107 protein-coding genes and 4 pseudogenes (2 of these 111 cut by a window edge) are annotated in these 111,215 nt (G+C 70.8%); 54 read left to right on the top strand and 57 right to left on the bottom strand.

Features of this window, described 5'->3' with window-relative positions; genetic code table 11:
- The 5 genes from H9Y04_RS20185 to H9Y04_RS20165 form a co-directional block, all read left to right on the top strand.
- Positions 1 to 191 carry the final stretch of a winged helix-turn-helix transcriptional regulator gene (locus H9Y04_RS20185; RefSeq protein WP_187815332.1) on the top strand. Its footprint begins 244 nt before the window's first position, so only the last 191 of its 435 coding nucleotides appear in the window; its start codon lies beyond the left edge, outside the window; the stop codon is at positions 189 to 191.
- Positions 192 to 343: 152 nt separating this feature from the next.
- Positions 344 to 1,921, top strand: a complete 1,578-nt coding sequence (locus H9Y04_RS20180; protein ID WP_187815331.1) for an alkaline phosphatase D family protein — start codon at positions 344 to 346, stop codon at positions 1,919 to 1,921.
- Positions 1,922 to 1,998: 77 nt separating this feature from the next.
- A complete protein-coding gene (locus tag H9Y04_RS20175; RefSeq protein WP_187815330.1) occupies positions 1,999 to 3,429 on the top strand; it encodes an SWIM zinc finger domain-containing protein in 1,431 nt (476 codons plus the stop codon).
- On the top strand, positions 3,426 to 6,119 hold the full coding sequence (locus tag H9Y04_RS20170) for a DUF6493 family protein (protein ID WP_187815329.1): 2,694 nt from the start codon (positions 3,426 to 3,428) through the stop codon (positions 6,117 to 6,119). Before H9Y04_RS20175 ends, H9Y04_RS20170 begins: the two co-directional genes overlap by 4 nt.
- A 155-nt stretch (positions 6,120 to 6,274) precedes the next feature.
- Positions 6,275 to 7,807 (top strand): GNAT family N-acetyltransferase, encoded by a 1,533-nt coding sequence (locus H9Y04_RS20165; RefSeq protein WP_438818122.1) that lies wholly within the window; start codon positions 6,275 to 6,277, stop codon positions 7,805 to 7,807.
- Here the strand turns inward: H9Y04_RS20165 and H9Y04_RS20160 are convergent.
- Positions 7,749 to 8,939: a trans-sulfuration enzyme family protein gene (locus H9Y04_RS20160; RefSeq protein WP_187815328.1), complete on the bottom strand. Its 1,191-nt coding sequence runs from the start codon at positions 8,937 to 8,939 to the stop codon at positions 7,749 to 7,751. The two genes, H9Y04_RS20165 and H9Y04_RS20160, sit on opposite strands and share 59 nt — an antisense overlap.
- Before the next feature lie 59 nt (positions 8,940 to 8,998).
- Here H9Y04_RS20160 and H9Y04_RS20155 point away from each other — a divergent pair, with 59 nt between their 5' ends.
- A complete protein-coding gene (locus H9Y04_RS20155; protein ID WP_187815327.1) occupies positions 8,999 to 9,478 on the top strand; it encodes an Lrp/AsnC family transcriptional regulator in 480 nt (159 codons plus the stop codon).
- A gap of 101 nt (positions 9,479 to 9,579) precedes the next feature.
- Complete coding sequence (locus tag H9Y04_RS20150) at positions 9,580 to 11,265, top strand: DUF885 domain-containing protein (RefSeq protein ID WP_187815326.1); 1,686 nt, start codon at positions 9,580 to 9,582, stop codon at positions 11,263 to 11,265.
- Positions 11,266 to 11,390: 125 nt separating this feature from the next.
- On the opposite strand, the gene H9Y04_RS20145 is transcribed toward H9Y04_RS20150, so the two are convergent.
- From H9Y04_RS20145 to H9Y04_RS20135, 3 genes are all read right to left on the bottom strand, one after another.
- Positions 11,391 to 11,888: a DinB family protein gene (locus tag H9Y04_RS20145; RefSeq protein ID WP_187815325.1), complete on the bottom strand. Its 498-nt coding sequence runs from the start codon at positions 11,886 to 11,888 to the stop codon at positions 11,391 to 11,393.
- Positions 11,889 to 11,956: 68 nt separating this feature from the next.
- On the bottom strand, positions 11,957 to 12,802 hold the full coding sequence (locus tag H9Y04_RS20140; protein ID WP_187815324.1) for an SDR family oxidoreductase: 846 nt from the start codon (positions 12,800 to 12,802) through the stop codon (positions 11,957 to 11,959).
- Between the two features lie 102 nt (positions 12,803 to 12,904).
- Positions 12,905 to 13,399: a rhodanese-like domain-containing protein gene (locus tag H9Y04_RS20135; RefSeq protein WP_187815697.1), complete on the bottom strand. Its 495-nt coding sequence runs from the start codon at positions 13,397 to 13,399 to the stop codon at positions 12,905 to 12,907.
- Positions 13,400 to 13,488: 89 nt separating this feature from the next.
- Here H9Y04_RS20135 and H9Y04_RS20130 point away from each other — a divergent pair, with 89 nt between their 5' ends.
- The gene (locus tag H9Y04_RS20130; RefSeq protein WP_187815323.1) at positions 13,489 to 13,935 is read left to right on the top strand and encodes an Lrp/AsnC family transcriptional regulator; all 447 of its coding nucleotides are present in this window, start codon (positions 13,489 to 13,491) and stop codon (positions 13,933 to 13,935) included.
- A gap of 16 nt (positions 13,936 to 13,951) precedes the next feature.
- On the opposite strand, the gene H9Y04_RS20125 is transcribed toward H9Y04_RS20130, so the two are convergent.
- The 4 genes and pseudogenes from H9Y04_RS20125 to H9Y04_RS20110 form a co-directional block, all read right to left on the bottom strand.
- On the bottom strand, positions 13,952 to 14,185 hold the full coding sequence (locus tag H9Y04_RS20125; protein WP_187815322.1) for a hypothetical protein: 234 nt from the start codon (positions 14,183 to 14,185) through the stop codon (positions 13,952 to 13,954).
- Positions 14,186 to 14,357: 172 nt separating this feature from the next.
- Complete coding sequence (locus H9Y04_RS20120; RefSeq protein ID WP_187815321.1) at positions 14,358 to 17,360, bottom strand: AAA family ATPase; 3,003 nt, start codon at positions 17,358 to 17,360, stop codon at positions 14,358 to 14,360.
- A 34-nt stretch (positions 17,361 to 17,394) separates the two neighbouring features.
- Positions 17,395 to 18,558 (bottom strand): exonuclease SbcCD subunit D, encoded by a 1,164-nt coding sequence (locus H9Y04_RS20115; protein WP_187815320.1) that lies wholly within the window; start codon positions 18,556 to 18,558, stop codon positions 17,395 to 17,397.
- 445 nt (positions 18,559 to 19,003) lie between these two features.
- Positions 19,004 to 19,663: pseudogene (locus H9Y04_RS20110) on the bottom strand (choice-of-anchor A family protein).
- A gap of 308 nt (positions 19,664 to 19,971) precedes the next feature.
- On the opposite strand from H9Y04_RS20110, the gene H9Y04_RS20105 reads away from it, so the two are divergent.
- Entirely contained in the window at positions 19,972 to 20,916 is a 945-nt protein-coding gene (locus H9Y04_RS20105) for a GNAT family N-acetyltransferase (protein ID WP_187815319.1), read from the top strand.
- 18 nt (positions 20,917 to 20,934) lie between these two features.
- Here the strand turns inward: H9Y04_RS20105 and H9Y04_RS20100 are convergent, their stop codons facing one another.
- Positions 20,935 to 23,847, bottom strand: coding sequence for an AAA family ATPase (locus tag H9Y04_RS20100; RefSeq protein ID WP_187815318.1), 2,913 nt, complete (start codon positions 23,845 to 23,847; stop codon positions 20,935 to 20,937).
- Between the two features lie 262 nt (positions 23,848 to 24,109).
- Between H9Y04_RS20100 and H9Y04_RS20095 the strand changes: the two genes are divergently transcribed.
- Positions 24,110 to 25,753, top strand: coding sequence for a serine/threonine-protein kinase (locus tag H9Y04_RS20095; RefSeq protein WP_187815317.1), 1,644 nt, complete (start codon positions 24,110 to 24,112; stop codon positions 25,751 to 25,753).
- Positions 25,754 to 25,900: 147 nt separating this feature from the next.
- Positions 25,901 to 26,230, top strand: coding sequence for a hypothetical protein (locus tag H9Y04_RS20090; protein WP_187815316.1), 330 nt, complete (start codon positions 25,901 to 25,903; stop codon positions 26,228 to 26,230).
- A 9-nt stretch (positions 26,231 to 26,239) separates the two neighbouring features.
- Here the strand turns inward: H9Y04_RS20090 and H9Y04_RS20085 are convergent, their stop codons facing one another.
- Positions 26,240 to 26,866, bottom strand: a complete 627-nt coding sequence (locus tag H9Y04_RS20085) for a YigZ family protein (RefSeq protein WP_187815315.1) — start codon at positions 26,864 to 26,866, stop codon at positions 26,240 to 26,242.
- Between the two features lie 151 nt (positions 26,867 to 27,017).
- On the opposite strand from H9Y04_RS20085, the gene H9Y04_RS20080 reads away from it, so the two are divergent.
- Both H9Y04_RS20080 and H9Y04_RS20075 read left to right on the top strand, forming a co-directional pair.
- A complete protein-coding gene (locus tag H9Y04_RS20080) occupies positions 27,018 to 27,893 on the top strand; it encodes an ABC transporter substrate-binding protein (RefSeq protein ID WP_187815314.1) in 876 nt (291 codons plus the stop codon).
- A 255-nt stretch (positions 27,894 to 28,148) separates the two neighbouring features.
- Positions 28,149 to 28,955 (top strand): hypothetical protein, encoded by an 807-nt coding sequence (locus H9Y04_RS20075; RefSeq protein WP_187815313.1) that lies wholly within the window; start codon positions 28,149 to 28,151, stop codon positions 28,953 to 28,955.
- 207 nt (positions 28,956 to 29,162) lie between these two features.
- Here H9Y04_RS20075 and H9Y04_RS20070 read toward each other — a convergent pair whose 3' ends face one another.
- Complete coding sequence (locus H9Y04_RS20070; RefSeq protein ID WP_187815312.1) at positions 29,163 to 29,474, bottom strand: hypothetical protein; 312 nt, start codon at positions 29,472 to 29,474, stop codon at positions 29,163 to 29,165.
- Between the two features lie 400 nt (positions 29,475 to 29,874).
- On the opposite strand from H9Y04_RS20070, the gene H9Y04_RS20065 reads away from it, so the two are divergent.
- Complete coding sequence (locus tag H9Y04_RS20065) at positions 29,875 to 30,282, top strand: CoA-binding protein (RefSeq protein ID WP_187815311.1); 408 nt, start codon at positions 29,875 to 29,877, stop codon at positions 30,280 to 30,282.
- A gap of 44 nt (positions 30,283 to 30,326) precedes the next feature.
- On the opposite strand, the gene H9Y04_RS20060 is transcribed toward H9Y04_RS20065, so the two are convergent.
- From H9Y04_RS20060 to H9Y04_RS20035, 6 genes are all read right to left on the bottom strand, one after another.
- Positions 30,327 to 30,821 (bottom strand): TY-Chap domain-containing protein, encoded by a 495-nt coding sequence (locus H9Y04_RS20060; protein WP_187815310.1) that lies wholly within the window; start codon positions 30,819 to 30,821, stop codon positions 30,327 to 30,329.
- A gap of 24 nt (positions 30,822 to 30,845) precedes the next feature.
- Positions 30,846 to 31,223, bottom strand: a complete 378-nt coding sequence (locus H9Y04_RS20055; RefSeq protein WP_187815309.1) for a VOC family protein — start codon at positions 31,221 to 31,223, stop codon at positions 30,846 to 30,848.
- 152 nt (positions 31,224 to 31,375) lie between these two features.
- The gene (locus H9Y04_RS20050; RefSeq protein ID WP_187815308.1) at positions 31,376 to 32,605 is read right to left on the bottom strand and encodes an ROK family transcriptional regulator; all 1,230 of its coding nucleotides are present in this window, start codon (positions 32,603 to 32,605) and stop codon (positions 31,376 to 31,378) included.
- Between the two features lie 13 nt (positions 32,606 to 32,618).
- The gene (locus H9Y04_RS20045) at positions 32,619 to 33,899 is read right to left on the bottom strand and encodes a sugar ABC transporter permease (RefSeq protein WP_308801045.1); all 1,281 of its coding nucleotides are present in this window, start codon (positions 33,897 to 33,899) and stop codon (positions 32,619 to 32,621) included.
- On the bottom strand, positions 33,896 to 34,684 hold the full coding sequence (locus H9Y04_RS20040) for an ATP-binding cassette domain-containing protein (protein ID WP_187815307.1): 789 nt from the start codon (positions 34,682 to 34,684) through the stop codon (positions 33,896 to 33,898). Before H9Y04_RS20040 ends, H9Y04_RS20045 begins: the two co-directional genes overlap by 4 nt.
- A 119-nt stretch (positions 34,685 to 34,803) precedes the next feature.
- Complete coding sequence (locus tag H9Y04_RS20035) at positions 34,804 to 35,895, bottom strand: sugar ABC transporter substrate-binding protein (RefSeq protein WP_187815306.1); 1,092 nt, start codon at positions 35,893 to 35,895, stop codon at positions 34,804 to 34,806.
- Between the two features lie 282 nt (positions 35,896 to 36,177).
- Between H9Y04_RS20035 and H9Y04_RS20030 the strand changes: the two genes are divergently transcribed.
- A complete protein-coding gene (locus tag H9Y04_RS20030; RefSeq protein ID WP_187815305.1) occupies positions 36,178 to 36,429 on the top strand; it encodes an EF-hand domain-containing protein in 252 nt (83 codons plus the stop codon).
- A gap of 90 nt (positions 36,430 to 36,519) precedes the next feature.
- Here the strand turns inward: H9Y04_RS20030 and H9Y04_RS20025 are convergent, their stop codons facing one another.
- Positions 36,520 to 36,837: a hypothetical protein gene (locus H9Y04_RS20025; RefSeq protein WP_187815304.1), complete on the bottom strand. Its 318-nt coding sequence runs from the start codon at positions 36,835 to 36,837 to the stop codon at positions 36,520 to 36,522.
- A 194-nt stretch (positions 36,838 to 37,031) separates the two neighbouring features.
- Between H9Y04_RS20025 and H9Y04_RS20020 the strand changes: the two genes are divergently transcribed.
- Entirely contained in the window at positions 37,032 to 38,543 is a 1,512-nt protein-coding gene (locus tag H9Y04_RS20020; RefSeq protein WP_268980491.1) for a carotenoid oxygenase family protein, read from the top strand.
- On the opposite strand, the gene H9Y04_RS46850 is transcribed toward H9Y04_RS20020, so the two are convergent.
- From H9Y04_RS46850 to H9Y04_RS20005, 3 genes are all read right to left on the bottom strand, one after another.
- Positions 38,515 to 38,829, bottom strand: coding sequence for a transcriptional regulator (locus H9Y04_RS46850; protein ID WP_187815303.1), 315 nt, complete (start codon positions 38,827 to 38,829; stop codon positions 38,515 to 38,517). The two genes, H9Y04_RS20020 and H9Y04_RS46850, sit on opposite strands and share 29 nt — an antisense overlap.
- Positions 38,826 to 39,290 carry a hypothetical protein gene (locus H9Y04_RS46845; protein ID WP_187815302.1) on the bottom strand — a complete coding sequence of 155 codons (465 nt, stop codon included), beginning with the start codon at positions 39,288 to 39,290 and terminating at the stop codon, positions 38,826 to 38,828. The genes H9Y04_RS46850 and H9Y04_RS46845 overlap by 4 nt, the downstream gene beginning before the upstream one ends.
- 188 nt (positions 39,291 to 39,478) lie before the next feature.
- Positions 39,479 to 39,895 (bottom strand): PPOX class F420-dependent oxidoreductase, encoded by a 417-nt coding sequence (locus tag H9Y04_RS20005; RefSeq protein ID WP_187815301.1) that lies wholly within the window; start codon positions 39,893 to 39,895, stop codon positions 39,479 to 39,481.
- A 77-nt stretch (positions 39,896 to 39,972) separates the two neighbouring features.
- Between H9Y04_RS20005 and H9Y04_RS20000 the strand changes: the two genes are divergently transcribed.
- The 4 genes from H9Y04_RS20000 to H9Y04_RS19985 all read left to right on the top strand — a co-directional run bounded on the left by H9Y04_RS20000 (position 39,973) and on the right by H9Y04_RS19985 (position 42,786).
- On the top strand, positions 39,973 to 40,446 hold the full coding sequence (locus H9Y04_RS20000) for a small multi-drug export protein (protein ID WP_187815300.1): 474 nt from the start codon (positions 39,973 to 39,975) through the stop codon (positions 40,444 to 40,446).
- Between the two features lie 102 nt (positions 40,447 to 40,548).
- On the top strand, positions 40,549 to 41,115 hold the full coding sequence (locus H9Y04_RS19995; RefSeq protein WP_187815299.1) for a TetR/AcrR family transcriptional regulator: 567 nt from the start codon (positions 40,549 to 40,551) through the stop codon (positions 41,113 to 41,115).
- Between the two features lie 124 nt (positions 41,116 to 41,239).
- Positions 41,240 to 42,046 (top strand): enolase C-terminal domain-like protein, encoded by an 807-nt coding sequence (locus tag H9Y04_RS19990; protein ID WP_187815298.1) that lies wholly within the window; start codon positions 41,240 to 41,242, stop codon positions 42,044 to 42,046.
- Positions 42,043 to 42,786: an SDR family NAD(P)-dependent oxidoreductase gene (locus H9Y04_RS19985; RefSeq protein WP_187815297.1), complete on the top strand. Its 744-nt coding sequence runs from the start codon at positions 42,043 to 42,045 to the stop codon at positions 42,784 to 42,786. The genes H9Y04_RS19990 and H9Y04_RS19985 overlap by 4 nt, the downstream gene beginning before the upstream one ends.
- A 16-nt stretch (positions 42,787 to 42,802) precedes the next feature.
- Here H9Y04_RS19985 and H9Y04_RS19980 read toward each other — a convergent pair.
- Positions 42,803 to 43,581 (bottom strand): annotated as a pseudogene (locus H9Y04_RS19980) (class I SAM-dependent methyltransferase).
- Positions 43,582 to 43,715: 134 nt separating this feature from the next.
- Between H9Y04_RS19980 and H9Y04_RS19975 the strand changes: the two are divergent.
- The 3 genes from H9Y04_RS19975 to H9Y04_RS46835 are packed head-to-tail and all read left to right on the top strand — an operon-like array spanning position 43,716 to position 45,165.
- Positions 43,716 to 44,078 (top strand): ArsR/SmtB family transcription factor, encoded by a 363-nt coding sequence (locus tag H9Y04_RS19975; protein ID WP_187815296.1) that lies wholly within the window; start codon positions 43,716 to 43,718, stop codon positions 44,076 to 44,078.
- A complete protein-coding gene (locus tag H9Y04_RS46840; RefSeq protein ID WP_187815295.1) occupies positions 44,075 to 44,605 on the top strand; it encodes an SRPBCC family protein in 531 nt (176 codons plus the stop codon). The genes H9Y04_RS19975 and H9Y04_RS46840 overlap by 4 nt, the downstream gene beginning before the upstream one ends.
- 2 nt (positions 44,606 to 44,607) lie before the next feature.
- Complete coding sequence (locus H9Y04_RS46835; RefSeq protein ID WP_308801044.1) at positions 44,608 to 45,165, top strand: TIGR03086 family metal-binding protein; 558 nt, start codon at positions 44,608 to 44,610, stop codon at positions 45,163 to 45,165.
- 6 nt (positions 45,166 to 45,171) lie between these two features.
- Here H9Y04_RS46835 and H9Y04_RS19960 read toward each other — a convergent pair whose 3' ends face one another.
- Entirely contained in the window at positions 45,172 to 46,365 is a 1,194-nt protein-coding gene (locus H9Y04_RS19960; RefSeq protein WP_187815293.1) for a sensor histidine kinase, read from the bottom strand.
- Positions 46,362 to 47,024, bottom strand: a complete 663-nt coding sequence (locus H9Y04_RS19955) for a response regulator transcription factor (protein ID WP_187815695.1) — start codon at positions 47,022 to 47,024, stop codon at positions 46,362 to 46,364. The genes H9Y04_RS19960 and H9Y04_RS19955 overlap by 4 nt, the downstream gene beginning before the upstream one ends.
- Before the next feature lie 244 nt (positions 47,025 to 47,268).
- Between H9Y04_RS19955 and H9Y04_RS19950 the strand changes: the two genes are divergently transcribed.
- The 7 genes from H9Y04_RS19950 (at position 47,269) to H9Y04_RS19920 (ending at position 55,843) form a co-directional block, all read left to right on the top strand.
- Positions 47,269 to 48,204, top strand: coding sequence for an ABC transporter ATP-binding protein (locus H9Y04_RS19950; RefSeq protein ID WP_187815292.1), 936 nt, complete (start codon positions 47,269 to 47,271; stop codon positions 48,202 to 48,204).
- A 59-nt stretch (positions 48,205 to 48,263) separates the two neighbouring features.
- Positions 48,264 to 49,757 carry a DUF1349 domain-containing protein gene (locus tag H9Y04_RS19945; RefSeq protein WP_308801043.1) on the top strand — a complete coding sequence of 498 codons (1,494 nt, stop codon included), beginning with the start codon at positions 48,264 to 48,266 and terminating at the stop codon, positions 49,755 to 49,757.
- The gene (locus H9Y04_RS19940) at positions 49,754 to 50,512 is read left to right on the top strand and encodes an ABC transporter permease (protein WP_187815290.1); all 759 of its coding nucleotides are present in this window, start codon (positions 49,754 to 49,756) and stop codon (positions 50,510 to 50,512) included. Before H9Y04_RS19945 ends, H9Y04_RS19940 begins: the two co-directional genes overlap by 4 nt.
- An 87-nt stretch (positions 50,513 to 50,599) precedes the next feature.
- Positions 50,600 to 51,061 (top strand): hypothetical protein, encoded by a 462-nt coding sequence (locus tag H9Y04_RS19935; protein ID WP_236071122.1) that lies wholly within the window; start codon positions 50,600 to 50,602, stop codon positions 51,059 to 51,061.
- A gap of 142 nt (positions 51,062 to 51,203) precedes the next feature.
- Positions 51,204 to 52,415, top strand: a complete 1,212-nt coding sequence (locus H9Y04_RS19930; protein WP_187815289.1) for a 4-hydroxybenzoate 3-monooxygenase — start codon at positions 51,204 to 51,206, stop codon at positions 52,413 to 52,415.
- Positions 52,416 to 52,575: 160 nt separating this feature from the next.
- Positions 52,576 to 53,124 carry a tellurite resistance TerB family protein gene (locus H9Y04_RS19925; RefSeq protein ID WP_187815288.1) on the top strand — a complete coding sequence of 183 codons (549 nt, stop codon included), beginning with the start codon at positions 52,576 to 52,578 and terminating at the stop codon, positions 53,122 to 53,124.
- A gap of 286 nt (positions 53,125 to 53,410) precedes the next feature.
- Positions 53,411 to 55,843 (top strand): hypothetical protein, encoded by a 2,433-nt coding sequence (locus H9Y04_RS19920; RefSeq protein ID WP_187815287.1) that lies wholly within the window; start codon positions 53,411 to 53,413, stop codon positions 55,841 to 55,843.
- A gap of 64 nt (positions 55,844 to 55,907) precedes the next feature.
- Here H9Y04_RS19920 and H9Y04_RS19915 read toward each other — a convergent pair whose 3' ends face one another.
- On the bottom strand, positions 55,908 to 56,132 hold the full coding sequence (locus tag H9Y04_RS19915; RefSeq protein ID WP_187815286.1) for a hypothetical protein: 225 nt from the start codon (positions 56,130 to 56,132) through the stop codon (positions 55,908 to 55,910).
- A 530-nt stretch (positions 56,133 to 56,662) separates the two neighbouring features.
- Here H9Y04_RS19915 and H9Y04_RS19910 point away from each other — a divergent pair.
- From H9Y04_RS19910 to H9Y04_RS19900, 3 genes and pseudogenes are all read left to right on the top strand, one after another.
- Positions 56,663 to 57,049: pseudogene (locus H9Y04_RS19910) on the top strand (Rossmann-fold NAD(P)-binding domain-containing protein); the annotation flags it as partial.
- Positions 57,050 to 57,285: 236 nt separating this feature from the next.
- Positions 57,286 to 57,435: a hypothetical protein gene (locus tag H9Y04_RS19905; RefSeq protein WP_187815285.1), complete on the top strand. Its 150-nt coding sequence runs from the start codon at positions 57,286 to 57,288 to the stop codon at positions 57,433 to 57,435.
- Between the two features lie 205 nt (positions 57,436 to 57,640).
- Positions 57,641 to 58,189, top strand: a complete 549-nt coding sequence (locus tag H9Y04_RS19900; protein WP_187815284.1) for a hypothetical protein — start codon at positions 57,641 to 57,643, stop codon at positions 58,187 to 58,189.
- A 17-nt stretch (positions 58,190 to 58,206) separates the two neighbouring features.
- Here the strand turns inward: H9Y04_RS19900 and H9Y04_RS19895 are convergent, their stop codons facing one another.
- From H9Y04_RS19895 to H9Y04_RS19870, 6 genes are all read right to left on the bottom strand, one after another.
- Positions 58,207 to 60,234, bottom strand: coding sequence for a CocE/NonD family hydrolase (locus H9Y04_RS19895; protein WP_187815283.1), 2,028 nt, complete (start codon positions 60,232 to 60,234; stop codon positions 58,207 to 58,209).
- Between the two features lie 99 nt (positions 60,235 to 60,333).
- Positions 60,334 to 61,827 (bottom strand): peptide MFS transporter, encoded by a 1,494-nt coding sequence (locus H9Y04_RS19890; protein WP_308801042.1) that lies wholly within the window; start codon positions 61,825 to 61,827, stop codon positions 60,334 to 60,336.
- Between the two features lie 105 nt (positions 61,828 to 61,932).
- Positions 61,933 to 62,391, bottom strand: a complete 459-nt coding sequence (locus tag H9Y04_RS19885) for a MaoC family dehydratase (RefSeq protein ID WP_187815281.1) — start codon at positions 62,389 to 62,391, stop codon at positions 61,933 to 61,935.
- A 109-nt stretch (positions 62,392 to 62,500) separates the two neighbouring features.
- Positions 62,501 to 64,048, bottom strand: coding sequence for an acyl-CoA synthetase (locus tag H9Y04_RS19880; RefSeq protein WP_187815280.1), 1,548 nt, complete (start codon positions 64,046 to 64,048; stop codon positions 62,501 to 62,503).
- A gap of 10 nt (positions 64,049 to 64,058) precedes the next feature.
- Complete coding sequence (locus H9Y04_RS19875) at positions 64,059 to 64,946, bottom strand: amidohydrolase family protein (RefSeq protein ID WP_187815279.1); 888 nt, start codon at positions 64,944 to 64,946, stop codon at positions 64,059 to 64,061.
- Positions 64,947 to 64,948: 2 nt separating this feature from the next.
- Positions 64,949 to 65,860, bottom strand: coding sequence for an SDR family oxidoreductase (locus tag H9Y04_RS19870; protein ID WP_187815278.1), 912 nt, complete (start codon positions 65,858 to 65,860; stop codon positions 64,949 to 64,951).
- A gap of 179 nt (positions 65,861 to 66,039) precedes the next feature.
- On the opposite strand from H9Y04_RS19870, the gene H9Y04_RS19865 reads away from it, so the two are divergent.
- Entirely contained in the window at positions 66,040 to 66,453 is a 414-nt protein-coding gene (locus H9Y04_RS19865; RefSeq protein WP_308801041.1) for a MarR family winged helix-turn-helix transcriptional regulator, read from the top strand.
- Between the two features lie 51 nt (positions 66,454 to 66,504).
- On the opposite strand, the gene H9Y04_RS19860 is transcribed toward H9Y04_RS19865, so the two are convergent.
- The gene (locus H9Y04_RS19860) at positions 66,505 to 66,966 is read right to left on the bottom strand and encodes a DUF3237 domain-containing protein (protein ID WP_187815277.1); all 462 of its coding nucleotides are present in this window, start codon (positions 66,964 to 66,966) and stop codon (positions 66,505 to 66,507) included.
- A 258-nt stretch (positions 66,967 to 67,224) separates the two neighbouring features.
- On the opposite strand from H9Y04_RS19860, the gene H9Y04_RS19855 reads away from it, so the two are divergent.
- From H9Y04_RS19855 to H9Y04_RS19840, 4 genes are all read left to right on the top strand, one after another.
- Positions 67,225 to 68,877, top strand: a complete 1,653-nt coding sequence (locus H9Y04_RS19855) for an ABC transporter substrate-binding protein (RefSeq protein ID WP_187815276.1) — start codon at positions 67,225 to 67,227, stop codon at positions 68,875 to 68,877.
- Between the two features lie 77 nt (positions 68,878 to 68,954).
- On the top strand, positions 68,955 to 70,406 hold the full coding sequence (locus H9Y04_RS19850; RefSeq protein WP_187815275.1) for an amidase: 1,452 nt from the start codon (positions 68,955 to 68,957) through the stop codon (positions 70,404 to 70,406).
- A gap of 172 nt (positions 70,407 to 70,578) precedes the next feature.
- The gene (locus H9Y04_RS19845; RefSeq protein WP_187815274.1) at positions 70,579 to 70,935 is read left to right on the top strand and encodes a hypothetical protein; all 357 of its coding nucleotides are present in this window, start codon (positions 70,579 to 70,581) and stop codon (positions 70,933 to 70,935) included.
- Between the two features lie 38 nt (positions 70,936 to 70,973).
- A complete protein-coding gene (locus H9Y04_RS19840; protein ID WP_187815273.1) occupies positions 70,974 to 71,231 on the top strand; it encodes a hypothetical protein in 258 nt (85 codons plus the stop codon).
- Here H9Y04_RS19840 and H9Y04_RS48955 read toward each other — a convergent pair.
- The 3 genes from H9Y04_RS48955 to H9Y04_RS19830 form a co-directional block, all read right to left on the bottom strand.
- Positions 71,191 to 71,634 (bottom strand): DUF7919 family protein, encoded by a 444-nt coding sequence (locus H9Y04_RS48955; protein WP_498067166.1) that lies wholly within the window; start codon positions 71,632 to 71,634, stop codon positions 71,191 to 71,193. The two genes, H9Y04_RS19840 and H9Y04_RS48955, sit on opposite strands and share 41 nt — an antisense overlap.
- 37 nt (positions 71,635 to 71,671) lie before the next feature.
- The gene (locus H9Y04_RS19835) at positions 71,672 to 72,211 is read right to left on the bottom strand and encodes a hypothetical protein (RefSeq protein WP_187815272.1); all 540 of its coding nucleotides are present in this window, start codon (positions 72,209 to 72,211) and stop codon (positions 71,672 to 71,674) included.
- A 221-nt stretch (positions 72,212 to 72,432) separates the two neighbouring features.
- Complete coding sequence (locus H9Y04_RS19830; protein WP_214661402.1) at positions 72,433 to 73,914, bottom strand: MFS transporter; 1,482 nt, start codon at positions 73,912 to 73,914, stop codon at positions 72,433 to 72,435.
- Positions 73,915 to 74,081: 167 nt separating this feature from the next.
- Between H9Y04_RS19830 and H9Y04_RS19825 the strand changes: the two genes are divergently transcribed.
- The gene (locus H9Y04_RS19825) at positions 74,082 to 74,798 is read left to right on the top strand and encodes a TetR/AcrR family transcriptional regulator (RefSeq protein WP_187815271.1); all 717 of its coding nucleotides are present in this window, start codon (positions 74,082 to 74,084) and stop codon (positions 74,796 to 74,798) included.
- 162 nt (positions 74,799 to 74,960) lie between these two features.
- Here H9Y04_RS19825 and H9Y04_RS19820 read toward each other — a convergent pair whose 3' ends face one another.
- The 5 genes from H9Y04_RS19820 to H9Y04_RS19800 are packed head-to-tail and all read right to left on the bottom strand — an operon-like array spanning position 74,961 to position 80,187.
- Positions 74,961 to 75,749, bottom strand: coding sequence for an ABC transporter ATP-binding protein (locus H9Y04_RS19820; RefSeq protein WP_187815270.1), 789 nt, complete (start codon positions 75,747 to 75,749; stop codon positions 74,961 to 74,963).
- Positions 75,742 to 76,749 carry an ABC transporter ATP-binding protein gene (locus H9Y04_RS19815; protein WP_187815269.1) on the bottom strand — a complete coding sequence of 336 codons (1,008 nt, stop codon included), beginning with the start codon at positions 76,747 to 76,749 and terminating at the stop codon, positions 75,742 to 75,744. The genes H9Y04_RS19820 and H9Y04_RS19815 overlap by 8 nt, the downstream gene beginning before the upstream one ends.
- Positions 76,746 to 77,609, bottom strand: a complete 864-nt coding sequence (locus H9Y04_RS19810) for an ABC transporter permease (protein ID WP_236071120.1) — start codon at positions 77,607 to 77,609, stop codon at positions 76,746 to 76,748. The genes H9Y04_RS19815 and H9Y04_RS19810 overlap by 4 nt, the downstream gene beginning before the upstream one ends.
- Positions 77,606 to 78,562, bottom strand: coding sequence for an ABC transporter permease (locus tag H9Y04_RS19805; RefSeq protein ID WP_187815268.1), 957 nt, complete (start codon positions 78,560 to 78,562; stop codon positions 77,606 to 77,608). The genes H9Y04_RS19810 and H9Y04_RS19805 overlap by 4 nt, the downstream gene beginning before the upstream one ends.
- On the bottom strand, positions 78,559 to 80,187 hold the full coding sequence (locus H9Y04_RS19800; RefSeq protein ID WP_236071118.1) for a CocE/NonD family hydrolase: 1,629 nt from the start codon (positions 80,185 to 80,187) through the stop codon (positions 78,559 to 78,561). Before H9Y04_RS19800 ends, H9Y04_RS19805 begins: the two co-directional genes overlap by 4 nt.
- A 170-nt stretch (positions 80,188 to 80,357) precedes the next feature.
- On the opposite strand from H9Y04_RS19800, the gene H9Y04_RS19795 reads away from it, so the two are divergent.
- Complete coding sequence (locus H9Y04_RS19795; RefSeq protein WP_187815266.1) at positions 80,358 to 80,924, top strand: TetR/AcrR family transcriptional regulator; 567 nt, start codon at positions 80,358 to 80,360, stop codon at positions 80,922 to 80,924.
- Between the two features lie 53 nt (positions 80,925 to 80,977).
- On the opposite strand, the gene H9Y04_RS19790 is transcribed toward H9Y04_RS19795, so the two are convergent.
- From H9Y04_RS19790 to H9Y04_RS19765, 6 genes are all read right to left on the bottom strand, one after another.
- Positions 80,978 to 81,949, bottom strand: coding sequence for a fumarylacetoacetate hydrolase family protein (locus tag H9Y04_RS19790; RefSeq protein ID WP_187815265.1), 972 nt, complete (start codon positions 81,947 to 81,949; stop codon positions 80,978 to 80,980).
- A 30-nt stretch (positions 81,950 to 81,979) separates the two neighbouring features.
- The gene (locus tag H9Y04_RS19785) at positions 81,980 to 82,918 is read right to left on the bottom strand and encodes a VOC family protein (protein ID WP_187815264.1); all 939 of its coding nucleotides are present in this window, start codon (positions 82,916 to 82,918) and stop codon (positions 81,980 to 81,982) included.
- 13 nt (positions 82,919 to 82,931) lie between these two features.
- Positions 82,932 to 83,942 (bottom strand): amidohydrolase family protein, encoded by a 1,011-nt coding sequence (locus H9Y04_RS19780; RefSeq protein ID WP_187815263.1) that lies wholly within the window; start codon positions 83,940 to 83,942, stop codon positions 82,932 to 82,934.
- Positions 83,939 to 85,069, bottom strand: coding sequence for an FAD-dependent oxidoreductase (locus H9Y04_RS19775; protein ID WP_187815262.1), 1,131 nt, complete (start codon positions 85,067 to 85,069; stop codon positions 83,939 to 83,941). Before H9Y04_RS19775 ends, H9Y04_RS19780 begins: the two co-directional genes overlap by 4 nt.
- Positions 85,070 to 85,133: 64 nt before the next feature.
- Positions 85,134 to 86,090, bottom strand: coding sequence for a cyclase family protein (locus tag H9Y04_RS19770; protein ID WP_236071173.1), 957 nt, complete (start codon positions 86,088 to 86,090; stop codon positions 85,134 to 85,136).
- Positions 86,091 to 86,113: 23 nt separating this feature from the next.
- On the bottom strand, positions 86,114 to 87,118 hold the full coding sequence (locus H9Y04_RS19765) for a fumarylacetoacetate hydrolase family protein (protein WP_187815260.1): 1,005 nt from the start codon (positions 87,116 to 87,118) through the stop codon (positions 86,114 to 86,116).
- Positions 87,119 to 87,247: 129 nt separating this feature from the next.
- On the opposite strand from H9Y04_RS19765, the gene H9Y04_RS19760 reads away from it, so the two are divergent.
- Both H9Y04_RS19760 and H9Y04_RS19755 read left to right on the top strand, forming a co-directional pair.
- A complete protein-coding gene (locus tag H9Y04_RS19760) occupies positions 87,248 to 88,162 on the top strand; it encodes a LysR family transcriptional regulator (protein ID WP_187815259.1) in 915 nt (304 codons plus the stop codon).
- 269 nt (positions 88,163 to 88,431) lie between these two features.
- Positions 88,432 to 89,277 carry a hypothetical protein gene (locus H9Y04_RS19755; protein ID WP_187815258.1) on the top strand — a complete coding sequence of 282 codons (846 nt, stop codon included), beginning with the start codon at positions 88,432 to 88,434 and terminating at the stop codon, positions 89,275 to 89,277.
- A 215-nt stretch (positions 89,278 to 89,492) separates the two neighbouring features.
- Here the strand turns inward: H9Y04_RS19755 and H9Y04_RS19750 are convergent, their stop codons facing one another.
- Positions 89,493 to 90,287: a GAF and ANTAR domain-containing protein gene (locus H9Y04_RS19750; protein ID WP_187815257.1), complete on the bottom strand. Its 795-nt coding sequence runs from the start codon at positions 90,285 to 90,287 to the stop codon at positions 89,493 to 89,495.
- A 127-nt stretch (positions 90,288 to 90,414) separates the two neighbouring features.
- Here H9Y04_RS19750 and H9Y04_RS19745 point away from each other — a divergent pair, with 127 nt between their 5' ends.
- Complete coding sequence (locus H9Y04_RS19745; protein ID WP_187815256.1) at positions 90,415 to 90,654, top strand: Hsp20/alpha crystallin family protein; 240 nt, start codon at positions 90,415 to 90,417, stop codon at positions 90,652 to 90,654.
- Between the two features lie 360 nt (positions 90,655 to 91,014).
- Here the strand turns inward: H9Y04_RS19745 and H9Y04_RS19740 are convergent, their stop codons facing one another.
- A complete protein-coding gene (locus tag H9Y04_RS19740) occupies positions 91,015 to 91,536 on the bottom strand; it encodes a hypothetical protein (RefSeq protein WP_187815255.1) in 522 nt (173 codons plus the stop codon).
- A 148-nt stretch (positions 91,537 to 91,684) separates the two neighbouring features.
- On the opposite strand from H9Y04_RS19740, the gene H9Y04_RS19735 reads away from it, so the two are divergent.
- The gene (locus H9Y04_RS19735) at positions 91,685 to 92,512 is read left to right on the top strand and encodes a class I SAM-dependent methyltransferase (protein ID WP_308801040.1); all 828 of its coding nucleotides are present in this window, start codon (positions 91,685 to 91,687) and stop codon (positions 92,510 to 92,512) included.
- Between the two features lie 125 nt (positions 92,513 to 92,637).
- Here H9Y04_RS19735 and H9Y04_RS19730 read toward each other — a convergent pair whose 3' ends face one another.
- The 4 genes from H9Y04_RS19730 to H9Y04_RS19715 all read right to left on the bottom strand — a co-directional run bounded on the left by H9Y04_RS19730 (position 92,638) and on the right by H9Y04_RS19715 (position 97,770).
- Positions 92,638 to 93,228, bottom strand: a complete 591-nt coding sequence (locus H9Y04_RS19730) for an HAAS signaling domain-containing protein (protein WP_187815254.1) — start codon at positions 93,226 to 93,228, stop codon at positions 92,638 to 92,640.
- The gene (locus H9Y04_RS19725) at positions 93,225 to 93,608 is read right to left on the bottom strand and encodes a PadR family transcriptional regulator (RefSeq protein WP_187815253.1); all 384 of its coding nucleotides are present in this window, start codon (positions 93,606 to 93,608) and stop codon (positions 93,225 to 93,227) included. The genes H9Y04_RS19730 and H9Y04_RS19725 overlap by 4 nt, the downstream gene beginning before the upstream one ends.
- A 214-nt stretch (positions 93,609 to 93,822) precedes the next feature.
- Positions 93,823 to 95,049 (bottom strand): phospholipase D-like domain-containing protein, encoded by a 1,227-nt coding sequence (locus H9Y04_RS19720; RefSeq protein ID WP_187815252.1) that lies wholly within the window; start codon positions 95,047 to 95,049, stop codon positions 93,823 to 93,825.
- A gap of 183 nt (positions 95,050 to 95,232) precedes the next feature.
- The gene (locus tag H9Y04_RS19715; RefSeq protein ID WP_308801039.1) at positions 95,233 to 97,770 is read right to left on the bottom strand and encodes a discoidin domain-containing protein; all 2,538 of its coding nucleotides are present in this window, start codon (positions 97,768 to 97,770) and stop codon (positions 95,233 to 95,235) included.
- Positions 97,771 to 98,079: 309 nt separating this feature from the next.
- Here H9Y04_RS19715 and H9Y04_RS19710 point away from each other — a divergent pair.
- From H9Y04_RS19710 to H9Y04_RS19695, 4 genes and pseudogenes are all read left to right on the top strand, one after another.
- Positions 98,080 to 98,981: pseudogene (locus H9Y04_RS19710) on the top strand (NADP-dependent oxidoreductase).
- 160 nt (positions 98,982 to 99,141) lie between these two features.
- Positions 99,142 to 100,203 (top strand): alkene reductase, encoded by a 1,062-nt coding sequence (locus H9Y04_RS19705; protein WP_187815251.1) that lies wholly within the window; start codon positions 99,142 to 99,144, stop codon positions 100,201 to 100,203.
- Between the two features lie 12 nt (positions 100,204 to 100,215).
- Positions 100,216 to 100,695 carry a MarR family winged helix-turn-helix transcriptional regulator gene (locus tag H9Y04_RS19700; RefSeq protein WP_187815250.1) on the top strand — a complete coding sequence of 160 codons (480 nt, stop codon included), beginning with the start codon at positions 100,216 to 100,218 and terminating at the stop codon, positions 100,693 to 100,695.
- 119 nt (positions 100,696 to 100,814) lie between these two features.
- Positions 100,815 to 101,147 carry a Rossmann-fold NAD(P)-binding domain-containing protein gene (locus H9Y04_RS19695; protein ID WP_187815249.1) on the top strand — a complete coding sequence of 111 codons (333 nt, stop codon included), beginning with the start codon at positions 100,815 to 100,817 and terminating at the stop codon, positions 101,145 to 101,147.
- Positions 101,148 to 101,178: 31 nt separating this feature from the next.
- On the opposite strand, the gene H9Y04_RS19690 is transcribed toward H9Y04_RS19695, so the two are convergent.
- Positions 101,179 to 101,469 carry a MerR family transcriptional regulator gene (locus H9Y04_RS19690; RefSeq protein WP_214661401.1) on the bottom strand — a complete coding sequence of 97 codons (291 nt, stop codon included), beginning with the start codon at positions 101,467 to 101,469 and terminating at the stop codon, positions 101,179 to 101,181.
- 285 nt (positions 101,470 to 101,754) lie between these two features.
- On the opposite strand from H9Y04_RS19690, the gene H9Y04_RS19685 reads away from it, so the two are divergent.
- Complete coding sequence (locus H9Y04_RS19685; RefSeq protein ID WP_187815248.1) at positions 101,755 to 102,132, top strand: STAS domain-containing protein; 378 nt, start codon at positions 101,755 to 101,757, stop codon at positions 102,130 to 102,132.
- Between the two features lie 17 nt (positions 102,133 to 102,149).
- Here H9Y04_RS19685 and H9Y04_RS19680 read toward each other — a convergent pair whose 3' ends face one another.
- Positions 102,150 to 102,605 (bottom strand): NUDIX hydrolase, encoded by a 456-nt coding sequence (locus tag H9Y04_RS19680; protein ID WP_187815247.1) that lies wholly within the window; start codon positions 102,603 to 102,605, stop codon positions 102,150 to 102,152.
- An 82-nt stretch (positions 102,606 to 102,687) separates the two neighbouring features.
- Complete coding sequence (locus H9Y04_RS19675; protein ID WP_187815246.1) at positions 102,688 to 103,608, bottom strand: SigB/SigF/SigG family RNA polymerase sigma factor; 921 nt, start codon at positions 103,606 to 103,608, stop codon at positions 102,688 to 102,690.
- A 594-nt stretch (positions 103,609 to 104,202) separates the two neighbouring features.
- Between H9Y04_RS19675 and H9Y04_RS19670 the strand changes: the two genes are divergently transcribed.
- Entirely contained in the window at positions 104,203 to 104,670 is a 468-nt protein-coding gene (locus tag H9Y04_RS19670) for an ATP-binding protein (RefSeq protein ID WP_187815245.1), read from the top strand.
- 69 nt (positions 104,671 to 104,739) lie between these two features.
- Here the strand turns inward: H9Y04_RS19670 and H9Y04_RS19665 are convergent, their stop codons facing one another.
- Positions 104,740 to 105,156 carry an ATP-binding protein gene (locus H9Y04_RS19665; protein WP_214661400.1) on the bottom strand — a complete coding sequence of 139 codons (417 nt, stop codon included), beginning with the start codon at positions 105,154 to 105,156 and terminating at the stop codon, positions 104,740 to 104,742.
- A 223-nt stretch (positions 105,157 to 105,379) separates the two neighbouring features.
- Between H9Y04_RS19665 and H9Y04_RS19660 the strand changes: the two genes are divergently transcribed.
- Both H9Y04_RS19660 and H9Y04_RS19655 read left to right on the top strand, forming a co-directional pair.
- Complete coding sequence (locus H9Y04_RS19660; protein ID WP_187815244.1) at positions 105,380 to 105,955, top strand: winged helix-turn-helix domain-containing protein; 576 nt, start codon at positions 105,380 to 105,382, stop codon at positions 105,953 to 105,955.
- Between the two features lie 33 nt (positions 105,956 to 105,988).
- The gene (locus tag H9Y04_RS19655) at positions 105,989 to 107,296 is read left to right on the top strand and encodes an MFS transporter (protein WP_187815243.1); all 1,308 of its coding nucleotides are present in this window, start codon (positions 105,989 to 105,991) and stop codon (positions 107,294 to 107,296) included.
- A 120-nt stretch (positions 107,297 to 107,416) separates the two neighbouring features.
- Here the strand turns inward: H9Y04_RS19655 and H9Y04_RS19650 are convergent, their stop codons facing one another.
- Positions 107,417 to 108,784: a jacalin-like lectin gene (locus H9Y04_RS19650; RefSeq protein ID WP_187815242.1), complete on the bottom strand. Its 1,368-nt coding sequence runs from the start codon at positions 108,782 to 108,784 to the stop codon at positions 107,417 to 107,419.
- A gap of 246 nt (positions 108,785 to 109,030) precedes the next feature.
- Between H9Y04_RS19650 and H9Y04_RS19645 the strand changes: the two genes are divergently transcribed.
- Together H9Y04_RS19645 and H9Y04_RS19640 are read left to right on the top strand one after the other, a co-directional pair.
- Complete coding sequence (locus H9Y04_RS19645) at positions 109,031 to 110,740, top strand: PHP domain-containing protein (RefSeq protein WP_187815241.1); 1,710 nt, start codon at positions 109,031 to 109,033, stop codon at positions 110,738 to 110,740.
- 23 nt (positions 110,741 to 110,763) lie between these two features.
- Positions 110,764 to 111,215: the 5' portion of a hypothetical protein gene (locus H9Y04_RS19640; protein ID WP_187815686.1), read on the top strand. Its footprint extends 97 nt past the window's final position; the window shows 452 of its 549 coding nt (coding positions 1-452); the start codon lies at positions 110,764 to 110,766; the stop codon falls past the right edge of the window.

Raw genomic sequence — 111,215 nt, 5'->3', positions numbered from 1 at the left:
TGCGCGCCCTGGAACGCGACGGGCTGGTCATCCGCACCGTGACGCCCACCGTGCCGGTGACGGTCACGTATGAGCTCACCGAGCTCGGTGTCTCCCTGCAGCAGGTGATGCGCGGCCTGAAGCAGTGGGCCGAGGCGCACATGGACGAAGTGTTCGTGCATCGCGGGGACTACGACGCCCGCGAGGCCTGAGCCGCTGCGTCACTTCTGGGTGTTGGTGCCCGAGCGTGCCGTGTTCCCTTGTGCGGTAGGCGAGTTGTTCACTTGGGGTTCGCATACGCGCCGCAGTGCACCAGTAGGTCTGTTGCTGCGCACTTGTCGGACCCGTCCCAGGAGGCTCACCGATGCCAGCAGGTCAGCAGGGCTCCACCCCCGGCCGCCGTTCCGTGCTGCGCGGCTCGCTCGCCGCGTCCGCCGCGCTGACGCTGCCCATCGTGGGCGCAGCGCCCGCGCTTGCGCTGTCCGGTCGGCCGCGCGCCGCGTGGGGTGTGCAGACCGGGGACATCGACACGCGGTCCGGCCTGGTGTGGGTGCGCTCCGACCGGCCGGCCCGGATGATCGTGGAGACCTCGGCGAGCGAGTCGTTCCGCCGGACGCACACCTGGCACGGTCCGCTGCTCGGTCCCGGCAGCGACTTCACGGGCACGACGCGGCTGCGCGGACTGCCCGCCGGCGAACAGATCCACTACCGCGTGACCCTGGCCGACCCCGAGGACCCCCGGCGCACCAGCAGCCCGGTGACCGGCACGTTCCGCACCGCGCCCGAACGGCGCCACCAGGACGTGCGTTTCGTGTGGTCCGGCGACATCGCAGGACAGGGCTGGGGTATCAACCCGGAGCTCGGCGGCTTCCGCGTCTTCGAGGAGATGCGCCGCAGAAACCCCGACTTCTTCCTCTGCAGCGGCGACACCGTGTACGCCGACGGTCCGCTGCAGCCGACGGTGACGCTGCCCGACGGGCGGATCTGGCGCAATGTGATGACCGAGGAGAAGGCGAAGGTCGCCGAGACCCTGGCCGAGTTCCGCGGCACGTTCCGCTACAACCTGCTCGACGAGAATCTGCGGCGCTTCAACGCCGAGGTCCCCTCGATCGTGCAGTGGGACGACCATGAGGTCCGCAACAACTGGTACCCGGGACAGATCCTGGACGACGTCCGCTATACGGAGAAGAACGTCGACGTGCTCGCGGCACGGGCCCGGCAGGCGTTCGGCGAGTACTTCCCCATCAGCACGCTCTCCGGCCGCCGCGACGAGGGACGGGTGCACCGGGTGGTGCGGCACGGTCCGCTGCTCGATGTGTTCGTCCTGGACATGCGCACGTACCGCAATGCGAACTCGGCCAACCGGCAGACCGACGACCCGGTGGGCATCCTCGGCGCCGAGCAACTGGCCTGGCTGAAGCGGGAGCTGGCGCGCTCGCGCGCGGTCTGGAAGGTGATCGCCTCCGATATGCCGCTCGGCCTGGTGGTGGCGGACGGCGCGGTGAACTTCGAGGCGGTGGCGCAGGGGGATCCGGGCGCCCCGCTCGGGCGCGAGCTGCAGATCGCGGAGCTGCTGCGGTTCATCAAGCATCAGCGGATCACCGGCACGCTGTGGCTGACCGCCGACGTCCACTACACCTCGGCCCAGCACTACGATCCGTCGCGGGCCGCGTTCAAGGACTTCGCCCCGTTCTGGGAGTTCGTGTCCGGGCCGCTGGCGGCGGGCGGGTTCCCGGCGGTGAAGCTGGACAGCACGTTCGGCCCCGAGCAGTCCTTCGTGAAGGCGCCGACGCGGGCGAACGTGTCCCCCGCCGAGTCGCCGCAGTACTTCGGCGAGGTCGATATCGACGGCGGCAGCGGCGAGTTGACGGTGCGGCTGCGCGAGGACACCGGGGCGGTGCTGTTCACGAAGGTGCTGCAGCCCGGTCGCGTCGGTCAGTGAGGCGCGCCAAACTGCGCTGACCTGCGGTTTGTTGAGGGCCGCGGCCGTTGTCAGTGGCGCCGCTTACGGTTCTTCGCATGACGCGATCACTGCAGGCCGTGGCCTATCACCGCTCCTCCGCGCTCGAGTCCGGACCGCTGGGACAGCGGCTCGGACTTGAGACCTCGCGCGGTGCCACGCCCACGGGGCAGGTGGACCATCCGCGGTTTTTCTCGGGGTTCGTCACCGCGCCACGGATAGCCGCCGCGGCGCTGCTCGCCGTGGCCGATGTGGCCGCCGCGCGCTATTTCCAGCCGCAGCGGCCCGCGTCGTACGACCCGGTGGTGACGGGCAGCGGCGACCGGCTGAGGTTTGAATCCTTCTCCGGATGCGGGGGTGTGCTGGCCCGGCTCGACCTTCTGAGTGAGGGCCTTGACGGCGGCGGGGTCGGGCACGGCACGACCAATGTCGATGTCAACCACCCGCTGCGCGAGGCGCTGTCGCGGGTCGGCTCGGACGATCCGCTCCATCTGCGGGTCGGCCCGGAGGAGTTGGCGGTCACCACGCTGGACGGTCCGGTGGTCGAGAAGAAGGTGCCGCTGCCGGACCGCTGGCTGCGCGGCTTCGCCGAGGCCCAGGTCGTGGCGGCGGATTTCGAGCTGCGCGCCGAGCTGCCGGCCGCCGAGGCGGTGCTCTTTCTGCGCGGTCTGCCGCGCGTCACCGGGGCGCGTGGGGCCGGCCGTGGGGCGATGTGGGTGGTCCCGGCCGGGCGCGGACTGCGGCCGACGACCCGTCCTGCACCGGGTGCGGTCTGCCTGCCCGGACCCGAGCGGCTCGCCGCGCTGCAGCGAGTGCTGCGCCATGCCAGGGCGCTGCGGGTGTACGGGCCTGCCGCGGCGGATGCGTCGCCGTCGGCCGGTGCGTGGGAGGCCGTGCTGCCCGGCATGCGGCTGACGCTGACGCTCTCCCCCGATGTGACCCGCGGGTTCTCCGGCGAGGGAGGAGTGCTCTCATCACTCGCCTCGGCCGAGGCGCAGGAGGATGCCGAGCTCATCTCGGTCCTGCTGTCCTGGGAGCCACGGATCGATCTGGCCGAGCTGGCCGCGTCTTCGGGCCTCACGGTGGAGCGTGTGCGGGCGGCCCTCGTGTATCTGGGGACCTCGGGCCGGGTGGGCTACGACGCGTCGGAGGCGGCGTACTTCCATCGTGAACTGCCGTATGACAGCGGGCGGGTGGAGCGGCACAATCCGCGGCTGAAGGATGCGCGGGCTCTGGTGGACCGGGGCGCGGTGGTGCTGGACGGGGAGATGGCGACGGTGCGGGCGCAGGACGGGCATGTGCACCGGGTCCGTACGGACGGCGGGGTGCTGACCTGCACCTGTTTGTGGTGGGCCAAGTACCGGGGTGGCCGGGGGCCTTGTAAGCACGCGCTGGCGGTGCGGTTGGTGCGGCGAGGTGAGGCGGGCGGGCGCTCTGTCTCCGCCTCCGTTGCCCAGCAGGCGCCGGTGTCCGAGGGGGATGCACGATGACGATCGGACTGCTGACGGGCGGCGCCGTGGACGCGGCGCTCGCCGATGCCGGTGCCGGTGTGCGCGCCGTGTACGAGGCGATCCAGCAGGGCGAAGCCGAGCTCGCCGCACAATGCGTCGGCAAGCTCGACCGCGCGGAGCGCCGGTCCTGCGGGGAAGTGCTCAAGAAGCTGCGTGCGGCGAACCGGGGCGTGTGGTCCTGGGAGCAGCGCGAGCGTCTGCGGGCCCTGTTCGTGGCCGGAGCGGGCTGCCAGACGGGGGCCGCGGCCGCCGCGGACTGGCTCGCGAGCCGCGATTTCCGCTGGGCGGACTCCTCCATGGAAGAGCTGCTGCTCCGGGTGCTCGCGGACCGTGCGCACGAATGGCAGGCCGACGTCGCGCGCCGGCTGGCCCAGCGGCCCAGGTCGTCCGGAATCTCCTATGAGTTGATGGCCGGGCTCGTGCGGCTGTCCGGGTGCGCGGCGCCCACGACCGAGAGCTATGTGCACGGTTGGATGTTCTCGCTCTTCCGCCGGCCGGAGGGATCCCTGATCACCCGGCTGCGCAACGACCCGGATCTCACCCGGCTCGTGGCCGCGTTCTTCCTGACGCCGGAGGTGGGCACCTATACCGACCAGTACACCTATCCCGGTGTGGAGGGGCAGAATTCCTGGCCCGAGGCGCTGGAACTGCTCACCCGCGAGGGCTCCCTCGATCGCGCCACGATGGTCGGTTCCTGTCTGGCCCGGCTGCTGCGCGGCGGCCGGCCGATGGACGACCGCATGTTCCTGAGCCTCCTGGACGAACTGGCTCCGACCCGCGAGGAACAGCTCCGCCACCTAGCGGACTGGTCCGCCCTCGCGTCCGACGGGAGCTCCGTGGTGGCCGGTCACGCCCAGGCCGTGCTCGCCGGCCTGGCCCTGGACGGTGATCTGCCCGACACCCGGCTCTCGGAGATCTCCCGCGCAGTGCTGTTCCGTACGGAGAAGAAGCTGGTCCGGGCCCAGTTGGTGCTGCTCGGCAAGGTGCTCAGGAGCCGTCCGGAGGCCGCCGGGGAGCTGCTTCCCGCCGTGGCGGAGGCCTTCGGGCACGCGGACACCGATATCCAGGAGCGTGCGCTCAAGCTGGTGGCCCGGCACACCGATGCGCTCGACCGGATGCAGCTGGCGGAGCTGGCCACCACGGCGGAGTTGCTGGCGCCGGGGCTGCGCTCGCGTGCGGCGGAGATCCTGGGGCAGCCGATCGGTGACGAGGACGAAACCCCGGACACGTACGAGGAGTTCCTGCCGCCCGTGCCTGAGCCGGTGCGGACGGCGCCGGCCGGAGCGACGCCCGCCGAGGTGGCCGAGGACGTCAGCGTGCTGCTCGCGGGGGCCGTTTCCGACATGGTGACGTTCGAGCGGGCGCTGGACGGGCTGATGCGGCAGGCGTACCGGGACCGTGAGGCGCTGCGCGAAGCTCTGCTTCCGGTGGTCCAGGCACAGCGGTGGTGGGACCACACCCTGCAGCGGATCTCCCAGGACGGGACCTTCCCCCTCCATTCGAGCGGTATCGAGCTGATGGTGGCAGCGGTCCTCGGCCGGCTCTCCACGACGTACCTGCATCGCCATGCGCAGCTCGCCTGGTCGGAAGGTTCGAGGCGACGCGGCGGTCCGGTGGGGGTCCGTGACGCACGCTACTGGGAGGCGGCCTACCGGCTGCATGTGGATCCCGCGCCTTTCCTGCTGGCAGCGCCCACCGACAGCTCGGGCTCGCTGGATCCGGCCGTATTGCTGGAGCGTCTGGAGGAGTACGCACGGCTCGGCGCCCGCGTGGGCGAGACGGACTTCGGCCAGGCGCTGCTGCGGGTGCGCTTCGACAGCCCGGCGGACGAGAGGGAGTTGAGCGCATGGGCCGAGCGGGCGGAGGCGATCGGCATCCCGCACGGGGCGCGTCTGGCCGAGCATCTGCGGGCGGGCGCACCTGCCGCACCGGTGTCCCATCGCGGGCTGCGGGAGTTCCACAACTTCGACAGCGTGCTCGTCGATCTCGGCGAACTGCCCTGGCTGCAGGAGCGCTTCCGCGGTCCCTTCGCCCGCATGGGCCGCCCGGCGACCGCGGCCGACGGCAATGACGCAGCCGTGCTGCACCACAAGCATCTGCTGGCCGTCGTCCCCGGCCAGCCCGAGCTGCTCGCCGCCCGACTGCTGTACGCGATGGCCGCCACCGCCCTGCACGACTATCCCGTCACCAGCGGATATCTGCCGGCCCTCGCCGAGGCACCCGGCCCCGCCGGACCAGCCGTGCATCTCTCGGTCGCCTATGGACTCGCCCTGCGCAAACCGCAGGACCGGCTCGAGGCGGTGGACGCTCTGCTCGTGCTCGCCGCGCGCGGGGCGCTGGATCCCGCGCGTCTGGGAGCGGACATCGCCGATCTCTCCGCGCTGGTGCACATCACGCCGAGCCGACTCGCGGACGGCCTGCGCACCGCGGCAGGCACCGGCGCGTACGCCACCGTCTGGTCGGTGATCCGTGCGGCATTGCCCGCGCTGCTCACCATGGAACGTCTGCCGGCCAAGGCGCTCGGCGACTTCCTCGAAGTCGGCGCCGACTGCGCGGAGCGCTGCGGTGCGCGCGGCGAGATACCCGAACTGACGGAGCGGGCCGCCCGGTCCGGCACCTCGCGGGTGCAGAGCCAGACGCGACGGCTGCACCGGACACTGGGCGGTTAGTGTCCGTCACACGCCGCGGTCACAGCCGCTCCGACCTGGGGCGTTTCTCGGCGCAACCCGTAAGCAATCCGACCGCAAAAAGGGCAGAAGGGAACTTAACCGCTCAGTCACAAAGCGTTCGTGATCACGCAACACCGATCGATCAGAGTACTTCCATGAGTAGTGACATGACGGAAGTGACGACGGAGACCAATACCCGGGGCCGACGCCGGTTCAGGGGCCGCGCGGAGCGTTCCCGGCGTGTGGCACGGCATCACTGGCGGCGTGATGTCGTCGAGCTGGCCGCGCTGTTCACGGCCGTCGCGGTCGCGGACACCATCGCCAAGACGGTGGTGAAGGGACCACGCGGTCCCTTCATGCTGATCGCCTCGGCCGTGGCGCTGGTGGCCACAGCCGTGTTCCACACCTGGTGGGCGCGGCGACAAATCCACGCACCGCCGGGTCCGCCACCGCGCACGGCCGTCCCCCTTGCCCCGCCCACGTCCGCACTCACCGAGGAGAACACCGAGACCAGGCCCCTGGAGATGCCGACCACCTTGTGGCGGATGCGTACCACCGTGCGCGACGAGCCCGGTTCGCTGGCCGCGCTGTGCGCCGCGCTCGCCGCCCTGCGCGTGGACATCCTGAGCCTGCAGACGCATCCGCTGGCGCAGGGCACGGTGGACGAGTTCCTGCTGCGTGCGCCGCAGGACCTCGCCACCGCCGAGCTCACCCGGGCCGTGGCAGCGGCCGGTGGCTCGGGTACCTGGACCGAGCGCGCCGACGCCCACGACCTGGTCGACGCACCGACCCGCATCCTGGGCCTGGCCACCCGTACGGCCCTGGACGCGGCCGAACTGCCTCTCGCGCTGCGGCAGTTGCTCGGCCGGTGCACGATCCGTTCCGTGCCCGCCAAGTCCCGCGCCCGCGCCGCGCAGAACGCGCCCGTGGAGGGCCGTCTGGACAACTGTGTGATGCGGCTGCAGGACGGGGAGGGCGGCGAGATCGTGGTCGAGCGGCCCTATCTGCCGTTCACGCCCACCGAGTTCGCCCGCGCCCGGGCCCTGGTCGAGCTGGACGCGCGGCTCGGACCGCGGATTCCGCGCGCCCAGGATGTGCTGACGCTGCCCGAGGGCAACGCGATCACGGTGCGGCGCGCGGACCTCGCCGATGTCGAAGCAGCCAAGGCGATGCACGACCGCTGCTCTCCGGACACGCTGCGGCTGCGGTACCACGGCCCGGTCGGCGACGCCGACAAGTACCTCAACCATCTGCTCAGCCCGCGCTATGGGCGCACGCTCGCCGTCCAGACCGCATCGGGCCGGCTGGTCGCGCTCGGTCATCTGCTGTGGGACGGCGACGAGACCGAGGTGGCGCTGCTCGTCGAGGACGACTGGCAGCGCCGCGGCATCGGCGCCGAACTCCTCGACCGTCTGGTCGCGATGGCCGTCGAGGCCGGCTGCGAGAGCGTGTACGCGGTGACCCGGGCCGCCAACACCGGCATGGTGGCGGCGATGCGCGGCCTGGGTCTGCCGCTCGACTACCAGATCGAGGAAGGCACGCTGGTGATCACGGCCCGCCTCGACGCGGGAGCGACTCCCCCGCGCGCCGAGGCGGCCGAGCACTCCGGAGCCGAGAGCTCGGGAGCCGTCAGCTCGCCGCTCCCGTCCGCTGTCCGGCCCGCCCACCGCGACCCTGGCCACCGCTGAGAGCCTGGTCCAGATCGGCCCACAGGTCCTCGACGTCCTCCAGGCCGACCGACATCCGCAGGAGCCGGTCGCTCACACCCGAGGAGCGCCGGTCCCCGGCGTCCACGATGCGGTGGCTGATGGACGCCGGGTGCTGAATGAGGGTGTCCACGCTGCCGAGGCTGACCGCCGGGGTGATCAGCTCCACCGAGGCGGTCACCTCGTGCGGGTCGCCCACGGTCTCGAAGGCCACCATCGCCCCGCCGATCCGCGGATAGTGCACCGCACTGACCCGCGGGTCGGCGGCGAGCCGTCCGGCCAGCTCCGCGGCGGTGGCGGACGCGGCCCGTACCCGTACGGGAAGCGTCGCAAGCCCGCGCAGCAGCAGATAACCGGCGAAGGGGTGCAGCACGCCACCGGTCGTGAACCGCACCTGGCGCAGCTTGCGCGCGAACTCCTCGTCGCAGGCCACGATGCCGCCCATCACATCGCCGTGCCCGCCGAGGTACTTGGTCGCGCTGTGCAGCACCAGACGCGCCCCGCTTTCGACGGGCCGCTGCAGTACGGGAGTGGCGAAGGTGTTGTCCGCGAGCAGCGGCACCGAGCCGCAGGAGTGCGCGATGGCCTTCAGGTCGAGTTCGCGCAGGGTCGGGTTGGCCGGGGACTCGACAAGGACCAGACCGGTGTCGGGGCGGATCGCGTCGGCGATGCCGGCCGGGTCGACCCAGGTGACCTCCGTACCGAGAAGTCCGGCGTTCAGGAGGTGATCGCTGCAGCCGTACAGCGGGCGGACGGCCACCACGTGGCGCAGACCGAGAGAGGCACGAACCAGGAGCGCCGCGGTCAGCGCGGCCATGCCGCTGGCGAACGCGACGGCGCTCTCGGTGCCTTCGAGCCGTGCGAGTGCGGTCTCGAAGCGGGCGACGGTCGGATTGCTCAGCCGCGCGTACACGGGCGGCCCGTCGTCGAGCGCGCCGGTGGCCGCGAAGGCGTCGATCCGGGCAGCTTCGTCGCGGCTGTCGTACGAGGGGTAGGTGGTCGACAGATCGAGCGGCGGCGCGTGCAGTCCGAGCCCGGCGAGGTCCTCGCGGCCGGCGTGCACGGCTTCGGTGGCGAGCGCCCGGGATACGGCGCTGTAGTCGTCGGTTGCCATACGCGGATTCTGAACAGTGCACCGGAATCGGCCACCGGATCCCGTGTTATGTTCGGCCGATGAGCGAGTCCGTCGTACTTGATCCGGTAGATCTGGACATTTTGCGTCTGCTGCAGAACGACGCCCGGACCACCTACCGCGATCTCGCGGCGGAGGTGGGCGTGGCCGCTTCCACCTGCCTGGACCGGGTGGCACGGCTGCGCCGGGCGGGCGTGATCCTGGGGCACCAGTTGCGCCTGGATCCGGCGAAGCTCGGCCGGGGACTGCAGGCGCTTTTGATGGTGCAGGTACGGCCGCACCGCAGGGAGCTGGTCGGCCCGTTCGTCGAGCGGATCCGGGCGCTGCCGGAGTCGCGGTCCGTGTTCCATCTGACCGGGCCCGACGACTATCTGGTGCATGTGGCGGTGAGCGACACCGCGGATCTGCAGCGGCTGGTGCTCGACGAGTTCACCTCACGGCGCGAAGTGGCCCGGGTCGAGACCCGGTTGATCTTCCAGCAGTGGGACTGCGGACCGCTGCTGCCACCCGCTGCCGGCTGACCGTTTGTCGGGCACTAGGTGCCGGATTCCGCAGTGTCCGGCGGAAAGCCGAGAGCGGAATCCACTGACGCCGGGCGGTTGTGCGTACGAAGATGATCCACATGTCAGACACCATGCGCAGCCTTCTTCCCCGTCAGGTCGCCGATGCCTATGTGGACGACCTGATCGCCCTCGACCCGATCACCGGCACGTATCTCGGCGACGCCTCCAGCGCCACCCGTCTGCCGGATCTGTCGCCCGAGGGCACCCGCCGCCTGGCGGATCTCGCGCGCACCACGCTGCGCCGCCTGGACGAGGCCGAGCGGAGCGCGGGTGCGGACAGCGAGCACGAGAAGCGCTGTGCCCGGCTGCTGCGCGAGCGCCTCACCGCGCAGTTGCAGGTGCTCGACGCGGACGAACCGCTGTGCGCGCTGAGCAACATCATGTCGCCGGCGCAGGAGGTCCACGATGTCTTCTCGCTGATGCCGCTGGACACCGAGGACGACTGGCGTGCGGTGGCGGCGCGGCTGCGGGCCGTGCCCGCCGCGTTCGCGGGGTACCGGGAATCGCTCGCGCTGGGCCTGGAGAAGAAGATCTACGGGGGGCCGCGCGCGGCGGCCACGTTCATCGGGCAGCTGACCGAGTGGGCGGGCACCGAGCGCGGCTGGTTCGAGGAGTTCACCGATCCGGCCCCGGATGCGCTGCGCGCCGAGCTCGACGAGGCCGGCCGGCTCGCGACGGCCTCGGTGGTGGAGCTGCGCGACTGGCTGCGCGATGTCTACGCCCCTGCGGTCGAGGGCGCGCCGGACACGGTCGGGCGGGAGCGCTACGCACGCTGGTCGCGCTATTTCAACGGGACGGATCTGGATCTCGACGAGGCCTATGAGTACGGCTGGGCGGAGTTCCACCGGCTGCTCGGCGAGATGCGCGTCGAGGCCGAGAAGATCCTGCCCGGCGCCGAGACCCCCTGGGTGGCGCTGGCGCACCTCGACGAGCACGGGCGGCACATCGAGGGCGTGGAGGAGGTGCGCGCCTGGCTGCAGCAGGTGATGGACGAGGCCATCGAGGCCCTGGACGGCAGGCACTTCGAACTCGCCGAGCGGGTACGGAAGGTGGAGTCCCGGATCGCGCCGCCCGGTGGCGCCGCGGCCCCGTACTACACCTCGCCGTCCGAGGACTTCTCGCGCCCGGGCCGCACCTGGCTGCCGACGATGGGCCAGACCCGCTTCCCCGTCTACGACCTGGTGTCGACCTGGTACCACGAGGGCGTGCCGGGCCATCACCTGCAGCTCGCACAGTGGGTGCATGTCGCGGACAACCTCTCGCGTTACCAGGCCTCCGTCGGCATGGTCAGCGCCAACGCCGAGGGCTGGGCGCTGTATGCGGAGCGGCTGATGGACGAACTGGGCTTCCTGCGCGACGCCGAGGAGCGGCTCGGTTATCTGGACGCGCAGATGATGCGCGCCGTCCGCGTGATCATCGACATCGGTATGCACCTGGAGCGAGAGATCCCGGCGGACTCGCCGTTCCACCCGGGTGAGCGCTGGACGCCGGAGCTGGCCCATGAGTTCTTCGCCGCGCACTCCAGCCGTCCGGCGGACTTCGTGCAGAGCGAGCTGATCCGCTATCTGTCCACGCCGGGGCAGGCCATCGGCTACAAGCTGGGCGAGCGCGCCTGGCTGCTCGGCCGCGAGAACGCCCGCCGCGCGCACGGCGATTCCTTCGACGCGAAGGCCTGGCACATGGCGGCGCTCTCGCAGGGGTCGCTGGGTCTGGACGATCTGGTGGAGGAGCTTTCGCGGCTGTAAGGGCCGCGGGACGCTGAGGGCCACGGAGCAATGAGGACCACGGGAAGGGGCGCCGGCACGGTGCCGGCGGCCCCTTCCCGTACGGGCGGACCTCGCCCCTCAGGCTCGGCCGAGCAGTGCTTGCATCAATCGAGGACCAAACGCTGCCTGCCGTCGATGAGTTCGCGCACCGCGTCCAGGTGACCCAGGTGCGTGGCCGTCTCGGTGATCACATGCAGGACGACCTCGCGCAGGTTCGCGTACTGCCAGCCGCCGAAGAAGTCCGGCCACCAGAGCGGGGCCGCCTCCAGATCGGCGCCGGCGAGGAAGGCGTCCGCGAGCTCGCACTCGCGGCGGTACAGGGCGAAGATCTCCTCGGCCGTCTTCTCCCGGGCGGGCTGCCACGCGTCCTCCTCCGACCCGAGGATCTCGTCGATCGCCGCCCTCTCCCCCGCCGCGACAGCGCGGAACCAGAACTTCTCGCCGTCCAGGGCGAGATGGTGCACCAGCCCGAGGCACGTCCAGCCGGACGGCAGCACCGGGCGCCGCAGCGCTTCCTCGTCCAGGCCCTCCAGGATGTTCAGGACATCGGTGCGCTTGCCGTTCAAGACGCGCAGCAGCGTGGTCGGTTCGGAATCAGCCATGCACCGGAAGGTATCCGGCCCCACTGACAGGAGGGATCAAGTCCGGCAGAGGGAGGACCTGCAGGGTTTCAGCGGCGGAAGCCGCCCTCGGAGTCGATCACGTTCCCGGTGATCCACTCGGCCTCGTCCGTCGCCAGCCAGGCGATCAGCCGGGCCGGGTCGTCCGGCATGCCCCAGCGTCCCGCGGGGAAGCGGTCGGCGATCGCGTCGTAGATCTCACCGGTGAGGTAATCCGTGTCCACCGGGCCCGGGTTGACGGTGTTCACGGTGACCAGGTGCTCGCCGAGCGCCGTGGCCAGGCCCCGGGTGGCCGAGGCGAGCGCGCCCTTCTGCAGGGAGTACGCGATCTCGTGCGGCATTCCGCCGCCGTGGTCCTGTCCGGAGGTCATCATCATCACCCGCCCGCCGGGAGCGGGCTTGGGCAGTGCGGCCCGCAGGGCGGCGTAGGCCTGGACGAGCAGGACCACCGAGCGGGTGTCGACGGCCCAGTGCCGGTCGAGCATCGCGGCGTCGATCTCGTACAGGGGGCCGTCGCTGCCGCTGAGTGCATGGTTGGCGACGAGGATGTCGAGCCGGCCGCCGAGCGCGGCGGCTGCGGTCTCGATCAGCCGGGCGGGCGCGGCGGGGTCGGACAGGTCGCCCGGCCCGTCGACGACCACCGCTTCAGGGTCGCCGAGCACTTCACGTACTCCCGCGGCGACCGCTTCCGGACGGTCACCGCCCCAAGGCATTCCTGCATCGTGCGGCACATGGTGGTGCAGATAGACGCTCGCGCCGTACGCGGCGAGCCGGCGGGCCACGGCATAGCCGATGCCGCCGCGCCGGCTCGCTCCGGTCACCAGCGCGGTGCGGCCGCGCAGCGGCAGGGGGTCGCGGCGGAGCTGTTCGGGTGTGGGGTGCGGGAGTCGAGGCATCGCGGATCATAATGCCGGGTACTCGCCGGGGCGCTCAAGCCATTTCGGCCCGGGACCCGTCACCACACTGCCGACGGGTCCCACCCCTTCCCTCCACAGCGGTCAGCAGCCGCAGTCGCCCTCGATCGGCGCGGTCAGCGGGTCGGCGTCACGCTGCGCCGCACCCTCCCAGGTCTCGTACGCGAAACCCTCGCGCGCCCAGTACTCGAAGCCGCCGAGCATCTCCTTGACCTGGAAGCCGAGTTGGGCCAGGGCGAGCGCCGCGCGGGTGGCTCCGTTGCAGCCGGGACCCCAGCAGTACGTGATCACGGGGACGGACTTGTCCAGGAGCTGCTCGGCCTGCTCGGGGATCTGGGCGGTCGGCAGGTGGATCGCGCCGGGCACGTGGCCCTGGTCCCAGGAGGCGGTGGAGCGGGTGTCGATGACCACGAACCCGGGGTCGCCGTCGGCGGCGAGCGTGGCCGCGACATCGGAGACATCGGCGTGGAAGGCGAGCGAGGCTGCGAAGTAGGCGGCGGCCGCGGCCGGGGCGGCCGGGGGCACGCGCAGAACGGGGTTGTCGCTGGTCAGGGCGGTCTGTGTCGTCGTCATGCCCATAAATCTACGGCCGGTGATCATGCGGGGACCAGCGAATTTCCCCGGCGTACAGCTTGATCCGCCGGTGAATCCCCTGCTATTCCTCGAACATGACCGGCTATTCCCCCGATGCCACCGACTGGCTGATCCTCGACGCGCTGCAGCGCGACGGACGGGCCAGTTTCGCGGAGCTCGCACGCACCGTGTCCATGTCGTCCAGCGCCGTCACGGAGCGGGTGCGCCGCCTGGAGGAGGCGGGTGTGATCCAGGGCTATTCGGCCGTGGTCGTACCGGAGCAACTGGGCCTGCCGATCCTGGCGTTCGTCCGGCTGCGTTATCCCAACGGCAACTACAAGCCGTTCCACGATCTGCTGGAGGTGACTCCGGAGGTCCTCGAGGCGCACCATGTGACAGGTGACGACTGCTTCGTCCTCAAGGTCGCGGCCCGCTCCATGAGCCACCTCGAGGAGGTCTCCGGGAAGATCGGCACGCTGGGTGCGGTGACGACGAGCGTGGTGTACTCCTCACCGCTGCCCCGGCGCGCGATCAGCCGCTGATGGTGCCTCTCCGGCGTCAGCCGGCCAGGCGTTCACGCAGCAGCTTCTTGCCGATCTCGGCGCCCTTGCGGCTGTCGGCCTGTGCCTTGCGGAACAGTTCGACGACCGGTTCGTCCTTCTCGCGCTCCGCGTCCTGGATATAGGTCTCCAGGCGCAGCGCGTTGTTCAGGCAGGACTCGACGTACCAGACAAGGTTGTAGTCCTTGTCCTTGGTGCCGGTGACGGATCCGGTTTCGCGGCCGGTGGGCATGGTGGCTTTCCCTCCCTTGGACGGGTCACGGGTGCGCCGCCAGATCCATTGCTGAGGGCGACGCGGCCGACGAGTACCCGGGGGCGACGACGGTACGCGCCGACGCACGGAAAACGGGTGCGCGATGCGTCGACCGGCCAGGACGAGCCAGCAGCAGCCACGGCGCCGCGCGTCAGCCCGAAATGCCCCGCTGCCGCACCACCGATCCCGCCCGCCCCTTGACCACTTCCAGCTGGGCGTGGACGCGGCGGCGCAGGTCCGCCACGTGGCTGACGATGCCGACGCTGCGGTCGCGTTCGCGCAGCGAGTCGAGGACGTCGAGCACCTCGTCGAGGGTCTGGTCGTCGAGGCTGCCGAAGCCCTCGTCGATGAAGAGGGTGTCGAGGCGGACGCCGCCCGCCTCGTCGGTGACCACGTCGGCCAGGCCGAGGGCCAGGGCGAGCGAGGCGAAGAAGGTCTCGCCGCCGGACAGGGTCGCGGTGTCGCGTTCGCGGCCGGTCCAGGCGTCGATGACGTGCAGGCCGAGACCGCTGCGGGCGCCGCGCCCTGCGCGGTCGTCGGAGTGGACGAGGGTGTAGCGGCCCGCGGACATCCGCTGCAGGCGCATCGTGGCGGCGGCCGCGACCTGTTCGAGGCGGGCCGCGAGGACATAGGACTCGAGGCGCATCCTGCGTTCGTTGTCCGCCGAGGTGCCGGCGGCGAGCGTCGCCATGCGGGCGACCCGGTCGTACTCGGCGCGCAGCGGCGCCAGTTGGCGCGCTTCGCCGGCGGCCGAGCGCGAGAGCCGGTCGAGTTCGCGGCAGCGCTCCTCGGCGGCCGCCTGGGCGCTGACCGCGCGCCGCAGCGTCTGCTCGGCACGCTCTGCGGCCTGCTCGGACTCGGCCGGGTCGGCGGCCGGGCGCTGTGCGGCGGCTTGCGTGTCGGGTTCGGCGAGGACCGCGCGTACGGCCAGGTCCTCCTGCTGCCAGGCGTCGAGGCGGTGCTGGAGTGCGCGGTGGGAGGCGTCGTCGAGGGCGGCGGCGGCCGCGGACTGCGGGGTGTCGAAGCCGGCCTTGTAGGCGGCTTCGGCCAGCCGCCCATCGGCCTCCTTGAGGCGCTCGGCCGCCTCCTGCGCGGCGCGTGCCGCCTCGGCCGCCTCGGTGAGCAGTTCGGCCTGCCGCTCCAGCTGCCGGGCCCGGTCGGCCACGCTGGCCGCGCCGCCGCGCGCCTGCGCCAACTCCCCCTGAAGTACGGCCTGTTCGCGGGCGAGGTGCTCGCGGCGCGAGGTGCGGGACGCGGCGCGCCGCTCGGCGTCCTGGCGGGCGGCGATACGGCGGTCGTGTTCGTGTTCGTCGCGCGCGAAGGCCTCGCGTACGGCGTGCAGGGTGGAGGCGAGTCCGCGGACCTGTGTGTACTCCTGCTCCAACTCGCCCAGTGCGCCGGCGAGTTCCTCGGTGGGCGACCCGCCCGCCGAAGCGGTGGCGGCGGCTAGGGCTTCGCGTACGGAGGAGAGGGTGTTCTCGACCTCGGTGCGTTCCTGGTCGGCTCGCTGGTAGGCGGCGAGGGCCGCTTCCTCGCTCTGGCGGTCGACGTGCCCGTCGGTGCGGCGCGCAGGGGCGGGGTGCTCGACGGAGCCGCAGACCGCGCAGGGGTCGCCGTCGGTCAGCTGGGCGGCGAGTTCGGCGGCGATTCCGCGCAGGCGCTGTTCCTTGAGGGTGAGCCAGTGCTCGCGTGCGTCGCCCGCGCGCCGGCCGGCCGCGAGGGCCTCCTCCTGCGCTTCGGCCACCGACGCCGTGAGCGCGTCGCGGCGCCGGGCCGCGTCCAGCTGCTCGCGCGCCGGATCGATACGGCCTTCGAGCTGCCCCGCGCGGGTGGCGGCCTCCTGAGCCTCGTCGATGCGGGTCTGGTGGGCGTGGCGGACGGCATCCCAGTCCGCCAGCCACTCCGAGGCCTCTTCCAGGGCGGCTGCGTCGGAGCGCTCCTCCTGCTCCAACTGAACCAGCTCGCCGCCCAGTTCACGCAGGCGCTGCTCGCCGCGGCGGGCCGAGGCGAGCGAACCGAGCTCTTCGTGGGCCTTGCGGGCGGCAGCGGCAAGAGCGGCGGCCTCGGCTCCGGCGAAGGACTCGGGCAGCATCCGGCGTGCCCGCTGCTCCTCCCCCGCGGCCCGCTGCAGCGCGGCGTCGGCCGTCGAGCGCAGCGACAGCGCGGGCGCCACGGCCTCCGCCTTACGGGCCCGCTCCATGCGTTCCCGGTCGGCGCGGTGTGCGTCGGCGTGCTCGGCGAGCCGCGCGGCCCGCTCCTGCGCCTCGGCGTGACGGCGCTGCAGCCGGTACGTCTCGCGTACGGCATCGAGGTCCGCCTGCGCCGCGGCCCGCTCCCGCTGGGCGGCGTCCTGGGACACCCGCGCCACGGCAAGGGCCTCGCGGGCGGCCGAACGCGCACAGGCCGCCCAGGTCAACACGGCCTCGGCGACGCCCGGTTCACCGGCGGCGAGCTCCGGCAGCGGCAGCTCGGCCGTGCGTCCGGCGGCCTGCCCCATCCGCTGAGCCACCGCGAGCAGCCGCTCGTCGGCGGCGCGGACCTGGGCCTCGGTGCCGCGCCGCAGCTCGGCCAGATGCTGTTCGACGGCGGCGAAGCGGCGGGTGTCGAAGAGCCGCCCGAGGAGCTTGCCGCGCGCCTCGGCGTCGGCCCGCAGGAAGCGCGCGAAGTCGCCCTGCGGCAGCAGGACCACCTGACAGAACTGCTCCTTGCTCATGCCGAGCAGCTGCCCGATCTCCTCGCCGATCTCCTGGTGGGACCGGCTGAGGTCCTTCCATGCACCGGCGACGGAGTCGTACTCGCGCAGCCAGGACTGCGCCTTCTCCATGGTGGTGCCGGTGCCGCGCTTCTTGGGCCGCATCCACTGCGGCTGCCGCCCGATCTCCAAGTGGCGCCCGGCCACGGTCAGTTCGAGGACGACCTCGGTACGGGCGCCGGGCGCGGCGTGATCGCTGCGCAGCGTGGTGCCCGCGCTCTGCCGTGCGCCGGGCACGGAGCCGTACAGGGCGTAGCAGACGGCGTCGAGTACCGAGGTCTTGCCCGCGCCGGTCGGCCCGTGCAGCAGGAACAGACCGGCCTCGGACAGCGCCCCGAAGTCGACCTCCTGAACACCGCCGAACGGCCCGAAAGCCGTGAGCGTCATCCGGTGCAGCCTCATCGGGCCACCTCGCACAGGGTCTCGCCGCGGGTCCTCACCGGGCCACCTCGCGTACGGTCTCGTCCACGCGCACGGCGTCGAACGCGCCCCGCAGCAGGGCCTGTTCGGCCTCGTCGGGGCCCGCGCCGCGCACATGCGCCACGAAGTCCACGGCGATCTGCTCGTCGCTGCGGTCCTTGAGCCGCTGGGCGTACGACGCCTGCGCCTCACCCGGCCTGCGCTCGGGAGCGAAGACCAGGCTGAGGACGTGCGGGAAGCGCTCGGCGAGCTGCGCCATCGGCTCGTCCGGCCGTACGGGGTCGGTGAGCATGGCCTCCACCCAGTGCTCGGTGAGGGCGGCGAGGTCCGGGTCGGCGAGCAGGTCGTCGAGCCGGCCCTCGATCCTGGCCAGCGGACGCGGCACCGGGCAGTCGATCCGTTCGGCGCTCACCTCGCCGCCGGGCCCGAGGTCGACCAGCCACATCGTCTTGCGGTGGTGCTGCTCCGAGAAGGAGTACGCGAGCGGGGAGCCGGAGTAGCGGACCCGCTCGGTGAGGGTCTGGCAGCCGTGCAGGTGACCGAGCGCCACATAGTCGACGCCGTCGAACACTCCGGCCGGCACGGACTGGACGCCACCGACGGTGATGTCCCGCTCACTGTCGCTCGGTTCGCCGCCGGTCACGAAGGCGTGCGCGAGCACCACGGACCGCGTGCCTGCTTCCCGTACGGAGAGATCGGCACGCACCCGGTCCATGGCCGCCGCGAGCACCGGCTCATGGGCGGGCTTGTCGACCTTGAACTCGTCCTTGACCAGGGCGGGTTCGAGATACGGCAGCCCGTAGAAGGCCACGTCGCCATGCGTGTCGCGCAGCACGACGGGGGTGCCGCAGTCGGCGGGAGCGGTGCGCAGATGGATGCCCGCCTTGCCGATGAGGCCGGCGCCCACACCGAGACGGCGGGCCGAGTCATGGTTGCCGGAGATCATCACGACCGGTACGCCGAGGTCGGCGAGGCGGTGCAGTGCGTCGTCGAAGAGCTCCACCGCGGACAGCGGCGGCACGGCCCTGTCGTACACATCCCCGGCCACGACGACCGCGTCGACCTGCTCCTCGCGTACGACCGAGACGAGATGGTCGATGAACGCGGCCTGGGCGTCGAGCAGGCTCACCCGATGGAACGCCCGCCCCAGGTGCCAGTCCGATGTGTGCAGCACTCTCATATAGCGACTCTGACCTGCACGTTTCTGTCGGTGTTGGCTCGGCAGCCGACACGAGCCCACGGGGCGGCCCCGGGTCGGCGCTCACCACGCTAGCGCCTGGAAGCACCTGATTCACCACTGACCTCCTTTCCCGACAGCCGAAGCACGCGCGGCCGCCGCGAGCAGGGGCGGCCATGGCTCATGGGCGGCGGGACAGTCCCCGAGAGGGCTGCGTCGGCCTGGGCGCGTGCCCGCTCGGCCGACGATGGAGCGCGGCCGCGCCGCCGGCGTGCTCGAATACGCCAAAGGGCCTGGCGGGGCAGAGCTCATCGGCCGACGACGACTCCAGGATCGCCATGGCACATGCGCGCGGACACCCCGCCCTGTACCTCTTCGCCTCCGCTGCTGTGTTCGCCGCGGCGCTCTCCTTCCCCGCGCCCGCCGCGACGGCCGCCCCGCCGCCGTGTCACGCCGACACCGGGCCCTGCAGATCGAAGTCCACGTTGAAGACCTGCAGGTCGGACGTGCCGTCACCGGTGAACAGCGTCTCCCCGCCCGCGTGCACCGCCGTGCCCGTGGGCGGCCGCGTGCTGCCGGTGCCCGTGGGATGGGCATAGCACTGGCTGGCCTCCGTGAGCTCGTCGCGCAGCGGGACGTACGGATCCACCGCGCCGGCGTCACGCACGTTCCGCTGGGCGAGAATCGTGCCGCTCGCGGTGCCCGCGTGCCGGACGACGCCCTACTCGGCGAGGAGGCGCTGTCCCGAGGCGATGGTGATGTCACCCCCTGTGGTGAGCCAGTCCGAGCCCACCGAGGGTGTGACGCGGGACCCGACGCCCGCCTCGCCCACGTTGTAGATGCTGCTGACCCCGGCCGCCTTGTTCTGGTCGAAGGACCCGAGCACCACCACCCTGCCCTCGGCCTCGGCGGCACGCTCACGGACGGCGAAATCGCCGCCGACATACACATTGACGGCGTCGTCCCGGTAGGTGATCGCGCCATTGCCGATCGGCGGATACGCGCCGGGAGGACAGCTGCCCGGCACACACGGTCCGAGGCCCCCGGGGAGCGGCTTGGCGGTGCGGACCGTCGCGGTGCCGACCGCGTAGGCCGGGAGCGCGGTCATCGGAAGCGCTGCCGCCAGCAGCAGGGCCCCGACGGTTCGGGGACGGATCGTACGGGCGACGGTTGGAAACAAGCAGAACCGGAACACCGGAAACCTCAGCTCCTCACGCTGTCTGGTCATCCCCCGCCCCAGACTCACACCGCCTGCCGTCACGCCCGGCTCAGGCCACTGGGCGCTGCCCCTAACTCCACCGCAAAGGACCAGCGCCGGCACCGACCTGGGTCGCATTAAGTCACGGTGACCGATACCGCCCCGCCGGGTCCGCTTCCTAGGTTGAGGACAACACGCCAAAACACCCTGGAGGATGCGTGCTGTTTCGATCTGCCACCGTCAGTGACACCGACCGCGTGGCGGCCGTAGTAGTCGACGAGCCGGTGGGCTGGATTCCCGCCGAGCGGTACCTGGACGAGCTGGGCCAGCGGATGTACCGGCCCGAGTGGACCTGGCTGGCCGAGGACGAGGGGCGGCTGATGGGCCGCGCGCTGTGGTGGGGGCAGTCGACCGCCGAGCACCCGGTGGACCTGGACTGCCTGTATGTGGACGCCTCGGTGTCCGACCGGGCGAAGGTCGCGGCGGGGCTGCTGTCCGCCGGACTCGAGGACTTCGCGGCCCGCGGCGCGAGCCGGCTGCCGATCTTCACCCTGCGGCTCACCGGAGGCTGGCGCGACGACCCGGCCGTCGTGGCCGCGTACGAGTGGCGCCATGCCGCGGCGCAGGCCGCGGGGCTGAGCCACGTGGTGGAGCGGCTGCAGCTGGAGTGGACGGCGGATGCCGGTCTGCCGGCCGCCGGGGACCGGCTGACGTACGCGCGCGCCTCGGACGAGGAGTTCCTCGAGATGTTCCGCCGGATCGCCGTGGGCACTCTGGACGACGGCACCCGTAAGGACATCGCCGAGATGGGGGCCGAGGCCGCGGCCCGCCACAACATGGACTTCTATCTGGACTGCCTCGGGGAACGCGACTGGTGGCGCCTGGCCTACGACGCCACGGGCGAGGTCGTGGGCCTGGCGATTCCCTCGGCGACGCCGTATGCCCGCAATATCGGATATATCGGGGTAGTTCCCGAGTTCCGCGGTCGCGGCTACGTGGACGAGGTGCTCGCCGAGATGACCCGTATGCAGGCCGAGGCCGGCGCGGAGCGGATCACCGCCACCACGGACATGGGGAATGCGCCGATGGCTGCGGCGTTCGCGCGGGCCGGTTACAAGGTGACGGAGATACGGATGGTCTATTCGGTGCCGGCCGCGTCGTGACGCCGGCAGCCGCCAGGATCACGACGCCAGCAGGCCGGGCAGTTCCGTACGGGAGCTGATGCCGAGCTTGGGGAACGCGCGGTAGAGGTGGTGGCCGACGGTGCGCGGGCTGAGGAACAGCTGTGTGGCGATCTCGCGGTTGGTCGCACCCGCGGCGGCGAGGCGGACGACCTCACGCTCCTGAGGGCTGAGCCGGTTGAACCGGCTGTCCGTGCCCGCGGCCGGATCGTGCGACTCGCCCGCGGCTTCGAGCTCCGCGCGCGCCCGGTCCGCCCACGGTGCGGCGCCGGCGTGGCCGAAGAGTTCCATGGCGGTGCGCAGGGGGTCGCGCGCTTCGAGGTTGTGGCGCCGGCGGCGCAGCCACTCGCCGTGGAGGAGCGCGGTGCGGGCGCGCTCCAGGTCACTGCCGTGCTCGCGAAGGGCTGCCGCGTAGTGCTCTGCCGCGTTCTCGTCCGGGCCGGTCAGTGCCGTGCAGCGGTGGGCCTGCGCGGTGAGCTCGGGCTGTCCGGGCCCGGCGGTGGCGGCCCAGGCGGCGAGGCGGGCCGCGGGCTCACGGGCCTCTTCGGGCCGGCCTGCGCGGACGGCGGCCTCGACGAGGTCGGGCAGCAGCGCCTGGGCGAGGGCGGGATGGGTGCGTTCGCGGGCCGCCGCCTGCAGCGCGGCGAGCGCCGGCTCGGCGCGGCCCAGGCCGAGTTCGAGCAGACCGAGTGCGTGCAGGGCGTCCGTACCGGCACGTCCGACGCCACGCGGGCGCGCATACGCCAGGGCCTGCTCGGCCATTTCGCGCGTCTGCGCCTCGTCCCCCTGCAGTGCGGACAGGAGCGCCAGGCGGGCGCGCAGGTGCGCGGCGCGGTGGTCCAGGTCGTAGGAGTCGGCGAGGCCGAGACCCTCGGCGGCATGGGCCCGGGCGTCCGCGGTCCGGCCGAGCGCCGTCTCGACCCGCGCCAGCAGGTCGAGCGCGGTGGGCAGCCAGCCGCCGAGCCCGCCGGCCCGGCACTGCGCGACGGCTGCGGTCGCGTGGTCATACGCGCGGGAGTGATCGGCGAGGAGATGTGCGTAGTGGCCGGCCATCAGGAGGGCCATATGGTCCTCGCCGCTGGGGAGTTGGCGTGCGGGCGCGTTCGTGGTCGTCGCCTGCGATGCCTGTACGGAATCGGCCTGAGCTGTTTCCGTATCCGATGACGCGAAGGGCGCGGCAGGCACTTCCAGCGTTTCCGGTATCCCCGGCGCTTCCGGTATTCCCGGTGCTTCTGGTACTTCCGGCGTCTCGCGCACTGCGGTCGCCGCGGTCCCTGCGGGCGCCTCCGACGCCTCGGACTGCTCGGACGCCTCGGACCCCTCCGACGCGAACAGCCGTGCCGCAACCGCCAGTTCGGGCACGTCCGGCGCGCGCGAGGCGATCTCGGCGAGCAGCGCGGTGTCCTCCGCGCTGAGCGCCGCGTGCAGCGCCTCCGTCAGCAGCGGGACGAGCTTGTCGGGGCACGCGGCCCCCACCTCGTCCGCGCACGCGAGCAGCGTGCGGGCCGCATGGGCCGGGCTGCCGTATCCCAGCTCGACGACGGCACGGGCCCGGGCCAGGTCCGCCGCCATCGCCGGGTCCGGCAGCGGCAGCGGCACCTGGTCGGCGAGCCGGCGGCAGCGCTCGTCCTGACCGGACTCGCTCGCCTTGCGCGCCGCGTCGATCAGACGCCGCGCACGCAGCAGCGGATCGGAGGTGAGCTGTGCGGCCCGCTCGTACGCCGCCGACGCGGAGGCCGCTCCCTGCCGGCTGCCGGCCCAGTCGGCCACCCGCTCGAGATCCTGCGCGACCCGCTCGTCCGGGCCGGTCGCCGCGGCGGCCAGGTGCCAGGCGCGCCGGTGCGCATGCCGCTCGGCGCCGAGGGCGGCGGCCAGTGCCTGGTGGGCGGCGATCCGCCGGGCCAAGGGAGCGGAGCGGTAGGCGGCGTAACGGATCAGCGGGTGTCCGAACCGTACGGACTCGGCCGACAGCCGTACGAGACCGGCCTGTTCGGCGGGTTCCAGATCGGCCACCGTGCCGCCGATCCGGCCTGCGGCGGCCACCACCACCGCCAGCTCCCCCGTGTCGTCGGCGGCGGCCACCGTGAGCACGGCACGGGTGGCAGCGGGCAGCCGGCCGACCTGGCGTGCGAGCAGATCCCGCAGCGGTGCCGCGTCGTCCGGCAGCGCCAACGGGCCCAGCTGCCCGGCCCGTTGTGCCGGGGTGAGCGCGTCCGCGAGCACGCGCAGGGCGAGCGGGTTGCCCTGCGCCTGCTCGGCGATCCGCTCGGCGACGGGCGGCAGCAGTCCGGTGAGCAGCGCGACGGCCGCCTGCCGGTCGAGGCCGGTGAGGGCGAGCCGGGGTATGCCCTTGAGGCGGGGCGCGCCAGGGGAGGTGTCGTCCGTGCGGTCTTCGCCGACGGGTCCTTCGTCGCGCAGCCCGAAGAGCAGCACGACTCCCTCGGCGAGCAGCCGCCGGGCGACGAACGCCAGGACGTCCACGGACGGCTGGTCGAGCCACTGCACGTCGTCGATCACGCACAGGACCGGTTGTTCCGTGGCCGCTTCCGCGAGCGTCGACAGCGCGGCGAGCCCCACGACGAAACCGTCCTGCACCGCGCCCTCCGCCAGACCGAAGATGGTCCGCAGGGCGGTGGCCTGCGCGCCGGGCAGCCGGTCGAGGAGACCGAGCACGGGCCGGAACAGCTGGTGCAGTCCCCCGAAGGCGAGTTCGGTCTCCGACTCGACGCCCTCGATGCGCAGCACGCGCATCCCGTCCGCTCGCGCGGTGGCGTAGTCGAGCAGCGTGGTCTTGCCGATCCCCGCTTCACCGTGGATGAGCAGCGCGCCGCTCGTGCCCTCGCGTGCGGCCGCGAGCAGCCCGTCGATCCGCCGCGCCTCTTCGTACCGCCCCCGCGGCTGCTCAACCCCCACTGCCCGTGCGTCCTCCCTGCGTATTGCGTCGGCCTTGCACAATACGCCCTGGTCCGGCGGCCGCTCCGCCACGTGATCGCGGCAGACGCACAGCGCCGATGCACCGGGTCTGCGGCAGCCATGCGTCAGATCTGCAGCAGAGCCGGGCAACCGGCCCTTCGCGGCCAACCGAGCCGATACGCTGCAAAACAGCCGTGAACCGGGCGGAGTCGGGAACCGTGCCGGTCCGGCGGCGGACTGCGCACCGGCGAGGGGGCGGCGCATGGATCCACATACGCAGGGATCGGTGGCCGGATACGTCTGCGAGCGCGAGCTCGGCCGTGGCGGGCAGGGCGTGGTCTGGCTCGCGCGCGATCAGGCGGGGCGCCAGGTGGTGGTGAAGTTCCTGCTGCCGGGCAAGGAGTACGACGAGATCGCGCTCGCCCGGGTACGGCGGGAGTTCGGCGCGGCAAGCCGGGTGGGCGAGCTGGCCACGGCACGGGTCCTCGACGCGGATCTCAACGGGCGCACCCCGTACATCGTCAGCGAGTTCGTGCCCGGACCGACGATCGCCGAGTACGTGGGCACCAGCGGCCCGCTGGCCTCCGGGCGCCTCCAGTCGCTGGCCCTTGCGGTCGCGCACGCGCTGGCGCAGGTGCACCGCGTGGGCATCGTGCACCGGGACATCAAGCCGTCCAACGTGCTGCTCTCCCCGGACGGTCCGCGCATCATCGACTTCGGCATCGCCCGCGACGACCGGCTGCTCGAGTCCGCGCTGACCACGCCGGGCAGTCTGGTCGGCTCCCCCTCGTACATGTCGCCCGAGCAGGTCAGGGCGCAGCGCGTCACGACGGCTTCGGATGTCTTCTCGCTCGGCAGCACGCTGTATTTCGCCGCCACCGGGCGGCATCCCTTCGACGGTGCCGGTTCGTACGAGGTCCTGGTCGCCGTGTGCGAGGACGAGCCGGATCTTGCGGCGGTGCCGGAGCCGGTCCGTTCGGTGGTGGCCGACTGTCTGCGCAAGGATCCGGCGCTGCGTCCCACGGCATCCCAGCTGGTCACGCGGCTTGCGGGGGCGGCGGAAGCGGCGGACGGCACACCGACGGTGTCGCTCACGCCTCGCCCCGCACCTCTCGCAGGGAACGGCGGCGGCCGCGGGACCGGGTCGGACGGGAGCGAGGGTGGCAGGGGCAGGCAGCTGCGCTTGTTGGCCTTCGCGGCAGGCAGCGCGGCGGCGGCCGTGATCCTCGCCGTCGTGCTCAGCACGACCGCGAGGGAACCGGGTGGCACCGGAGGCTCGACGGGTTCGCCGAACGGCTCGTCGCCGCAGTCGTACGCCGACGATCTGACCGACTCGGGCGACTGGACGCACAAGGACCCGGACCTGGGAAAGGTCACGCACAAGGGCGGGACCATGCTGGTGAGTCCCAGGATCAACCTGGAGGTGTGGCCGCAGGCGCCCTTCCAGCCGTCCACGCCCGCAGTACGGCTCACCGCTCAGGCCGCCTGGTACGGAGGCGACGGCGGCATCGGCCTGTGGTGCAACGGCTCCGGCGACTACGGGAAGGGCTCCCGCTGGTCGGGCTATGTGACCACGGGCCAAGAGGCCCTGATCGTGCGGGAGTTCCGGCACAAGGGAGAGTTCCAGCACGACCGGGTGGTCGAGGTGAACCTCGCGGATGCCGGCATGGAGGTGAAGAGTCAGCAGCAGATCGACATGGCGCTGACCTGCACGCCCACCGGTCAGGGACGGATCCGGGTGGAACTCGCCCTCGACGGCAAGCGCGTCGCCGCCTACACCGGCCCCGCGTTCACCGCCCGCGGCTGCGGTGTCTCGGCCTTCCACTACAACGAGACCGACCCCGAGGGCACGGCCTTCCACTCCGGCTTCGAACGCTTCACGGCGGCGGAGCCGGGGGCGGACTGAGCAATCAGCACCGGCTGATCTTCGCGCGGCCACGAGTGAGACGATCCTGGTGCGACAGGGCGGGCACCGTCCTTGTCGTGGACGGAGGCCTGGTGCCCCGTCGTGAGGTCTTGGTGAGTGGCCCGGATCCGGGGAAGGACATGAGGTATGGGTGTTGATGTCGTGCTGATGCAGATGACGCAACGGGGTACGAGCCCCAAGAAGCGCCGGCCGACCGCGGTGGAATCGGTACAGGATGGGGCGGAGCTGTTCTCCAGTCTGTGCGCGATCAGCAGACTGCCGGTGCTGAGCCGCGTGGACCCTTACCGCACCCTGATCCTCACGTCGGCGGACATGCCGCAGTTCCTCTCCGAAGTCGACGCCACCTGCGCTCTGGCGACCGAACAGCGGGAGCGGGAGATCCTGGCGAAGATCCGAGAGCTGGCCGAGCGGTGCGCGGGCTCCGCGCACCTGGAGCTCCACCTGCAAGGCGACTGAGGGGAGACATCACGCGTCCCCATACGCCTCCGCGCCGATCTCCAGCGTCGCCGTGCCCGCCGTCGCGTCCGCAAGCCAGCCGCGGAACGTCTCGACATCGGCGTCCGGCAGCCCGATCTCCAGCGTCACCGCTTCCCCGTACCGCATGTCGCGCACCTCGCGTCCGGCCGTGCGGAGATCGTTCTGCAGCTTGCCTGCGCGCTGATGGTCGACCGTCACCGTGACCAGCCGGAATCGGCGCTTGGTGATCGTGCCGAGCGCGTCGAGGGCTTCGCCGACCGCTCCCCCGTACGCGCGGATCAGGCCGCCTGCGCCGAGTTTCACGCCACCGTAGTAGCGGGTGACGACGGCCACGACGTAGCGCATCTCGCGGCGGGTGAGCATCTGCAGCATCGGCACCCCGGCCGTGCCGCCCGGTTCCCCGTCGTCGCTGGCCTTCTGCACACCGCCGTCCGCACCGATCACATACGCCCAGCAGTTGTGCGTCGCCGTCGGATGCTCCTTGCGGATCCGGGCGACGAAGGCCTGCGCCTCCTGCTCGGTGGCCGCCGGGGCGAGCGCGCACAGAAAACGGGAGCGGTTGACCTCGGTCTCGTGCACGCCCTCATGGGCCACGGTGCGGTACTCGTCCTGCATCCGCCCAGCGTATGCGCCCGCGAGAGGTGCCGGGCACCGCGCACCCCGGCCCGCTCGGGACCCGCGTACCGGCGACGCTGCGTGAAGTTCTCCCCGGGGGCTTGTGGGCGGGTGAACAGGGGCAGGTACCCGCGGACTGGATGGAGGATCCATGGAAGCTGAATCCGCACCCGAGTCGGCAGCGACCGCCTGGGAATTCACGGACGACCGCGGCCACTTGGTGGTCGCGCCCCGCAGGCCGACGCGATTAGCCGCCTACATACAGGCCGGCGCGGCACTGTGGGACCACGGGCTGCGCCCGGCCGGCATCTTCGGCTCGAGCCATGACGACCCGGCCGCCGCGGACCCGGCGAAGGCGGGCGAGCTGCCGCTGGCGGGGCTGGCCTACTACGGGGCAGGCGCGGCCCTCGATCTGGACGCGCTGTTCGCGGCCGAGCCCGACCTGCTCATTGCGGTGACGTACGGCGGCGGGCAGACGTACGGCGTCACGCCCGAGGCGGCCAAGCACCTCGAAGAGCACATCCCGGTGGTGGCCGTCGACGTGAGCCAGGGCCGCACGCTCGGCCAGGTCCGCGAGAGTTTCGCCCGGCTGGCCCACGCGCTCGGCGCGGCACCCGACGGCGCCGCCGAGGCCGAACTGACCGCGGCCGAGCAGCGGTTGAGGCTGTGCGCGGCCGCCGATCCGCGACCGCGAGTGCTCGCCCTCTCCCCCGCCGACGCGGACTCCGTCCACCTGGCCCGCCCGCACGCCTGGCCCGACCTGAGCGCCCTGACCGCCCTCGGCGTCCCGCTGGTGGCACCACCCGAGAGCCCGGGTGCCAACTGGGCCACGGTCTCGTGGTCCGAGGCCGCCGCGCTCGCACCGGATCTGGCCCTCGTCGACGTCCGGGCCCACGCGGCCGCCCTGCCGGCGGACTTCGCCGCGACGGTGCGCACGGCCCCCTGGAACCCGGAACTGCCCCCGAGCCCCCAGGCACACACCCGCTTCCTCGACACGATCACGGCGGCGCTGCAGACGCCGGCGTGAGCTGGAGCCGACCTGAGAACGGCGGTTCCCCGGTCCACGCCCTGGAACCGCCGACGGGCGCTGCTCCGCGGTCCGACGTCGCTCACCGCGAACACGCTGCGTGTTCGCGGTGAGCGACGTCGGACCTGAACTCCCTCACGGCTCGTCCGCAAGCGGCGCAGGTCGCTCGAACAGATGCACCGGAAGGACGCGGTCCGGCCCGTACGTTTCACTGAACGTGACGATCCGAGGGGGGTCGACTCCCCGGGAGTGTTCGTGCGCTTCGCCAAGACCTCCGTGGCCCTGACCGCCGCGGCCCTGCTGTCCGTCACCGCGCCGTCCGCGCTGGCGGACGACGACCCGCAGTACCCCAAGGCCAACCCGCCGGCAACCAACTGTCTGCCGTCCTTCTACAACCCGCCCACCGGGCAGAAGGACAAGCCCGCCGGGCACTACTACGACGACGCGCCGGACAAGAAGACGGCGTTCTGGTTCTTCGCCCAGTCCGGCAGCGGCACCCTGCCCCTGGGCCCCGAACTCGCGGCCGAGTTCAAGCGGGTCGGCATCAAGGCCGAGGCCATCTGCCCGGTCGGTCTCCTCAAGGACGGTCAGGGCTACTGGACCCCGGTCGGCTCCCAGGGCTACGACAACATCAACCTCGTCAACGGGCGGGTCTGGTACCCCGGCGGCTGGAAGTTCACCAACACCAAGACCGGCCGCTCCCACCGCATCGACGGCTTCTGGCTCGGCGACTTCCCGGTCCTCACGAAGGCCAGCGGCAACGCCTACATCGACGACAAGCGCGTCCCGCACGAGCTGGTGCTCTCCCGCTACGAGGGCGACGCGGCCAGGGAAGTCCTGGACATCCTCAACCCCCGTCTCAACGAGGGGAAGATCTCGTTCGGCCCTCAGGCCTGGAAGTACCCCCTCACGCCGGAGTACGTGAAGGAACTCAACGACACCCTGGGCACCAAGATCCAGCCCGGCTGGGTAGGCCTGACCCTCACCATCAACGCGGCGTTCGTCCCCGACCAGAACATGCCGCTCAAGCCGGGTTACGAAAGGGACGAGCCCGGCAACTGAAGCGCCGCGGTGCCGGGAACTGCCGCATGGGCTGCGGCAGTTCCCGGAGATGCAACTGTGGCCATGCTGCCGAGGCGGCTCGTCAGCAATCGTCCTCTGCGTACAAGGGACGACGGCCTGGCTCGCCAGTGAACCAAGGGCGTGCCCAGGAGGAAGGCGCCATACGCATTGGCGGGGTCCAGTTCGACCTCCGAGGTGAAGGGAGCCCTACTGGCCTGGCCGCTTGCCGTAGTAGGGCCTGACGGTGCCGGCCAACTTCCTTTGGATCAGTCTCAGCATGACGATCGTCTCCTCGTCACCGATCCCGGTGGTTGTCGGCCACTCGACACCCGAACCGGCGAGGTCACTCACGAACACGATCTCGGTGGCCAGGAGCGTCCGCGCCCAGTCCGCCGGCGTGAGCGGGGCGTCCTCACCGAGTGCATCCCTCAGCTTGAGGGTCCCCCGGACCAGGTCCTGCGCATCGGTGAAGCCCATCCCCACGGCGAGTTGGTCACTGCAGCGCGCCGGCCGCTCCATTCCATGAGCGCACGACGCAGCAGATCGACCTCGTCCTTCTCCAACAGCTCGCTCGGCCTCGGAATCCCTTGCGACATACAACAGCCCCTTCCCTCACTCATGTGACGCGCCGACGCTACGCAGCCGAGGCATGCGCAGCGCACAGGTATTTGTGCACTGCCGGTTGTCCACTCGGTAGACAGGATCACTCGGAGCGAGCTGCCCCGCTCGTCCGCGACGGCGAGGCCATCTGCGTGTCCTCCGCGCGAGCTCGTGCCGGTGTCAGGGGGAGCTCTGGGCCTGCGCGCGCTCGACCACCTCTCGTACGCCGTCAGGAATGATCGCGAACCCCTGACGTGTTGCACTGGTGCACCGGCGTACGAAGGGCCGGTTCGCAGCGAATGCGCCCAGGAGGCACAGCGTGGGAAACGAGAAGGACACCGTCCGCCAGATCCTCACCGAGCTCGGCGACACCTGGGCCGTCGTGGGCCTGTCGAACAACCAGGACCGCGCCGCCTACGGAGTCGCCCAGGTCCTTCAGCGGTACGGCAAGCGCGTCGTACCCGTACACCCGAAGGCCGAGACGGTCCACGGAGAGCAGGGCTACCCCTCTCTCGAGGCCATCCCCTTCGACGTGGACGTCGTGGACGTCTTCGTGAACAGCGAGCTGGCGGGCGCGGTCGCCGACGAGGCGGTCGCCAAGGGCGCCAAGGCGGTCTGGTTCCAGCTCGGCGTCGTCGACGAGGCGGCGTATGACCGGACGACGGAGGCGGGCCTGGAGATGGTGATGAACCGGTGCCCGGCTATTGAGATTCCGGCCCTGGGGTAACCGGACCACAGCGGGCGGCACGGCCCGCATCTCGCGCTCCAGAACTATGACGCAAAGGTCTCCCAGCGCCAGGTGCTGTCCGGGGCCCGGTCGCCGAGGACCGCAAGGGCGGCGGCGCACAGGCCGGCCAGCTCGTCGACGTGGCTCAGCGGTGCCTCGTACGAGAAGTTCCCGGCCGCGTTGCCCGCGTTCCTCCTGCCCGCCGGTGCCTCGGGGTCGGACCAGCCCAGCGCGACGATGCGCCGGTGCTGCTCCTCGCTGATGCCCCGGTAGGCGCCGGAGACGCACTCGGCGCTGAAGACGTCCTCGGCTCGGGCGCCGGGCGCGTCCGCGCCGTCCCACCGGATGAACTGCACGTAACGGCCCGTCTGTTGCCGGCCCTTCGGCTGCCGTGGCTGCCACCAGCGGCGGGGCGGTGCCGGGTCGCGCGGAGGATCCGGCTCGGTCACGACCAAGGTGCTGCCCGCCGGCAGGGCCCGCAGGGCCGAGGCGAGCCGCCCTCGGAACTGCTTCCACTCCGCTTCTTCCTTGAAGTCCACGATGCCGATGGTTGCAGACGGCCGTTACTTCATGGGAACGCCACCGGGCGGGGTCGCGAACACGCAGAACTCATTGCCCTCGGGGTCGGCCAGGACGATCCAGCGGAAGCCGCGTTCGTGCTGCTCGCAGGAGAGCGTGCGGGCTCCGATCCGTTCGAGACGTGCGGCCTCGCCCGCCAGGTCCTCGGCGCCGAGGTCGAGGTCGAGATGCATCCGGTTCTTGCCCTGCTTCGGCTCCGGAACCTGCTGCAGGAGAAGAGTGGGCGCGGGGGCCGGGCCGACCAGGCTCAGATACGGCGGCCCGTCGAACCCGCGCCGATAGTCGAGCGGGGCGAGCGCCGCGAGCCAGAACCCCGCCTGGGCCTCGGTGTCGACGCAGTCCAGTGTCACGACGATCTGCATGGCGGAACGGTAGGGGCTCCCGGTCCCGCGTCGCGAGCGGATTTCGAAGGGCCACGGGGTGTGCCCATGCCGAGGAAGGGGGCGGGACCGGTCGGCTTCGGTGTTTGACGGTGGCGGAACCCACTGCGCCACCGACAGTCCGACGCGATCGGCTACTGCGCCGGCTCCGCCGCCGTCCGTCCCTCGTGCCGGGCCAGCGCTTCCAGCGGGCCCACCAGGAGCTGGGAGAAGGCCAGTTCGGCGGCGCCGATGAGGACGGCGTCGTCGCCCAGCGCTCCCACGCGCAGCCTCAGATTCTCGCGCGAGGGGGTGAGGGCGTGGCTGTTGATACGGCTGCGGATCTGGGCGGCCGATGCGAGGAACACCTCGCGGAGCGTTCCGCCGAAGAGGACGGTGCGCGGGTTGAGGATGTTGACCAGGTTGGCGACACCGATGCCGAGCCAGTCGCCGATGTCGTGCAGGGCCCCGCGGGCGCGGACGTCACCTCGGTCGGCCGCTTCGACGACGGCGCGTACGGCCTCTCGGCCGGCGACGGACTGCCCTTGGCCCGCCGCCTCGAGGAGGGCGCGCTCACCGGCCTCGGCCTCGAGGCAGCCCCGGGCACCGCACCCGCAGCGTCTGCCGTCGCGGGGGTTGACCACCATGTGCCCCACCTCGCCGCCGTATCCGGCGTCGCCGCCGAGGAGGTGGCCGCCGGAGATGATGCCGCCGCCGATCCCGATGTCGCCGTGGAGGTACACCAGGTCCTCGCAGCCGGTACCGGCACCTCGCAGGTGCTCGGCGAGGGCGCCGAGACTGGCCTCGTTCTCGACCGTCACGGGGACACCGAGGCCCAGGCGGCGGGTGAGGTCCTCGCCGAACTCCTCGTCCACCCAGTCGATGTAGGGAGCGGCCCGGACCGTGCCGTCGGGTCTGCGCACGGTGCCGCGGACCGCGGCGCCCGCACCGACGCAGACGGTTCCGGGGCGGGCGGCGCCCACCATCTGCCGGACGAAGCCCGTGAGCGCCTCGGTCACTTCGGCGGCGCTGCGGTGGCCGGGCGGCAAGGGGGTCTCGCGTCGGTCGAGGAAGGCCCCGCCCAGGCCGATGCGTGCGGCGGTCAGGCGGTCCACGCCGACGTCGAAGGCCAGCACGTACGCCTGGTCGGACTCCGGCCGTACGACCAGGGAAGGCCGGCCGGCCCTGCCGGTGTCCCGGGGCAGTTCCTCACGCACCAGGCCCGCCGAGGCCAGTTCGCTGACGAGACCGAGGATGGTGCTGCGGTTGAGGCCCATGCGGTCGGTCAGGACCGCACGCGACAGCGAGCCGCTGATGTGCACGTGGCGGAGCAGGGTGCCCAGGTTGTGCCTGCGGATCTCCTCCAGCGAGGGACCGGCTTTCATCGCCCCCCAGACGTCATCGCTGTGCTGACCGGCGTCGGGACAGTGCGTCGACGCCTGCCGCCAAGAGCAGAACCGAACCCGTGACAGCGTACTTGACCCCTGAGCTGTACCCCATGAGACCCATGCCGTTCTGGATGACGGCGACGACCATGCCGCCGAGCACGGCGTCGACGGCCCGGCCCCGGCCGCCGAACAGGCTGGTTCCGCCGATCACCGCCGCGCCGACCGCGAGCAGCAGCACGTTGCTTCCGCCGGTGTTGGGGTCGACCGAGTTGCCCCGGGAGGCCGCGATGATGCCGCCGACCGCGGCCAGGGACGAGCAGATCACGAACGCGGAGATACGGATGGCCGCCACGTTGATGCCGGCTCGCCGTGCGGCTTCGGCGTTGCCGCCCACCGCGTAGAAGTGCAGTCCGAACGAGGTGCGCTGGAGCACGAACGTGGCGGCGACGAGCAGAACGACGATCACGGGAACCACGATCGGCACGCCCTTGAGCGAGTCGACGATGATGTTGCGGCTGCGCTCCTGGTTGAGGACCTGGACGGCGACCGCGCCGAGTACGGCGAGGCTCCCGATCCGGAACGCGAGCAGCGCGGGCGGAGCGGTGCTCAGGCCCCGCCGGGCGCGGTTGCGGTTCTGCCGGAACTGGACCGCCGCGTAGCCCACGACGCTGACCGCGAGAAGGACCCAACCCAGCACCGGGGAGAGGTTGTTGTTGGCGACGGCCAGGATCGTCTCGTCCCGGATGGAGATGTTCGTGCCCTCCTTCAGGAGCATCAGCACGATGCCCTGGAATCCGAGGAACGCGGCCAGGGTGACCACGAAGGATGGGATGCCGATCTTCGCCACGAGGACGCCGAGCAGCAGGCCGATGAGGGTGCCGGTCAGGATGGCCGCACCGACGGCTCCGTACCAGGGCCATCCGTGATTCGTGAGCAGGATGGCCAGGACGGCGGCGCAGACTCCGCTGGCGTACCCGGCGGACAGGTCGATCTCGCCGAGGAGCAGGACGAAGACGAGCCCCATGGCGATCGCGATGCTTCCCGCGCCCTGCGTGAGCAGGTTGGCGAAATTCAGATCGGACAGGAAGACGGGGCGCAGGGCGGAGAAGAAGGCGCACAGGACGATCAGTCCGAGTACGGCGGGAAGGGCGCCCAGTTCGCCGCCGCGGACCCGGCCGAGGTAGGCCCGGGCGATCGAGCGCAGACTCGTGGAGCTGTGCGTGGCGTTCCCGCTCGGCGGGCGCGGGTCGTCCGGCATGCCTGCCTTCCCGGGCGCGAGGTCGGCGGTCACAGTGTGACTCCGTTGGCGGTGGCAAGGCCGAGATCTCCGCTGCGGCCCGCGGTGATGAGTTCGATGACCTGGGAGTACGTCACGTCCGAGGCCTTGACCTGAGCCGCCATCCGGCCCAGGTACAGAGCGGCTATACGGTCGGACACCGCGAAGACGTCGTTCATGTTGTGCGAGATCAGGACGACGGCGATGCCGTTGTCGGCGAGCCGCCGCACCAGTTCGAGGACGTGTGCCGTCTGTGCGACACCGAGCGCGGCGGTCGGCTCGTCGAGGATGACCACCTTGCTGTTCCACAGCACCGCCTTGGCGATGGCCACCGTCTGCCGCTGGCCGCCGGAGAGGCTGGAGACCTGCTGGCGGATCGACTTGACGGTGCGTACCGAAAGCCCGTCGAGGGTCTTGGCGGCCAACTCCTCCATCGTGGCGTCGTCGAGGACGAGACCGCGGCGCTTCTCCCGGCCGAGGAACATGTTCTGGACGATGTCGAGGTTGTCGCAGAGCGCCAGGTCCTGGTACACGATCTCGACGCCGAGGGCCGCGGCGTCGCGCGGGCTGTGCACGTGGACCGGCTCGTTCTCGAACAGGTACTCCCCGCCGTCGATCGGATGGATGCCGCCGATGCATTTGACCAGGGTGGACTTGCCGGCTCCGTTGTCCCCCACGAGGGCGGTCACCTCGCCGAGGCGGATGTCGAAGGACACGTCGTGCAGCACCTGCACGGGGCCGAAACTCTTGTCGATCCCGCGCAGTTGGACGATCGGAGTCGCGGTGGGGGTCGCTGTCATGGAAGACGGCTCCTTACGGTCGTGAGACCGCGGGCCCACGGGGGCGTCAGGTCCCCGGGGCCCGCGGCAGGCCCGGCTCGCAGCATGTGGTGACGGCTCGAACCGGCCGGTCAGCGGTGCTACTCGATGCCGGCTTCGGTGCACAGGGCGGCGTACTTGCCCGTGCACAGCTCCTCCTTGGTGACGAAGCCGTCGTCGACGACGTCCTTCACGTTCTCCTTGTAGATGGCCACCGGCGTCTCGAGTACGGAGGGCACCTCGCGCTTGCCCTCGGGGTCCTCGACGGTCGCGTTCGTCGTGCCCTTCTCGCCCTTGGCCAGCGAGATCGCGAGCCGCGCGGTGGCGTCCGCCTCCTTCTTGACCGCCTTGTAGACCGTCATGCACTGGTCGCCCGCCAGGATGTTCTGCAGGCCCTGCACGGTGGCGTCCTGTCCGGTGACCGGGACCTGGCCGTTGCGGCGTTCCTTGCGCAGTACGGCGATGACGGCGTTGCCGAGTCCGTCATTGGCCGCGAGCACACCACCGATCTTCGGCTGGCTGGTGAGCATCTGCTCGAAGATGGTGCCGGCCTGGGCGTTGTCCCAGTCGGGGACGGACTGATCGGGGCCCTTGACGTACTCGCCCGCCTTGTACTTGGGATCGAGGACGCCGTTGTAACCCTGGGCGAACAGGGTGGCGTTGTTGTCGGTCGGCGAACCGTTGAGCGTGGCCACGATCGGCTTCTGGGCCTTCATGTCGGTCAGGCACTTGCTCAGGCCCTCGCCCTGGAGCTTGCCGACCGCGGTGTTGTCGAAGCTGACGTAGTACTGCGCGGAGCCGCCGAGGGTGAGCCGGTCGTAGTCGATCGTGGCGACGCCCTGCGACTTGGCCTTGTCGAGTACCGCCTTGCCGGTGCCGCTGTCGAGGTTGACGATCACCAGGACGTTCACCCCGCTGGTGATCATCTGGTCGGCGATGGTCTGGAACTGCTGCTTGTCACCCTGTGCGTTCTGGATGTCGTAGTCGACCCCGGCCGCCTTGAACGCCTCACCGAGGTACTTGCGGTCCGCGGTCTCCCATCGGGCAGAGGACTTGCTGTCCGGCAGGATCACGCCGATCTTCGGCTTCTTCGCACCGGACCCGGAGCTTTCTCCACCCGAGTCGGAGCCACACGCGGTGAGCGAGCCGGCCAGTGACAGGGCGGCGACGGTGGAGAGGAGTCCCTTGCGCATGGGCAGGGTCCTTTCTGGTGTGACGACCGGACGACCGGACGCACGAAGTGAAGGGAGGAACGAGAGGCGCTCCAGGGCGAATTGCCGGGACTCGGGTGATGCGCCCGACTGAATGTTGTGAGCGGGAACTTATGACGCTCCGACGATTGCCGCCAGACCCAGCGCAGCGCTATTTGCCATCGGCGATAACAATTGGGTGACGCCGCCGCGGCGCGGGCCGCCCACGGTGCCGTGCATAGGATGCAAAGCCACAGGTCCGGCCACGTATACGGGGATTCCGCGATGAGCGACAAGGCACGCAAACTCTTCAACGCACTCGATCTCAACGGCGACGGTCAGCTGACCCGCGACGAGGTGATCAACGCGCTGCGCACGAAGGGCCCCACGCTCGCCGCCCAGGGCGACCTGCCGTTCTGGGGAGTCCAGGACGCGGAGGCCTCGTCGGCGCTGTTCGATGCGGCGGACAAGAACGGGGACGCGGTGCTGAGCTTCGAGGAGTTCGCCCAGGAGGTGGACCGGAAGTTCGGCTGGTAGCCGCGCGCGACAGCTCGGCGGACGGGGAGAGCTCAGCCGGGCGGACCGGATACGCCTGCTCCGCCTCAGGCCGGATACGCCTGCTCCGCCTCAGGCCGGATACGCGTACTCGACGTGGATCAGACGCGCGACGCCGAGCAGCAGCAACACCGCCGGCAGCAGCAGCCACCAGTTGGGGAGCGTTCCGCGCCGAACCGGCACGTACGTGAGGAGCAGGGTGAGCGTGCCGAGGACGCACAGGAAGACGGCCGCCGCGGCGATTCCGTCGATCGCGGCCGCATCCCAGGCGCCTTCGGGGCGGATGAACACGGCGCCGTAGCCGACATAGCAGCCGAGCAGATTCGCCAGTGCGAGCAGGGCCGTCCACGATCCGCGCGCCGCACCGGATACGCGTCCTGCCTCACTCACTTGGGGGCGCTCCTCGCGTCGTCCTGGTTCCCGTCGAAGCACCGACCACAGGTGCGGGCGTCGACATTCTGCCAATGCGGCCGGGCGTTGCGGCGGACACCCTCATCGCCCGCCAGGGGTCGACCCGGGCCTGGTTGCGCTGGATGGTGGAGGGCAGGGGCCAACGCCCCGCCGGACCCATCGAGGAGGCCGTCATGGCCGACCAGGGAAATCCGTATCTGCGGGGGCTGTTCGCCCCGGTGCGCGAGGAGATCACCGCACATGATCTGCCGGTGAGCGGGCGGATCCCCGACGGCCTGGAGGGGCGGTATCTGCGCAACGGGCCCAATCCGCTGGGCGTCGACGACCCGGCCGCGTACCACTGGTTCAGCGGTCCCGGCATGGTGCACGGGGTGCGGCTGCGGGACGGGCAGGCGCAGTGGTACCGCAACCGCTGGGTGCGCAACGACGCGATGGCCGCGGCGCTCGGGGACAAGCCGGTGCACGGGCCGCGCCACTTGGACATGGACCTGGCCCCCAACACACACATCCTGAACTTCGCGGGCCGCAATCTCGCCACCGTCGAGGGCGGAGCACTCCCCTATGAGCTGGACGGCGAGCTCAACACCCTTGGCCCGTACGACTTCCAGGGCACGCTGCCGGGCGGCTTCGCCGCGCACACCACGCTCGACCCGGTCGGCGGTGAGCTGCACGCCGTGGCGTACTGCTGGGCGTATCCCCATGTGCAGTATCTGGTCGTGGGGACCGACGGGCGGATCCGCAGGTCGGTCGACATCCCCGTCGAGGGGCGGCCGATGATGCACGACTTCTCGCTCACCGCCTCGTATGTGCTGCTGCACGACCTCCCGGTGGTCTTCAACCCGGATCCGGCCACATCGACTTCGTCGCTGCCGTACATCTGGGATCCCGAGCGCACACCGCGGCTCGGCGTGCTGCCGCGCGAGGGGCGGGCCGAGGACGTGCGGTGGCTGGAGATCGAGCCCTGCTTCGTCTTCCACCCCATGAGCGCGTACGAGAACGAGGCCGGGCAGATCACCGTCCATCTGGTGCGCTACGACCGGATGTTCGCGGGACAGAACAGCCGCGGGCCGGACGAGACGCCGCCGCGGCTCGTCCGCTGGAACGTCGACCCGGCCGCCGGCACGGTGCGTGAGGATGGGCTCGACGAGAGGGCCGTGGAGTTCCCGCGCATCGACCCGCGACGCGAGACCAGCCGCCACCGCTACGGCTACGGCGTGCTCGAACCCACCGACGGCTACGCCGCCGAGCGCGCCCGGCGCCACCTCCTCTCCCCCACCGCACCGGCGCCCGACCTCGGCCAAGTCGGCGTCGGCATCGTCAAGTTCGACCTGGAGCGGGGCAGCAGCGAGGTGCACCGCTTCCATCGGGACGGAGATGTCGGCGAAGGCGTCTTCGTGCCGTCGACGGACAGCGGAGCCGAGGACGACGGCTGGATCCTGTCATACGTCTTCGATCCCGAGCGGGGCGCCACGGACCTGGTGATCCTCGCGGCGCAGGACCTCGGCGGTCAGCCGTCGCGCGGGTCCATCTGCCGGTACGGGTGCCGATCGGATTCCACGGCAACTGGATGCCGGATCGGGCGAGTTGATGCTCGACGCGGGGGCGGAGTCCGTCAGGTACGGGGCGAACCCTGCGCGCTGAACGGCCGATGTCGGGTCACTCCGCCGCGGGCAGATGGCGGGTGAGCCGGCGGAGCTCCGCGATATGCCCCTGAAGGGCCTGCCGCCCCCGACCGGTGAGACTGACCCAGGTCCGCACCCGGCCACCGCGCCCGGTCGGCTTCGTCAGCGTGACGTACCCGGCCTCCTGCAAGGTCCGCAGCTGCTTGCTCACCACGGCGTCGGACACCCCGAGCAGCTCCCGTAGCACCGAGAACTCGGTTTCGGCGGTCGCCGCGAGCGCCACGCAGATACGCAGCCGGTTGGGCGCGTGAATGATCTCGTCGAACCGAGGCCCGGGCTCGGCACTCACCCGGCATCGCTCCCCTCGGCGATGTCCTGCCGCAGCGCGGAGTCGTACGCGAAACCGAGCAGCACGGTCGCAAGCAGCGAGCCGACGGCAAGGGCCGCCACCGCGCCCACGGCTTCCCTGCCGAGGAGCGCCGCTCCCCAGATCGCCCCCAGCGCCACCATCATGCGGACCGCCATCAGCGCATTGGCGCGCGGCCCGCGCGGCCAGGTGGGAGTGACACCCGTCGCGCGCCGGGCGCACAGCACGAGCACCGTGGCGCCGAGCACGAGCACCCCGAACGAGACCAGCGTCCAGAGCCCCTCGGCCACCCCGTTCACCACGACCTGCTGGGCGACGAGCAACCCGAGCCCGCCATGGAACCACCACGGCGACCCGACCCGCTCACTCACCCAGCCACGGGCGCGGCGGATGTCGTCCAGCGCGCCCCGCGCATCGACCGACTTACCCGAGTCGCTTTCCATACTGGAAAGCTACTCTTGACTTTCCAACCCGGCAAGTCATCTTCCCGCGACGGCGGGCCCCCAGGGCCGCTTCCGGTCGACGACAAGGCCGACGCCGGACAGACCGCCCGCCGGCAGCCGCGCAGCCCAACCGCCGACGAGGGCCCGCACGAGACGTCCGGGCGGATGCGGCAGGGCGCCCGCGAGAGTCACTCCAGCAGCCGGATGCGGATCCCCACCGTGCGATGCCCGGCTCCCTTCAGCCGGCTGCCCAACAGGCCGAGCCGCGCGACGAGTCCGTACTTGCGCTTCATCAAGTCGAGGTAGTGAACGGTGTCCTCGGCCGCGGGCAAGTCGGCCACACCCGGCACGGGTTCGCCCATCGGGGTTCCCCGCCAGTCGCAGGGGGCGACGGTCACCCGGCCGCTGTTGCGGATCCGTTTGACCTTGCCGGCGTCGGCCGCGCTCCACACGGCCAGGCAGTCACCGTCCCGCATCACCCACACCGGAGTGGGCACGGCCCGCCCGTCCCGGCGGAACGTCGTCAGAAGGACGTACCTGGATGCCCCCAGCCGTTCAACTGGGCTGCCCGGTGCGGATGTTGAGGCCGATGAGGAGGTCGTCATGGCGATAGAGTAACTGGTTAGTTATGTTGCTGCCGTCGCGAACCGACACGGCATCCGCCCCACGACGAGAGTGATACGTGCTGAACTTCGCCTGGGCCGTGCTCGCCGGATTCGCCCTCGGCACCCCGGCCGTTCCCTTCGGCCTCTCGATCTCCCTCGCTCCGCCCGTCGCGCTCGTCGCCGTGCTCCTCGGCGCGGCCGGATGCCTGCTGTCCGCCGTCTTCGCGGCCGGGTGGCTGCGCACCCGATGGCTGCTCCGGCGCTCGGAACGGCGGCCCGCCACCGCCGGATCGCCGCCCGCAAAGCGCCGGAACCGCCTCGACGGCCCCACCGGCCGGCGGGCCGGGCGCGTGGTGAACCGGTACGGCGTCATCGGTTTTGGCATCATCGGCCCCGCTCTCTTCGGCACCTGGGGATCGGCCGTGCTGGGCACGGCACTCGGCCTGCCGCGGTGGCGGCTGATCGGCTGGCTCATGGCGGGCGTCACTCTGTGGTGCACCGTCCTGCTGCTCGCCTCCGAGGCGCTGATCGAAGCCCTCGGACTGAGGTGACGACACGTCGCGCACGGCCCCTGTTGCACCGGGTCAGCGCCCCGAGTTGCACCGGGTCAGCGCCCCGAAAGGACACGTCAGCCGGTTGTTAGCATGACCTCCATGTCCCGAGCCGAGGCCACGAAGGCGCGCATCCTCCAAGCGGCGACCGAGGAGTTCGCGGCATACGGGATCGCGGGAGCCCGTGTCGACCGGATCGCCACAGCCGCCTCGGCGAACAAGAACCTGATCTACGTCTACTTCCGCAACAAGGACGGGCTCTTCGACGCCGTCTTCGACGCGCACCTCGGGCGAGGCCTCGACATGGTGCCCTTCACGCCCGACGACCTCCCTGAATACGCGGGGCGCCTGTTCGACTTCTACCAGAAGCACCCCGAGGTACTCCGCCTGGCGACCTGGCACCGCCTTGAACGCGGCACCGCCGCCGAACGGGACCCTGCCGTCGCCAAGCCGACTCACGACGACAAGCTCGCCTCGCTGGAAGCCGTACGGAAGGACCGAGCGGACACACCGGACTTCAGCCCGGCCGCACTGCTCACCCTCGTCCTGGCCATCGCCTCGGCGTGGAGCCCGACGAATGCCGCGAGCACGCTGGGGGCGGCCGGCCCGCCCTCGGACCCGGCGGAATGCCGGAACGCGATCGTGCAGGCCGTGCGACGCCTCGTGTGACGGCGCGTCCTGGCTGCCGGGCGCCTCGCCGTGCCGGTCGCCCACCTGGTGGACCTCCCCGACCCACCCCTGGTCGCCCCTCCGGCCGGCCGCTGTCGACCGACCCCTGCTGAAAGGCCCCCGCGTGACCGCACCGATAGCCGACACCTCCGCCCGGAAATCCGCTGACGGTCTCGTCCGGGTCCCCGTCACCACGCGCACCACCTGGCTCCTTGTCCAACAGGGCCGCGGGTGGGGCGAGTTGTCGGACATCCCGGAGGCGGAGGCGGCCCGGCTGCTCGCCGCGCACGGGTGCGCGCGCGAGGGGCTGCCCGACACCTTCGAGGGCCGTACGGTGGCGGGCGGTCTGGCCACCGCCGAGGCGGACGCGGCAGCGCGCGCGGCCGGTCTGCCCCTCGCGGACTGGCTGGCCGCCCGCATCGGCCGCCCGGTGCAGCGCCGGGTGATCCCGCTGTACGCCAATATCAACCGGGCGCTGACCGCGCGCACGCCGCAGGCCGCTGCCGCGCTGGCCCGCGAGGCGGTCGCGGCGGGCCACACGACGGTGAAGATCGCGCCGTTCGACGGTCTGACGGGCCCCGGACGGATCGAGCGGGGGCTCGAACTGGCCCATGCCGTCCGTGAGGCCATCGGCTCCGAGGCCGAACTCCTTCTCGACGCCCACCACTTGCTGTCCGTCGCCGAAGTCATCGCCCATGCCCGGGTGTTCACCGAGCTGCGGCTCGGCCGGCTGGAGGACTCGGCCCGCCTCGACGACGTACCGGGCCTGCATCGCGTACGGGATGCGATCGACGCACCTCTGGCGGGCGGCGAGGTCCGGTGGCGCGCAGCCACGGCTTCGCCGCCCGAACCGCTGACCGCCGCGGCCTACGCCCTCGGCCCCGCACCGGGCCTCGGCATCACCCCGCTCACCGAAAGGCGACCCGCATGACGACCGCACTGGTACTCGGCGCCGCCGGCGGCATCGGCCGCGCCGTCGTGGACCGGTTCGCCCGGGACGGCATCGGCATCGTGGCCGTGGACCGGAACCCCGCCGTGCTCCGACTCCCCCACGTGGCAGCCGCGTTCGAGGGCGACGCCACCGACGCGGGCCTCCTGGCCGAGGCGTTCGACGCGGCGCCCGAGCCGCCGTCGGTCCTCGTCCACGCGCTGCTGTGGGAACGCAGGGCGCCGCTGGCCGAGTTGACGGCCGAGGTGTGGCACCGGGCCCTGGACGTCGGCCTGGTGTCCGCCTGGCAGGCGGCCGCCGAGCTCGTGCGCCGCAAGGCCGAAGGGCCCGCTTCGGTCGTCCTCGTCGGCTCCGTGCACGCCCACGGCGCGGCGCCGGGCAGCGCCCCGTACGCCGTCGCCAAGGCCGGACTCGGCGCGCTCGCCCGCGCCCCGGCCACCGAGTGGGGCGGCCTGGGCGTGCGCACGAACGTGGTCGAGCCCGGCTTCGTCGCCGTCGACCGAAACGCCCACCGCTGGCAGGACCCCGCCGAAGCGGACCGCGTCCGGGCCGCCTACCCGCTGGGCCGGCTCTGCACCCCGGAGGAGATCGCCGAGGTGGTCGCCTTCCTCGCCGGGCCTTCGTCCTCGTACGTCAACGGCGTCTGCCTTCCGGTCGACGGCGGAGCACTCGCGGTGCTTCCCGAGGTGCATGTGCCCGGGCCTGCAGACCGCCGGGTGTGACCTGCACGGGGGCGACTCACGCCGAACTGGCCGGCGCAGCACGGAAGACGTACGCCGTCATCGGGGCGGTGACCGGCCCCGGACCCAAGCGGGCAGTCATCTCCTCGATGACGGTTGCGCGGACGGCCGTTCCGTCGCCGCTCGCCTCGACGGCCGCGCGCACCGGTGTCCCGGTGAGGTACCCGGTGGCAAGGTCGGCGGTCGACGCGGCCCGTCCCTGCAGCGTCAGCTCCTGCTCCTCCTCGACCGTGAAACCGGCGGCCGTCAGGTCGGCGACCACGACAGCGGGGTCCGCGTAGCCATGCGGAACCGTCGGGAAGAAGCGCGGTGGATCGACCGGAAGAGCGCGCTCAAGCGCTGCCTGCAGCGCGACTTCGAAGGCGTGCGCCCCAAGAGGGCCCCAGGTGTTGAACAGGAACCGGCCGCCCGGGGCCAGCACGCGCCGGACCTCCGTGAAGGCCCCGACCCGGTCGGGGAAGAACATCACGCCGAACTGGCAGACCACGAGGTCGAAGCCTCCGTCCGGGAACGGCAGCCGCTGCGCGTCGGCCTGCCGCCACACCGCTTCCGGTGCCCGCACCGCCCCGAAAGCGACCATGGTCTCGTTCAGGTCGGTGGCTGTCACCTCGACCGACGGTGCCGTCGCGAGCAAGCTCGATTCGAGGTCAACACGCCTGTCTCTGCGGCCAGTTCGAGGATCCGCCGAGGGCGGAGCGCAGCCGCCCTCGCGGTCAGATCCTCGGCGAAAGGCCGGCAGACCACCGGTACGAGGTACTGCTCATAGGCCGCCGCCATCGACTCGGACCACCGCCGGTCGGCATCGATTCCCGTCACCCTCTTGACGGCAGCGCCTGTTCAACCGAATGGTTGCGCATCCGGAGCCTCCGCCGTAGGGTATTTAACCAACCGGTTGAATATGGAGGTACGAGGTGGCCGACGATCGGCTGTCGCTGGTGTTCTCCGCGCTGGCCGACCCCACGCGACGCGACATCGTGGCCCGGCTCGCCACCGGGGACGCCACGGTCAATGAACTGGCCGAACCGTACGAGGTCACCGTGCAGGCCGTGTCCAAGCACATCAAGGTCCTGCAGGACGCCGGTCTGGTCAGTCGCAGCAGGGACGCACAGCGCCGGCCCTGCCACCTCGAAGCAGAGGTCTTCGACCTGATGACGCAGTGGATCGAGCGCTATCGGCGCGAGGCGGAGGATCGGTTCCGCCGTCTCGATGCCCTCCTCGAAGAGGTGGGCGATCAGCCGGCCGGCACCACTGCGACGACAGAGGCGGCATCATGAGCACCGTCAGGCGCCACCCCGGCGAGACGCGGATCGTGGCCGACCCCGATCTGCCCACCATCGTGATCACCCGGGAGTTCGACGCTCCGCCGGAGCGTGTGTTCCGGGCGTACACCGACCCCGAGCTGGTCGTCCAGTGGCTCGGCCCACGTCGGCTCACGATGCGGATCGACGCGTACGACGCCCGCAGCGGTGGCTCGTACCGCTATGTGCATCGCGACGAGGACGGGACCGAGTACGGCTTCCACGGTGTGTTCCACGAGGTGCGCCCCGGCGAGCGCATCGTGCAGACCTTCACGTACGAGGGCTCTCCGGACGGCGTCAGCCTGGAGACGACCGTCTTCGAGGACCTGGGCGGCCGCACCCGGGTCACCGGAAAATCGCTGATGGATTCCGTCGAAGCCCGCGATTCCCTGCTCAAGAGCGGTATGGAGTACGGCATCCGCGAAGGCTACGAGCGGCTCGACGAACTGCTCGGCGGCCGGCAGAGCGACAGTGCCGACCGCCCCACACAGACGGGAACTTGATCGTGACGAGTACAGCAGCCGATGAGCACCGGACCGTGGCGAGCGTCTTCACCGACCGCGTACGCGGCACGAAGCCGGAAGCGTGGGAGAACCCGGCTCCGTGCGAGGGGTGGACCGCCCGGGACGTCGTCCGGCACCTCGTCGAGTGGTTCCCCGCCTTCCTCAAGTCCGGCGCCGGAGTCGAACTGCCGCAGGGGCCCTCGGTGGACGAGGATCCGGTGGCCGCCTGGGCAGCGCACTGCGCTGCGGTGCAGGCCCTCCTCGACGATCCGGCCACCGCGGACAAGGTCCTGTCGAACCCGCACATCGGGGAACTCCCCCTGGACCAGGCGGTCGACCGGTTCTACACCTGCGATGTCTTCCTGCACACCTGGGATCTGGCACGGGCCACCGGCCAGAACGAGCGGCTCGATCCCGCCAAGTGCACCCAGATGCTCGAGGGGATGCTGCCGCTCGACGACGTGCTCCGTGCGAGCGGACAGTACGGGCCACGGGTCGAGGTGCCGGAGAGCGCCGACGTCCAGACGCGTCTGCTCGCCTTCATCGGCCGTACGCCCTGACCGCGTTCATCGGCCGTACGCCCTGACCACCCGGTCGACACCCTCACCAGGGTTGGCACCGGACATCGCGGGACCGAACCGTACGGTGATCGACAGGCCGCCTTCGGGGGGTGCGTCGGCCGTGAGCGTGGCGTGGTGGGCTTCGGTGACGGCGCTGACGATGGCGAGGCCCAGGCCGTAGCCCTCGCGATGGCCGTGGCGATCGGTCGCCAGTTTCTGGAACGGGTGGAAGAGGCGCTGGATCTGGTCGTCGGGGATGACCGGACCGGTGTTGGTGACGGTGAGGGCCGCCTGGGTGCCGGAGTTCCGGGTGGAGATCTCCACGTGCCCGTCCGGGTGGTTGTGGCGGATGGCGTTGTCGATGAGGTTGGCGACGAGGCTTTCGATCAGGCCCGGGTCCCCGGTCGTCACTGCGGGCGTCAGGTGGTCGGTCAGGTCGATGCCTTTCTCCTCCGCCCGGTCGCGGCGGGAGGCGAGCACCCGCTCGGCGACCTGGGCGAGGTCGACGTTGTGCCGACGCGTCACTCCGCGCTCGCTGGTGGCGAGGACGAGCAGCGACGTGACGAGCCGCTCCTGGTGCCGGCCGAGGCCGAGGGCCTCCTGGCAGACCGAGCGCAGCGTTTCCGTGTCGGCTTCGGGGTCCGCGAGAGCGACTTCGAGGAGGGTGCGCAGGCCGGCGAGCGGGGTGCGCAGCTCGTGGGAGGCGTTGGCGACGAAGTGGCGCTGGGCGTCGAAGGATGCCTGGAGGCGCGCGAACAAGTCGTCGAGGGTACGGCCGAGTTCGGTCAGCTCATCCGTGGGCTCGCCGAGGCCGAGGCGCCGGTGGAGGTCGCCGGAGGAGATGCTCCGGGCGGTGGAGGTGATCGCCCGCAGCGGGCGCAGGAACCGGCCGGCGATGAACCAGCCGAGCGCGAGGGCCACGGGTATCAGAAGGACCAGGGCGACGGCGGACCCGATGAGGAGGTGGGGCAGGCTGATCCCGGGCCCGTGTCCGGTGGTCACGCTCGTGGCGGGCTGTCCTTCGGGTCCGGCCGCGTCGACGCTGGCGAGCGGGACGATGACGAGGACGAGTACGAAGACCCCCGCGGCGTAGACACCTGCCGAGTAGGCGAGCGCGAGCCGGGTCTGCAGGGGCCTTCTGGCGATCTGCAGGGGCCTTTGGGTGGGTTGAGGGGACCTGGTGGGCTGCGGGGAGGTCATGATGATCCGATGCGGTAGCCGCCTTCGCGGACGGTCTCGATCACCGGCGGGTCGCCGAGCTTGGCCCGCAGCCGGTGCATGGTGTGCTTGACGGCGCTGCTGAAGGGGTCGGCGGCCGCGTCCCAGGCACGTTCGAGCAGTTCCTCGGCGGAGATGACCAGGCCGGGTGCGGCGAGCAGGCATTCCAGCAGCGCAAACTCCTTGGGGCTCAGCTCAAGACGCCGGCCGGCCCGGGACGCCACGCGGCGGGCCGGATCGAGCGTGATGTCCCCGCAGGCCAGGGTCGGTGGCAACGGTGGGGCGGCGCGGCGGGCCAACGCCCGGACGCGGGCGACCAGTTCGGCGAACGCGAACGGCTTGGGCAGATAGTCGTCGGCGCCGAGGCCGAGCCCGGCGACGCGGTCCTCGACCGTGTCGTACGCGGTCAGCATCAGGACGCGGGTCGCGCAGCCACCGTGGGCGAGTCGGCGGCAGATCTCGTCGCCGTGGACGCCGGGCAGGTCGCGGTCGAGGATCACCACGTCATAGCGGGTGGTGGCCAGGTGGTCGAGGGCGGTGGTCCCGTCCAGGACGACATCGACGGCCATGCCCTCGCGGCGCAGCCCGGTGCCGATGGAGCGGGCGAGGACCTCGAAGTCCTCGACGACGAGGACCCTCACCGCCGCTCGCCTGCGGTCGTCGTACGGGCGGGGCGGCCGGTCCGGCCGTCGGGTCGAGGTGGCATGCGCCAAAGATGCCAGATCCCAGGTCGCAGCCGGGTCGCAGTCGCGTCGCATCAGCCGGGTCGCAGTCGCGTCGCATCAGCCAGGTCGCAGTCAGGTCGCAGCGGCTGCGACCGGCCTGGGACCGGGTGCCGCGTACAACCGTCGGCATGAGGAATCTTCGAACACTGGGTGTGCCGCGATGAGCGCCGCGGGGATCGTCGTCGACGGACTGCGCAAGCGGTACGGAGCGACCGTGGCCCTGGACGGCATGTCCTTCGCCGTCCGTCCGGGTGTCGTGACCGGTCTGGTGGGGCCGAACGGCGCCGGGAAGTCCACCACGATGCGGGTGATTCTCGGTCTGGACGCGGTCGATGAGGGCACCGCACTCGTCGGCGGCCGCCCGTACCGCAGCTTTCGGCATCCGCTGAAGCACCTCGGTTCACTGCTCGACGCCGGGGCGTTGCATCCGGGCCGCAGCGGGCGCGACCACCTGCTGTGGCTGGCGCACGCGCAGGGCCTGACCGCGCGCCGGGTGGACCAGGTGATCGAGCAGGTCGGCCTGGCCCCCGCGGCCCGGCGCAAGGCCGGCGGCTACTCGCTCGGTATGCGGCAGCGGCTCGGGATCGCCGCGGCCCTCCTCGGCGATCCGCCGGTCGTCATGCTCGACGAGCCGTTCAACGGCATGGACCCCGACGGCATCATCTGGATGCGCGGATTCCTGCGGTCACTGGCCGCGCAGGGCCGCGCCGTGCTGGTCTCCAGCCATCTCATGAACGAGGTGCAGGACACGGCAGCGCATCTCGTCGTGATCGGGCGCGGTCGAGTCGTTGCCGATGCCGGCCTGGCCGAGCTCATCGCGGCGGCGTCCAGGAACCGGGTGGCGCTGCGGACCACGGCCGCCGCACAAGCGTTGCGGGTGCTCGCCGAGGCCGGCGCGCGCGTGACGGGCGGCGGTCGCGATGCCGTCGTCGTCTCCGGCCTGTCTGCGGAGCAGGTCGTTGCGCTGCTCGGCCGGAGCGCGGTGCCGTTCTCCGAGGTATCGGCGCACCGCGCCACGCTGGAGGACGTGTACCTGGAACTCACCGGCGGGGCGGTCGAGTTCCGGGCCGGGGCGCCTTCGGAGGTCGCTCTGTGACCATCGCGCGCAGGCTCTCACGTTCCGGGCGGCGGGCCGGGGGGAACAGCTTTGCTCGCGTGCTGCACGCGGAGTGGACCAAGTTCCGGACCGTTCGCCGCTGGGTGTCCGGGATGGCGGCCGCGGCACTGACGCTGGTGCTGTTCGCGCTGCTCGCCGGCGCGAGCAGCAATCAGCAAGGGTCGCCGCCCGTACCGACCGGCCCCGACGGCGGACCGGTGACCGACAGCTTCTACTTCGTGCACCGGCCGCTGGCCGGAGACGGCAGCGTCACCGTCTCCGTTTCCGCGCTCGACAGCAGCATCCCCAAAGGTCCTGGGGATCTGCGGCCCGGGATCGTGCCGTGGGCGAAGGCCGGGCTCGTCATCAAGGCGAGCACCCGCCAGGGGTCCCCCTACGCGGCGATCATGGCCACCGCCAGCCACGGCGTGCGGATGCAGGACTCCTACGTCAACGACACGGCCGGCCCTCCCGGCCCGGTCTCCCCCACGTCGCCGCGCCGGCTGCGCCTCGACCGCTCGGGCGAGACGATCACGGGCCATGCCTCCACCGACGGCACGACATGGACCGAGGTGGGGAGCGTGCGGGTGAGCGGGCTCGGCTCGACCGCGCAGGTCGGCCTGTTCGTCGCCTCGCCGCCAGCCGTGGGCGGCGGGGGCACGTCCGTCAGTGTGTCCACGGCCACCTTCACGGATCTTCGTACGCACGGGGGCTGGGCCGCGGACGACTGGGCGGCTGATCCATCCGGTGACACCTGGACCGGCACTCAAGTGGGCGCCGAATCCCCCACGTTCGCCGGATACCCGGACAACGGGTCGGGGTCCGTCACGCGATCCGATGCCCGGTTCACGCTCACGGGTGCCGGCGACATCGCGCCCGCCGTCCGCGACAGCCTGCCGACCGGCGGCCACCTCAGGGACATCCTCACCGGCACGTTCGCCGCGCTGATCGCGGTGATCGTCGTGGGGACGCTGTTCGTCACCGAGGAGTACCGGACCAGGATGATCCACGTCACCCTGGCCGCAAGTCCCAGGCGGAGCCGGGTGTTGGTGGCCAAGGCGATGGTGCTGTGGTCGGTCACCTTCGCCGCCGGGCTGGTGGGCGCGGTCCTCGCCGCGCCGCTCGGTGAACGGCTCGCCCGGGGCAACGGCGTGTACCTCTTCCCGGTGTCCTTCGCGAGCGAACTGCGGGTGACGGTCGGGACCGCGGCACTGCTCGCGACCGCCTCGGTCCTGGCCCTCTGCGTCGGCTCCGTCCTGCGGCGCAGTGCGGGCGCGGTCACCACGGTCGTGGTGGCCATGGTGCTGCCGTACGTCCTGATCGCCGTCCCATTCATGCCCGCGAGCGTGTCGACGGCGGTGGCCACGGTGACACCGGGCGCGGCGTTCGCCGTCCAGCAGACGCTTGTGCCCTACGCCCAGGTCGCCAGCAACTACACGCCGTACTACGGCTATTACCCGCTGGGCCCCTGGTCCGGGCTCGCGGTCCTGGCCGGCTACGCGGTGGCGAGTCTGACCGTGGCTGTCGTGCTGCTCAACAGGAGGGATGCATGAGAGGCGCTTTGCACGCGGAGTGGACGAAGATGCGGACCGTCACCGGACCCCTGTGGCTGCTCCTGGGGGCGGTCACATCGACGGTGGCCCTGAGCACCGTGGCGGCTTCGGTGGTGCACTGCACCGCCGAAGGATGCGGCGGCGACACGACCCGACTCGCGCTTACCGGTGTCTATTTGGGCCAGGCGCTGGTCGTCATCCTGGCCGTGCCCTGCATCAGCGGCGAGTACGGCACGGGCATGATCCGCACCACCCTGACGGCAGTGCCGCGGCGCGCGACCGCCTTCGCGGCCAAGGCCCTCACCCTCACGGGCGTCCTGGCCGTCGCCGCTACGCTCGCCGTCCTCGGATCGCTGCTCGCCGCGCGGCTCACCCTTCCCGGCCTCGCCGACCCGGCGCTGTCCCTGTCCAACGGCCCGACGTTACGTGCGGCCTGCGGGACGATCCTCTACCTGATCCTCATCGGCCTGCTGAGCCTCGGCATCGCAACCGCCGTACGGGACTCGGCCACCGGCATCGGAGTCACCCTGGGTCTCCTCTACGTCGTCCCCCTCGTCGCCCAGACCGTCGGCGCCCCGGACTGGCAGCACCTGCTCCAGAAGATCGCGCCGATGAGCGCCGGGCTCGCCGTCCAGGCCACCACCGGCCTCTCCGCCCTGCCCATCGGCCCCTGGGCCGGCCTCGCCGTGACCGCCGGATGGGCCGCCGCGGCGCTGGTGCTCGGCGGCCTGCTCCTGCACATACGTGATGTGTGAACCGCTTCCGACAACGGTCGACTCCGCCGGCCGCCGAGGCGATCGAGCGGGGCAGGGTGCCCCGAACTCAGGCTGAGGGGACGCTCGTTGGAGCGTAGGAAGCTGATCGGGATCGGAGCGCGGCCGGCGGTCCTGCCCGCATGGTGGGCCCTGGACAAGGTGTCGGACGGGGACCGGGGTGACTGGCACACCGACACCGCGCCGCTGGAGCGGACGTTCCCGCTCCTGGGCCCGCTCTCCGACGCGAAGTGGGTGAGCAGCCGGGACGACGATCGGGCCCTGTCCTCGCCGGAACTGGTGATCTCGGGCTTCGCCCGGCTGGCGCCGGGGAGGCTTGCCGAGCTCACGGCGGCCCATGCCTTCGTGTCCGGGGGCCCCGCCGATGACTTCTCCTCCTGGTTCGAGAAGCCGCTCAGAGGCGAGGGGCCGGAGAACCCGCAGTGGATCCGGTCACCCGAGCTCGACCGCGACGGCACGAGCCCCGCCGAACTGTGGTTCGACCGCCGCAGCGGCACCGTGCGCTTCTGGGCACTCGACCCGTACGCCTAGCACGTCGACGTGATCGCCGGGGGCCCGTATCGAGGCTTCCCCGGAGCGGGCTTCCGTCTGGTGGAATCGGCCGGGACCCGGGCGCAAACCAGGTGTCAACGTTCGGGGAGCTCGAACCGTCCGCGATCACTCAGGAGTTGCCATGGCCGATGCCCCCGTCGACACCACCGTCTCGGCCCCCGTGGCCGTCGTCGGCGCCGGTCCCGCCGGCCTGATGCTGGCCCACCGGCTCGCGCGGGCGGGCGTGGAGGCGATCGTGCTCGACACCCGTACCCGGCACGAGATCGAGACGACGCACCGGGCCGGGATCCTGGAGGCCGACGTCGCTCGCGACCTGGTCGAGACGGGCGTCAGCGACCGGATCCTGCGCGAAGGCCACGAGCACGAGGGCACGGAGCTACGGTTCGGCGGACGGGCGCACCGGATCGATTTCAAGGCCCTGGTGGGCGAGTCGGTGTGGCTGTATCCGCAGACCGCCGTGTTCACCGACCTGGCCGACGCACGGGAACGCGACGGCGGTACGGTCCACTTCGGCATCGAGGACACCGAGGTCCTCGACATCGCGACGGACGCCCCGCGCGTGCGGTACACCGCGGCCGACGGGACACGGCACGAGATCCGCGCGCGGTACGTGGTCGGCGCGGACGGGTCGCGCAGCATGTGCCGCGACCTGGTGCCGGAGGACCGGCGGGTGCGCTACGGCAAGGAGTATCCCTTCGCCTGGTTCGGCATACTCGCCGAGGCGCCGATGAGCGCGCCCGAGCTGGTGTACGCCCATTCCGAGCACGGCTTCGCACTGATCAGCCAGCGCACCGAGACCGTGCAGCGCATGTACTTCCAGTGCTCGCCCGACGAGTCGACCGAGGCCTGGCCGGACGACCGGATCTGGGAGACCCTCCAGGCGCGGGTGGCCGGTGCGGACGGATTCCGCCTGAAGGAAGGGCCCGTGATCGACAAGACGGTGCTGCGGTTCCGCTCGTTCGTACAGGAACCGATGCACTGGGGCTCGCTGCTGCTCGCCGGGGACGCCGCGCACACCGTGCCGCCGACGGGTGCGCGCGGTCTGAACCTGGCGCTGCACGACGTGAAGATCCTCGCCGACGTATTGGTACGGGCTCTCAGCCGCGAAGGCGTGGCCGCGCTGGGCGACTACCAGCCGCAGGCCCTTCAACGGGTGTGGCGGGCACAGAACTTCTCGTGGTGGATGACCCGGCTGCTGCACACCGCGCCGGACGCCTCCGCCTTCGACCTGCGCCGCCAACTCGGCGAGCTGGACAACGTGGTGGGCACCCGCTCGGGACGCACGTATCTCGCGGAGCAGTACACGGGCTGGCCCGTCAGCGCCCAGGACTGACCCGTACGCACGCGCGTCCGCCACAGGGGACGCACAGGTGCAGCGCAGCGGTCGTACAAGGTCCGGACGCGGGCGAGGAACTTTGCGGCGCCCATGAACGTTTTCCCGGGGCGCAAGAGAGATCCATACGGATCGACGAACTACGTCCGAGGTGGCATGGATGGCAATGTGGGACCGGCTCAAGGAACAGGCCAAGGGGCTGCAGCAGGCGCAGGCAGGTCGTAGCTCCGGCGGCCATGGCGGGTCGGCCGCACGCACGGGCGGCGGATCGAAGGCTCAGCTGGTGGGCGTGCTCAAGTCCCAGCTCAGCTCGCTCAAGACGGAGCTGAAGAGCGGCGCCTACCGGGACGCCTCGATGGCCATGTGCGCGCTGGTGGCGGCTGCGGACGGTTCGGTGGACCCCGCCGAGCGGCAGCATGTGGAGTCGCTGATCCTGCAGAACGACGTCCTGCAGAACTTCCCGCCCGAGCAGCTGCGCGAGCGCTTCAACAAGCACGTCGACCAGCTGACGTACAACTTCCAGCAGGGCAAGACCGCGGTCATGCAGGAGATCGCCAAGGCGGCGAAGAAGCCGGCGGAGGCCCAGGCGGTCGTCCAGACCGGCTTCGTCGTCGCGGGCGCGGACGGGTACATCGCCCCGGCCGAGGAGCAGGTGCTTCGGGAAGCGTGCGCGGCACTGGGTGTGAGCCCGCAGCAGTTCGGCCTCTGATTCCGCATCCGCAATCCGGGTTCCGGCCGGGACGGCCGTACTTCTCCGCGCGCAGCAGTGCGCGCGGAGAAGTACGGCCGTGTTGTCGAACCGGCCGGATCGAACCGGCCACACCTCGCCGCAGACGGTGTGGTGATCTTGTCTCCCTCTCCCTAAGCTCGGCGCTCGCACCATCAGCACCACACCCTCGGCTGCCTCCCGGCGACCGATCGGGCAGGAGCCGCTGAGTCCGGAGCCCGAGAGCTATGCGGAATTCCAGCCGGGGCTGCGGCTCCTCCTGGAGGACGTGCGCTCGGGGCGGCTGCAGGAGGAGGCGTTCGTCAACCACGCGTACGCCAAACTCGGCTACCAGGGAGGGGTCCCGCAGCGGTACCGGGACGAAAGCCTGCCGGCACAGCAGGAGACGATCCTGGCCATGGCGCTCGGCCGGGAGCTCGGAAAACTGCCGCATCCGGTCCGCCGCAGTGTGCAGAACCGCCTCGGCGGCGCCGATGAGTTGGCGCCCATCATCGCGCGCGATCCCGAGGAGCAGAGACCCGCGGCCGGCGACCTGAACGCCGCGCTGCAAGGAGCAGCCCCGGAATGCGGGCCGAAGTGGGATTCCGGCCAGCGGTGCACGTACAACACCGCCAACTTCAGCCTCATCTACTTCCTCGGCGGCGAGAACGACACCAACCCCTACGACGGCGCGGGGAACTCGGCGGTCGGCGATGTGCCGGGCAACGGAGTGCCGAACTACGTGGACCGGATGGGGCGGTCCTTCGAGTACGCCTACGCCGCATACGCCGGCTTGGGGTATGAGCCGAGGGACGATCATGACAAGCGGGTCGCGGTGTTCATCGGTTCGGAGCACGCGCCTCCCGGCACCGGGGCCGTACAGCCCTACGAGGTGGCCGACGCCAATGTGATCCACATGGGCTCCAAGTGGAGCGCGGGGCAGGAGGCCGATGAGTTCTATCTGCCGCGGCATGAGCTGTTCCACTCCATGCAGTACAAGCACATCGGAGCGAGCCTGCTCTTCAATCTGAAGAGCCTCAACTCCTGGATGGAGGCGACCGCGGAATGGGGCGCCCACCAGGCGATGAAGGACGATCCGCACATGCCCTCCGCGCAGAGCGACGACTACGCGAAGAGCCTGGACTTGTTCTTCCAACGGCCGGACGAGGCGCTGACCGCCTGGGACGGCTGGGGCGAGGGACGGCAGTACGGGGCTTTCATCTTCGCCGAGTTCATGGAGGAGCGGTTCGGGGCCGAGTCCATCCGCAAGTCGTGGGAGCGGATCAGCGACGCCTGGTTCCCGGACGGGCAGACCGAGATCCGGGACATGCTCAAGGACGAGTACGGCGCGGATCTGCATGAGGAGATACGTGCGTTCGGAGTCGCCAACTACCAGATGTGCGGGACCGGTTCGGCCTCGGACTCCGGTACGTGGCACTACAAGGACCCGGATGTCTCCGACTGGTGCCAGGCGCTGAGCGGCACCGGCTCGGACGGCACCTTCGCCGTGGCACGCCCCGCCCACGACACGGTCACCCTGGCTCAGGACACCGGGCAGGCATCAGGAGACGCCACCGTCGAGTACGGCGGCGTGCATTACGTCGATCTCATCGGCAGCACCAAGCCCTCCGACCTGTGGAACATGGACGTACGCACCACGCAGGACGAGGACAAGCGGCTGAGCTTCACGGTCGTCAACTGGGAGACCATCCCCCGCCGTTGCTTCGCCCCCGACAGGACCGCACGGGGGCAGGACGAGACAGTGAGCACCCGTATCGGCGGAAAATGCCATGTCGTGACACTGATGATCAGCCATGGCGAGTTCGACGAGGACGAGGAGAAGGGCCACTGGGAGACCCGGTACACCACGCGCTTCGGCGGTGTGGTCGGCAACTCCGGCATCGAGATCGGCGTACAGCCGGGCGGCAATCTCATCACGCCCGGCAGCCCGCCCAGCGCAGGGACGAAGACAACGGACCTCGGGCTGCGGCACAAGGCCACCAACATGGAAGGGGTTTCGGCGGTCGGCTGTCTCTGCGAGGGCTGGGGCATCGAGGTGACTCCGCCCGGCGGTGTCGGGCAGTGGAGCGGCTGGGCACACGGCCTGAAGGGCCTCTCCCCCAACGCGGAGGTCACACAGTTCGTCGCCACGGACCACCACGTGGTCTCGAAGGTTCGCCTGACCGGTACGGACTATCCGGTGACCGTGACCCACGAGTTCAGGCCGTCGTCACGCAGTTCGCTGTACGACGTCAAGGTCACCATCACGTCCGAGGCACCGCCGGCCGATACACCGCACATCACCTACCGGCGGGTCGTCGACTGGGATGTGGAACCGACCCCGGTGAACGAGTACGTCACGGTCAAGGCCGATCACGAGCTGGTCGAGTACTCCAGTGACCACGGCCGGGGCGACCCCGACCCGGCGTCCGGACGCACCAAGTACCTCAAGGAAGGTTCCTTCACCGACGAGGGTCCCTACGACGGTGGCGCCCTGCTCGATGTGAACGTCCCGATGGAACCGGTGACGGGCACGCCGGGCGTCGGAGTGCAGGGTCAGTTCGACCTCTTCTACGGAGCGGCGGACAACGCCGAGAAGGCGAAGGAGGCGCTGAGCGCCGTCGGCGCTCCCGTCTATTCGCTCGCGAAGCCGAGCACGCCCGGAAATCCGGGCTCGGGTGAGCCGGTGACGTTCATCCTGGGCTACAAGCCGGGCACCTGACGTGCCCGGGAGGGCGTCCCATTCCTTGGGGCGCCCTCCGCTGCAGCCGGTGCCCGGGCTCCCGTCAGGCCTTCACCCGGTGGAGTTGGATCTCCCGGTTCACGAACAGGTGCACATAGCCGCAGCGCCAGCAGATCAACCCGGTCGCCGTCTCGTCCGCCCACGCCAGGTTCATGAACTCCATGCCGGAGCTGTTGAGCTTGACACCCCGCTCACGGAAGACATCGCTGCGGCAGACCTGACAGGTGATCCACGTGTCACCCAGCGCCGCACGTACCGCTTTGGCCATCCCGCACACCTCCGCACTCGCCCACGGCGCCCCGCCCTCTGTGGCATCGCCCCCGGTCACCATGGATTCGATCAGAGAACATCATTCCCCCGACAGGCACTTGAGGGACTTCTGAGCTGACGCTCTGGTTGCCGCCGCACAGGATCCTGTCCCGGGCCCTGGCGGCGGCGGTGGTGATCCCAGTGCAGGCGCATCACGGAGGGGACGAGCAAGGGTGTCCCGGGTGTCGACCGGTTCGGCGGCGCCACCGCCCCGTCGAGCCGGGACCTTCGGTCACGGAAGCACCGCGTCCCGGCTCAGCCTCGCCTCCTCGACGCGTTGCCCTCGAGGGCTTCGACGACCTTCTTGGCTGTGGCCTTGGCTGAGCCCGGGTTCTGGCCGGTGACGAGATTGCCGTCGGTGACGACGTAGGAGACGAAGGGCAGGGCCGAAGGGCAGGGTCGCCTTCTCGTGGAGCGCGCCGCGCTGCTTGGCCGCCTCCTCGGCGTTGTACGGGACCAGCTTGTCGCCATCCATCTCGAGGAGACCCCATGCAGACCGTTCTCGGCGCCGGCGGGCCGATCGCCGACGAGCTCGTGGCCGGGGACCTCACCGACGCCGACGCCACCAGCCGTGCTGTCGCGGGCAGCGACATCGCCTACCTCACCGTCGGCCTGCCCCTGGACTCGCAGCTGTGGGAGCGACAGTTCCCCGTCATGATGCGCAACGTCATCGACGCCTGCACAGAACACGGCACGAAGCTCGTCTTCTTCGACAACACCTACATGGATCCCGGAACGTCCACGCCCCAGACCGAGTCGACAGCATTCGCGCCGGGCGGACGCAAGGGGCGGGTCCGCGCGCAGATCGCCACCATGCTGCTGGAGGCCATGCGGGCCGGCCGCGTCGAAGCGCTGATCGGCCGAGCGTCCGAGTTCTGACGACAACGTCTTCGACAGCTCCAAGTTCGCGGCCCGCTTTCCCGAGTTCCAGGTCACGAGCCATCGGGAGGGAGTGGAGCGGATCCTCGCCGACTGACCGTACGACAGCTGGCACGACCTTGATCCACCAGCAGCAGAGCCGCGCTTGCGATCATGTCCCGTACAACCCTCGCGCCTGCTGAGGTGTCTTTACCTGCAGGTAGGGACAACGGCCGCGAAAGGGGCAGCGCCAAGTGGAGATCTTCAGCCCCGACCGGATTCCGGTGCCGGCGGGAAGCCGGGCCGAGATGGTCGAGGCACTGCTGCGCCGCGCCGATCTGCTGCGTCAGCTGCTACGGCTGCGCGGCGACGAGCGAGGCGCGCTGGCCGACCGCGACGGGTGACGAGGCGGGGGTGCGCCGGCCGGGGGGGGCGACCCCCTGAGCGCGCTGCGTCGGCAGCAGCCTCCCCCTGGGGTACGCGCCTGCGACGTGCTCCCCCGGGAGCAGCGGTGAACTCCCCCTGCCGCCCGACGATCCGCCGCATCCCGGCCCGGATCCTGGAATCTCCACAACCAGGAGGCCCTGCCGGCCAGTTGGGATGTGCCCGATGCGAGAACGCCTCGCTGTTCCGCTCCGCTCTCTTCAGCCCCTCTCCCTTCCGCTCCTCGCTCTGCTCACCACGCTCACGGCCTTCGGCGCGGGTCTCACGCTGATGACCCATATGCACCACCGCGCTCTGCGCTTCATCGAGCCCGGCGCGATGGAGTCCTTCGACTCCGGCTACGAGCTGCTCAGCGATGTCACCGTCATTCCGGTGGGGGTGTTCGGGCTGGTCTGCACCCTGGCTCTGCTGGTGCTCAGGCCTCCGGGCGTCCCGCGCTGGATGCTCGCCACCACCGCAGCCCTGCAGCTGTCGGTGTTCGTGACACGGATCTGGATGTGGGGCGCGTGGGCCGAAGAGGTCCGGGAGGCCGGCAGCGTCCGGCTGGCCGACGGGACGCTGCACCCCTCGTACACCCAGTACATGGACACCAACTGGATCCGTATCGCACTCATCGCCTCGTACGCGGCGCTGGCACTGACGATGACCGTCCTGGCGGCCAGGCGCGCCCGGACGAGCGGCGCCGCACGCGGTGCGGTTCCGGCCGTCGTGTAAGCGGGACCCAGCGGGTATCAGCCCGCCGTGCGCGGGATGCGTTTCTGCCAGGTGCGGTGAAAGACGGTCTCGTCGCCGTCCTGGCAGGTGAGCTCGTCGGTCGTGATGAACTCCGTTGCCGTGCAGGTGATTTCGGAGCGGGTCCGGACGCGGGCGTCCCATGCGGAGTCGGGGCGCCGCAGCCGGACCGACCAGTCGGAGCGGGTGCGGGCGCTGAGCGGATCGCCTTCCTGGATCTCGTACGTCTCCAGGGCGTCCTCCGTGAACTCCAGGCCGTCGGGGTACACGCGGGTGCCGCCGTACCTGGGATCGACCTCCAGGCGCCAGGTGCCGCGCGCGACGTAACGTACCACTGTGCGCTCGGGACGCGCAGTGGCCGTCCCGGACGGGAAGACCACGCCGAGCGGTGCGGACTGTTCGGGCGCGTCGAAGGCCACCACCGGTTCGTCCGATGGCGGCGTGCGCACGGGCAGTTCGAGGCGGCTCGCGGTGACGTCCACGCTCCAGCCCATGCCCTCCGCGTCCGGCCAGATCCACGGCCAGTACGACGAGGAGAGCGCGAGGCGCAGCCGGTTGCCCGGGGCGAAGCGGTGGCCGATGGCGTTCAGCTCGAAGGACACCTTTTCGATCGTGCCGGGCTGCCAGGCGAGGGCCTTGTCCCGGCCCTCGCGTGCGGCGAGGTTCAGTACACCGCGGGTGATCAGCGTCGACGCACCGTCCGGACCCACTTCGCAGAGCCGGACGATCACCCGCCCGTGCGGTGCCGGGCAGCGCAGCCGCAGGGTGACACGGGGGCGGCCGAGAATCGCCTGGGCGTGCCCGAGTGGTGCCGAGTCGAAGCAGACCGAGCGGCCGTCCTCCTCGCGCTGGTCGGGCGGCAGATCCGCGTCGTTGCCGAAGGGGAAGAAGCGGCCCGCGTCGAGGCCGGTGTGCTGCGGGGAGCGGACGCGTACCCAGGGGTCGTCGGAGGGGACGCGGCCGCCGGTCAGCTCGGCGTCCAGGGCGAGCCGGGTCATCGTCACGTGCGGTGAGGGCCAGGAGGGGTCGCCGACCCAGCTGCCCGCCAACTCCTCGTACACGGTGGCCGGCGGATGCGCCTCGCTGATCCACGAACGGAGCTTCGGCTCGTCCAGCACACCGGTGTCGATGCCCTTGAGGTGCTGGTCCCACCAGCGCAGTGTCTCCTGCAGGAATCCGATGGCGGGTCCGGGCGGCAGCCCACGGTCGGGGTACTGGTGCGACCAGGGGCCGATCAACCCCCGTACTTCTCCGGGCAGATGCTGTACGAGGCGCAGCACTGTGTCCCGGTACGGATCGTGCCAGCCGCCGACGGCGAGCACCGCGGCCTCGACCGCGGAGTAGTCCTCGCAGACGCTGCCGTGCTCCCAGTAGGCGTCGCGGGTCTGGTGGGCGAGCCAGGTGTGGATGAACGGCTCGACGGCGTCGAGGCGGGTGAGCCACTGCCGCTTCCAGTCCTCGCCGAAGTGGGCGGGGTCCGGAGGGCGGGCCACGAAGGCGAGCATGGTGGCGGCCCAGGCGTGCATGTCCACGGCGAGTACGGAGCCGCCCATGTAGTGGACGTCGTTGTCGTAGCGGTCGTCGGTGGAGCAGACGGTGACGACCGCCTTGAGGGGCTCGGGGGCGAGGGCCGCGATCTGGAGCGAGTTGAAGCCGCCCCAGGAGATGCCGAGCATGCCGACCTTGCCGGTGCACCACGGCTGCGCCGCGAGCCACTCCACCACGGCGACCCCGTCGGCGAGTTCGGTGGCGTCGTACTCGTCGCCCGGCAGGCCCTCGGAGTTGCCGTGGCCGCGGACGTCGACGCGGACGGAGGCGTAGCCGTGCCCCGCGTACCAGGGGTGGCGCTGCCAGTCGCGGGGCGCGGTCCAGTCGCTGAGCCGGTAGGGCAGGTACTCCAGGAGCGCGGGCACCGGCTCCTCGGTGACCGGGCGCCAGATGCGGGCGTACAGGTGCGTGCCGTCGGGCAGCGGGATGCGGAGGTCCTCGCGGGTGGTCTCGTACGGGAAGTCGGTGCGGATGCGCATGGGGACCTCGGACGGCTCGTGGGGCTCGTGGGGCTCGTGGGGCTCGTGTGGCTTGTATGGCTTTCGGCGGACGGCGAGTTGCGGCTCTCAGAGCAGCTGTCAGTGGACGGGATGCATGGTGCGGCGCAGCCAGGGCGCTGCGGCGATCACGGCGAGGCCGACCGCGACCGCGACGGCGCCGTTGACCCCGAAGTACACGGGGTCGGAGACCTTGCCGTAGAACTTCACGGTCTGGGCCTGGATGCCGTTGGCGAGGGCGAGCGAGAGGAACCACAGGGCCATGGTCTGGCTCGCGAAGGCCTTGGGCGCCAGCTTGGAGGTGGCGGACATGCCGGAGGTCTCCAGGAGGATGTCGCCGAGGCCGAGCAGCAGATAGGAGCCGACGATCCACCAGGCGGCCATCTTGTAGTCGCCGCTGTGCCCGGAGGTGGGCAGCACCATCAGGAGGAACGACAGGCCGCCGAGAACCACACCGAGCGCGATCTTGTTGGAGGCGTGCGGCTGACGGTGGCCCATGCGCACCCAGACGGCGGCCACGACGGGGGCGAGCGCCACCTCGAAGGCGCCGAGTGCGGAGGCGTACCAGCTCGCGGGGAAGTCGAAGCCCAGGATCGTCGTCTCGGCGCTGGTCGAGGCGAGCAGCATCATCGTCGAATACGCCTGGAACAGGATGAAGTTGAAGGCGACGGAGGCGAGGAAGAGCACGACGTAGGGGCGCAGCCGTCCGCGTTCCTCACCGCTCACGCGCGGGCTCTTGAACATCCAGACGAAGTACGCGATCGGCGCGAGCACCGAGATCAGGGTGAGCAGATCGACGAAGCGGCCCATGGTCAGCCAGCCGATGCCCGCGAGCAGCACCGCGATCGCGGCGCAGGCGAGCAGACCGGCCACGATGAGCCGGACGGCTCGGCGCATGGCCTGCGGGGGCAGGGCGTACTCGGCGGTGTGCTTGCGTCCGGCCAGATGGCGGCGGCCGGCGACGTACTGGATCAGACCGAGGGTCATGCCGAACGCCGCGGCCGAGAATCCCCAGTGCCAGCCCTGGTGCTCGCCGAGCCAGCCGGTGATCAGCGGGCCGAGGAAGGCGCCGATGTTGATGCCCATGTAGTAGAGCGCGAAGCCGGCGTCGCGGCGGTCGTCGTCGGTGCGGTAGAGCTTGCCGACCATCGTGGCCACGTTCGGCTTGAGCAGGCCGGTGCCGGCGCTGATCAGACCCAGGCCCACCCAGGTCATGGCGTCGGTGGGCACGGCCATCGCGTAGTGGCCGCAGGCGATGAGGATGCCGCCCCACAGGACGGCCCGGTAGGAGCCGAGGATCCGGTCGGCGAGCCAGCCGCCGGCGACGGAGACCAGGTAGACGAGGGTGCCGTAGGCGGCCGAGACGGAGGCGGCGGTGCCGGCGTCCATGCCCATGCCGCCGTTCGTGACGGCATCGGCGAAGTACAGGACGAGGATCGCCTGCATCCCGAGGAACGAGAACCGCTCCCAGACCTCGAGACCGGACAGCGTCAGCAGGCCTCTGGGGTGTCCGACGAAGGCCCGGTCGTCTGCGGGCGCGGGCTCTGTGGTTGGGCGCGGTGCGGTGCCGGGCACGAGCATCCTCGGTCTCAGTCGGAAAGATCCACCAAGATCGATCATTGGCCATGATCAGCCCGGCAGCAATCGCACACCGCACCGCAGCTCGCGCGTACCGGCCCGTCAGGCGTAGTGGCGGTACACCGCCTCCGCGACGCAGGCCGGCTTGGCGTTGCCCTCCACCTCGACGGTGAACGTCAGGGGCATCTGCACGCCGTCGCCCTTGACCTCCTCCACCGTGCCGACCACGCCGTGCAGGCGGATGCGCGCGCCGACGGGGACCGGGCTGGGGAAACGGACCTTCTCCAGGCCGTAGTTGACGCTCATCTTCACTCCGGTGATCTCGAGGAGCTCGCCGAAGAGCGGGATGATGAGGGAGAGGGTGAGATAGCCGTGCGCGATGGGGCCGCCGAAGGGGCCCTCCTTGGCCCGCTGCGGATCCGTGTGGATCCACTGGTGGTCGTCGGTGGCGTCGGCGAAGGTGTTCACCCGGTCCTGGGTGATCTCGAGCCATCCGGTGCGGCCCAGGTCGGCTCCGCTCAGGGACTTCAGTTCGTCGAGGCCGTTGGCGTTGGTGGGCATGGGGGTCCTGCCTTTCGGTTCGGTGAGGTGGGGTGCGGTTCGCTGGGGTGCGGTTCGCTGGGGTTCGAGTCGATGGAGTTCGACCCGATGGAGTTCGAGTCGATGCGAGTCACGGACGGGTGCGCTCGGCGGCGTCCGTCGCGTACCTCTCCCGTACGGCAGGCTTGATGATCTTTCCGGAGGCCGTACGGGGCAGATCCGCGGTCACCGTGAGCGACTTGGGGATCTTGTATTTGGCGAGCCGGCCGTGGAGCCGGCCGAGGATGTTCGCCTCGTCCGCGTGTGCGCCGGGCTTGAGGACGACGACGGCGCGGCCGACCTCGCCCCAGACCGGATCGGGCACCCCGACCACCGCGCACTCGGCGATGTCGGGGTGGGTGAGCAGGGCGGCCTCGACCTCGGCGGGGTACACGTTTTCGCCGCCCGAGACGAACATGTCCTTGACCCGGTCCACGATGTACGCGTAGCCCTCGGCGTCGAGGCGTGCCACGTCGCCGGTGTGCAGCCAGCCGTCCTCGGTGAGGGCGGCAGCCGTGTCATCGGGGCGTTCCCAGTAGCCGGTCATGACGTGGGGGCCGTGGACGAGGATCTCCCCCGGGTCGCCGGCCGCGGCGTCGCTGCCGTCGCCGAGCACCACCCGGGTGTCGGTGAAGAAGTGCGGCACGCCGGCGGAGCCCGCCTTGGCCGAGGCCTGTTCGCGGTCGAGGAAGAGGATGCCGGGCGACGCCTCCGTCATGCCGTATCCCTGGCTGAAGGCGAGACCGCGGTCGAGGTAGGCGGCGATGGTACGGCCGGGCACGGGGGCTCCCCCGCAGTTGAGGGTGCGCAGACTCGACAGGTCGGCGCTCGCAAAGCGCGGCCGGGCGGCCATGGCGTCGTACATGGTCGGGACCGCGAACATGTACGTCACCCGTAGCTCTTCGATGACGTCCAGGACGCGCTCGGCGTCGAAGGAGCCGAGCAGCACCACCCTGCCGCCCTTCAGGAGGGTGGGCAGGCACGTCATGTTGAGTCCGGCGGTGTGGAACAGCGGGGCGACCACGAGGGTCACCTCGTCTCCGGAAAGCTCCGTGTCGACAAGGACGTTGACGCTGTTCCAGGTGATGTTGGCGTGGGAGAGGACGGCTCCCTTGGGGCGGCCCGTGGTCCCGGAGGTGTACATGATCATGCAGGGGTCCTCGGGTGCCACACGCTCGTCCAGCGGTCCAGTACCCGCCCCGGCGAGCAGTTCCTCGTATCCGAGGGCCTCAGCCTCCTCGGGGCCGGCGAGCGCGATCCGGTGCCGCGTGCCCGCCTCGTCCGCGGCGGCTCGGGCGGCCGGTGCCTGTTCGGGTCCGTGGACGAGAACAGTGCTGCCCGAGTCGGCCAGGTTGTAGGCCAACTCCGGTGCCGGGAGCCGGGTGTTGAGGGGCACGAACACCGCTCCCAGCGCCCCTGTGGCGAACAGCGTCTCCAGGAACGCCGGGTGATTGGGTCCGAGATAGGCGACCCGGTCGCCGCGCGCCACGCCCAGGGTGCGCAGCGCATGAGCGAGTCGTACGACGCGCTCATGCAGCTCGCGGTAGGTCCAGGTGCGGTCCTCGTGGACGACGGCCACGCGGTGCGGGGTCTTGCGGGCCCGGCGTGCCGGCCAGGAGCCGATGCCTTGGTTCAACACGGCGTCTCCTTCAGTCCGTGAGCAGACCGAGCAGGCGGGCGGCGTTCTCCTTGAGGATCTTCGGCCGGACCTCGGGCTTGATGTCGAGCTTGTCGAAGTCCGCGAGCCAGCGGTCGGGAGTGATGACGGGATAGTCGGAGCCGAACAGGACCTTGTCCTTGAGCAGCGAGTTCGCGTAGCGCACGAGCTGCGGCGGGAAGTACTTCGGAGACCAGCCGGACAGGTCGATGTACACGTACGGCTTGTGCGTGGCGACCGCGAGGGCCTCGTCCTGCCAGGGGAAGGACGGGTGGGCGAGGATGATCCGCAGCTCGGGGAAGTCCACGGCCACGTCGTCGACCAGCATCGGGTTGGAGTACTTCAGGCGGATGCCGCCGCCGCCCGGGACGCCGGCTCCGATACCGGTCTGGCCGGTGTGGAAGAGCGCGGGGACGCCGAGCTCCTCCATGGCCTCGTACAGGGGGTAGGCGAGCGGGTCGTTCGGTGAGAACGCCTGGATGCTGGGGTGGAACTTGAAGCCCCGTACGCCGTACTCCTCGACCAGGCGGCGCGCCTCCCGTACGCCCGCGCGGCCCTTGTGCGGGTCGATGCTCGCGAAAGGAATGAGCACGTCGGCGTGGGCGGCGCAGCTCTCGGCTATCTCCTCGTTGGAGATACGCGGGTGGCCGGTGGCGTGTTCGGCGTCGACGGTGAACACCACGGCGGCCATGGCGCGTTCGCGGTAGTGCGCGGCCATCTCGTCGATGGTCGGCTGCCGGTGGCCGTGCGCCTTGAAGTACTCCTCCGAGGCGCCGAACAGCTCGGGGCTCAGCGCACCGTGTCCGTTCTTGGAGACCTCCGCATGCGTGTGCATGTCGATGGCGGTGAGCCGGCCGAGGTCGAATGCGCGCTCGCTCATCGTCACGCCTCCGGGGCCTTCGGCGCGGGGATGCCGTACGTCTCGGGCTCGGCGCCGACGCCCGTGGCCCAGTCGGCGGCGATGGAGTCGGCGCTCCAGCCGCCGTCGGCGAACGCGACGGACTTCTCCTGCGGGTGGGCCCACAGGGCGAGCCGGTCGCCGCCGATGCCGATCGCCTGACCGGTCACGGCGGCGGAGGCGTCGGAGGCCAGGAAGGTGATGAGGGAGGCGACGTCCTCGACGGTGCCGAGGCCCTCGTCCTTGCGCAGCCAGTCGGGCAGCGGCGCGCCCGTGCGCTCGGCCTCCTCGATGACGGGGCCGAACGCCGGGATGGTCTTGGTCATTTCGGTGGCGGCGACCGGCACCACGGCATTGACGGTGACGTCCGCGCGGCCCAGCTCCATGGCCCAGGTGCGGGCCATCGCGACGATGCCCGCCTTGGCGGCGGCGTAGTTGGTCTGGCCGAAGTTGCCGCGCTGTCCGGCGGGCGAGGAGATGAGGATCAGCCGGCCGCCGGTCCCCTGCTCACGCATGCGTACGGCGGCGGCGCGAGCACAGGTGAACGTGCCGCGCAGATGGACGCGGACCACGTCGTCGAAGTCCTCGTCGGTCATCTTCCACAGCACGCGGTCGCGCAGGATGCCCGCGTTGGTGACGAGGACGTCCAGGCTCCCGAACTCCCGTACCGCCGTGTCCACCAGCTCTTGCGCCGCCTCGCTGTCGCCCACGGCCGCGACGACTCCGGTCGCCCTGCCGCCCGCCTCCGTGATGGAGGTGACGGCGGCATCGACGGCGGTCTTGTCGACGTCGTTGACGACGACCGCGGCGCCGGCCGCGGCAAGGGCCTGGGCGTACGCCAGTCCCAGGCCGCGTCCGCTGCCGGTGACGACGGCGACCTTGTCCTGCAGATCCATGGGGATACCTCTCGTACGGGTTGGAAGGGGGGTGCCGTGAACGCCGGAGCGACGGCCGCAATTGACAGGAATCCTGATGAACGCAGTCTGCGCATCATCAGGATTCCTGTCAATGACTTAAGGTGAGGGAGCCTCCGCCACTCCGGCGGCAGGAGAAGGCGTCACCACGGGAGGACGACGTGAGCACCTCGCTGCTCTACCTGCTCAAGCGGACGGAGCTGGCGGTACGCGCCCGCCTGGACGAGCTGCTCAAGCCCGCCGGGATCACCGCGCTGCAGTACACCGCGCTCACGGTCCTCGAACGCCACGACGGAATCTCCGCCGCCCAGCTCGCCCGCGACTCCTTCGTCACCGCCCAGTCGATGGCCGACATGGTGCGTGCCCTGGAGAGCCGCGGCCTGATCCGCCGCGAGCCCAATCCGGCCAACCGCCGCGAGCGGCTGATCCTGCTCGCCGCCCCGGGTCGGGACCTCCTCGCCGAGTACGCCGGGCCGGCCCGCGCCCTGGAGAAGCGCATGACGGAGGGCATGAGCGCCGAGGAGGTCACCGCGTTCCGGCAGGCCCTGGTCGGATCGTGGCGGGCCCTGTCGTAACCGACGCCGACCCGCCACCCGGCCTGCCGCCCAACCCGCTTCTCCAGGGCCCTACTTGAGGGCGTACATACGGATCACCACGACGTTGTCGCCGTCCGGCCGGGCGAGCCCGACGAAGACCGTCCCGGCGAGCCAGCGATGAGCGGGCGCGTCCGTACGGAAGACCGGCGAGGTGCGGTAGTAGTGACCGGCCTCGGTGACCTGCAGATCACCGTCGAACTGATCCGGGGAGTCGGCCTTGGGCCGGTAGTAGCCGCGGTTGACGATGTCGATCACCGAACCGTCCTCGGCCTGGACCAAGTAGCGGGCCTCCAGCTCGCACACCTCCCCGCGCGTGCTGCTCCAGTCGCCACCACCGGGCAGGACCTTTCCGCGAAGCCGGGGGCCCTCCACGGAACCTCCGGTGATCGGGGTGAACTCGGTGACCTCACCGTCACCGTTGCCGATATGCAGGGTCTCCGCGACCTCGGCCCGGATCTCGAACGCGAACTCCAGGGCGGGCGTGAAGGACATGGCAGTTCTCCGCTTCTGCGAACGGGCGGCGCACGCGAGGCCCTGCCCGATTCGCAAGTTGGTCACGTCTTGCACTTGACGCGTTAGCTCACCAGATGCAAGCGTGAGATGCAACAGCGTTATATGACATTCATTTACGACGGCTCGTCGGCGCGGTTTCCCTCTCCCCTGTCGAGCGTCCTCCGGCATCCCCGCTCTCTTCTCACCCCCCTCTCCTGTCTCCCTTCTCCTCACCCTTCTCGGCAAGGAGCACCAGCCATGGCTGCGAAGAAGACGGTGCTTGCGCTGCTCACGAGCGCGGGCCTCCTGGCCACCACCGCCTGTACCGGCGCATCGAACGGCAACGGCGACAACACCGCCCCCGAGCCCGGGCGCCTGACCACCACGACCGCGCCAGGAACCGCCGAAGTCGACCGCATCACCTGGGCACTTCCGTACGGCGAACCGACGACGCTGGACCCCGCGAAGATCGGCGACTACTCGCCCCAGGCCGTCGAGGCCAACCTCTGCGACACCTTGACCCGCATGAACGCGGACTTCTCCCTGAGCCCCGGCCTCGCACGGAAGGTCACCTGGACCGACCCCCGCACCCTGGTGCTCGACCTGCGCGACGATGTCACGTTCTGGGACGGCACACCCATGACCACCGAGGACGTGATCTACAGCCTGAACCGCCAGCGCGACCCCAAGACCCAGGCGCTGTACGGGAATTACCTGGCCACGGTGACCTCGATCAAGGCCACCGGACCGCACCAGGTGACGCTGCGGACCAAGGGGTACGACCAGGCGCTGACCAAGGCGCTCGCCACCTCGTTCGGCGCGGTCAGCCAGAAGAAGTTCACCGCGAAGGCCGGTCCTTCCTACGGGAGCGCCAAGGGCGGCTTGATGTGCACGGGGCCGTACCGGCCGGTGTCCTGGAAGTCCGGGAGCGGCATCACCCTCGAACGTCACGACGGCTACTGGGACACCGGGCTCAAGCCCAAGGCGAAGAGCATCGAGTTCAAGTTCATCACCAACAACAACACCCTCACGAGCGCGCTGCTCTCCGGCGAGGTGGACGGCACGTACGAGCTGCCGCCCAGCAGCGCCACCGCACTCGGCAAGGCCGGGAACGGCACCGTATACCTCGGTCCTTCGACCCAGAACGTGCTGCTGATGCCGGCGAACGCCGAGTCGCCCGCGGCCGATCGCAGGCTGCTCGACGCGCTCTCCCTGGTCATCGACCGCGAGGCGCTGATCAAGAACGTGTTCGGCGGCGACGCCACCACCCTCAAGTCCCTTGTGCCGCCGCTGACCTGGCGCGGGGACAAGGCCGCGGACACCTTCGACACGGCCTATGCCGCCCTGCCCGACGTACCCGAGACGGACGTGGAGAAGGCGAAGAAGCTGGTCGCGCAGGCGCGTCCGGCCACGCGCCCGCTGGTGGCGGCCATCCCCGCCGGGGACCAGCGCGGACTGCAGGCGCTGACCTTCATCCAGGCCGCGGCCAAGAAGATCGGCGTGGGCATCGAGATCAAGCAGCTCCAGCCCACCGAGATGTCCTCGCTCTTCTACGACCCGTCGGTACGCAAGGGGCTCGATCTCGTCCTCACCTTCGGCTATGTCACGATGCCCGACCCGGCCTCGTACGTCGCCGAGAGCGTCACGCCCCGGGGCATCTTCAACTGGACCCGCTACCACAACCCCGAGGTGACCCGACTGCTCGACCAGGCGCGTACCGCGTCCGACCCCGCCGCCTCGGCCGAGGCGTACGCCAAGGCCCAGGCTCTGTTCACGCCCACCTTGCCGGCCGTGTTCCTGGCCACCACGCACGAGCGGATGTTCATGAACAAGCGCATCAGCGGAGCTCCTGCCTCCTTCGCGTACATGGGCATGCCGTGGGCCGCACACCTGGGAGGGACCGCCAAGTGACCGCCGCCCCTTCGCCTCGGAACGCACCTCAGGCTTCGACGCACGCATCGCCTCAGACCTCGACTCAGGAGATATCGATGACCGACACCGCCGGCAGCGCGCCGCTGTGGGACCGCTCGGCTGCCGAACTGGCCGCCGGCATCCGCGCGAAGACCTTCTCCGCGACAGAGGTCGCCAAGGCGTTTCTCGCCCGGATCGAGGAGACCAATCCGGCGCTCAACGCCCTCGTGGACATCCGGCCCGAGGAGGCGCTCGCCCAGGCCGCCGCGGCCGACAGCGCGGTGGCGGCCGGTGGGGACCTGCCGCCGCTGCTGGGTGTCCCGGTCTCCATCAAGATCAACACTGCGCAGCGCGGCTACGCCAGCTCGCACGGCGTCCCCGCCTGGGCGGGCGCCATCGCGCAGGGCGACGCCGTCTGTGTCGCCGGGCTGCGGGCGGCCGGTGCCACGTTGCTGGGCCGGAGCAACAGCCCGGCGTTCGCGGTGCGCTGGTTCACCGGCAATGACCTGCACGGCAAGACGCTCAACCCGTACGACCCCGGTCACACCCCCGGCGGTTCGTCCGGCGGCGCAGCCTCGTCCGTCGCCGCGGGCATGACACCCATCGCGCAGGGCAACGACATCGGCGGCTCGGTCCGCTTCCCCGCGTACTGCTGCGGGGCCGTCGGCCTGCGGCCCACCGTGGGTCTGGTCTCCGGGATGGAGCCGCGCGGGATGGAGGAGTTCGACGCTCCCCTGTCCTTCCAGACCATGGCGGTCCACGGAACGCTCGGCTGGACGGTCGACGACGTACGCCTCGGTCTGGACGCCATGATCAGCCCGGACCTGAACGACCCCGTCGGCCTGCCGGTACGTCCCTCGCTCAGCAAGCCGGGCGGCCCGGTGAAGGTCGCGGTCGTACGGGACGCCGGCGTCACGAAGTCGCACCCCGCCGTGGATGCGGCCGTCGACGACGCGGCGCGCTGGCTCGCCGAGGCCGGGCACGAGGTGGAGGAGGTCGAACTGCCGCTGCTCGGTGAGGCGGCGCGGCTGTGGTCGCTGCTGCTCTACCAAGAACTGAAGACGATGATGTACGAGATCGACACCTTCGGGGACGAGAGCGTACGGGTCTCGCTCGCCGCGTCCTTCGACGCCGCGGCGCAGATCTGGGGCGAACAGCCCAGCCTCACCGACTACATCAAGGGCTACGCCCGCCGCGGCACGCTGATCAACCGCCTCCAGGAGTTCCTGGGCCGGGACCGGATCGTGCTGACGCCGGTGTGCGCCGAGCCCCCGTTCGAGCAGGACGCCGACCTCGCCGGCAACGACCGCGTCGCCGAACTCCTCACCGCGCAGTGGCCCATGCAGTCCGTCCCGGTCCTCGGCTTCCCGGCCATCTCCGTCCCGACCGGCCTGCGCGACGGACTCCCCTCGGGTGTGCAGCTGATCGGCGGCCGCTTCCAGGAGGATCTGCTGCTCCACGTGGCATCGGCGATCGAGGCGCGGGCGCCGCGCAGCAGGCCGGATCTGTCCTGGGCGCAGGGCAACTGACCGCCTGCGCCCACCTCTTGCCCGTGTGCCCCGGCATCCATCGCGACTGCCGGGGCACACTAGTGGCGGACTCCCCTTGGTCGTCGTATCCGATGGTGGGCTGCCGGCCGATGGAAACGGGTGGCCCGCTTGAAAGACCGCTCGCTACGGTGACCAGGTGTGCTTCTACGCCATGACCTCCTACAAGCTGCACTACGCGTGCGTCTCGTGCCGTGTCAGCTTCAAGCAGCATGCCTGGCCGCAGCGGGAGCACCTGTGCCCGAACTGTTCGGGCCCCCTTCTCTGCGCCGGCCACGACTTCGCTCCGCCGCGCAGGCGCGATGTCCGCGGTTGGTCCGTGGTGGCTGCGGTGCTGGGCGAAGGTCTCCGCTACGAAGGGCTGTCGGCCTGCGGGTGCGCGAAGGAACCCGAGTACCGGCCGCGGACACGGGCTGAACTGCGGATCCGCCGGACCGTTGCCACTCGGGAGGGACTGCCGCTGTCCGAGACCCTGTCCCGGCCGGATCCGCTGACCCCGCTGACGGACTGATCACGCGGGCAGCGATGGCGGAGGGAGGGGCGGCGAAGGTGGGGGCGGACGGACGTCTGGACGACGTACTCGACGCGTTGGCGCGCTGCACCGGTTCGGCGATGAGCGCCGCAAGCGACGACGAGCATGAGCGGTGGCCTGTCTATCTGGCGGCGTGCGGAAGGAGTCAGTGCCGCGACCTGCTCTTGAGCGCCGTTGCGCTGGAGCCCGATTCCAGCGTCGCGTCGGGGATCGTCCTGCGGATGCCGGCGGGCCTCACCCAGAATCTCGCCTCCGTTGAGCGAGGAACGTCCTAGGGTCCCGACGCGCTGCGAGAACCGCCTCTACGAAGGCGGTTGGCGGCAAGTACTCGTGTGCCGCGACATAGTGAGCGATCAGTTCAGGTGCGGCGTAGGCGACGTCTCCACCCATCACCCATATCTCGGCACTGCCCTTCGGATGGCCGGCCCGACTGCCGAGGATCCGAGAAGCACAGAACGGGCAGGAGTGGTGGCCGCGAGTCTGCCGAGCTCGGCGCGTGTGGCTCATGGCGCTCAGCACGTCGGCCAGGCCGGAGGGAGCAACCCCCTTCTCGTACGGCTTTCCGCGCTCGAGCCAGCCAACGTTGACCAAGGGGACGCCCCTCCAGAGACCCGTCGCATCTCGCGCCCGGTTGTCCCAGTCATACGTGTACGGAGTCAAGTCCGCGTAATAAGACACGCGCTGTGTCTACCAGGTGACCGTGATCGACGAGACCTCACAGGAGTCCGGCAACCCGCCGAAGCTGTGCTCGGTCGTCAGGGCTGCTCAAGTGTTCCGCCAGCTCCGCAACCACGCTCGCATGCTCCGCGAAGACCGCCCGGCACTGTTCGCGCTCGGGATGATCGCAGTCACTGCCGAACCAATACACCATGGCCTCGTTGCGGCCATCGATCGGCTCGGAGAACCCCGCGACCGAGACCACCAGGCTCAACAGGCGGGACTGCGCGGGAATCCGTGGGTCACTTGCGAGGCGCAGCAGGAACGGCAGTGCGGCCGGCATGGCCGCGTTCATCTCTCTGACGCTGTTGAGCAGGGAATTGGTGAGGACCCGCTTGGCCTCGAAGGCGGCGGCCGGATCGAGAAGTCCGTGCAGCAGTACGGGGATGGCCGCAGGGCACTCCGGGAACGCGGACCAGCGGACATCCTCACATCCGCGCAGGGCAGGATGGCCGCGGCCGGCATCGGCTGCCTGCGGGTAGTCCAGGAGGAATTGGGCGATCGCCGCCTCCTTGTCAGCCAGATCCCTGCTGCACACCGGCCAGCCCCTCACCTTGTCGCGCTAGGACCCCAAACCCCGCCAGTCGCACTCTCGCGTGACCAGACCTGCGCGGCAAGGGTGTTCACGAGTGAGGGTGGCCTGGGCCTTCTCGGGCCGGGAGATCTCTTCCCGCGCGGTGAGTGATCGTTCCCCCAGCCCGTTTGCCGGTTTCATGGCCGACGCTCTTCGACGTGGGCCATGAAACCGGCAAATGACGGTCAGCGACTGCTCGGGATACTGTCTCCGCCCGGTTGGCGCTGCGGGAACTCGATGCCCTCCGGCCCTGGAGCCGCTCCCGGCTTCTTGAGGGTGAAGGCGAGCAGTCCGCCGAGGACGGAGGCGGCTCCGCCGATCCACATCGCGGTGCGCAGGCCGTCGGCGACATCCGCCACGGCCGGTGCGACGCCAGAGTCCGAGGCCAGTCCCGCGGTGGCTACGGCGACCAGCAGGGCCAGGCCTGCGGAGCCGCCGATCTGCTGGGATGCGGTGGCCAGCGCGGAGGCGGCCCCGGCCTCCTGCGGAGCAACTCCGGAGGCGGCGCCGGCGAACATCGCGGGGAAGGTCACGCCGCCGCCGATGCCCCAGATGACCAGGCCGGGCACCAGGGCCCAGAAGGGGGCTCCGGTGGACATGGCCACGGCCAGCACGACCATGCCGACGCCATTGACGAGCATGCCGGTGAACAGAGTGGCCCGCGCCCCCCATGTGCCGAGCAGGATTCCCGCGAGCTTCAGTGAGGCGGCCATCGAGATGACGGTCAGCGGCACAAAGGCCAGGCCTGCCTCGAGGGCGTCGTAGGCGAGCACCCCCTGCAGGTAGTTGGTGAAGATGTAGTACGCGCCGCCCAGAGCGCTCTGGAAGACGAGAATGACAAGAATCGCCGTGACCAGGCTGTGGTTACGGAACAGTCGCATCGGGACCAGCGGACTGCGGACCTTGCTCTCCACGAGGGCGAAGACGGCGAGAAGCACCGCGCCGGCGACGATCGATCCGGCCCCGCGAAGTGAGCCCCAGCCCTCTTCCGGGCCGCTCACCAGGCCGAGCACCATCAGCGACGAACCAAGGGTGGCGAGGATCGCGCCCACTGCATCGAAGCTGCCCCGATCTGCGGTGGAGCGCTGGTCCGGGGCAAGGATGCCGGGCGCGACGGCGGCCGCGAGCAGGGCGAAGGGGACGAGAACGAACAGCACCCACTCCCAGCCCCAGGCCTGGGTGAGGACACCGCCGAGCAGGGCACCGGCGGCCAGGCCGCCGCTCCCGCAGGCGCCCCAGACGGCGAAGGCCTTGTTGCGCTGCACCCCTTCGGTGAAGCGGGTGTTGATCAGGGCCAGCGTCGCCGGGGACAGGAGCGCGGCGCCGAATCCCTGGACAGCGCGGGCGGCGATGAGCACGGCCGGGCTCTCGGCGAAGCCTCCCAGGAGACAGGCCAGGCCGAAGACGGTCAGGCCGAGGATGAATATGCGGCGGGCGCCCAAGCGGTCCACGAGCCGGCCGCCGAAGAGCAGGAATCCGCCGAACGCCACGGCGTAGGCACTGACGACCCACTGCAGGGACTGGGCACTGAAACCGAGCGCGCTGCCGATCTCGGGCAGTGCGACGAACACGATGTTGTAGTCGACGGCGACGATGAACTGGGCGAACGCCAGCAGCGCGAGCATCGGCCCGGTCCGCTGCCGGATCTTGGGGACGGTATCAACCACGTCTTGCTTCCTTCTTGCATGGCAGGGGAGTTGGGGGCCGCACCGTTGCCGCCCCGGCCCTCGTCCGCTCTCTGAGCGCGAGACAGATTCTGAACGCCTATCTATTTCTACACGGCGTTCAATCTTTACGCGGCGTACTCTGACTCAACGCTGTTAGGGTGTCAACCATGGGAGATGCGACGCAGAGCCGACGGGCCCGTCTCCGGGCGGAGACCACGGGCGAGATCAAGTCGATCGCGCTCAAGCACATGGCGACCGGCGGCCCGGCCGCCATCTCGCTGCGCGCCATCGCCCGCGAGATGGGCATGACGGCGGGGGCGATCTACAGCTACTTCACCAATCGCGATGACCTGATCACGGCGCTCACCGTCGATGTCTACGAGTCCCTTGCCCAGACGCTCGAGGCCTCGCACCGCAACGCACCGTCGGACGACCCGGCCGGACAGATGCTGGCCCACGCCCGCGCCTACCGCGCCTGGGCCGTGGCCCACCCCGAGGAATTCCGTCTGATCTACGGCGATCCCGTACCCGGCTATCAACCCCCGGAGGCCGGCGCCGCGCAGGAAGCCGAGCACCGACTGTGCACGGTCCTTCTCGAGCTGGTGGCCTCGGCCTGGCCCCACGCCGCCGCCTCGCAGGAAGCCTGCGACTACGGCTGGTCCGACTTCCAGCCGAGCCTGGCCACCTTGACCCGGGAGTCCTTCCCCGACCTGCCGCCTGCGGCCGTGGCGCTCTGCCTGCGCCTGTGGAGCCGGATGCACGGCCTGCTCACCCTGGAGATCTACGGACACCTGCGCCACCAGGTCGCCGACCCCGCCAAGCTCTACGAGGCCGACATGCACGACCTGATCCGCACGCTAGGGCTGGCAGCACCGCAGAAGTAGCCACAGCCCGGCCTGGACCGCTGCCGTCCTCAGCAAGCCGGCGGACTGACTGCCCAACTCCCCGCGCACCACAGGAGCCACGCCCCGGCAACAGCAAAGAAGACGGCTGTCCCGCCCCCTGTCGGGACAGCCGTCTTCGCTCTGGGGCAGACTCACACGCGGTCAGGCCGCCGCCCGCTCCGCCCTCCGTCGCGGTGTCCAGCCCGGTTTCGGGATGGAGGCCACCAAGCGTTGGGTGTACGGGTGTTGGGGGGCGCCGAGCACCGTGGCCACCGGGCCGTGTTCCACGACTCGGCCGTGTTGCATCACCAGCACTTCGTCGCTGATGTGGCGCACCGCGCCCAGGTCGTGCGTGATGAACAGCAGCGCCGTCCCCGTCTCCGTACGGATGCGGCGCAGCAGGGTGAGGATCTGGGCCTGGATGGATACGTCGAGCGCGGCGATCGCCTCGTCCAGGATGAGCAGGCGCGGCTCGGCGGCCAGTGCGCGGGCGATGGCGACGCGTTGGCGCTGGCCGCCGGAGAGTGCCTTGGGCAGGGCCCGTGCCTGGCGGTCGTCCAGGCCCACCATGTCGAGGAGTTCGGCCACGCGGGCACGCACCCCGTCCGCCGGCAGCCGCTGGTGGAAGCCGACCGCCTCGGCGAGGGCGTCCCCGACGCGCTGGCGCCGGTCGAGCGACGCATAAGGGTCCTGGAAGACCATCTGGATCTGGCGGGCGCGGACGCGGCGCTCGCGGGCGCGCAGTCGCCCCGCCGGGCGCTCCTCGCCCGCGACGACAACGCTCCCGCCACTGGGTGCCTCGAGCCCGGCGATCATGCGCGCGGTGGTGGTCTTGCCCGATCCGGATTCGCCGACGATGGCCAGGGCGCCCTGCTCCGGGAGCGCGAACGTCACCTCGTCCACGGCGACGAACTCCCCGTATTCCTTACGGAGGTTGCGTACCTCAAGCATGGTCGGCGGTCTCCTCGGAGGCGAGAACGTACGGGAAGTGGCAGGCCGCGAATGCGTCTCCGTGAGGTGACGGCTGCGGGCGCTCGCTGCGGCAGACGTCCTGGACGTGCGTACAGCGGTCGCTGAAGGCGCAGCCCTCGGGCGCCTCGAAGCCGGACAGGGGCCGGCCGGGGATGGAGCGGAGTTCCGCGGCCTCGTCGAAGACCGAGGGGCGGGAGGCGAGCAGGGCGCGGGTGTACGGGTGGGCGGCGTGCGCGCGCAGGCGGGCGGCGGGGAGTTCCTCCACGGTCGATCCCGCGTACATCACCACGACGCGGTCGCTGACGGCGGCCGCGAGCTCCAGGTCGTGGGTGATGAACAGCAGCGCGAGACCGCGGGCTTCGCGCGCCTCGCCGATGATGGCCATCACCTCCTCCTGCGTGGTCACGTCGAGCGCGGTGGTCGGCTCGTCCGCGAGCAGCAGCCGCGGCTCCACGGCCAACGCCGCGGCGATCATGACGCGTTGGAGCAGTCCGCCCGACAGTTCGTGGGGGCGTTGGCGCATCCGGCGGTCGGCGTCCGGGATGCCGACCTCGCGCAGGATGCCGGTGACCTTTTTGACGGCTTCTCCGGAAGGGACGCGGCGCGCCGTGGTCAGGCCCTCGATGAGGAAGTCGCCGATGCTGCGGGCGGGGTTGATGTGCGCCCGCGGGTCCTGGAACACCATGGCGACCTCGGCCGCACGGAAGGCGCGCAGGCGCTCGGCGTTCATCCCCGGCACCGACTCCCCCGCGAACCGTACGTCGCCGTGGATGCGGGCGCTGCCCGGCAGCAGCCCCATCACGCAGCGGGCCGTCAGTGACTTGCCCGAGCCGGATTCGCCGACCAGGGCGACGGCTCGGCCCTCCGGGATGGTGACATCGGCGCGGTGGACGACGGTGCGCGGTGCGCCGTCGAGGGGCAGGTCGATGCGGAGCCCGTCGATGTGGAGCAGGGGCGACGCATTCTGCGGTTCGGTCATGCGCTCTCTCCGAGCAGACGTCGGGACAGACCCGTCCCGAGGAGGTTGAACGCGACGACGACGACCAGGATCGCGATGCCCGCGTACAGCGACTGCTGTGGCTGGCCGGCGAGGATGGACGGGGCGCCGTTGGCGACCATCAACCCCCATTCGGGGTCCGGGGGTTGGCTGCCCAGGCCGAGGAACGAGATCGCGGCCACGTCGAGCAGCGCGTAGCCGAAGCCGATCGTGGCCTGGACGAGGACGAGCGGCAGCAGGTTGGGCAGCAGGTGCCGCAGCCAGATGCGCGCCGTGGGGGCGCCGAGGAGTTGGAGCGCCGCCACGTAGGGCAGATGGCGTTCCTTGATCGCGGCCGAGCGTACGACCCGGGTGATCAGGGGCAGATACGCGATCGACAGGGCGACGATCGGTGCGGTGAGTCCGGCGCCGAAGACCGCGGCGACGAGGACGGCCAGGATGAGCCCCGGGAAGCCGAAGACGACGTCCAATGCTCCGGAGACGAACCGGTCGAGCCAGCCCCCGAACCAGGCCGCGGTCAGCGCGAGGAGCGTGCCGAGCGCGGTGGACACGGCGATCACGGCGGCGGGCGCGGCGAGGGTGGCCCGTGCCCCGGCGATCAGCCGGGACAGCAGATCACGTCCGGTGTCGTCCGTGCCGAGCCAATGGGCGCCCGAGGGACCGGCGTTGACGTTGAGCGGGTCGACGGCGTTCGGGTCGTGCGGGGCGAGCAGCGGTCCGAGCAGCGCGAGGAGAACGAACAGGGCGACCACACCGCCCGCGACCAGCGTGAGGGGGTCGATGCGGCCGGTGCGCCGCTTGGCCCGGGGGCGGGTGGACAGGGCAGCAGGCATGGTGGTCATCGGATGGCCCCCTTTTGTGCGGCGATACGGGGATCCACGGCGGCGCTGATGAGATCGACGCCGGTGTTGATGACCACGAAGACGATCACGAAGATCAGGGAGACGGCCTGGACGACGGCCATGTCCTGCTTGGACGCGGCCTCGATCATGAGGGCGCCGAGCCCTCCGGTGCCGAACGCCTGCTCCGCGACGGCCGCGGTGGCGATGAGTCCGGCGATGCCGACACCGGAGACGGCGAACATCGCTCCGGAGGCGTTGTGCAGCACGTGCCGCCGGATCACGACGCGTTCGGGTACGCCACGGCTGCGGGCGGTCTCCACGTGCTCGGAGCGCAGTTCGCCGCGCACGGCGGTGCGCGTCACCTGGGCCACGTATCCGATCCAGCTCAGCGCCAGCGCGACGGCCGGCAGCGTCAGATGCGCCAGCGTGTCCGTGAAGCCCTCGCCGGATCCGTACACGGGGAACCACGGGAGCCGGACGGCGAAGAGCCAGATGAGCAGCACCGCCATGACGAAGGTGGGCACCGCCATCGCACCTGCGGTCAGCGTCGTGGCCAGCGCCTCCGTGCGCCCGCCGCGCAGCGCGGCGACGGTGCCGATGAGCATGCCGCCGGCCAGCACGAGCACGGCGGCGTAGGCGACGAGGGCCACGGTGTCGCCGGCGCGATCGCCGATCAGGCCGGTGACGGAGTCGCGGTAGACGAGGGACTGGCCGAAGTCGCCTTGCAGGAAGTTGCTCAGCCAGTGCCAGTAGCCCGCGAGGAACGGGTCGTCCAGGTGGTAGTCGCTGCGGATCTGCGCCAGGACGGCGGGATCGGGGTTGCGGCTGCCCCCGACGAGCAAGGTGGCAGGGTCCCCCGGGGTGAGGAACATCGCGCCGTAGATGGCCAGGCTGGAGACGAGCACGGTCAGGACGAGCATGCCGAGCCGCACCGAAAGGAAGCGCAGACTCATCGTGGACCCCCTCCTTCGCCTCCGTCACCGCTGTCGGGCAGGACGGTCAGACACAGGCGGGACGGGTGGGCGGCACCCGTACGCAGGTGCTGCAGGCTCGCCTTGGGGGTGGTCGCGAGCCAAGGGCTCTCCAGGGAGCCGGAGTTGGGCAGGTGGTTCGGGAAGTCGCTGCCGGCGATCATCAGCGCGAGGCGGTGGCCAGGACGCACCCGGTAGCCGGTGTGTCCCAGCGCGATCTCGACCTCGCCGGGCCGGTCGGCCTGGGCGCAGCCGCGCAGGATGAGGCGTGCCGTGCCGTCGGGGGCGAGGTCGAGGAGGCGTACGAACAAGTCGTACGTGGGCGCCGTGCTCTCGACGTGCAGCACCGCGTGCACGGGACCGGCGAGGTCGAGCGGCCGGGTGGCGGCGGCGCCGGTGAACACGAGGACGTCGTCCCGGTCGAGGGTGCGGCGCTCGTCGGCGTGCTCGCGCAGCTGCAGGAAGGTGTCGGTCGCGGCCGACGGCACGAGATCGTCCGGGTCGTAGCGCCACTGGCCCGATTCCGCCCGGTCGTCGGGGCGCGGGGCCAGTCCCCCACCGGGGACGGTGCCGCTCGCGGCGGCCGGGTCCGTCAGGTACAACTCCGTTGCCCTGGCTTCCGGCAGAGGCCAGCCGGCCGCCGTGCGCCAGCCCACGTGGCCGAGCTTCCAGCGCACCCTCGGCAGTGTGTCGGGATGCGCGGCGCCCTTGAGGAAGACGTCGAAGAACTCGATCGCGGGCCCCGTGTAGGAGTCCAGCTTCCGTTCGAGGGCCTCGACGGACACCATGTGGTCGCTCTCGGGGGTCGCCGGGGCGTCCTCCAGGAAGTAGTTCTCGTGGTCGATGGTGTCCGCGATGAGGTACTGAACGGCGGCCCAGCCGGGGCGCTTGGCCAGTTCCTCGTAGTCGCGCAGGTGGGCGGTGCCGAGGTTGTCGAACCAGCCCGCGCAGTGCAGCACGGGTACGGGCCGGGCGTCGTACGGGTGCGGCCCGTTGTACGGGTCGAGCGGGATGCCCCCGACGACGAGGTCGAAGCCGGCGGAGCGCTTCCCGATGGCGGCGAACGCCTCCTCGTAGGCGGCGATGAGCGGGCGGCGGCTGAAGTCGACCTCGAACTCGTGGATGTGGTTGTCCGTCCACACCTGCGCTTGATAGGTGGCCCCTTCCAGCCACAAGGGCTGGCGCCCCGCGCCCGCGTCGTACGTGGCGATCCCCGGCGCGTTCGTGGTGCTGGTCACCCGGGGGACGATGGCGCGCAGCGCGGGGTGCTGACTGGAGACGGCCGACCACTGCGTGAAGCCGTAGTACGAGTCCCCGAACATGCCCACGGTCCCGTCGGACCAGGGCTGGCGGACGATCCACTCAAGAGTGTCGTAACCGTCGTCGACCTCGCCGGTCCAGCCGAGCGTCCTGCCCTGCGAGCGGAACTTGCCCCGCACGTCCTGCACCACCACGACGTATCCGTGCGCCGTGAACCTCTCCGCGATCCTGTCGAAGAAGACGTACCGGCTGTTCTTGTCGTAGGGCAGACGCGCCAGGACCGTCGGCGCGGGCGCCTCCCGGCCGGCCCCGTACACATCGGTGGCCAGCTGCACTCCGTCGCGCATGCGCACCATGTGCTGCCGCGCGGACGGAGGGACAGGTTCCGGCAGGACACGTCGAACGGCAAGGCTCATGAAGCCCTCCAGGGAAGCAAACTTTGAGACAACGTCGTGATATAACAACGTTGCATCTAGGCGCGTCCAGCGTCAACCCCCCACTCAGCTAGGTTGATTCCATGCCGATCGACGTCGACGAAGTCCAGCGCCGCCAGGCAATCGCCCAGGCGACCCTCGCTGTCGCCGCCCGCGACGGTGCGCGCGCCATCACCATCCGCGCCGTGGCCAAGGAACTCGGCGGCTCCACGGCGATGGTCACCAACTACGTGCCGACCCGCAGCGCGCTGATCACCAACGCCGTGCGCGCGGCCGAGTCCCGGTGGCGGGCCGAGCAGGAGGACCGGCTTGGCGATCTGACCGGCCCCGACCGGCTGCGCGCCACCGTCGAGTGGCACCTGAGCACCGAGCCCGAGGACCTGCTCCTCCGCTCGCTCTGGTTCGAGATGCTCGCCTCGGCCCACTCCGACCCGGCCGGCGTCGACCGCCAGGAACCGCGCGAGGCCCGCGACGAGTTCCGCGACGCGTCCACCGCCGCGGGAGTGTCGGACGCCGCCCTCGTGGCCGACGTCCTCTCCCTGCTCACCCGCGGCTACTACGTGTCCACGCTGGAAGAGCCCGACTACTGGACACCGGAGCGGGCGAGCCGGGTGGCCAAGGCCGTGGTGGATGCCCTGATCGACACGTGAACCCCGGGCCGGACAACCCGAGGTTCACGTTCTCTCCGTGAGGCGCACGCCTCTCACGGCCGCTCGCGGCTGCGGCTCCGGGCGCGGGGCAGGCCGACGGGTGCGGGGCCCGGGACGATCCGTGTCGTGAGGGATCCGATGCCTTCCACGGTCAAGGTGACGGTGTCCCCCGGCCGCAGCGGCGGCGGGACCTGTTCGCCGCTGCGGCCCCACAGTTCGGCGAGGCAGCCGCCGTTGCCGCAGGTGCCGGAGCCCAGGACGTCACCCGCCACGATCCGGGTGCCGCGCGAGGCGTACGCCGTCATCTCCTCGAACGTCCAGCTCATGTTGGACAGCAGGTCCGAGCCGACCCGTCGGCCGTTGACCTCGGCCGTCAGGGCCAGCCGCAGGAAACCGTCGGGGTCCCGGTAGGGCTCCAGCTCGTCGGCGGTCACCAGGTACGGGCCGAGGGTGGTGGCGGTGTCCTTGCCCTTGCAGGGGCCGAGGCCCACCTTCATCTCGGCGGACTGGAGGTCCCTGGCGGACCAGTCGTTGAAGACCGTGTAGCCGACGATGTGATCCCGGGCCCGCTCCGGGGTGAGGTCGTGCCCGTCGCGGCCGATGACGGCGGCCACTTCGAGTTCGTAGTCGAGCACCGACGAGCCGGGCGGCATCGGAACATCGTCGTAAGGGCCGAACACCGCGTGCGGGTTGGAGAAGTAGAAGGTGGGTGCGTCGTACCACTGGTCGGGCACCCCGGCTGCACCGCTCACCGACCTGCGTACGCCCTCGACATGCTCCTCGAACGTGACGAAGTCCCTGATCGAGGAGGGCTGTACGGGGGCGAGCAGCCGGACCTGCGAGACATGAGGACCCGCCGGTACGTCCGGTGCCGCCGCACCGGCCGCGAGGAGGCCGCGCAGCCCGCCGGTCTCGCGGATCAGGTCGATGAGCGAGGTGACGCCCGGCAGCGGGAACAGAGTGCCGTCTTCTTCCACGACGGCAACGTGCTGCCGGTGTCGGTAGGCGTACGCGGCGAAGCGCATGGGGCGGCTCCAAGGAGGAGGAAAGGGGGCTCATACGGGCGGTGCGACGAAGCAGCCGCGGTCGGGGTCGTTGAACGACTCCTTGGCCACGAGTTCGCTCATCGGGTTGGCCGTGCCCCACTGGTCGGTGACCTCGGGCCGGGAGAAGTCGTACACGTGGGGATGCCAGGTGTCCTCGTCGAGCTCCTCCAACTCGGTGGTGTACTCGACGGTGTTGCCGTGCGGGTCGAGGAAGTACGTGAACGTGTTGTCGCCGGCCATGTGCCGCCCCGGGCCCCAGATCTTCGTGAATCCGGCCCGCATGACCCGCCCGGAGCCGCGCATGTACTCGTCGAGCCCGCGCATCTCGAAGGAGATGTGGTGCAGCGCGGTGTGCGGGCCCTTGGCGAGGGCCATGGAGTGGTGCTGGGTGCTGATCCGCATGAAGTGCATGACCTCGCCCATGTGGGGAGAGCTGAGGGTGTCCGACAGCCGAAAGCCGAGGTGGCGTTCGTACCAGTCGCGTGTGCGGTCGAGGTCGGGCGAGTTGAGCACCACATGGGAGAGCTTGACCGGGATGGCCTCCTTCTCCTCGATCTTGCGGTGCTTGCGGACCTGGACATCGGCGGACACCTCGATGGTGCGGCCGTCCACGTCGAAGAACCGGAAGCCGTAGCCCCCGCCGGGGGTGTCGACGCTGCCGGGCTGCGCGATCAACTGCACTCCCCCGGCCAGGAGTTGTTCGGCGAGCGTGTCGACGTCGGCGGGGGTTGCGGCGCCGTAGGAGACGAGGTCGAGGCGCTTCTCCTCGGCCTTGCGCAGCCGTACGACGTACTGCTCGGGGCTGCCCTCGGCCGCGAGGAAGGAGATACCGGAGTCCTCGACCACGGGGGTCAGGCCCCAGACGCCGGCGTAGAAGTCGAGCTGCTTGTCGTAGTCGGGCACGGCGAGGTCGACGTGGCGCAGGTGGGTGAGCAGGCGGGAGTTCATCGTGGGTGCCTCCTCAGGCAGAGGTGAGGTGGAGCAGGTCGGCGGCGTTGTGACTGCGGATGGCGGCGATGTCGCCCGCGGGCAGCCCTGCCGCGTGGAGCGCTCCGACGGGGTCGTCGGAGCCCATGTCGAACGGGAAGTCCGAGCCGAGCAGGACCCGGTCGGCGCCGGCCGTCTCGACGAGCGCCCGCAGGACGTGCGGGTCGTGTACGAGGGAGTCGAAGTAGAGCCGTCGCAGGTAGCTGCTGGGTGGCTCGGCGCACCCCGCCGACGCGTCGGGGCGAGCGCGCCAGGCGTGGTCGCTGCGTCCGATATGGGTGGGCAGATAGCCGCCGCCGTGCGCCGCGACGATCTTCAGGCCGGGGTGCCGGTCGAGGACCCCGGAGAAGATCAGGTGCGAGAGGGCGACGGCGTTCTCGGTGGGCTGGCCCACGGTGTTGGAGAGGTACCAGCGGTCGAGGCGCTCGTCGAGGGTGCAGCCGAAGGGGTGCAGGAAGACGATCGCCCCGGTCTCGGCCGCCCGCGCCCACAGCGGTTCGTACGCCGGGTCGGACAGCTCCCGTCCCGGGGCGTGGCTGGAGATCTCCACCCCGGCCAGGCCTTGGCCGAGGGCGTGGTCGAGGGCCTCGACGGCCTGCTCGGGGTGTTGCAGGGGGACCAGACCGAGGCCGCGCAGCCGGCCGGGTGCCTGGGTGCAGTGGTCCGCGGTGGCTTCGTTCGCGAGGCGCCAGACCTTCTCCGCCATGGGGGCGTCGGTCCAGTAGTGGTAGTGCGAGGGCGAGGGGCTGACGAGCTGGACGTCGACGCCCTGCGCGTCCATCCGCGCGAGCCGCACGGCCGGATCGGTGAGGGCGGTGATCCGGTCGCGGATCATGGCGCCGCTGACCGCGAGCGCATCGGGGCCGTTGCGCCGGGCGTCGAGTTCCCTGGCCCGGGCGTGGCCGGGCAGACCCGTGACGAGCTCGTCGACCTGGGGAAGCAGGACGTGGGCATGGACATCGACCGTGGGCGCTTCGGTGGTCACGGCAGCTCCCTGAGCAGGTGCATGGTGCGGGCCATCAGGCCGGGAACGTCCGCGTCACGTACGCCGCCGAGCAGCCACTGGCCGATCTGGACGGAGGCCTCAACGACCGGGCGTACGCGGGTGATCCGCCGCTCGTAGTAGGCCTGGAGCAGCTTCTCGTGCCAGTCGTCGCCGACGGTGAGCATCTGGGCGAGCACCCAGGCGTCCTCCAGCGAGAGAGCCGCGCCCTGGGCGAGCGTGGGCGGGCAGCAGTGCGCGGCGTCACCGGTCAGGACGACCCGTCCGCGGTGCCAGGAACCCTCGACCAACAGACGGTCGAACCAGGTGTAGTTGACCTTCGACGGGTCGGTGATCGTGGCGGTGATCGCCGGCCAGGCGCCTCCGTAGGCGGTGGCGATCCGCCGCATCTCCTCTGCGTACGCCCCAGGGGGTATGGCGTCCCGGTCGCGCTTGGGCTCGACCACGTACGCGTACAGCGTCGTGGGGCCGGTCGGGCAGTAGCCGGCGATGAACGCCGGGCCGCCGTACGCGAGATCGGTCCGTTCGACGCCGGCGGGCCGGGGCGCGGCGACGCGCCAGATGGCCATGCCGGTCGGTTCGGGACGGTCGGGGATGCCGATCAGCGCCCGGGTCGCGGAGCCCAGGCCGTCGGCGGCGACGACCAGGTCGTAGCGGTGCCGCGTCCCGTCACTCAGCTGTACGGAGACACCGTCCGCGTCCTGGTCGATACCCGTGACGGTGGTGCCCAGACGGACGGTGGCACCGCTCGCGCGGACCGCGTCGATGAGGATCTGCTGCAGGTGCGGGCGCTGCATGCCGACCGTCGCCGGCAGGTCGTCGCCTCCGGTGCGCAGGTCGCGTCCCTCGTGCAGGACGGTTCCGTCGGGGGCGGTGATGCCGACCGAGTCGAAGGCGAAGCCGGAGGTCCTGACCTGGTCCCAGACGCCGAGTTCGCGCAGGACGCGCAGGGCGTTGCCCTGGAGGGTGATGCCGGAGCCCGCGGTGGCGTTCCAGTCGTCCTTCGCTTCGACGAGGTCGACGGTGATGCCGTCGCGGCGCAGGAGGATCGCGGTGGCATTGCCGGCCGCGCCGCCGCCGATGACCAGGACCTTGCGTGGTGTGCTCATGGGGAACTCCTTCGTTCCTGGGGCCAGTTGGCCCGGACTGCTGCACGCGGCCTGTCGGCCGGGCCTACTTCACGGCGACGGGGTTGACGGGCGATCCGACGGCGCCGGTGATGGGCAAGGGAGCGGCGGTGAGCCAGAACTCGTGGACGCCGTCTGCCGCGCAATCCTCCGCGAGGGCCTCGAAGTCCCACATCTCGCCGATCAGGAGTCCGATGTGCGGGATGGCGACTTGGTGCAGGGGCTGGAAGGCATCCTCGAACTCGTTGGGACGGACCTCGAAGCCCCAGGTGTCGGTGGCGACCGCGGCGATCTCGCTGGTGTGCAGCCAGGAGGCGGTCGTGAACGACAGACCGGGGGCGGGGCCACCGGCGTAGTCGCCCCAGCCGTCGCGCCGGACCCGCGCGAGCTGGCCGGTGCGGACGAGGACGAGATCACCGCGCCCGACCGTGACGCCGTGGGCTGCGGCCGTGGCGGTCAGGTGCTCCTCGGTGATGGCGAATCCGTCGGGGAGTTCACCGTCCACGCCGCAGATGCGGCCCACGTCGAGGAGCACGGCGCGTCCGGCGATGTGCGCGGCCAGATGCTCGATCCCGGTGACCAGGTCGCCGTCGGAGGTGACGACCTGCTCGGCCGGGCGGCCGTTCCATGCCTTGCCGTGGTCGAAGATGTGCCCCAGGCCGTCCCACTGGGTGGAGCACTGCAGCGGCATCGCGATCACGTCGTCGGCGCCGCCGATGCCGTGCGGGAGGCCTTGGTTGCCCAACGCCGCGTCCGTGCCCGTGTCGAGCATCGTGTGGACCGGGTTGGTGCGCCGGCGCCAGCCCTTCTGCGGGCCGTCGATGTCGAAGCGCTGCGACAGCGAGAAGCTCACACCGCGGCGGATGAGCCGGGCGCCTTCGCGTCGTTTGGCCTCGTCCAGGAAGTTCACGGTGCCGAGCCGGTCGTCCTCGCCCCAACGTCCCCAGTTGGAGCACTCCTTGGCGGCCTGGGCGATGGCGCCTTCGGGGTCGTGGCGGTTCAGCGCACCTTCGGGGTCCTGGCGGTTCACCGCGCCTCCGCGACGCATCGTGTGCGCTGCGCGCCCAGACCGGTGATCGAGGCGTCCATGACGTCGCCGTCCCGCAGAAGGCGGCCCCAGTGCATGCCGTTGCCCGCGGGTGAACCGGTGAGGACCAGGTCGCCGGGCAGCAGGCGCGCGCCCTGGGAGATGTAGGAGACCATGCGCGCCACCCCGAAGATCATGTCCTTGGTGGACTCGTCCTGCATGACCTCGCCGTTGAGCTTGAGGTTCAGCTGCAGGTCGTCCAGGTCGCCGACCGAGTCCGACGGCACGATCCACGGGCCGAGCGGCGTGAAACCGGGTGCGTTCTTGCTGCGCAGCCAGTCCGTGCCGATCTGCGGCATGTCCCTGCGGAACACCGTCGCCCGGTCCGTCAGGTCGTTGGCGATCGTGTAACCGGCGACGTACTCGAGGGCCTCCTCCACCGGCACCCGGCAGGCGGGCCTGCCGATGACGGCCGCGAGCTCCAGCTCCCAGTCGGGCTGCTGGGCCCACTCCGGCAACGTGACGTCGTCGTAAGGGCCCGTGATCGACGAGGGAAGACCGAGGAAGACATACGGCAGGTCCTGGGCCGCCCGCCGGTCCATGATCTCGGCGGCCTCGGCGCGGCGCTCCTGCTCGGGGCGCTCGTCACCCGGCGCCCGGTGTGCGACGTGCAGGTCGATGACGTGCTGCCGGTAGTTGGCGCCCGACTGGAACACCTGTCGCGGTTCGACGGGGGCATGGACGCGGAACTGCGCCAGCGGACGGTACGACTCCCCCGACTCCCTTTCCGTGGAGGCGAGTTCATGGAGCCGAGTCAGGACTGTGGGCCACTGCTCCAACAGTCCGCGCACGGTCAGCGCCGGATCGCCCAGCGCGACGCGAAGGTCGAGGACCTTCTCGTCGGGCCGTACGAGAGCGGGGAACGCCGGGCCGTCGGACTCCGAGAGAGTGGCGAGGGCGAACGGTCCGGAGAAGAGCGCGGAAGCGGATGCGGGTTTCGGCAACGTGTCCTCCTGATTGCGTTGGGCCTAATCTGGACCCGCCCGAGCAATCAGGGAAATCGATTCTTTGGATCCCTTCGATCCACCCGATCAATAGTCCGTGGCAGTGCCGCACCAGAAGGATCGCGCCGTATGAACCTGGCCCGACTCGACCTCAACCTCGTCACCGCGCTGCGCGCCCTCCTGGAGGAGCGCAACGTCACCCGGGCCGGCCGGCGCGTGGGCCTGAGTCAGCCCGCGATGAGCGCCGCCCTGGCCCGGCTGCGCCGGCACTTCGGCGACGAACTCCTCTCCCGGGTCGGCAGCCAATACGAGCTGACCGCCCTGGGCCAGGTGCTCCTGGACCGCACCGCCACCGCCTGCGACGTTCTCGAGCGGCTCTTCACCAGCCAGGCCGCCTTCGACCCCGCCACCGAGAGCCGGGAGTTCCGCCTCTTCGCCTCCGACTACGCCATCGACGTGTTCGGCGCCGAACTCGCCCGCGTCCTGCACGAGGAGGCCCCGGCCATCCGGCTGCGCTTCACCCGCACACCCCTCACCGTCGTCGACGACACTGCCAGCCTGCTCAGCGCCACCGACGGACTGCTGATGCCGCACGGCGTCATCAGCGACTTCCCGGCGACCGACCTGTACGACGACCGCTGGGTCTTCGTCGTGTCGGCCGACCACCCGAGCGTCGAGGACCACTTGACCCACAAGGACCTCGCCGAACTGCCCTGGGTCACCTACCAGCGCACCTACGACGCCCCGGCCGTCCGCCAGCTCGGCATGCTCGGGATCGAGCCGCGCGTGGAGGTCTCCGTCGACAGCTTCCACGCCCTGCCCGCCCTGGTCGCCGGTACCCGGCGCATCGCCCTCGTCCAGGCCCGCCTCGCCCGCCGGCTCGCTCCCTTGGGAGGCTTCCGTATCCTCGAACCACCCTACGAAGCGGTCCCTCTGCGCGAAGCCCTGTGGTGGCACCCCGTACACACCCACGACGCCGCCCACATCTGGCTGCGCGAGACGGCCGCCCGCGTCGGCAGCCACATCGCCACCACACAGCCCTGACGCCGCGGCGCCTGCGGGCGGGAGCCTGGAGCGCCGCAAAGAACCTTCTGGGGCCGTTGAGCAGCGCACTCCCCCGGTGTCGCCCCGGCAGCCGCGCGAGAACCGGCGTGGACATTGCCTTGGGCCCCGCCCGGGTGTTCGCTGCCCATGGCACCTGTGCGTCCGGACGGTCAACTCCCCGGCTCGGCAACGGGATTGCCGCCGGCCAGAAGTTCCGTGGTGCGTGGCGTCCGAAGGGACTGAACATGCTCAGGTTCGACTTTCCCCGGGTGACGCGGCCCCCCGCCCCCAAACGGCTGCTGCGCACCTCCGACGGGGACACCCCCGTCATCGAGCAGCCCGTACGCATGGTGTCGGTGGACACCCCCGAGAAGGCGCACTACGCCGGACTGCCCGCCACGGCCCAACGGAAGCTGGACCGCTGCCGGTCCCGCCTGATGGACGGAACGTTCGACGCCTTCCTGCCCGACAGCCTGCGCGCGTATCTGGCGGGGCGGCTCACCGCGACGGCCGCCGAGCGGCACATCGCCGCGGGGAACCGGGCCAGTGCCGAGTTCGACGCGCTCCTGGATCGGCGTCTCACCCGCCCGTCCGGGCCGCGGCGCAGGACGGCGATCATCCCGACCGGCGAGATCCTCGACCGCTACGGCCGGCTCCTCGCGTATACGGCTCCCTGGTACGACGGGGGCCCCTCGGATCCGCTGCCGCCCAGGGACCACCCCGACCGCCGCACGTTCAACTTGGACATGGTCTCCTCCGGCTGGGGCGCCATGTTCCTCGTCCACCCGTCGCTCCCCCATAACGCGGACCTGAACCGGTTGGTCACCGAGGCCGAGCAGGCGTGGTCCGAACAGCGGGGCATGTGGGCCGAGTTCGGCGAGGATCTGCTGCTCGCGTACGAGTTCCGTGCCTGCGTCAAGCTGGGTGCCGAGGAGCTCGACGACCCCAAGGCGGCTGTCGAGGAGGCCTACCAGCGCGTCTGCGTGGACCTGCGCGATCTGCGGGTCGTGGGCCTGCACGGCTACCACGAAGTGCCGCCGTCGCAGCGGCTGTTCATCTGGGCAGACGATTTCGAACAGGCCCGAAAGGACCTGGACCTGCCTCTGCGCTCTTGAGCTGAGCCGGAGCTCGTTTCGACGGCGACGCCCCCGAGCGGCAGGTTGCCCAGGGGCGCTCAAAACATGGGCCGCGGCGATCTCGAACTACCCTCCTGTCCGAAGTGCGCACAGCGCACCGGCGGACCATTGCGGCAGGTGAGCGGTAGGAGAGGGGCTCGCGGTGCGGCCGTGCGCGCGTACCCGAAAGCGGTGGCCCGGCGCGCCGCCTGCGTTCAGTGGCGAGGCAGCGGAATGGGTTCGCCGTTCGGGTCGTGGACGACACTGTGGGCCAGGTCGGTGAGTTTCATCTGCCGGCGGCGGGCGTCGTGGCGCAGCAGGTCGAAGGCATCGTCGACGGTGCAGTGCAGACGTTCGGCCATCAGCCCCTTGGCCTGCTCGATGATGACGCGGCTGTCCAGCGCGGTCTGCAACTGGCCCTCCCGCTCGCGGTGTTCGTCGATCAGCTCGCGATGGGCCAGGCCGATGGCCGCGGCGTCGGCCAGAATCCGGCCCGCGCGTACGTCCACGCGAGGCCGGGGGCTGTGCCGGTGGTACAGGTCGAGCGAGCCCAGGACGCGGCCGCCGTAACGCAGGGGCAGTGCGGTGACGGCGGTGATGCCCGCGTCCACGGCACGCGGGGCGAAGCGGGGCCAGCGGGCGCGGCTGTGTGGGTGCGCCATGGGCACGTTGGCCAGCGGTTTGCCAGTACGCCTGCTGTCCAGGCATGGCCCTTCCCGTAACCGGCTCTGCGCTTCCTCCAGTCGGCGGCCGATCTCATCGCCGGCCGCCGTCTGCGCGATGCCGCCGTCGCACCCGGCGAAACCGCATCCGGCCGCTACGCCGCCGGGCAGCCGGGCGGCGGCGTCGGCCAGCCGCTGCAAGGCGACCACCGGGTCGTCCTCGCGCACCGGCACGTCCGTCAGGTCCAGCACGACGGCTGCCGCCGGGTATGCGTCGAACGTGGGCGTCATGTCCGCGACCAGGTGCCTCGTGGTGTCCAGCTCTCGCAGCCCGCCGTCTACGGGCATCTTTGCTTCTGCCCAGCGGTGCACGAAGCACACGCGGGATCCGGCCACGTGAAAGGGCTTGGCGGCTCACGAGTGACGGCCCCTCGTACAGCCGTCACGTCCCGTCATGGAGAGGACCTTTCAGGGAATGTGTCCAACGGATCCCCTCCCCGAACTGGACCGCCTCGCCCAGCAGGACTTCGCCACCCTCGCGCGTCCTGCCTTGATGCCGATCGACACCTACCGCGAGATGAACAGGGAGCACATCCAGGCCTCGTACGAGGCAGGCATGTTGACCGTGCGGCGGCCGCCGAAGGCCGAACAAGCCGAGCCGCGCCGGATCGAGATCAGCCGCGGTCGCGACGGGGCTCGCGAGATCACTCGCTGACCACGGCGGCACACCCGGCCGGCATCCTGCGTGGACCGGACACGAGGGAGTGGGCGCCCGCGGACAGCGGGCGCCAGGTGCCGGACGTATCGGCACGGTCTGGAGGTGTTGCGCCGTGATCACCGAACTGGCCGTGGAACGAGTGGAGTTCACCTGCGGGCACTGCCGGGCCACGCGGATGCCCCGCGCAGCGCGCTGCCGACCGGACAGATCCACCGCCCCGAGCGGGACCGGGCGCCCCTGCTCTCGGGCACCGACCACCAACAGCGCGGCCGCACAACGGATACGGGGCCCACCGCGACGGATGCGGTGGTGCACGGGCCATGACACACGGCGTGGGGTCTCGCCGGCGTGTGCGGCCTACTGGTCCCCTGCCCGCCAGGGCGACGGGCAGGGCGTGCCTTCCGCGCCCAGAAGCCCCTTCTCCACATGAGGGCGGAACTCCGCGAGCCGTCGCCCGCTGAAGGTGCTGACCGCTTCATCGCGTCGCTGCGGCACGACGACGAGGAGGTGCTGACCGACCTCCCAGGGATCCTGGACACCATCTGTACGCGGGTCCACGGCATCGATCCGGATCCGCTGTGCACCGTGCGCGGGTTTGATCCACTCCCGAACGCTGAAGGTGACGCTCAACCGGCCCCGCTCGGCGCCCGGTTGGACCGCCACCACGTCCCCCACCGCAATGGTCGTGGCACAGACGACCCACTCCTCGCGGCTCTGCCCCTTCCCTGCGGCCTTCTCGGCCTGCTCCGCGGACGGCCTGGGTGACGACCTCTGCGAGTCCGTACGGAACGCGAGGACACCTGCCGTCAGCGCTCCGCCACCACGAAACCGCCGACCGCGACGGCGGCCTGCCTGCACAGCCGAGTCCGGAACATCCACCTCGCGCCGATCCGACCGGGCCGCGCAACCTCGTCACCCATCAGGCTGGAGTCCTTCCGCGGTCACGCCTCGCTCACCGAGCAGAGTGAAAGAGCCTGCCGGAGAGGGAGTGGCAATTCCATGGCCGCGCCTCATAGTTTGTCCGTTCGTGACGGATGACCCGAAGACGCCCCCTCGTCGATACGGCCTCGGCCGAGTGTTCAACGAGGTGCCGGAGCTCTACGACCGGGTCCGGCCGGGATACCCGGACGGCTTGTTCACGGACCTTGTCGCCGTCACCGGCATGGATGACCGCTCGTCGGTCCTCGAAGTGGGCTGCGGTACCGGTCAGGCGACGCGCTCACTGGCAGCACTCGGATGCGTGGTGACCGCCATCGAGCCGGGCGTGGACATGGCCGAGCTCGCGCGCCGGCGGCTCGCCTCCTTCCGTACGGTCGACGTCGAGACGTCCACGTTCGAGGAGTGGGACGACCGCGGCCGACGCTTCGATGTGCTGGTGGCCGCGTCGTCGTGGCACTGGGTCGATCCGTCGATCAGCTGGCAGCGGGCGCACGACGTGCTCCGTCCCGGAGGCTGGATGGCGCTGCTGGGCCACGTCGTCGTGCGGCGGCCGGATGAGCCGGAGGTGTACGGCGAGACCGCCGATCTCCATGCGCGGTTCTGCCCGGGCAACCCCGACTGGGGCCATCCGCCGCTCGAAGAGGACGTGCGGTCCACGGACGAGGGCTGGGGCCAAGTCGACGATCCCGGCGGGCTGTTCGGCCCGGCGATCGTGCGCTGGTATCCCACCGTGCAGTGGTTCGACGGGAACGGCTTCGCCGATCACCTCCGCTCGCTGTCGCCGTACCGGAAACTCGACCGTGACGTCCGCGATCCTCTGCTCGACGCCGTCGCCGAGCGCATCCGCACGCGGATGGGCGACCGCGCCTCACGCCACTATCTGAGCGTGCTGCGAGTCGGACAGCGGGCCGAGTGAGACGGGCCGTACTGCCGCAGCAGACGAGACCGTAGAGCCGGCCACCCAGCACGCGGGGGTGACCTGAGACCGGGGGCCGGTCCGCTGCATCCCTCGCGGGCAGCGGCCGCGGCCGCACGTACCGCTCAGACGCGCCGTGCCCGCCAGAGCCACACCGACGTGCCGGCCATCAGGGCGAAGGCGACCAGGTTGGGCAGCACGGCCGGGGCATCGCCCACGCCGGCGCCGGCGGACAGGTTCCACGTGACGATCGCGGCGCTCGGCAGGACGGCGGCAAGCAGTACGCCGGTGGTCTTCCGGACGGCAGTCCAATGCACGGAGGTGCACAGGAGCACGGCGCCGGTGACGCGGAGCAGGAACGCGAGCAGTTGGAAGGCGGGCGCGTCGGAGAAGAGGACCGCGACGGGCAGCGAGAGGGTGATCATCAGGAGCGGGACCAGGGGGTGCACCTTGCCGCGCCGGGCCGGCTCACCGGCAGCGCCCCAGGCCGCAGCGCCGCCGCCCGACTCCGCCAGCGCCGTCTGCGCGATCGTGCGGGGGTCCCCCAGCTCCATGAGGACATCGCCGACCGCGACATCGGGGCGTTCGGCGCGTGCGACCTCTATGTGCTCGGCGAGGTCGGCGAGGAGTTCCTGGCGGCGGTCGGCGGGGAGCACGGAGGCCTCCCGCTCGACGGCGGCGAGATAGTCACGTACGGGATCGGCAGAAATCTTCATGCGGGGTCTCCGGTGGAGGGGTGCGCGGGGTGCGGGGTGGTCAGGAAGGTGTCGACGGCGTCGCGGAAGCCGGGCCAGACGCGCGTGAACTCCTCGAGTGCGGCCCGGCCGCTTTCGGTGAGCGCGTAGTAGCGACGGGGCGGTCCGGAGGTGGACTCCTGCCAGGTGGTGGTGACCAGGTCGTCGCGGCGCAGCCGGGAAAGCAGCGGATAGACCGTGCCCTGGCTGGTGGCCAGGGCACCGGAGTCCTCCAGGGCCTGGAGCAGCTCCACGCCGTAGCGCGGGCGGTCCCGCATCAGGGCGAGCACGCAGTACTCCAGGACACCCTTGCGCAGCTGGGCTGCTGCCCGGGCCTGCTTGGTCGAATCACCTGGTTCCATGCGATGCAAGATACCTGGTGAGCCAAGTGCAGGGGAAGGGGCCCCAGCGGAGACGGCCGGGCTCACCGGCACACCGGGCCCCTGCGTCGAGACGGACAGCGGTCCGGCCTACCTCGACTTCCGCAAGGCGCGCGAGGTGCCGGCGAAGTGACGGCAGAGCGGGCGCGGCCGAGGTGCCGTCAAGTGCGAGCCCCGCGCCCGGCAGGGGCTCCCGTCACAGGAAGCGGCGGATGGGCAGCATCGCGGCCTCGCCGATCCGCTGCAGCGGTGAGCGGCGGTACCAGCGCCGGGGCTCGATCTTGGTGCTGACCGTCAGATCGTGCTCGAAGTCCGCGTCCAGGCGCGCGGTGAACTCCTCGTCGAGGACCGCGAGCATGACCTCTTCGTCATGGTCGAGCGAGCGGCGGTTGAAGTTGGTCGAACCGATCAGTGCCGCGGTCCGGTCGACGGTGATCACCTTCGCGTGCATCATCGTCGGCTGGTACTGGTGGATCGTCACGCCGCAGGCCAGCAGTTCCTCGTAGTGGTACTGGCCCGCCAGGCGGCACACCCGCTTGTCCGTGTGCGGGCCCGGCAGCAGGATCTCCACGCGGACGCCGCGGCGCGCGGTCGCGCACAGCAGGTCCACGAAGTACGTGTCGGGGGCGAAGTAGGCGGTGGACAGGCGGAAGCGTTCCTCGGCCGACTCGAGGAGCACCCGGATCAGCGTCTGCATGTCCTGCCAGCCGAGGCTGGCCGAGCCACGCACCACCTGCACGACCGAGTCGCCCTGCGGGCGGTGGTGGATGAACCGGTCGCACCCGTCGAAGAGTTCGTCATGGCACTCGGCCCAGTTCTGGGCGAACGCCGCCGCGATCCCGTCGACGGCGGGGCCGCGCACCGCGACGTGCGTGTCACGCCATTCGCTCTGGTTGCGGGCGTCGCCGCACCATTCCTCGGCGATCCCCACTCCCCCGGTGAAGGCGGTCTCCTCGTCGATCACGAGCACCTTGCGATGACAGCGGTGGTTCTGTTTGAGGGGCGAGAGGTAGGCGGGGCGGCGGAACCAGACGATCGAGACGCCCGCCCGGTCCATCTCCTCCAGGAGTTCCTTCTCTATCAACCGGCTGCCGAAGCCGTCGAGCAGCAGCCGCACCCGCAGTCCCGCACGGGCCCGCTCCGAGAGCGCCTGGGCGAACTGGCGGGCGATGTCGCCCTTCCAGTACACGAAGGTCATCATGTCGACGGTGTGCTGCGCCGCGCGGATCGCCTCCAGCATCGCCGGGAAGATCTCATCCCCGTTGCGCAGCACGGACAGGGCGTTGCCTTCGGTGGCGGCGATGCCGATCAGCCGCTCCAGGCGACGCCGGATGCGCGCCGAGCGCTGCTCGAACAGCTCGGGAGTGATGCGGCCGCCGGATCTGTCCGCGCCGGCCTCACCGGTTTCCTCCACCGCAGTCATGTCCCCGTCCTCCGGGCTCCCTGGCCTCGAGGCCGAACCGGCAGGCCTGCCGCCTGCTTCCGTATGCCGCGAACCCTCTACCCCCCAACCGTACGTGCACGCGCATCATGCCTGGCGGACGTCCGTCCCACTGCCCCGTATCCGGCGCGGGTAAGGGGGGGTGGGAGGACACCGCTGCGGGGCTCAGCCGATCCGCACCATGCGCGCCTTGCTCGGCACCCCCTGTGCGTCCATCGCGAACAGCATGTAGCTCCCCGGCAGGGCGACGCCGGGATCGGACGGGATGATCACCTCGTAGGTGTGGGTGGCGGTGCTGCGGGAGGTGAGCGGTACGCGGCGCTGGTCGTTGTCGGTGGAGTGGGTGGCCGCGCCCGCGCGGATCAGGACGAACGAGGCGACCTCCTTGTCGGTCGTCACCGTGACGCGCGCACCGTTGGCCAGGCCCGCCGGCACGGTCCCGGTGATGGCCGGGCGGGGCTTCTCCGTGCCGTCGGCGTTCAGGAGATACGGAGGTGTGAAGACCGCGCCGTCCGAGTGGTTGGTGGCGCAGTCGCCGCACAGGCCTCCGCCGCCGCTGAAGATGCGGCCGTCCGGGAGCAGGTTGGCGACGCTGTGGTAGTTGCGCGGCACGGCCATGGTGGCCAGTGGCGTGAACTTCCCGGTGGCCGGGTCCCACACCTCGGGTGTCATGGCGGAGGTGGCGTCGCTGAACGGCACCGGGTAGGACTGGCCACCGAACACGGCCACCTTGCCGTCGGGCATGACCACACTGTTGGCGAAGGCACGCGCCTGGCCCATGTCGCCGGTGCGGGCGGCGACCGGCGTGGCTCCGGTCGCGTCGACGGTGTAGGCGCGACGGGTGGCCGACACGTTCTCGTACGCGGTGGCGCCGCCCATCGTGAGGAGTTTGCCGGTGTCGTACGCGATGGCGTTGCCGTTCATGGCGTCGGCGCTGTCGCCCCGGGTGCCGGCGGCGGTGATACGGCCGGAGCCCGCGGTGTCGATCCAGTTCATCTGCTTGCTGGGGCCCAGGTGCAGCACGCGTCCGTTGGATGTCGCGTACAGCCATTGATGGTTGTCGGCGCGATACGCGCCCCTGGGGTCGCCGGTCAGGGTCGTGGTGGCGGGCACCCCGGAGAGCTTGCGCCAGGTGCCGGTGGCGGGCGACCAGACCTCGCCGTCCTTGGCGCCTTCGCCGCCGCTCCACGAACCGCCCAGGACGAAGGCCTCCTTGGTGGAGAGCAGCGTCATCGCCTGGTAGCCGCGCGGGATGTTCATGTCGGCGGTCGAGGACCACGCGTCGGTGGCGGGATCATAGAGGGTGGCGCGTTCGGCGTTGCTGCCGCCGGTGATGAGGATGCGCCCGTCGGCGAGGACCGCGGTGCCCGGGCAGAACATGTCGTGCCGGGTGTTCTCCACGCGGCGCTGCGTCACCTCGCCGGTGGCGAGGTCGAGCAGTGCGGTCTGGGTGTAGCCGTTGCTGCCGCCGAAGCGGTCGACACCGTACGCGGACCACACGAGCATCTTGTTGTTGGGCAGCACCGCACTGGCGACCGGCACCAGCGGGAAGCCGGTGAGATGGCCCCAACTGCCGTGTACGGCAGGGGAAGCGGGCCCGGCGAGACGGATCTCCGCGGCCGAGGACCAAGGGCCGCGACCGCCCGCCTCCGAGGTGGCGGTGAGGCGCACATAGCGGGCGCTGACCGTACGGGTGAACGTGGCGCCCTTGACGGTGTCGTCGTCACGCCAGGTGCCCGAGGCCACCGGAGCGCCGAAGGTCGTGCCGTCCGTGCTGGTGGTGACGGTGTACGCGCCGATCCGGCCGTTCACGCCCGAACGGCGCGGCTGGTAGCTGAGCGCGGAGACCGCGCGTGCGCTCTTCATGTCGATGGTGATCGAGTGCGGCAACGGGGTTGCCGTACCGGACCACTTGCTGTGCCAGTGGGTGGTCGCGTCGCCGTCGAGCACGTTGCCCGCGGCGCCGTTCTCCGAGGCGGTCTCCTGGTCGCCGGCGGCGGCGGTCCAGCCGTCCCGCGCCAGATCGACGGTCTGCGCCGGGGTGCCGGGGTCGCCCAGGAGGTTGAGTTCGGCGGCCGAGGACCACGGGCCGCGGTTGCCCGCTTCGGTCTGTGCGGTCAGGCGTAGGTAGCGGGTGCCCTTCGGAGCGAAGGCGATCGTCTTGACGGTCGCATCGTCGGCCAGGGTGCCGGTGGCCACCGCCGTGCCCCAGTTCGCGCCGTCCGCGCTGAGATGGACCGCGTACCGCCCGATGCGCCCGTTGGCACTGCCGCTGCGGGGCTGGTAGACGAGCGCGGACACCACCTGGGTACGGTGCATGTCGAGGGTGATGGTGTGCGGCAGCGGGGCTGCCGTGCCGGACCATCTGCTGTGCCAGATCGTGCTGTTGTTGCCGTCGAGTACGTTCGCGGCGCGGCCGTTCTCGGCCGCGGTCTCCTCGTCGCTCGCGCTCACGGTCCAGCCCTCGCGCGGCAGCGTGGGCGCGGCGGCCACCATCGCCGAAGCGGGGGCAGCTTCGTGATGCGGGGCAGGGGCGGGATCCGGCGGCTCAGGCGACGCCGGTACGTCGGATTCGGCGGTGGCCGTGCCGCCGAGGTGCCCGACCAGCGGCAGCATGCCCGCCACCAGCGCGATCAGGGCGGCGAGAATCAGCAGGCGCCCCTGCGTGCCCGATCGGCGCGTCGTGATGATCCGCAGAAACACGGCCGGACCGCGCCCCGCACATAAGTCGTCTCTTCGCGACAAAGCTCCCACCCCCAGGACCGGCGGCGCCCGCCCCCATTCGCCAGGCCATCCGCAGCAAGGCATGACCATGTCAGTACATGGAGGACATGTAAAGCAGGCGTGAAGAGGGGCAACACATGCTGGACGACGGGGAGTTCGACATAGGGTGCCCCGGCCCGGCATGCGACCGACGCCCACCGCCATAAATACTTGGCTAGCCACACAGTCCCTGCTACCTTCAATATGTGGCTAGCCAAGCTTTGGCGGCCGTAAGGATGTGGAGTCGTCATGAAGGCAATCGTTTTCGGCTGCTTCGGCGGCCCCGATGTGCTGCACGAGGCCGAGATCGAGGTGCCGCAGCCCGGCCCCGGACAGGTCCGGGTCCGCGTCAGAGCCGCCGGGCTGAACGCACTGGACGGCAAGATCCGCTCCGGGATGATGGAGGCCGTCCGCCCGACTGCCGTGCCCGCCGTCCCCGGCGGCGAGTTCGCCGGCGTGGTCGACGCCCTGGGTGAAGGCGTGCGCGACGTGCAGGTCGGCGATGAGGTCCTCGGCTGGTCGGACACCGGCGCGTACGCGCAATACCCACTGGCCACCACCATCGCCCCCAAGCCCTCCGGTCTCGACTGGCAGCACGCGGCGGCCCTGCCGGTGGCCACCGAGACAGCCGAGCGGGTCCTGAACCTGCTCGGGGTCGCCGCCGGGGAGACCGTCCTGATGCACGGCGCGTCCGGAGGGGTCGGCACCGTCGCCCTCCAGCTCGCCGCGGCCCGCGGCGCACACGTGATCGCCACGGCCGGACCGTCCAACCAGGACTACCTCACCGCGCTCGGGGCCACCGCGACCGTGTACGGCGAGGGCCTGGTCGAGCGCGTACGGGCACTGGCCCCCGACGGCGTGGACGCGGTGTTCGACCTGGCCGGCAAGGGAGCCCTGGAGGACTCCCTCACCCTGCGCGGCGGCACCGAACGCATCGTCACCATCGCCGACTTCGGCGCTCGCGCGCTGGGCATCACCTTTTCCCAGGACCCCAGGAACGTTCGACCGTCCGCCTGGCGCCGGCCGAGGACGCGGCGGCCGGAAAGCTCGTCACCACTGTCACCGCGTACCCGCTCGACCAGGCCGCCGCGGCCCAGCAGGTCAGCGACGCCGGACACGTGCGGGGCAAGCTCGTCCTGACCGTGGACTGAGCTCCCCAGCCCATCGCGCCCCCACGACCACGCCCCCTCTTCAGGGTGGCCCGCCGGTCACCCCGTATCGCCCCCTACACAGTGGCCTGCCGGTCACCCCGCATCGACCACACCCCTCTTCACGGTGGCCCACCGGTCACCCCGTATCGAAGGACGCCTCATGCTGAACTCCCTGTGGACACCGACCACTGTCGGCGCTCTCTCACTGCCCCACCGCCTGGTCATGGCCCCCATGACCCGTGACCGCTCCACACCCGAAGGCGTACCGACCGAGCTCAACGCCGAGTACTACGCCCAGCGGGCATCGCACGCGCTCATCATCACCGAGGGCACCCAGCCGTCGGCGGACGGCCAGGGCTACCCCCTGACTCCGGGCATCCACGATGACGCGCAGATCGCCGGATGGCGCAAGGTCACCGACGCCGTGCACGCGGCGGGCGGAAAGATCGTCATCCAGCTGATGCACACCGGACGCATCGCCCACCCCGACAACACTCCGCACGGGCGTCAGCCGGTCGCCCCCTCGGCGATCAAGCCGCAGGGCGAGATGTTCACCGCATCCGGCCTCCAGGACATGCCCACCCCGCGCGCACTGACGACGCAGGAGGTCATGGCGACCGTCGACGACTTCCGTCGCGCCGCCGCGGCTGCCGTCGCGGCCGGTGCCGACGGCGTGGAGATCCACGGCGCCAATGGCTACCTGGTGCACCAGTTCCTGTCCGACAACACCAATCACCGTACCGACGGCTACGGCGGCTCGATCGAGGGCCGCATCCGCTTCGCCGTCGAGGTCGCCGCCGCGGTGGCCGACGAGATCGGCGCCGAGCGCACCGGCATCCGCATCTCTCCCGGCAACACCTACAACGACATCGCCGAGTCCGACACCACCGAGCTCTATCCGGCGCTCCTGGACGCGCTGCGTCCCCTGGGCCTGGCCTACCTCCACATGCTGCACCTGGGCGACGAGAAGATCCTGGACACCGTGCGCGCCAAGTGGCCGAGCACGCTGATCCTCAACCGGGCCGGCGCCGAACTGCCCGCACGCGCCGAGGACATCGCCGCCGGCACGGCCGATCTCGTCTCCGTCGGCGCCCTCTCACTCGCCAACCCGGACCTGGTCGAACGCGTCCGCGCCGGCGCGCCGCTCAACACCCCCGACCCGGCGACCTTCTACGGCGGCGGAGCGGCCGGCTACACCGACTATCCGGCCCACACCGGCTGACACACTGGAGCCATGCCCACGCCCGAACCCCGCATTCCCACGACGGCCGACGCAGGACCGATGAGCTACGCCATCTTCCAGCTGGCCCGCGCCCACCGCGCCTTCGCCGCCGCCCTGCTGCGCGAGATGGATCTGCATCCCGGCCAGGAGCTGCTCCTGATGCACCTCCTGGACCGGGACGGCCAGTCGCAGTCCGAGCTGCTCGAGTGCCTGGGCGTGGACCACTCCACCCTCTCGAAGGCGTTGCGCCGTATGCAGGACGCGGGTCTGGTCGTCCGGGAGCCGGCCGCCCACGACCGGCGCGTCATGGTGGTCCACCTCACCGACAAGGGCCGGGCGATGCGCGAGCCGATCGCGGCCCTGTGGCAGGCCTTGGAGGAGACCACCGCCCGGAACCTGACGAAGCGGCAGGCGGAGTCCTTCGTCGAGACCGCGTACGCCATCACCGAGGCCATCAGCTGCCGCGCGCTCCCGGAAGAGGACTCCGCGTAACGGCGACGCCTGCCGCCCCGGAAGCCGAACTGCCTCAGGGTTCCATCAGGGCCGGGATCCTCGCCGCGCCCGGAGGCGACGGCGCGGTCTCGTATCTGGACGCCCGGGACATCGCGGATGTGGCCGCTCTCGTACTGACCGGTGATGGGCACACGGGGAAGGTCCACACGCTCACCGGCCCCAAAGCGCTGACCCACGCGCAGATCGCCGACGGGCTCGGCAAGGCGGCCGGCCATGAGGTCGTCTATCGCGATGTGCCCCCGGAGCAGACGCGCCAGGCGATGATCGGCGCGGGCGTCGACGCCTGGACGGTCGAGGGCCTCCTTGAGCTGTTCGAGAACTACCGCGCAGGCAAAGCGGCCCACGTCACCGACACGGTCCCGCGGCTGCTCGGCCGCCCGGCACGCATCCTGGCCGACTTCGCCACGGCGCACGCCGGCCTTTTCCGCTGAGGAACAGAACCGGCCGTGGCATCCGTCGAGTTCACCCGCGGGCCTGCAGTTCGGCCTCCAGGTCGGCGATGCGCCGGCGCAGGGCCAGTACGTGGCGAACGCCGACCAGGGTGACACCCTCGTCGATCAGCTCGAGCGCCTCTGCCACCTGGTCGATCTCCCGCCGCGAATACCGCCGCTGACCGCCGGCGGACCGCACCGGGACCACCACCTGCTGCTGGTCCAGACGACGCAGGAAGGCCAGCTGCACCTGGAGCATGCCGGCCACCTGGCCGATGGTGTACAGCGCGGCGTTCTCGTCGTCGATCGGCAGAGACGCCACCGTCCGCCCCCAGGTCGTCCGGACAGAAACCTCCTACGCAGTCTACAAATTGGCTGTATCGCCGTTAAGAGGGATGCCCGGGCGGTCGGGGTGGCCGCCCACCCCGACCCCTCACAGACAGTTGACGATCGGCCAAATGTCGTTGCGGTGTGTGAACGGACCAGGTCGGGGCATGAACCAACTACCACATTGGTGCTACCCCGGACCCTGGTGGCTGCAGGTGCCGTCTTCTTCCGTCGCGCCTCCTGCAGAGCATTCGACTCGAGGAGAACACCGGGGTGGGCCATGGGCTCCCAAGACGACTTCACGTTCGGCCTTCGCCATCACGTCGTGGGCAACACGCTTGTGCTGGTGCCCCAAGGCGAACTGGACGCCTGGGCCGGCCAGCACCTTGCCGCACCCGTGACCGAACTGCTCCGGCGCCCGCGCCCCGATGTCATCGTCGACCTGCGCGCGCTCACCTTCCTCGACGCCGGCGGCCTGCGGCTCCTGCTGCGGATCAGGGAGCAAGTGGCGGACCACCAGGGCACTTTGCGCCTCATCCGCGGTCAGCCCCGCATCTGGCTGGTGTTCCGCCTGACCCGGCTCGAATCCGCCTTCACCGTCCTCGACCGGCCGCCGGCACCCATCGAGTCCCAGTACGGCGAGGACATCCCTGCTTGACGACCACTCACGGCGCCTCAACGGGCGCCCGACAACGCCGACTTGGCGCGGTCGATCAGGTGCATGGCGTCGGCGGCCGCCGGTGACAGCAGCGTGGCGTCCCGCACCTCGGCCAGCGGGACCCACACGGCCGCCTCGGTGGAGCCGTCGACTTCGGTCACCACCGGCGCCCCTCCCCGGAGAGACGCGGCGTAGAACAGCGCTGTCAGGCTCCACCTCACGCCATTCCTGTGCGCCGAGTACGTCCGCGCGTCGAGCAGTCGGGCGTCGACCAGTTGAAGGCCCGTCTCCTCCAGGAGTTCGCGGGCCAGGGCCTCGACGGGCTGCTCCCCCGGATCGATCCCCCCGCCGGGCAAATGCCACAGGCCCGGCATGAAGACGGGCGAAGCGTCCGACAACCGGGCCAGCAGCAGCCGATCATCTGCCGTGGCGACGGCATACACCGAGGTCCGAGTCCTTACCGGAGTACTCACCGGCTCCACGCCTCCCTGCGCTGCTGTACCGATGTCCGGTCGAACCGTAACGCCATCAAGATCGGGCCGGGCGAAACAAGCCTCAGCGCGTAGAAGTGAGTTGGGCACGCAGGCCGGTGAGGATGCGGGTCAGGAGGCGGGAGACCTGCATCTGCGAGACGCCGAGTTCCCTGCCGATCTCGCTCTGCGTCCGCTCGGCGACGAACCGGAGCGCGAGGATCTTCCGGTCCCGTGCGGACAGGGCGGCGATGAGCGGCCTGAGGGTGTGGAGGTTCTCGACCTTGGCCAACTCGGGGTCCAGGTAGCCGATGCGGTCCGCCAGGGTGTCGTCGGTGTCCGGGCCGTCGTTCGGCTGGTCGAGCGACGATGCGGTGTACCCGTTGGCGGCCGTCTGCCCTTCACGGACCTCGGCTTCGTCCAGGCCCAGGTGCGCGGCGAGTTCGGCGGTGGTGGGGGTGCGGCCGTTGGCCTGCTCCAGGACGGTCGTGGCCTTGGAGAGGTCGAGGCGCAGCTCCTGCAGGCGGCGCGGCACGCGCACGGCCCAGGTGGTGTCGCGGAAGAACCGCTTGATCTCACCCCGGATGGTCGGCAGGGCGAAGGTCGCGAACTCGACACCTCGGTGGAGTTCGAAGCGGTTGATGGCCTTGATCAGACCGATGGTGCCCACCTGGACGACGTCCTCGAAGCTTTCGGCACGCGACCCGAGCTGCCGTGCGGCGAAGTGCACCAGATTCAGGTTGAGTTCGACCAGGCTGTTGCGTACGTAGGAGTACTCAGGGGTGCCTTCCTCGAGTTCATCGAGGCGGGCGAACAGCACCTTGGAGAGCTTGCGGATGTCCGCCGCGGAGAGCTGCTCGATGTCGGACGACGACAGGTCTTCGGGGAGGCCCGGCAGCGTGCCGGCGCCCGCGCCGATGCTGTCGAGGCCGGTGGTATGTCGTTCGGCGTACGAGATCTCGGTGGCGTGATTGCCGCTGAGCTGCGTGTCGAGCTGGGTCACCATCATCGCTCCCGAATGCGAAGAGCGCTCTCCGGGTGAGAGCGCGGTGTGGAAGGCCCCTACCCGCCAACGCCCGTTACACACCTGTGACTTGACTTACGATCACGCCATCCGGAGGCCCGGGGCCGGACCACTCCCGAACTCCGGCTGCGGGGACGGGCAGCCGAGAGCCCTTCGGGAGGGCGCAGTCCGGATCCCTTCCCCGGGCTTCTTCTCCAGTGCCCAGAGATGCTCCGGGTATGTGGCCGGGCGGTCCGGGCATGCGGCCCGGCCACAAGCAGCGCGGACGCCGGGGCGCCGCTCCGTACAAGATCCAGGGCCTCCGATGAAGTGGGGTGTGCAATGCCTTGCCCCCGGGTAGCGGAGCTCTACGCCTTGGCGGGGCGAGGGTAGGACGCCGTCGACGGATGCCAGTCATGGCCGATGGGCGCCTGCGACGGCCGGGCCCGTATCCGCGCTCCGCCAAGGCGCCTGGGCCGCATGAAGGACTGCCCGCAGGAGCCGACGGCGCCTCGAACGCACGACCCCTTGCGTGCCGACGCGAATTCGGGGCAGGCGCCCGACACAGCTGCCGTGCCCAGAAAGCAGACGGATCGCATGGATGACGCCGCCCCGAGCGACTACCTGTTGACCGACCTGATCAGAACGTCCGTGCCGTACGAGGGCAGTTCCGCGAACATCGCCCAGGCACGTGACGCGAGCCGGACCTTCCTCGTGCACCTGCAGGCGGACCACGGCTTTCCCGTGTCCCAACGAGCCATGGACATGGTCCAGTTGGTGGTCAGCGAGCTGGTGACCAACGCCTGCAAGTACGCACCAGGACCCTGCGTACTCGAACTCGAACTCCGTTCAGGCCGCGTCGAAGTGACGGTCTGGGACAGCGAGCCGGTGCTGCCGGAGGTCCGCGCCCCCGATCCACGCCGGATAGGGCAGCACGGTCTGGAGATCGTGCTGACCGTATGCCAGAGCTTCGAAATGCACCGTGAGCCGATCGGCAAGCGCATCCACGCCGCGGTGACGCTCGCGGATGACCCGGCGGGGGCGCCCGCGGGTCAGCAGCTCTGAGGATCCGAAACCGCTGGCCGCCCGGCCCGGCGCCGCGCCGCGGTTTCGTCAGCCGGCGCCGCGTTTTCGTCAGCCTGCCAGCACCGCGCGGACGGTCTTGCCCTCACCGGCACCGATGAACTCGAGGCTGTCGCTCAGGTGTCGCACAATGGCCAGGCCCCGGCCGCGTTCGGCCAGGTCCTCCCCGGAACGCACCTGAGGGCGGTCGGGGTTGTCGTCGTCCACCTCGACGATCACCCGGTCCGCCGAGACGGCCAGCCGCAGACGGCAGCCGCTGCGGCCGTGCTCGGTGGCGTTGGCGACGAGTTCGGAGACGACCAGCGTGGCCTCGTGCACCCGCCGCTGGTCGAAAACGGCAACTCGGCAGTGCGGTCGGGCGAGGAATGCGGTGGTCAACTCACGTGCTCTGCCGGCCGAAGCCGCCGCTCGGGGCAGCGTGTACTCCACGCGGACGGTGTGCCGACGAGTGCGCGTGCGCGCACGCATGACAGCTCACTTCCCCTCTGGGACACCATCGATGTGCGGATCACGCCGCGCCTCCCCTCTGCCCGCGCGGCGGTCCTGCCCCCAACCCTACCCGCCCACCGGATCGGTAACCGGCCGCTGCGCAGGGGACTCGCCCATACCCTCGGACTGAAGACCCGTATACGGAGCGTTAGTTACGTTGAATCTCTTGCGCAGTTTTTCCTTCCTACCTACGGTTGCGGGCATGCCGTCGAAGAAGGTCACCGATGTCCGCGCCCTCGATGCGTACGCCCACCCGCTGCGGATCCGCCTCGACCGGGCGTTGATCACCGCACAGACGGCGACGGCCACCCAGCTCGCGGAGATGGTGAACGAGCCGGTTTCGCTGGTCAGTTACCACCTGCGCAAGCTCGCCGAGTACGGCTATATCGAGGAGGCGCCGCAGGGCCGCGACGGCCGCGAGCGCTGGTGGCGACCGGCGGCCGAGGTCTTCGACATGCACTGGAAGGACTTCTCGGACGACCCGGAGGGCGTCGCAGCCTACGTCGGCGCGGGCCACCAGATCGTACGGGCGCGCATGCACAACCTGCTGCAGTACGTCGGTCAGCAGGCGAACTGGCCGCACGAGTGGGCGAGTTCCGCCTTCGGCAGCGGCCGGCTCCTGAAGCTGACCCACGAGGAGCTCCAGGAGATGGCCGAGGAAGCCGCGGCGTTCGCCGACCGCTGGGCGGCGCGCAGCCGCGCGGCGCAGGAGTCGGACGACGGCCGGGACCGCGAGCACGTCGAGCTCCAGATGTACGGCTATCCGTTCAAGCCCTGAGCAGGCGGCATCGCCGCACAAGGAGAGCGCCCCATGCCCAGTAATGACATGCCCCTGTCAGCACCCCCGCGTCCGGCCCACCGCGACGGCAACGTCCTGCGCTGGCTCACCGCCTACACCCTCTCCCTGGTCGGCGACGCCATCTGGATGGTCGCCCTCGGCTTCGCCGCGCAGGAGGTGGCCGGCCCTGCCCAGGTGGGCATGGTGATCGCGGCCGGCGCCGTACCGCGGGCGCTGCTCATGCTCGGCGGCGGCGTCGTGGCCGACCGCTTCGGCCCCGGCAAGGTGGTGATCGGCAGCGACGCCGCACGGTGCGTGATCGTCCTCGGCATAGCCGCCGCGCTCTGGCTGACGACGCCGGCGCTGTGGCTGCTGGTGGCCGGCGCGGTCCTCTTCGGCATCGTGGACGCACTGTTCATGCCCGCTGTGGGCGCGCTGCCCCCGCGGCTCACCGAGCTGGACCAGATCGGCCGGATCCAGGGACTGCGCATGCTGGTCATCCGGATCAGCTGGATCGCCGGGCCGCCGCTCGGCGGGCTGGCCATGGCGTACGGCGGTGCAGCGGCGGCGCTCGGAGCCGCGGGGCTGCTCTTCGCCCTGTCCGTACCGCTCCTGATGGCTCTGCGGCTGCGGTCCGTGCCGAACGATGAGCAGCCCACGGACACCGCCCCGCAGAGCGCCTGGGGTGAACTCGTCGACGGGCTGCGGTACATCCGCAGGCACCGGGTGATCGGGCCGCTCATGATCTCCGGGGCGATGAGCGAACTCGGCACGAACGGACTGCTCACCGTGGGGCTGATCCTGCTCTGCGGTGACCAGGGCTGGGGCCCCTCGGGCTTCGGCTGGATCGTCGGGGCGTTCGGCGCCGGGCAAGCCGTGTGCGCCGCCTTGCTGGCCGTCAAGGGACGGGTGCCGCGGGCAGGCCTCGTACAGAACGTGATGCTCGTCGTGGGGTCGGCCTCGGTGGGTGCGGTCGCGTTCATGCCCACACTGTCCGCGGCCGTCGGTATGTCGCTCCTGTCCGGACTGCTCTGCGGCATGTGCGGAGGACTGGCCATCGCGCTGATCCAGACCTCGGCGGAGCCCGGCTACCTGGGTCGCGTCACCTCGGCCATGAGCCTCACCGGCGTGGGGCTCACCCCCCTCAGCTTTCCGTTGTTCGGCGCCGCGATCAGCGCCTGGGGCGTACGGCCGGTGTTCGTCGTGGGCGCAGTGTTCAGTGCGCTGGGCGCCGTTGCCGGGCTCTCCTCGGCTGCCGTACGCCGCGCGGAACTGCCGCACCTGCCGGGCCGGAAGAACGTGGGGCGGCCGGCGGCAGCCCCTGCGGAGAGCCGGATCTGAGGGGGCTCCATACGTGGCCCGCCGAAGCCTCCCGCGCCCGGCCGGTCAGGGCCGGTCAGGGCCCTCCGGACGTCGGGACGCCGCCTTGCGGGACGCCCCGACGTACCGAGATCACCATCATCAGCCGATGGGCGCGTACAGCACCCCCAACTTGTCGATCTCCGCACCGGACCGCCCCGTGAAACCGACGATCTGCCAGCCGGAAGGTGCCGTGAAGGTCCGGGTGTCCGAGGTCGTCGTGCCGGCGGACAGGGTCCGGCCCCTGTCCGTGGTGAACGTCGCCGAGAAGATCCGTGTACGGCCGTCCTTCTGACCCTGGGTCAGCCTCACCGCGGTGAGGTGTTCGCCGGAGGCCAGCGTCAGGGACGTCGCCGTGCCGCCCGTGCCGCCGTGGGTGAGGGTCGTGCCGCCGTCGTGGGTCAGCGCGACCGCGTCGAGGCGTGAGGCGCCGCGCAGGGTCAGGGTGCGCGGGGACAGCGGCGTCGGCAGGTCGTCCGCGTCGTTGAAGGCCGTGCCGTGCGGGCCACCGATGAAGTCGCTCGCCCGCAGGGAGGAGTTGAGGGTGTACGAGAAGTCGACGGCGTGCGGGAAGTGGTCGGACAGGTTGGCGTCCGCGGAGTCCAGGAACGACGCCCAGTCGTTGTTGTAGCGGGTGGCGTCGAGCGTGACGAGCTTGTTGCCGCGGTAGAGGATCTTGTCGACGGTCTCGCAGCCGTTCGGCGGGGCCGTCGCCGGGCACAGGAGCGGATCCGCGCCCTGCGTCGGCCGGATGCCGCCCTTGGCCAGCTGCACCCACGCGTCCGTCAGGCCGTTGGCGTCGGCGAGGGTGCGGATGTTGTCGCCGCTGCGGGTGTAGCGCGTGTTGGTGTCGCCCATGACGATGACCGCGTTGCCGGACGAGTTCGCCTGGATGAAGGCCGACAGCTGCTCGATGTTGGCGCGGCGGGCGGCGAGGGCGTCGTCCGTGGAGTCGGCGTTGGTGTGGACGTTGTAGAGGTCGACGAACACGCCCTCGGCGAGGCGGACCCGGGCGAGCGAGAAGCCCTTGGGCGTCAGGCAGTTGGTGCCCGTGCACTGGTTCCACTTCACCCGCTGGAAGTCCTCGAAGGCGTAGTCCGAGAGGGTGTTGAGACCGTCACCGAAGGGCACGCCGCCGCTGGTCGCGGTGCGGTACGGGTGGTTGTCGCCCGCGTACAGGGCCGCGTGGTAGTTGAAGTCCTCCTGGACGTTGACGATGTCGTACGCCGCGAGGCGCGGTGAGATCAGCGGGGTGTTCTTCTCCGGGTTGCCGGAGCTGAGGCCTTCCGGCAGGCCCGCGACGTTGTACGTCAGGACGTTGAAGGTGCCGCCGGCAGCGGCCGAGCCTGTGGTGCCGGCCACGGCAGGGTTCGGGTCGGCGGTACCGGCCACCGCGGGGTTCGAGCCGGCGGTGGCAAAGCCGGTGAGGGTCAGGGCCAGGGCCGCGAGCGTGCCGATCAGTCTTCTCATGGTGGGGGCGTCTCCGATGGGTGACGTAGAAGATGAGCTCCGTTCAGGTTTCCGCCGACCAGGGTGACGCACAAGGGCAGTTGGGGAAACAGTGCGAGATGAGCCGTTCTGCCGCGTCCGGGGCACCCGGCCGCCATTCGTTGCTTGTTCAACGTTCATGTGTCGCCCTGAGCCTTGAGCCTCCACGCACCGGGCAGCAGCGGCGCAGGAGGCGGCCGCAGCAGGCCCCGGCATCAGGAGGAACTCATGGGCCACGGCCACGGGCACGCGCAGGGCCATCACCACCACGGACACGATCACGACCACCCGCACGGCGCGGCCGCGGTGCCCGCCGCCTTCGATACGTCCGTACCCGACGAGGCCCTGAACCCCGAGCAGCAGTCGCGCCGCACGCTGCTGCGCCGGGCGGGCCTGCTGGGCGCGGGTATGGCAGCCGGCAGTGTCGTCGCCCCGGCCACGGCCGGGGCAGCCACCCCCTCCGCCGGCCGGCGGACCGGCGGCTTCCTGTGGCTGGCCGGTGACCACCACATCCACACCCAGTACAGCAACGACGGCAAGTACCGCGTCGTCGACCAGGTCCGCCAAGGCGCCCGGCACGGCATGGACTGGATGGTCATCACCGACCACGGCAACGAGACACACGCCAGGATCGGCGTCGAGAAGGTCAACCCGGACATCCGGGAGGCCAGAGCCGCGTACGAGGACACCCTCGTCTTCCAGGGCCTGGAGTGGAACATCCCGGCCGCCGAGCACGGCACGGTCTTCGTCCACCCCGGCCGGAACGAGGTCTCCGTCCTCAAGCAGTTCGAGACCGACTACGACGGCGGTGTGAAGAAGGCGACCGACTCGACGCCTGCCAACGAGGCCCTCGCCATCGCGGGCCTCACCTTCCTTGCGGAGCAGGTGCGGCGGCGCAAGGTCAGGGACGTCCTGATGCTCGCCAACCACCCCGCCCGCAAGGGCATCGACTCGCCGCACGAGATCCGTGCCTGGCGCGACGCCACGTCCGCGGACCACCGGATCGCGGTCGGCATGGAGGGCGCCCCCGGCCACCAGGCCGCCGGGATCGAGAAGTCCCTCGGCATGGGCCGGGCCCGCGGTCTGTACGACGGCAGCCCGGGCGCCAACTCCTTCGCCGGCTATCCGCTGGAGAGCTACCGCACCTGGGGCGGCTTCGACTGGATGACGGCCACCGTCGGCGGCCTGTGGGACAGCCTCCTCGCCGAGGGCAAGCCCTGGTGGATCACCGCCAACTCCGACTCCCACAACGTCTATACGGACACCGCGAAGCGCGGCGGCCCGGACAGCGACTTCACCGCGAACGGCCGGCACACCGACCCCGTCTACAGCGGCAAGGTCGACCTGACCGAGGGCGACTACTGGCCCGGCCAGTACAGCCGTACCCACGTCGGCGCCGACGGCTTCTCCTACGCCGCCGTCATGGACGGCATCCGCGCGGGTCGCATCTGGGTGGACCACGGTCAGCTCGTCGACGCGCTCGACGTCCGCGTCGGCGGCGGCCGCCGCTGGGCCACGCTCGGCGGCGCCCTGCACGTCAAGAAGGGCACGAAGGTCACACTGACGGTCGACGTGACGCCGGCCGGTGGACCCAACTGGGCCGGTTTCGTACCGCAGTTGGCGCGCGTGGACGTCATCCAGGGCGATGTGACCGGCCCGGTGGCGGACAGGGACACGTTCACCGCGCCGACGGCGAAGGTGGTGAAGTCGTACGACGTGAGCAAGTCGACCGGCACGGTCCGCCTCACCTACGACCTCGGCCAGGTCGACCGCCCCGTCTATGTCCGTCTGCGCGGCACGGACGGCAACCGCACCGCGGTCGGCGCGATGGGCGCGGCCGTCGACCCGTCAGGCCCGGCCATCGACATCGTCGGCGACGCCGACCCGTGGCGCGACCTGTGGTTCTACTCCAACCCGGTGTGGATCCTGCCCGCATGACACCGACGCCGATGCCGATGCCGATGCCGCCACCGAAGCCGACGCCGTACGCCCTGACGGTGGACGCGGGCGCCCACGCCCTCCGCGCGGCCGTCCGGGACCTGCGGGCGGCCGACGGCCTGCTCCACACCCTGGCGGCCGAACTCGCCCTCCCCGATGACGTGTTCGGCTGCACCCACCTGGTACGGGACGACACCCCACGGGTCGTCGTCTCCCTCACCTTCCCGACGGAGCCGCTCCTGCTTTCGGCGCGGGAACGGCTCACCGGACAGGGATACGAGGCGTCGCCCGGGGTTCCGGACGCGGTGGGCCGGGCGGTGCTCTACCCGGGAGTCACCCACCTCACCGGGACGCTGACGGTGGGGGACGTCCTGGCTCGCTCGGCGATCGACCGCGTGACGGTCCTCGGCTCACCGAGCGTTCCGGATCCCGATGCCCGCTTGGTGACTTGGGACCACGTACGACCGCAGTGGCA

The organism is Streptomyces polyasparticus, from assembly GCF_014493765.1.
GTDB classification, from domain to species: Bacteria; Actinomycetota; Actinomycetes; order Streptomycetales; family Streptomycetaceae; genus Streptomyces; species Streptomyces polyasparticus.
This window is presented reverse-complemented; position numbering and strand designations above follow the sequence as displayed.

What these genes read in the sequence shown, in the direction of transcription:
- H9Y04_RS20180 (WP_187815331.1), top strand. Translation starts at nt 344, where the DNA reads ATGCCAGCAGGTCAGCAGGGCTCCACCCCCGGCCGCCGTTCCGTGCTG.
- H9Y04_RS20175 (WP_187815330.1), top strand. Translation starts at nt 1,999, where the DNA reads ATGACGCGATCACTGCAGGCCGTGGCCTATCACCGCTCCTCCGCGCTC.
- H9Y04_RS20170 (WP_187815329.1), top strand. Translation starts at nt 3,426, where the DNA reads ATGACGATCGGACTGCTGACGGGCGGCGCCGTGGACGCGGCGCTCGCC.
- H9Y04_RS20165 (WP_438818122.1), top strand. Translation starts at nt 6,275, where the DNA reads ATGAGTAGTGACATGACGGAAGTGACGACGGAGACCAATACCCGGGGC.
- H9Y04_RS20160 (WP_187815328.1), bottom strand. Translation starts at nt 8,939, where the DNA reads ATGGCAACCGACGACTACAGCGCCGTATCCCGGGCGCTCGCCACCGAA.
- H9Y04_RS20155 (WP_187815327.1), top strand. Translation starts at nt 8,999, where the DNA reads ATGAGCGAGTCCGTCGTACTTGATCCGGTAGATCTGGACATTTTGCGT.
- H9Y04_RS20150 (WP_187815326.1), top strand. Translation starts at nt 9,580, where the DNA reads ATGTCAGACACCATGCGCAGCCTTCTTCCCCGTCAGGTCGCCGATGCC.
- H9Y04_RS20145 (WP_187815325.1), bottom strand. Translation starts at nt 11,888, where the DNA reads ATGGCTGATTCCGAACCGACCACGCTGCTGCGCGTCTTGAACGGCAAG.
- H9Y04_RS20140 (WP_187815324.1), bottom strand. Translation starts at nt 12,802, where the DNA reads ATGCCTCGACTCCCGCACCCCACACCCGAACAGCTCCGCCGCGACCCC.
- H9Y04_RS20135 (WP_187815697.1), bottom strand. Translation starts at nt 13,399, where the DNA reads ATGGGCATGACGACGACACAGACCGCCCTGACCAGCGACAACCCCGTT.
- H9Y04_RS20130 (WP_187815323.1), top strand. Translation starts at nt 13,489, where the DNA reads ATGACCGGCTATTCCCCCGATGCCACCGACTGGCTGATCCTCGACGCG.
- H9Y04_RS20125 (WP_187815322.1), bottom strand. Translation starts at nt 14,185, where the DNA reads ATGCCCACCGGCCGCGAAACCGGATCCGTCACCGGCACCAAGGACAAG.
- H9Y04_RS20120 (WP_187815321.1), bottom strand. Translation starts at nt 17,360, where the DNA reads ATGAGGCTGCACCGGATGACGCTCACGGCTTTCGGGCCGTTCGGCGGT.
- H9Y04_RS20115 (WP_187815320.1), bottom strand. Translation starts at nt 18,558, where the DNA reads ATGAGAGTGCTGCACACATCGGACTGGCACCTGGGGCGGGCGTTCCAT.
- H9Y04_RS20095 (WP_187815317.1), top strand. Translation starts at nt 24,110, where the DNA reads ATGGATCCACATACGCAGGGATCGGTGGCCGGATACGTCTGCGAGCGC.
- H9Y04_RS20090 (WP_187815316.1), top strand. Translation starts at nt 25,901, where the DNA reads ATGGGTGTTGATGTCGTGCTGATGCAGATGACGCAACGGGGTACGAGC.
- H9Y04_RS20085 (WP_187815315.1), bottom strand. Translation starts at nt 26,866, where the DNA reads ATGCAGGACGAGTACCGCACCGTGGCCCATGAGGGCGTGCACGAGACC.
- H9Y04_RS20080 (WP_187815314.1), top strand. Translation starts at nt 27,018, where the DNA reads ATGGAAGCTGAATCCGCACCCGAGTCGGCAGCGACCGCCTGGGAATTC.
- H9Y04_RS20070 (WP_187815312.1), bottom strand. Translation starts at nt 29,474, where the DNA reads ATGGAGCGGCCGGCGCGCTGCAGTGACCAACTCGCCGTGGGGATGGGC.
- H9Y04_RS20055 (WP_187815309.1), bottom strand. Translation starts at nt 31,223, where the DNA reads ATGCAGATCGTCGTGACACTGGACTGCGTCGACACCGAGGCCCAGGCG.
- H9Y04_RS20050 (WP_187815308.1), bottom strand. Translation starts at nt 32,605, where the DNA reads ATGAAAGCCGGTCCCTCGCTGGAGGAGATCCGCAGGCACAACCTGGGC.
- H9Y04_RS20040 (WP_187815307.1), bottom strand. Translation starts at nt 34,684, where the DNA reads ATGACAGCGACCCCCACCGCGACTCCGATCGTCCAACTGCGCGGGATC.
- H9Y04_RS20035 (WP_187815306.1), bottom strand. Translation starts at nt 35,895, where the DNA reads ATGCGCAAGGGACTCCTCTCCACCGTCGCCGCCCTGTCACTGGCCGGC.
- H9Y04_RS20030 (WP_187815305.1), top strand. Translation starts at nt 36,178, where the DNA reads ATGAGCGACAAGGCACGCAAACTCTTCAACGCACTCGATCTCAACGGC.
- H9Y04_RS20020 (WP_268980491.1), top strand. Translation starts at nt 37,032, where the DNA reads ATGGCCGACCAGGGAAATCCGTATCTGCGGGGGCTGTTCGCCCCGGTG.
- H9Y04_RS46845 (WP_187815302.1), bottom strand. Translation starts at nt 39,290, where the DNA reads ATGGAAAGCGACTCGGGTAAGTCGGTCGATGCGCGGGGCGCGCTGGAC.
- H9Y04_RS20005 (WP_187815301.1), bottom strand. Translation starts at nt 39,895, where the DNA reads ATGACGACCTCCTCATCGGCCTCAACATCCGCACCGGGCAGCCCAGTT.
- H9Y04_RS19995 (WP_187815299.1), top strand. Translation starts at nt 40,549, where the DNA reads ATGTCCCGAGCCGAGGCCACGAAGGCGCGCATCCTCCAAGCGGCGACC.
- H9Y04_RS19985 (WP_187815297.1), top strand. Translation starts at nt 42,043, where the DNA reads ATGACGACCGCACTGGTACTCGGCGCCGCCGGCGGCATCGGCCGCGCC.
- H9Y04_RS46840 (WP_187815295.1), top strand. Translation starts at nt 44,075, where the DNA reads ATGAGCACCGTCAGGCGCCACCCCGGCGAGACGCGGATCGTGGCCGAC.
- H9Y04_RS19960 (WP_187815293.1), bottom strand. Translation starts at nt 46,365, where the DNA reads ATGACCTCCCCGCAGCCCACCAGGTCCCCTCAACCCACCCAAAGGCCC.
- H9Y04_RS19950 (WP_187815292.1), top strand. Translation starts at nt 47,269, where the DNA reads ATGAGCGCCGCGGGGATCGTCGTCGACGGACTGCGCAAGCGGTACGGA.
- H9Y04_RS19940 (WP_187815290.1), top strand. Translation starts at nt 49,754, where the DNA reads ATGAGAGGCGCTTTGCACGCGGAGTGGACGAAGATGCGGACCGTCACC.
- H9Y04_RS19930 (WP_187815289.1), top strand. Translation starts at nt 51,204, where the DNA reads ATGGCCGATGCCCCCGTCGACACCACCGTCTCGGCCCCCGTGGCCGTC.
- H9Y04_RS19925 (WP_187815288.1), top strand. Translation starts at nt 52,576, where the DNA reads ATGGCAATGTGGGACCGGCTCAAGGAACAGGCCAAGGGGCTGCAGCAG.
- H9Y04_RS19915 (WP_187815286.1), bottom strand. Translation starts at nt 56,132, where the DNA reads ATGGCCAAAGCGGTACGTGCGGCGCTGGGTGACACGTGGATCACCTGT.
- H9Y04_RS19900 (WP_187815284.1), top strand. Translation starts at nt 57,641, where the DNA reads ATGCGAGAACGCCTCGCTGTTCCGCTCCGCTCTCTTCAGCCCCTCTCC.
- H9Y04_RS19895 (WP_187815283.1), bottom strand. Translation starts at nt 60,234, where the DNA reads ATGCGCATCCGCACCGACTTCCCGTACGAGACCACCCGCGAGGACCTC.
- H9Y04_RS19885 (WP_187815281.1), bottom strand. Translation starts at nt 62,391, where the DNA reads ATGCCCACCAACGCCAACGGCCTCGACGAACTGAAGTCCCTGAGCGGA.
- H9Y04_RS19875 (WP_187815279.1), bottom strand. Translation starts at nt 64,946, where the DNA reads ATGAGCGAGCGCGCATTCGACCTCGGCCGGCTCACCGCCATCGACATG.
- H9Y04_RS19870 (WP_187815278.1), bottom strand. Translation starts at nt 65,860, where the DNA reads ATGGATCTGCAGGACAAGGTCGCCGTCGTCACCGGCAGCGGACGCGGC.
- H9Y04_RS19860 (WP_187815277.1), bottom strand. Translation starts at nt 66,966, where the DNA reads ATGTCCTTCACGCCCGCCCTGGAGTTCGCGTTCGAGATCCGGGCCGAG.
- H9Y04_RS19855 (WP_187815276.1), top strand. Translation starts at nt 67,225, where the DNA reads ATGGCTGCGAAGAAGACGGTGCTTGCGCTGCTCACGAGCGCGGGCCTC.
- H9Y04_RS19850 (WP_187815275.1), top strand. Translation starts at nt 68,955, where the DNA reads ATGACCGACACCGCCGGCAGCGCGCCGCTGTGGGACCGCTCGGCTGCC.
- H9Y04_RS19845 (WP_187815274.1), top strand. Translation starts at nt 70,579, where the DNA reads ATGACCTCCTACAAGCTGCACTACGCGTGCGTCTCGTGCCGTGTCAGC.
- H9Y04_RS19825 (WP_187815271.1), top strand. Translation starts at nt 74,082, where the DNA reads ATGGGAGATGCGACGCAGAGCCGACGGGCCCGTCTCCGGGCGGAGACC.
- H9Y04_RS19820 (WP_187815270.1), bottom strand. Translation starts at nt 75,749, where the DNA reads ATGCTTGAGGTACGCAACCTCCGTAAGGAATACGGGGAGTTCGTCGCC.
- H9Y04_RS19815 (WP_187815269.1), bottom strand. Translation starts at nt 76,749, where the DNA reads ATGACCGAACCGCAGAATGCGTCGCCCCTGCTCCACATCGACGGGCTC.
- H9Y04_RS19810 (WP_236071120.1), bottom strand. Translation starts at nt 77,609, where the DNA reads ATGACCACCATGCCTGCTGCCCTGTCCACCCGCCCCCGGGCCAAGCGG.
- H9Y04_RS19805 (WP_187815268.1), bottom strand. Translation starts at nt 78,562, where the DNA reads ATGAGTCTGCGCTTCCTTTCGGTGCGGCTCGGCATGCTCGTCCTGACC.
- H9Y04_RS19800 (WP_236071118.1), bottom strand. Translation starts at nt 80,187, where the DNA reads ATGCGCGACGGAGTGCAGCTGGCCACCGATGTGTACGGGGCCGGCCGG.
- H9Y04_RS19795 (WP_187815266.1), top strand. Translation starts at nt 80,358, where the DNA reads ATGCCGATCGACGTCGACGAAGTCCAGCGCCGCCAGGCAATCGCCCAG.
- H9Y04_RS19790 (WP_187815265.1), bottom strand. Translation starts at nt 81,949, where the DNA reads ATGCGCTTCGCCGCGTACGCCTACCGACACCGGCAGCACGTTGCCGTC.
- H9Y04_RS19785 (WP_187815264.1), bottom strand. Translation starts at nt 82,918, where the DNA reads ATGAACTCCCGCCTGCTCACCCACCTGCGCCACGTCGACCTCGCCGTG.
- H9Y04_RS19775 (WP_187815262.1), bottom strand. Translation starts at nt 85,069, where the DNA reads ATGAGCACACCACGCAAGGTCCTGGTCATCGGCGGCGGCGCGGCCGGC.
- H9Y04_RS19760 (WP_187815259.1), top strand. Translation starts at nt 87,248, where the DNA reads ATGAACCTGGCCCGACTCGACCTCAACCTCGTCACCGCGCTGCGCGCC.
- H9Y04_RS19750 (WP_187815257.1), bottom strand. Translation starts at nt 90,287, where the DNA reads ATGCCCGTAGACGGCGGGCTGCGAGAGCTGGACACCACGAGGCACCTG.
- H9Y04_RS19745 (WP_187815256.1), top strand. Translation starts at nt 90,415, where the DNA reads ATGTGTCCAACGGATCCCCTCCCCGAACTGGACCGCCTCGCCCAGCAG.
- H9Y04_RS19730 (WP_187815254.1), bottom strand. Translation starts at nt 93,228, where the DNA reads ATGAAGATTTCTGCCGATCCCGTACGTGACTATCTCGCCGCCGTCGAG.
- H9Y04_RS19725 (WP_187815253.1), bottom strand. Translation starts at nt 93,608, where the DNA reads ATGGAACCAGGTGATTCGACCAAGCAGGCCCGGGCAGCAGCCCAGCTG.
- H9Y04_RS19720 (WP_187815252.1), bottom strand. Translation starts at nt 95,049, where the DNA reads ATGACTGCGGTGGAGGAAACCGGTGAGGCCGGCGCGGACAGATCCGGC.
- H9Y04_RS19705 (WP_187815251.1), top strand. Translation starts at nt 99,142, where the DNA reads ATGCTGAACTCCCTGTGGACACCGACCACTGTCGGCGCTCTCTCACTG.
- H9Y04_RS19700 (WP_187815250.1), top strand. Translation starts at nt 100,216, where the DNA reads ATGCCCACGCCCGAACCCCGCATTCCCACGACGGCCGACGCAGGACCG.
- H9Y04_RS19685 (WP_187815248.1), top strand. Translation starts at nt 101,755, where the DNA reads ATGGGCTCCCAAGACGACTTCACGTTCGGCCTTCGCCATCACGTCGTG.
- H9Y04_RS19675 (WP_187815246.1), bottom strand. Translation starts at nt 103,608, where the DNA reads ATGGTGACCCAGCTCGACACGCAGCTCAGCGGCAATCACGCCACCGAG.
- H9Y04_RS19670 (WP_187815245.1), top strand. Translation starts at nt 104,203, where the DNA reads ATGGATGACGCCGCCCCGAGCGACTACCTGTTGACCGACCTGATCAGA.
- H9Y04_RS19665 (WP_214661400.1), bottom strand. Translation starts at nt 105,156, where the DNA reads ATGCGTGCGCGCACGCGCACTCGTCGGCACACCGTCCGCGTGGAGTAC.
- H9Y04_RS19660 (WP_187815244.1), top strand. Translation starts at nt 105,380, where the DNA reads ATGCCGTCGAAGAAGGTCACCGATGTCCGCGCCCTCGATGCGTACGCC.
- H9Y04_RS19655 (WP_187815243.1), top strand. Translation starts at nt 105,989, where the DNA reads ATGCCCAGTAATGACATGCCCCTGTCAGCACCCCCGCGTCCGGCCCAC.
- H9Y04_RS19650 (WP_187815242.1), bottom strand. Translation starts at nt 108,784, where the DNA reads ATGAGAAGACTGATCGGCACGCTCGCGGCCCTGGCCCTGACCCTCACC.
- H9Y04_RS19645 (WP_187815241.1), top strand. Translation starts at nt 109,031, where the DNA reads ATGGGCCACGGCCACGGGCACGCGCAGGGCCATCACCACCACGGACAC.